Source organism: Streptomyces sp. NPDC002004 (genome assembly GCF_053593975.1).
In genome coordinates, this window is the sequence record NZ_JBSFDP010000004.1 from 57,672 (window position 1) to 171,008 (window position 113,337).

Annotated in this window: 101 protein-coding genes, 4 tRNA genes and 2 pseudogenes (1 of these 107 cut by a window edge); 54 read left to right on the forward strand and 53 right to left on the reverse strand. The window is 70.7% G+C overall.

Annotated elements, in window-relative coordinates; genetic code table 11:
* Window positions 1–232 carry the 3' portion of a transglycosylase domain-containing protein gene (locus ACWCP6_RS08600; RefSeq protein WP_450931636.1) on the forward strand. The gene continues 2,441 nt to the left of window position 1, outside the view, so 232 of the gene's 2,673 nt are visible here — the last part of the coding sequence; the start codon falls outside the window, past its left edge; the stop codon is at window positions 230–232.
* A gap of 106 nt (window positions 233–338) precedes the next feature.
* The gene (locus tag ACWCP6_RS08605) at window positions 339–1,865 is read left to right on the forward strand and encodes a glycosyltransferase family 87 protein (RefSeq protein WP_450931637.1); all 1,527 of its coding nucleotides are present in this window, start codon (window positions 339–341) and stop codon (window positions 1,863–1,865) included.
* Between the two features lie 159 nt (window positions 1,866–2,024).
* Here ACWCP6_RS08605 and ACWCP6_RS08610 read toward each other — a convergent pair whose 3' ends face one another.
* The 3 genes from ACWCP6_RS08610 to ACWCP6_RS08620 form a co-directional block, all read right to left on the reverse strand.
* Entirely contained in the window at window positions 2,025–3,056 is a 1,032-nt protein-coding gene (locus ACWCP6_RS08610; protein ID WP_450931638.1) for an alanine racemase, read from the reverse strand.
* 111 nt (window positions 3,057–3,167) lie between these two features.
* Window positions 3,168–4,289: a peptidoglycan bridge formation glycyltransferase FemX gene (gene femX, locus ACWCP6_RS08615; protein ID WP_450931639.1), complete on the reverse strand. Its 1,122-nt coding sequence runs from the start codon at window positions 4,287–4,289 to the stop codon at window positions 3,168–3,170.
* A gap of 233 nt (window positions 4,290–4,522) precedes the next feature.
* Window positions 4,523–4,858 carry a hypothetical protein gene (locus ACWCP6_RS08620; protein ID WP_450931640.1) on the reverse strand — a complete coding sequence of 112 codons (336 nt, stop codon included), beginning with the start codon at window positions 4,856–4,858 and terminating at the stop codon, window positions 4,523–4,525.
* Window positions 4,859–5,147: 289 nt separating this feature from the next.
* Between ACWCP6_RS08620 and rpsF the strand changes: the two genes are divergently transcribed.
* The 4 genes from rpsF (at window position 5,148) to rplI (ending at window position 6,877) form a co-directional block, all read left to right on the forward strand.
* Window positions 5,148–5,438, forward strand: coding sequence for a 30S ribosomal protein S6 (gene rpsF / locus ACWCP6_RS08625; RefSeq protein ID WP_053724701.1), 291 nt, complete (start codon window positions 5,148–5,150; stop codon window positions 5,436–5,438).
* A gap of 78 nt (window positions 5,439–5,516) precedes the next feature.
* Entirely contained in the window at window positions 5,517–6,104 is a 588-nt protein-coding gene (locus ACWCP6_RS08630; protein WP_450931641.1) for a single-stranded DNA-binding protein, read from the forward strand.
* Between the two features lie 71 nt (window positions 6,105–6,175).
* On the forward strand, window positions 6,176–6,412 hold the full coding sequence (gene rpsR / locus ACWCP6_RS08635; RefSeq protein ID WP_003949403.1) for a 30S ribosomal protein S18: 237 nt from the start codon (window positions 6,176–6,178) through the stop codon (window positions 6,410–6,412).
* A gap of 18 nt (window positions 6,413–6,430) precedes the next feature.
* A complete protein-coding gene (gene rplI / locus ACWCP6_RS08640; RefSeq protein WP_450931642.1) occupies window positions 6,431–6,877 on the forward strand; it encodes a 50S ribosomal protein L9 in 447 nt (148 codons plus the stop codon).
* A gap of 248 nt (window positions 6,878–7,125) precedes the next feature.
* Here rplI and ACWCP6_RS08645 read toward each other — a convergent pair whose 3' ends face one another.
* Complete coding sequence (locus ACWCP6_RS08645) at window positions 7,126–8,463, reverse strand: MATE family efflux transporter (protein WP_450931643.1); 1,338 nt, start codon at window positions 8,461–8,463, stop codon at window positions 7,126–7,128.
* A gap of 460 nt (window positions 8,464–8,923) precedes the next feature.
* Between ACWCP6_RS08645 and dnaB the strand changes: the two genes are divergently transcribed.
* Window positions 8,924–10,396, forward strand: coding sequence for a replicative DNA helicase (gene dnaB / locus ACWCP6_RS08650; RefSeq protein ID WP_450931644.1), 1,473 nt, complete (start codon window positions 8,924–8,926; stop codon window positions 10,394–10,396).
* 163 nt (window positions 10,397–10,559) lie between these two features.
* Here dnaB and ACWCP6_RS08655 read toward each other — a convergent pair whose 3' ends face one another.
* On the reverse strand, window positions 10,560–11,732 hold the full coding sequence (locus tag ACWCP6_RS08655) for an epoxide hydrolase family protein (protein ID WP_450931645.1): 1,173 nt from the start codon (window positions 11,730–11,732) through the stop codon (window positions 10,560–10,562).
* Window positions 11,733–11,835: 103 nt separating this feature from the next.
* Here ACWCP6_RS08655 and ACWCP6_RS08660 point away from each other — a divergent pair, with 103 nt between their 5' ends.
* Window positions 11,836–12,411, forward strand: coding sequence for a CGNR zinc finger domain-containing protein (locus ACWCP6_RS08660; RefSeq protein ID WP_450931646.1), 576 nt, complete (start codon window positions 11,836–11,838; stop codon window positions 12,409–12,411).
* 242 nt (window positions 12,412–12,653) lie between these two features.
* Here ACWCP6_RS08660 and ACWCP6_RS08665 read toward each other — a convergent pair whose 3' ends face one another.
* Window positions 12,654–13,763, reverse strand: a complete 1,110-nt coding sequence (locus ACWCP6_RS08665) for an FAD-dependent oxidoreductase (protein WP_450931647.1) — start codon at window positions 13,761–13,763, stop codon at window positions 12,654–12,656.
* Window positions 13,764–13,834: 71 nt separating this feature from the next.
* On the opposite strand from ACWCP6_RS08665, the gene ACWCP6_RS08670 reads away from it, so the two are divergent.
* Window positions 13,835–14,515, forward strand: coding sequence for a TetR/AcrR family transcriptional regulator (locus ACWCP6_RS08670; protein ID WP_450931648.1), 681 nt, complete (start codon window positions 13,835–13,837; stop codon window positions 14,513–14,515).
* 195 nt (window positions 14,516–14,710) lie between these two features.
* On the opposite strand, the gene ACWCP6_RS08675 is transcribed toward ACWCP6_RS08670, so the two are convergent.
* Window positions 14,711–15,436 (reverse strand): dienelactone hydrolase family protein, encoded by a 726-nt coding sequence (locus ACWCP6_RS08675; RefSeq protein WP_450931649.1) that lies wholly within the window; start codon window positions 15,434–15,436, stop codon window positions 14,711–14,713.
* 490 nt (window positions 15,437–15,926) lie between these two features.
* On the opposite strand from ACWCP6_RS08675, the gene ACWCP6_RS08680 reads away from it, so the two are divergent.
* A complete protein-coding gene (locus tag ACWCP6_RS08680; RefSeq protein WP_450931650.1) occupies window positions 15,927–16,673 on the forward strand; it encodes a dienelactone hydrolase family protein in 747 nt (248 codons plus the stop codon).
* A gap of 252 nt (window positions 16,674–16,925) precedes the next feature.
* Here ACWCP6_RS08680 and ACWCP6_RS08685 read toward each other — a convergent pair whose 3' ends face one another.
* The gene (locus ACWCP6_RS08685) at window positions 16,926–17,876 is read right to left on the reverse strand and encodes an SDR family NAD(P)-dependent oxidoreductase (RefSeq protein WP_450931651.1); all 951 of its coding nucleotides are present in this window, start codon (window positions 17,874–17,876) and stop codon (window positions 16,926–16,928) included.
* 53 nt (window positions 17,877–17,929) lie between these two features.
* Here ACWCP6_RS08685 and ACWCP6_RS08690 point away from each other — a divergent pair, with 53 nt between their 5' ends.
* From ACWCP6_RS08690 to ACWCP6_RS08700, 3 genes are all read left to right on the forward strand, one after another.
* Entirely contained in the window at window positions 17,930–18,391 is a 462-nt protein-coding gene (locus ACWCP6_RS08690; RefSeq protein ID WP_450931652.1) for a MerR family transcriptional regulator, read from the forward strand.
* A gap of 32 nt (window positions 18,392–18,423) precedes the next feature.
* The gene (locus tag ACWCP6_RS08695) at window positions 18,424–18,954 is read left to right on the forward strand and encodes a GNAT family N-acetyltransferase (RefSeq protein WP_450931653.1); all 531 of its coding nucleotides are present in this window, start codon (window positions 18,424–18,426) and stop codon (window positions 18,952–18,954) included.
* 77 nt (window positions 18,955–19,031) lie between these two features.
* Window positions 19,032–20,420: a serine hydrolase domain-containing protein gene (locus ACWCP6_RS08700; protein WP_450931654.1), complete on the forward strand. Its 1,389-nt coding sequence runs from the start codon at window positions 19,032–19,034 to the stop codon at window positions 20,418–20,420.
* 74 nt (window positions 20,421–20,494) lie between these two features.
* Here the strand turns inward: ACWCP6_RS08700 and ACWCP6_RS08705 are convergent, their stop codons facing one another.
* Window positions 20,495–20,947 carry an N-acetyltransferase family protein gene (locus tag ACWCP6_RS08705; protein WP_450931655.1) on the reverse strand — a complete coding sequence of 151 codons (453 nt, stop codon included), beginning with the start codon at window positions 20,945–20,947 and terminating at the stop codon, window positions 20,495–20,497.
* 23 nt (window positions 20,948–20,970) lie between these two features.
* A complete protein-coding gene (locus ACWCP6_RS08710) occupies window positions 20,971–21,453 on the reverse strand; it encodes a MarR family winged helix-turn-helix transcriptional regulator (protein ID WP_450931656.1) in 483 nt (160 codons plus the stop codon).
* Window positions 21,454–21,637: 184 nt separating this feature from the next.
* Between ACWCP6_RS08710 and ACWCP6_RS08715 the strand changes: the two genes are divergently transcribed.
* The gene (locus ACWCP6_RS08715; RefSeq protein ID WP_450931657.1) at window positions 21,638–22,849 is read left to right on the forward strand and encodes an MFS transporter; all 1,212 of its coding nucleotides are present in this window, start codon (window positions 21,638–21,640) and stop codon (window positions 22,847–22,849) included.
* Window positions 22,850–22,999: 150 nt separating this feature from the next.
* On the forward strand, window positions 23,000–23,428 hold the full coding sequence (locus ACWCP6_RS08720) for a GlcG/HbpS family heme-binding protein (RefSeq protein ID WP_450931658.1): 429 nt from the start codon (window positions 23,000–23,002) through the stop codon (window positions 23,426–23,428).
* Between the two features lie 195 nt (window positions 23,429–23,623).
* On the opposite strand, the gene ACWCP6_RS08725 is transcribed toward ACWCP6_RS08720, so the two are convergent.
* Entirely contained in the window at window positions 23,624–24,490 is an 867-nt protein-coding gene (locus tag ACWCP6_RS08725; RefSeq protein WP_450931659.1) for a GNAT family N-acetyltransferase, read from the reverse strand.
* Between the two features lie 231 nt (window positions 24,491–24,721).
* Here ACWCP6_RS08725 and ACWCP6_RS08730 point away from each other — a divergent pair, with 231 nt between their 5' ends.
* Both ACWCP6_RS08730 and ACWCP6_RS08735 read left to right on the forward strand, forming a co-directional pair.
* Window positions 24,722–25,354, forward strand: coding sequence for an HAD family hydrolase (locus tag ACWCP6_RS08730; protein WP_450931660.1), 633 nt, complete (start codon window positions 24,722–24,724; stop codon window positions 25,352–25,354).
* 407 nt (window positions 25,355–25,761) lie between these two features.
* On the forward strand, window positions 25,762–27,408 hold the full coding sequence (locus tag ACWCP6_RS08735; RefSeq protein WP_450931661.1) for a globin domain-containing protein: 1,647 nt from the start codon (window positions 25,762–25,764) through the stop codon (window positions 27,406–27,408).
* A 12-nt stretch (window positions 27,409–27,420) separates the two neighbouring features.
* Here the strand turns inward: ACWCP6_RS08735 and ACWCP6_RS08740 are convergent, their stop codons facing one another.
* From ACWCP6_RS08740 to ACWCP6_RS08760, 5 genes are all read right to left on the reverse strand, one after another.
* Window positions 27,421–27,900, reverse strand: coding sequence for an NUDIX domain-containing protein (locus tag ACWCP6_RS08740; RefSeq protein ID WP_450931662.1), 480 nt, complete (start codon window positions 27,898–27,900; stop codon window positions 27,421–27,423).
* Between the two features lie 98 nt (window positions 27,901–27,998).
* Window positions 27,999–28,904 carry a LysR family transcriptional regulator gene (locus ACWCP6_RS08745; protein ID WP_450931663.1) on the reverse strand — a complete coding sequence of 302 codons (906 nt, stop codon included), beginning with the start codon at window positions 28,902–28,904 and terminating at the stop codon, window positions 27,999–28,001.
* 198 nt (window positions 28,905–29,102) lie between these two features.
* Window positions 29,103–30,242, reverse strand: a complete 1,140-nt coding sequence (locus tag ACWCP6_RS08750; protein WP_450931664.1) for a cystathionine gamma-lyase — start codon at window positions 30,240–30,242, stop codon at window positions 29,103–29,105.
* A complete protein-coding gene (locus tag ACWCP6_RS08755) occupies window positions 30,239–30,730 on the reverse strand; it encodes a low molecular weight protein-tyrosine-phosphatase (RefSeq protein ID WP_450931665.1) in 492 nt (163 codons plus the stop codon). Before ACWCP6_RS08755 ends, ACWCP6_RS08750 begins: the two co-directional genes overlap by 4 nt.
* A gap of 9 nt (window positions 30,731–30,739) precedes the next feature.
* A complete protein-coding gene (locus tag ACWCP6_RS08760) occupies window positions 30,740–31,117 on the reverse strand; it encodes a phage holin family protein (RefSeq protein ID WP_450931666.1) in 378 nt (125 codons plus the stop codon).
* 71 nt (window positions 31,118–31,188) lie between these two features.
* Here ACWCP6_RS08760 and ACWCP6_RS08765 point away from each other — a divergent pair, with 71 nt between their 5' ends.
* The 4 genes from ACWCP6_RS08765 (at window position 31,189) to ACWCP6_RS08780 (ending at window position 33,744) form a co-directional block, all read left to right on the forward strand.
* Window positions 31,189–31,506 carry a cupin domain-containing protein gene (locus tag ACWCP6_RS08765; RefSeq protein WP_450931932.1) on the forward strand — a complete coding sequence of 106 codons (318 nt, stop codon included), beginning with the start codon at window positions 31,189–31,191 and terminating at the stop codon, window positions 31,504–31,506.
* Window positions 31,507–31,869: 363 nt separating this feature from the next.
* The gene (locus ACWCP6_RS08770) at window positions 31,870–32,082 is read left to right on the forward strand and encodes a DUF5326 family protein (protein WP_450931933.1); all 213 of its coding nucleotides are present in this window, start codon (window positions 31,870–31,872) and stop codon (window positions 32,080–32,082) included.
* Window positions 32,083–32,443: 361 nt separating this feature from the next.
* Window positions 32,444–33,208 (forward strand): IclR family transcriptional regulator, encoded by a 765-nt coding sequence (locus tag ACWCP6_RS08775; RefSeq protein WP_450931667.1) that lies wholly within the window; start codon window positions 32,444–32,446, stop codon window positions 33,206–33,208.
* A 98-nt stretch (window positions 33,209–33,306) separates the two neighbouring features.
* A complete protein-coding gene (locus ACWCP6_RS08780) occupies window positions 33,307–33,744 on the forward strand; it encodes an SsgA family sporulation/cell division regulator (RefSeq protein ID WP_450931668.1) in 438 nt (145 codons plus the stop codon).
* 352 nt (window positions 33,745–34,096) lie between these two features.
* Here the strand turns inward: ACWCP6_RS08780 and ACWCP6_RS08785 are convergent, their stop codons facing one another.
* Window positions 34,097–35,617, reverse strand: a complete 1,521-nt coding sequence (locus ACWCP6_RS08785; protein WP_450931669.1) for a YibE/F family protein — start codon at window positions 35,615–35,617, stop codon at window positions 34,097–34,099.
* A 190-nt stretch (window positions 35,618–35,807) separates the two neighbouring features.
* Here ACWCP6_RS08785 and thiC point away from each other — a divergent pair, with 190 nt between their 5' ends.
* Window positions 35,808–37,610, forward strand: coding sequence for a phosphomethylpyrimidine synthase ThiC (thiC, locus tag ACWCP6_RS08790; protein WP_450931670.1), 1,803 nt, complete (start codon window positions 35,808–35,810; stop codon window positions 37,608–37,610).
* A gap of 101 nt (window positions 37,611–37,711) precedes the next feature.
* On the opposite strand, the gene ACWCP6_RS08795 is transcribed toward thiC, so the two are convergent.
* The 3 genes from ACWCP6_RS08795 to ACWCP6_RS08805 all read right to left on the reverse strand — a co-directional run bounded on the left by ACWCP6_RS08795 (window position 37,712) and on the right by ACWCP6_RS08805 (window position 41,404).
* Entirely contained in the window at window positions 37,712–38,578 is an 867-nt protein-coding gene (locus tag ACWCP6_RS08795) for a hypothetical protein (RefSeq protein WP_450931671.1), read from the reverse strand.
* 182 nt (window positions 38,579–38,760) lie between these two features.
* A complete protein-coding gene (locus tag ACWCP6_RS08800; RefSeq protein ID WP_450931672.1) occupies window positions 38,761–39,987 on the reverse strand; it encodes a metallophosphoesterase in 1,227 nt (408 codons plus the stop codon).
* Between the two features lie 304 nt (window positions 39,988–40,291).
* Window positions 40,292–41,404, reverse strand: a complete 1,113-nt coding sequence (locus tag ACWCP6_RS08805; protein ID WP_450931673.1) for a LacI family DNA-binding transcriptional regulator — start codon at window positions 41,402–41,404, stop codon at window positions 40,292–40,294.
* 690 nt (window positions 41,405–42,094) lie between these two features.
* Between ACWCP6_RS08805 and hisC the strand changes: the two genes are divergently transcribed.
* Window positions 42,095–43,174 (forward strand): histidinol-phosphate transaminase, encoded by a 1,080-nt coding sequence (gene hisC, locus ACWCP6_RS08810; protein WP_450931674.1) that lies wholly within the window; start codon window positions 42,095–42,097, stop codon window positions 43,172–43,174.
* Between the two features lie 65 nt (window positions 43,175–43,239).
* Here the strand turns inward: hisC and ACWCP6_RS08815 are convergent, their stop codons facing one another.
* Window positions 43,240–43,632: a cyclophilin-like fold protein gene (locus ACWCP6_RS08815; RefSeq protein WP_450931934.1), complete on the reverse strand. Its 393-nt coding sequence runs from the start codon at window positions 43,630–43,632 to the stop codon at window positions 43,240–43,242.
* A gap of 282 nt (window positions 43,633–43,914) precedes the next feature.
* Between ACWCP6_RS08815 and ACWCP6_RS08820 the strand changes: the two genes are divergently transcribed.
* From ACWCP6_RS08820 to ACWCP6_RS08835, 4 genes are all read left to right on the forward strand, one after another.
* Window positions 43,915–45,423, forward strand: coding sequence for a cytochrome ubiquinol oxidase subunit I (locus ACWCP6_RS08820; protein ID WP_450931675.1), 1,509 nt, complete (start codon window positions 43,915–43,917; stop codon window positions 45,421–45,423).
* Between the two features lie 18 nt (window positions 45,424–45,441).
* Window positions 45,442–46,446 carry a cytochrome d ubiquinol oxidase subunit II gene (cydB, locus tag ACWCP6_RS08825; RefSeq protein WP_450931676.1) on the forward strand — a complete coding sequence of 335 codons (1,005 nt, stop codon included), beginning with the start codon at window positions 45,442–45,444 and terminating at the stop codon, window positions 46,444–46,446.
* A gap of 148 nt (window positions 46,447–46,594) precedes the next feature.
* Window positions 46,595–50,203: a thiol reductant ABC exporter subunit CydD gene (gene cydD / locus ACWCP6_RS08830; RefSeq protein WP_450931677.1), complete on the forward strand. Its 3,609-nt coding sequence runs from the start codon at window positions 46,595–46,597 to the stop codon at window positions 50,201–50,203.
* A gap of 62 nt (window positions 50,204–50,265) precedes the next feature.
* Entirely contained in the window at window positions 50,266–51,909 is a 1,644-nt protein-coding gene (locus ACWCP6_RS08835) for a sensor histidine kinase (RefSeq protein WP_450931678.1), read from the forward strand.
* Window positions 51,910–52,138: 229 nt separating this feature from the next.
* On the opposite strand, the gene ACWCP6_RS08840 is transcribed toward ACWCP6_RS08835, so the two are convergent.
* From ACWCP6_RS08840 to ACWCP6_RS08865, 6 genes are all read right to left on the reverse strand, one after another.
* Window positions 52,139–53,023, reverse strand: a complete 885-nt coding sequence (locus tag ACWCP6_RS08840) for a Cof-type HAD-IIB family hydrolase (RefSeq protein ID WP_450931679.1) — start codon at window positions 53,021–53,023, stop codon at window positions 52,139–52,141.
* Window positions 53,024–53,181: 158 nt separating this feature from the next.
* On the reverse strand, window positions 53,182–54,111 hold the full coding sequence (locus ACWCP6_RS08845; protein WP_450931680.1) for an LLM class flavin-dependent oxidoreductase: 930 nt from the start codon (window positions 54,109–54,111) through the stop codon (window positions 53,182–53,184).
* Between the two features lie 292 nt (window positions 54,112–54,403).
* Entirely contained in the window at window positions 54,404–54,952 is a 549-nt protein-coding gene (locus tag ACWCP6_RS08850) for an RNA 2'-phosphotransferase (RefSeq protein WP_450931681.1), read from the reverse strand.
* A 175-nt stretch (window positions 54,953–55,127) separates the two neighbouring features.
* Window positions 55,128–56,057, reverse strand: coding sequence for a MerR family transcriptional regulator (locus ACWCP6_RS08855; protein ID WP_450931682.1), 930 nt, complete (start codon window positions 56,055–56,057; stop codon window positions 55,128–55,130).
* Window positions 56,058–56,276: 219 nt separating this feature from the next.
* Complete coding sequence (locus ACWCP6_RS08860) at window positions 56,277–58,046, reverse strand: SDR family oxidoreductase (RefSeq protein ID WP_450931683.1); 1,770 nt, start codon at window positions 58,044–58,046, stop codon at window positions 56,277–56,279.
* Window positions 58,047–58,146: 100 nt separating this feature from the next.
* Window positions 58,147–58,992 carry a M24 family metallopeptidase gene (locus tag ACWCP6_RS08865; RefSeq protein WP_450931684.1) on the reverse strand — a complete coding sequence of 282 codons (846 nt, stop codon included), beginning with the start codon at window positions 58,990–58,992 and terminating at the stop codon, window positions 58,147–58,149.
* A gap of 282 nt (window positions 58,993–59,274) precedes the next feature.
* Between ACWCP6_RS08865 and ACWCP6_RS08870 the strand changes: the two genes are divergently transcribed.
* From ACWCP6_RS08870 to ACWCP6_RS08890, 5 genes are all read left to right on the forward strand, one after another.
* A complete protein-coding gene (locus ACWCP6_RS08870; RefSeq protein WP_450931935.1) occupies window positions 59,275–60,240 on the forward strand; it encodes an ABC transporter ATP-binding protein in 966 nt (321 codons plus the stop codon).
* On the forward strand, window positions 60,230–61,135 hold the full coding sequence (locus tag ACWCP6_RS08875; RefSeq protein ID WP_450931685.1) for an ABC transporter permease: 906 nt from the start codon (window positions 60,230–60,232) through the stop codon (window positions 61,133–61,135). The genes ACWCP6_RS08870 and ACWCP6_RS08875 overlap by 11 nt, the downstream gene beginning before the upstream one ends.
* Window positions 61,132–62,043, forward strand: a complete 912-nt coding sequence (locus tag ACWCP6_RS08880; RefSeq protein WP_450931686.1) for an ABC transporter ATP-binding protein — start codon at window positions 61,132–61,134, stop codon at window positions 62,041–62,043. Before ACWCP6_RS08875 ends, ACWCP6_RS08880 begins: the two co-directional genes overlap by 4 nt.
* 10 nt (window positions 62,044–62,053) lie before the next feature.
* Complete coding sequence (locus ACWCP6_RS08885; protein ID WP_450931687.1) at window positions 62,054–62,770, forward strand: ABC transporter permease; 717 nt, start codon at window positions 62,054–62,056, stop codon at window positions 62,768–62,770.
* A gap of 369 nt (window positions 62,771–63,139) precedes the next feature.
* Window positions 63,140–63,225: transfer RNA gene (locus ACWCP6_RS08890), tRNA-Ser, on the forward strand.
* A gap of 79 nt (window positions 63,226–63,304) precedes the next feature.
* Here the strand turns inward: ACWCP6_RS08890 and ACWCP6_RS08895 are convergent.
* From ACWCP6_RS08895 to ACWCP6_RS08935, 9 genes are all read right to left on the reverse strand, one after another.
* Window positions 63,305–64,141 (reverse strand): HAD family hydrolase, encoded by an 837-nt coding sequence (locus tag ACWCP6_RS08895; RefSeq protein ID WP_450931936.1) that lies wholly within the window; start codon window positions 64,139–64,141, stop codon window positions 63,305–63,307.
* Between the two features lie 53 nt (window positions 64,142–64,194).
* Window positions 64,195–65,472, reverse strand: a complete 1,278-nt coding sequence (gene serS / locus ACWCP6_RS08900) for a serine--tRNA ligase (protein ID WP_450931688.1) — start codon at window positions 65,470–65,472, stop codon at window positions 64,195–64,197.
* Between the two features lie 709 nt (window positions 65,473–66,181).
* Window positions 66,182–67,114, reverse strand: coding sequence for a prephenate dehydratase (pheA, locus tag ACWCP6_RS08905; protein WP_450931689.1), 933 nt, complete (start codon window positions 67,112–67,114; stop codon window positions 66,182–66,184).
* 20 nt (window positions 67,115–67,134) lie between these two features.
* The gene (efeB, locus tag ACWCP6_RS08910; RefSeq protein ID WP_450931690.1) at window positions 67,135–68,385 is read right to left on the reverse strand and encodes an iron uptake transporter deferrochelatase/peroxidase subunit; all 1,251 of its coding nucleotides are present in this window, start codon (window positions 68,383–68,385) and stop codon (window positions 67,135–67,137) included.
* 6 nt (window positions 68,386–68,391) lie between these two features.
* A complete protein-coding gene (locus tag ACWCP6_RS08915) occupies window positions 68,392–70,488 on the reverse strand; it encodes a copper resistance CopC/CopD family protein (protein ID WP_450931937.1) in 2,097 nt (698 codons plus the stop codon).
* A 50-nt stretch (window positions 70,489–70,538) separates the two neighbouring features.
* The gene (locus tag ACWCP6_RS08920) at window positions 70,539–71,009 is read right to left on the reverse strand and encodes a copper chaperone PCu(A)C (RefSeq protein ID WP_450931691.1); all 471 of its coding nucleotides are present in this window, start codon (window positions 71,007–71,009) and stop codon (window positions 70,539–70,541) included.
* The gene (locus ACWCP6_RS08925; RefSeq protein WP_450931692.1) at window positions 71,006–71,662 is read right to left on the reverse strand and encodes an SCO family protein; all 657 of its coding nucleotides are present in this window, start codon (window positions 71,660–71,662) and stop codon (window positions 71,006–71,008) included. Before ACWCP6_RS08925 ends, ACWCP6_RS08920 begins: the two co-directional genes overlap by 4 nt.
* Window positions 71,663–71,768: 106 nt before the next feature.
* Window positions 71,769–72,503, reverse strand: a complete 735-nt coding sequence (locus tag ACWCP6_RS08930) for a YcnI family copper-binding membrane protein (RefSeq protein ID WP_450931938.1) — start codon at window positions 72,501–72,503, stop codon at window positions 71,769–71,771.
* A 119-nt stretch (window positions 72,504–72,622) separates the two neighbouring features.
* A complete protein-coding gene (locus ACWCP6_RS08935; protein ID WP_450931693.1) occupies window positions 72,623–73,447 on the reverse strand; it encodes a hypothetical protein in 825 nt (274 codons plus the stop codon).
* Window positions 73,448–73,730: 283 nt separating this feature from the next.
* Here ACWCP6_RS08935 and ACWCP6_RS08940 point away from each other — a divergent pair, with 283 nt between their 5' ends.
* Window positions 73,731–74,192, forward strand: a complete 462-nt coding sequence (locus tag ACWCP6_RS08940; RefSeq protein ID WP_450931694.1) for an ATP-binding protein — start codon at window positions 73,731–73,733, stop codon at window positions 74,190–74,192.
* 165 nt (window positions 74,193–74,357) lie between these two features.
* Here ACWCP6_RS08940 and ACWCP6_RS08945 read toward each other — a convergent pair whose 3' ends face one another.
* Complete coding sequence (locus ACWCP6_RS08945) at window positions 74,358–75,101, reverse strand: TetR/AcrR family transcriptional regulator (RefSeq protein ID WP_450931695.1); 744 nt, start codon at window positions 75,099–75,101, stop codon at window positions 74,358–74,360.
* A 98-nt stretch (window positions 75,102–75,199) separates the two neighbouring features.
* Here ACWCP6_RS08945 and ACWCP6_RS08950 point away from each other — a divergent pair, with 98 nt between their 5' ends.
* Complete coding sequence (locus ACWCP6_RS08950) at window positions 75,200–75,859, forward strand: DUF5701 family protein (RefSeq protein ID WP_450931696.1); 660 nt, start codon at window positions 75,200–75,202, stop codon at window positions 75,857–75,859.
* Between the two features lie 54 nt (window positions 75,860–75,913).
* On the opposite strand, the gene ACWCP6_RS08955 is transcribed toward ACWCP6_RS08950, so the two are convergent.
* A complete protein-coding gene (locus ACWCP6_RS08955; RefSeq protein WP_450931697.1) occupies window positions 75,914–77,401 on the reverse strand; it encodes an aminopeptidase P family protein in 1,488 nt (495 codons plus the stop codon).
* Window positions 77,402–77,607: 206 nt separating this feature from the next.
* The gene (locus ACWCP6_RS08960; RefSeq protein ID WP_450931698.1) at window positions 77,608–78,996 is read right to left on the reverse strand and encodes a PP2C family protein-serine/threonine phosphatase; all 1,389 of its coding nucleotides are present in this window, start codon (window positions 78,994–78,996) and stop codon (window positions 77,608–77,610) included.
* A gap of 620 nt (window positions 78,997–79,616) precedes the next feature.
* Between ACWCP6_RS08960 and ACWCP6_RS08965 the strand changes: the two genes are divergently transcribed.
* Window positions 79,617–80,351: a bifunctional DNA primase/polymerase gene (locus tag ACWCP6_RS08965; protein WP_450931699.1), complete on the forward strand. Its 735-nt coding sequence runs from the start codon at window positions 79,617–79,619 to the stop codon at window positions 80,349–80,351.
* Between the two features lie 743 nt (window positions 80,352–81,094).
* Window positions 81,095–82,135, forward strand: coding sequence for a hypothetical protein (locus ACWCP6_RS08970; protein WP_450931700.1), 1,041 nt, complete (start codon window positions 81,095–81,097; stop codon window positions 82,133–82,135).
* Between the two features lie 336 nt (window positions 82,136–82,471).
* Here ACWCP6_RS08970 and ACWCP6_RS08975 read toward each other — a convergent pair whose 3' ends face one another.
* Window positions 82,472–83,437 carry a DUF5926 family protein gene (locus tag ACWCP6_RS08975; protein ID WP_450931701.1) on the reverse strand — a complete coding sequence of 322 codons (966 nt, stop codon included), beginning with the start codon at window positions 83,435–83,437 and terminating at the stop codon, window positions 82,472–82,474.
* Between the two features lie 277 nt (window positions 83,438–83,714).
* Window positions 83,715–84,257: an ATP-binding protein gene (locus tag ACWCP6_RS08980; protein WP_450931702.1), complete on the reverse strand. Its 543-nt coding sequence runs from the start codon at window positions 84,255–84,257 to the stop codon at window positions 83,715–83,717.
* Between ACWCP6_RS08980 and ACWCP6_RS08985 the strand changes: the two genes are divergently transcribed.
* Window positions 84,214–84,339 carry a hypothetical protein gene (locus tag ACWCP6_RS08985; RefSeq protein ID WP_450931954.1) on the forward strand — a complete coding sequence of 42 codons (126 nt, stop codon included), beginning with the start codon at window positions 84,214–84,216 and terminating at the stop codon, window positions 84,337–84,339. The two genes, ACWCP6_RS08980 and ACWCP6_RS08985, sit on opposite strands and share 44 nt — an antisense overlap.
* Before the next feature lie 58 nt (window positions 84,340–84,397).
* Here ACWCP6_RS08985 and ACWCP6_RS08990 read toward each other — a convergent pair whose 3' ends face one another.
* Entirely contained in the window at window positions 84,398–85,219 is an 822-nt protein-coding gene (locus ACWCP6_RS08990) for a glycerophosphodiester phosphodiesterase (protein ID WP_450931703.1), read from the reverse strand.
* A gap of 341 nt (window positions 85,220–85,560) precedes the next feature.
* On the opposite strand from ACWCP6_RS08990, the gene ACWCP6_RS08995 reads away from it, so the two are divergent.
* From ACWCP6_RS08995 to ACWCP6_RS09005, 3 genes are all read left to right on the forward strand, one after another.
* Window positions 85,561–86,985: a S1C family serine protease gene (locus tag ACWCP6_RS08995; protein WP_450931704.1), complete on the forward strand. Its 1,425-nt coding sequence runs from the start codon at window positions 85,561–85,563 to the stop codon at window positions 86,983–86,985.
* 52 nt (window positions 86,986–87,037) lie between these two features.
* A tRNA-Ser gene (locus tag ACWCP6_RS09000) sits at window positions 87,038–87,124 on the forward strand.
* A 191-nt stretch (window positions 87,125–87,315) separates the two neighbouring features.
* A complete protein-coding gene (locus ACWCP6_RS09005; RefSeq protein WP_450931705.1) occupies window positions 87,316–87,846 on the forward strand; it encodes a GNAT family N-acetyltransferase in 531 nt (176 codons plus the stop codon).
* A gap of 156 nt (window positions 87,847–88,002) precedes the next feature.
* Here the strand turns inward: ACWCP6_RS09005 and ACWCP6_RS09010 are convergent, their stop codons facing one another.
* Window positions 88,003–89,217 carry a beta-ketoacyl-[acyl-carrier-protein] synthase family protein gene (locus ACWCP6_RS09010; protein WP_450931706.1) on the reverse strand — a complete coding sequence of 405 codons (1,215 nt, stop codon included), beginning with the start codon at window positions 89,215–89,217 and terminating at the stop codon, window positions 88,003–88,005.
* Between the two features lie 683 nt (window positions 89,218–89,900).
* On the opposite strand from ACWCP6_RS09010, the gene ACWCP6_RS09015 reads away from it, so the two are divergent.
* Entirely contained in the window at window positions 89,901–90,416 is a 516-nt protein-coding gene (locus ACWCP6_RS09015; protein ID WP_450931707.1) for a hypothetical protein, read from the forward strand.
* A gap of 248 nt (window positions 90,417–90,664) precedes the next feature.
* On the opposite strand, the gene ACWCP6_RS09020 is transcribed toward ACWCP6_RS09015, so the two are convergent.
* Complete coding sequence (locus ACWCP6_RS09020) at window positions 90,665–91,489, reverse strand: hypothetical protein (RefSeq protein WP_450931708.1); 825 nt, start codon at window positions 91,487–91,489, stop codon at window positions 90,665–90,667.
* 180 nt (window positions 91,490–91,669) lie between these two features.
* On the reverse strand, window positions 91,670–92,545 hold the full coding sequence (locus tag ACWCP6_RS09025) for a bifunctional DNA primase/polymerase (RefSeq protein ID WP_450931709.1): 876 nt from the start codon (window positions 92,543–92,545) through the stop codon (window positions 91,670–91,672).
* Window positions 92,546–92,895: 350 nt separating this feature from the next.
* Between ACWCP6_RS09025 and ACWCP6_RS09030 the strand changes: the two genes are divergently transcribed.
* The 8 genes and pseudogenes from ACWCP6_RS09030 (at window position 92,896) to ACWCP6_RS09065 (ending at window position 101,562) form a co-directional block, all read left to right on the forward strand.
* The gene (locus ACWCP6_RS09030) at window positions 92,896–93,207 is read left to right on the forward strand and encodes a hypothetical protein (protein WP_450931710.1); all 312 of its coding nucleotides are present in this window, start codon (window positions 92,896–92,898) and stop codon (window positions 93,205–93,207) included.
* A 525-nt stretch (window positions 93,208–93,732) separates the two neighbouring features.
* Window positions 93,733–94,908, forward strand: coding sequence for an acyl-CoA dehydrogenase family protein (locus ACWCP6_RS09035; RefSeq protein ID WP_450931711.1), 1,176 nt, complete (start codon window positions 93,733–93,735; stop codon window positions 94,906–94,908).
* A complete protein-coding gene (locus tag ACWCP6_RS09040; protein ID WP_450931712.1) occupies window positions 94,905–96,008 on the forward strand; it encodes a bifunctional MaoC family dehydratase N-terminal/OB-fold nucleic acid binding domain-containing protein in 1,104 nt (367 codons plus the stop codon). Before ACWCP6_RS09035 ends, ACWCP6_RS09040 begins: the two co-directional genes overlap by 4 nt.
* Window positions 96,008–97,234: an acyl-CoA dehydrogenase family protein gene (locus ACWCP6_RS09045; RefSeq protein WP_450931713.1), complete on the forward strand. Its 1,227-nt coding sequence runs from the start codon at window positions 96,008–96,010 to the stop codon at window positions 97,232–97,234. The genes ACWCP6_RS09040 and ACWCP6_RS09045 overlap by 1 nt, the downstream gene beginning before the upstream one ends.
* Window positions 97,235–97,299: 65 nt before the next feature.
* Window positions 97,300–97,692: pseudogene (locus ACWCP6_RS09050) on the forward strand (MaoC/PaaZ C-terminal domain-containing protein); the annotation flags it as partial.
* Window positions 97,693–97,814: 122 nt separating this feature from the next.
* Window positions 97,815–98,981 carry a lipid-transfer protein gene (locus ACWCP6_RS09055; protein ID WP_450931714.1) on the forward strand — a complete coding sequence of 389 codons (1,167 nt, stop codon included), beginning with the start codon at window positions 97,815–97,817 and terminating at the stop codon, window positions 98,979–98,981.
* A gap of 217 nt (window positions 98,982–99,198) precedes the next feature.
* Window positions 99,199–99,765: a SigE family RNA polymerase sigma factor gene (locus ACWCP6_RS09060; RefSeq protein ID WP_450931715.1), complete on the forward strand. Its 567-nt coding sequence runs from the start codon at window positions 99,199–99,201 to the stop codon at window positions 99,763–99,765.
* Window positions 99,766–99,885: 120 nt separating this feature from the next.
* Window positions 99,886–101,562, forward strand: coding sequence for a long-chain fatty acid--CoA ligase (locus ACWCP6_RS09065; RefSeq protein WP_450931716.1), 1,677 nt, complete (start codon window positions 99,886–99,888; stop codon window positions 101,560–101,562).
* Window positions 101,563–101,728: 166 nt separating this feature from the next.
* On the opposite strand, the gene ACWCP6_RS09070 is transcribed toward ACWCP6_RS09065, so the two are convergent.
* On the reverse strand, window positions 101,729–106,417 hold the full coding sequence (locus tag ACWCP6_RS09070; protein WP_450931717.1) for a PAS domain-containing protein: 4,689 nt from the start codon (window positions 106,415–106,417) through the stop codon (window positions 101,729–101,731).
* 453 nt (window positions 106,418–106,870) lie between these two features.
* The gene (locus ACWCP6_RS09075) at window positions 106,871–107,332 is read right to left on the reverse strand and encodes an SSI family serine proteinase inhibitor (protein ID WP_450931718.1); all 462 of its coding nucleotides are present in this window, start codon (window positions 107,330–107,332) and stop codon (window positions 106,871–106,873) included.
* Window positions 107,333–107,571: 239 nt separating this feature from the next.
* Here ACWCP6_RS09075 and ACWCP6_RS09080 point away from each other — a divergent pair.
* Together ACWCP6_RS09080 and ACWCP6_RS09085 are read left to right on the forward strand one after the other, a co-directional pair.
* A tRNA-Ser gene (locus ACWCP6_RS09080) sits at window positions 107,572–107,662 on the forward strand.
* 391 nt (window positions 107,663–108,053) lie between these two features.
* Window positions 108,054–108,126: transfer RNA gene (locus ACWCP6_RS09085), tRNA-Arg, on the forward strand.
* A 103-nt stretch (window positions 108,127–108,229) separates the two neighbouring features.
* Here the strand turns inward: ACWCP6_RS09085 and ACWCP6_RS09090 are convergent.
* From ACWCP6_RS09090 to ACWCP6_RS09105, 4 genes are all read right to left on the reverse strand, one after another.
* Entirely contained in the window at window positions 108,230–108,403 is a 174-nt protein-coding gene (locus tag ACWCP6_RS09090) for a hypothetical protein (protein ID WP_450931719.1), read from the reverse strand.
* Window positions 108,404–108,835: 432 nt separating this feature from the next.
* Complete coding sequence (locus ACWCP6_RS09095) at window positions 108,836–109,678, reverse strand: protein kinase domain-containing protein (protein WP_450931720.1); 843 nt, start codon at window positions 109,676–109,678, stop codon at window positions 108,836–108,838.
* Window positions 109,679–109,746: 68 nt separating this feature from the next.
* Entirely contained in the window at window positions 109,747–110,190 is a 444-nt protein-coding gene (locus tag ACWCP6_RS09100; protein WP_450931721.1) for a hypothetical protein, read from the reverse strand.
* A 249-nt stretch (window positions 110,191–110,439) separates the two neighbouring features.
* The gene (locus ACWCP6_RS09105; protein WP_450931939.1) at window positions 110,440–110,682 is read right to left on the reverse strand and encodes a hypothetical protein; all 243 of its coding nucleotides are present in this window, start codon (window positions 110,680–110,682) and stop codon (window positions 110,440–110,442) included.
* Between the two features lie 107 nt (window positions 110,683–110,789).
* Here ACWCP6_RS09105 and ACWCP6_RS09110 point away from each other — a divergent pair, with 107 nt between their 5' ends.
* Together ACWCP6_RS09110 and ACWCP6_RS09115 are read left to right on the forward strand one after the other, a co-directional pair.
* Window positions 110,790–111,533, forward strand: a complete 744-nt coding sequence (locus tag ACWCP6_RS09110; protein ID WP_450931722.1) for an XRE family transcriptional regulator — start codon at window positions 110,790–110,792, stop codon at window positions 111,531–111,533.
* Window positions 111,534–111,535: 2 nt separating this feature from the next.
* Window positions 111,536–112,006 (forward strand): NUDIX domain-containing protein, encoded by a 471-nt coding sequence (locus tag ACWCP6_RS09115; protein WP_450931723.1) that lies wholly within the window; start codon window positions 111,536–111,538, stop codon window positions 112,004–112,006.
* Window positions 112,007–112,186: 180 nt separating this feature from the next.
* Here ACWCP6_RS09115 and ACWCP6_RS09120 read toward each other — a convergent pair.
* A pseudogene (locus ACWCP6_RS09120) lies at window positions 112,187–112,387 on the reverse strand (site-specific integrase); the annotation flags it as partial.
* A gap of 72 nt (window positions 112,388–112,459) precedes the next feature.
* On the opposite strand from ACWCP6_RS09120, the gene ACWCP6_RS09125 reads away from it, so the two are divergent.
* The gene (locus ACWCP6_RS09125; RefSeq protein ID WP_450931724.1) at window positions 112,460–112,813 is read left to right on the forward strand and encodes a VOC family protein; all 354 of its coding nucleotides are present in this window, start codon (window positions 112,460–112,462) and stop codon (window positions 112,811–112,813) included.
* A 190-nt stretch (window positions 112,814–113,003) separates the two neighbouring features.
* Here the strand turns inward: ACWCP6_RS09125 and ACWCP6_RS09130 are convergent, their stop codons facing one another.
* Complete coding sequence (locus tag ACWCP6_RS09130; protein ID WP_450931725.1) at window positions 113,004–113,249, reverse strand: hypothetical protein; 246 nt, start codon at window positions 113,247–113,249, stop codon at window positions 113,004–113,006.
* Window positions 113,250–113,337 lie beyond the last annotated feature (88 nt).

A 113,337-nucleotide genomic window follows, 5' to 3' on the forward strand; every position in this document is an offset into this window, starting at 1 on the left:
GTCGAATTCGCCGTCGCCCTCCCCGTCCAAGACCCCGGGCAACGGCAACACCTGTGGTCCGTTCGACTGGAAGTGCAACACCAACGGCGGTCAGGACAACGGCGGCACCGACACCGGCACCACCGGTGGCACCTCGCCCAGTCCCTCGCCGACGGACAGCACAGGCACCACAGGCGGAAAGCCAGGGGGTAATGGCAACGGAGGTGGCTTCTTCGGCGGACCGGCCGGATAGCCGTCATCACCCCAAACACGTGTGTTTCACGTGAAACGAGGGCCGTCACACCGCTGGGTGTGGCGGCCCTCGCCGTGTTCCGGGCTCCGTACGGCAGGATGGCGGCATGCCCAGTGCAGAGACGACGCACGAGAGCGTGCACGAACGGGAGCCGGTGCTGCCGACCAGGGAGGACGAGGTCGCCGCGGCCGGCAGTGAGCTGATCGGCGGCCCGATCGGCCGACGGGCCCTCCTCGGAACGTCCTGGTGGAACCCCGTGCGTGTCATCGCGCTCGTCGCCATCGGGATGTTCGCGCTCGGGATGGTGCAGAAGCTGCCCTGCTACGACGGGGCCTGGTTCTTCGGTGCCAGCTCGCAGTACACGCACGCCTGCTACTCCGACATCCCGCACCTGTACCAGGGCCGGGGCTTCGCCGACGGGCTCGTACCGTACTTCGACAAGCTGACCGGCGACATGGACTACCTCGAGTACCCGGTGCTGACCGGTGTGTTCATGGAGGTCGCCGCCTGGATCACCCCGGGCAGCGGCTCGCTCCAGCACCAGGAGCAGGTGTACTGGGTGGCCAATGCCGCCATGCTGATGATCTGCACCGCGGTCATCGCCGTCTGTGTGGCCCGCACCCACCGTCGCCGCCCGTGGGACGCCCTGCTGGTGGCCCTGGCGCCCGCCTTCGCCCTGACCTCGACGATCAACTGGGATCTGTTCGCCGTGGCGCTCACGGCCGCCGCGATGCTGATGTGGTCCCGCGGCCGGACCCTCGCCTTCGGTGTGCTCCTCGGCCTCGCCACTGCCGCGAAGCTCTATCCCGTGCTGCTGCTGGGACCTGTGTTCCTGCTGTGCTGGCGCGCCGGGAAGTGGAGGGCCTTCGGGAAGGCTCTCGCCGGTGCGGTGGTCGCCTGGCTGGTGGTGAACCTTCCGGTGATGGTGCCGGCCTTCGAGGGCTGGTCGAAGTTCTACCGGTTCAGCCAGGAACGGGGCGTCGACTTCGGGTCCTTCTGGCTGATCATCTCCCAACGCATGAACACGCCGCTCCAGACGAGTCTGGTCAACACCCTCGCCACGGTGCTGATGCTCGTCGCATGTCTGGGAATCGCGGCCCTTGCACTGGCAGCACCGCGGCGGCCGCGCTTCGCCCAGCTCGCCTTCCTGGTGGTGGCCGCCTTCATCCTGACCAACAAGGTCTACTCACCGCAGTACGTCCTGTGGCTGATCCCGCTGGCCGCGCTGGCCCGGCCGCGCTGGCGCGACTTCCTGATCTGGCAGGGCTGCGAGGTCGCGTACTTCCTCGGGATCTGGCTGTATCTCGCTTATACGACGAGCGAGGACAAGCACCAGGGGCTGCCGACCGACGGCTACCACTTCGTGATCATCGTGCATCTGCTCGGCACGCTGTATCTGTGCGGCGTCGTCGTCCGGGACATCCTGATGCCCGAGAGGGACGTCGTACGGAGGGCTGGGGACGACGACCCGTCGGGGGGTGTACTGGACGGCGCCGAGGACGTGTTCGCCCTCGGCCGTGCGGCTCACCCGCCCCGGCACGCGGCGCACTACGAGGGGCCGTACGTCGAGTGGGGTACCGCCAAGGGCGGTCCGGGCGCTGCCGAGGTCCCGGGCCTCGACCGTTCGCTCTGAGCGAACGCCCCTGGCGGGGGCCTCGGACAGGGGCCGTCCGTGGCCGGCGACACGGCCGGCTCCGGACGTACGGCGACGCCGTCGGCCGAGTCGCGTGCGGGCGTCCTCTGCACGCGGCGTCAGCCGATGTCCGTCCCGGTGCGGGCGCGGACGAGGAGGTCAGCGCTCGACGATCCGGTCGAACTGCGTGGTCGTGTGCCGGAGATGGGCGACCAGTTCCTCGCCGACCTGCGGCTCGGGCGCGTCGGCCGGGACGAAGAGGATCGACACCTGCATGTGCGGCGGCTCCGCGAACCAGCGCTGCTTGCCCGCCCAGACGAACGGCGAAAGGTTCCGGTTGACCGTCGCCAGGCCCGCCCGTGCCACGCCCTTGGCGCGCGGCATGACGCCGTGCAGCGCCTTCGGGGCCTCCAGGCCCACGCCGTGCGACGTACCGCCCGCCACGACCACCAGATAGCCGTCCGAGGTCGCCTTCTGCTGCCGGTAGCCGAACCGGTCCCCCTTGGCGACCCGCGTGACGTCGAGGACCGCACCCCGGTACTCCGTCGCTTCGTGGTCCCCCAGCCACAGCCGGGTACCGATGCGGGCACGGAAGCGGGTCTGCGGGAACTGCTGCTGCAGCCGGACGAGTTCCTCGGCACGGAGGTGGCTGACGAACATGGTGTGCAGCGGCAGCCGTGCCGCGCGCAGCCGGTCCATCCAGCCGATGACCTCCTCGACGGCGTCCGAGCCGTCGGTGCGGTCCAGCGGCAGGTGGATCGCGAATCCTTCGAGACGCACGTCCTCGATCGCCGCGTGCAGCTGCGGCAGGTCCTGCTCGCTCACACCGTGCCGCTTCATCGAGGACATCACCTCGATGACGACCCGTGCGCCGACGAGGCCGTGTACCCCGTCGACCGAGGAGACGGAGCGGATGACGCGGTCGGGCAGCGGCACCGGCTCCTCACCCCGGCGGAACGGGGTCAGTACCAGCAGGTCACCGCCGAACCAGTCCTTGATCCGGGCCGCCTCGTACGTCGTGCCGACGGCGAGGATGTCCGAGCCGAAGCGCGTGACCTCCTCGGCGAGCCGCTCGTGACCGAAGCCGTAGCCGTTGCCCTTGCAGACCGGGACGATGCCCGGGAACTGCTCGATCACGTGCTTGTGGTGTGCCCGCCAGCGCGCGGTGTCGACGTAGAGCGTGAGCGCCATGGCCGGTCCCGGAACCTTTCTCGTGGCTGCGATGGATCGCTGAGGTGAATCAGCGGTATGAACAGGGATTCTGCCCTGTCCCCGGCGACGACGCGGGGACCGGAGGCCGCGTCAGCGGCGCGACATGTAGATGTCCAGCGCCTTGTGCAGCAGCTTGTTGAGCGGGAAGTCCCACTCGCCGAGGTACTCGGCCGCCTGTCCGCCGGTGCCCACCTTGAACTGGATCAGGCCGAACAGGTGGTCGGACTCGTCGAGGGAGTCGCTGATGCCGCGCAGGTCGTAGACGGTGGCGCCGAGCGCATACGCATCCCGGAGCATCCGCCACTGCATGGCGTTCGAGGGCCGGAACTCGCGGCCGATGTTGTCCGAGGCGCCGTAGGAGTACCAGACGTGACCGCCCACGATGAGCATCGTCGCGGCCGACAGGTTCACGCCGTTGTGCCGGGCGAAGTAGAGCCGCATGCGGTTGGGGTCCTCGGTGTTGAGGGCCGTCCACATGCGCTGGAAGTACGACAGCGGGCGCGGCCGGAAGTGGTCGCGGACCGCGGTGATCTCGTACAGACGCTGCCATTCCTCGAGGTCCTGGTAACCGCCCTGGACGACCTCGACGCCGGCCTTCTCGGCCTTCTTGATGTTGCGGCGCCACAGCTGGTTGAAGTTCTTGTGGACCTCTTCCAGGGAGCGGTTCGCGAGCGGCACCTGGTAGACGTAGCGGGGCTGCACGTCGCCGAAGCCGGCGCCGCCGTCCTCGCCCTGCTGCCAGCCCATACGGCGCAGCTTGTCGGCCACCTCGAAGGCACGCGGCTCGATGAAGTCGGCCTCGATGTCCCGCAGCCGCTTCACATCCGGGTCCTGGATGCCCTTCTTGATCGAAGCGGCCTCCCAGCGGCGGATGATCACCGGTGGGCCCATCTTCACGGAGAAGGCGCCCTGCTGCTTCAGATGGGCCAGCATCGGCTGGATCCACTCGTCGAGGTTCGGCGCGTACCAGTTGATCACCGGCCCCTCGGGCAGATAGGCGAGGTAGCGCTTGATCTTGGGCAGCTGCCGGTACAGCACCAGTCCGGCGCCCACCAGCTCGCCCGTCCTGTCGTCGAACCAGCCGAGGTTCTCCGAGCGCCACTCCGCCTTCACGTCGGCCCAGGCCGGGACCTGCATGTGGCTCGCCGAGGGCAGGCTCTGGATGTAGGCCAGATGCTGCTCACGGCTGATGGTCCTCAGGGTCAGGGTCATTCGGGGCGCTCCTCGGAGTGGTGTGTCCCCATGGGTACAGGGGCTCCGGCTCTCGCGCCGAAGCCTACTGCGCTCCGCAAGCGCCCTGTCGGGCCGCACGCCACCGGCGCCCCGGCCTGTGCGCGGCCGGGGCGCGGAATGGAGCCGTCCGGTCGGCTCGAGGGCCGTGCGCGGACCGGATGGGCCGCCCAGGGGGCCCGGACCGGATCAGCGGCACCCGGTGGGGCTCGGTGTCAGAAGAGGCCGCCGAAGAGTCCGCCGTGCGCCATGCCCAGGTAGAACCCGATGGCGGAGGCGCCGAGGCCCAGGATCAGCCAGAAGCGCTCACGCGTCGTCTCGGAGACGAACTGTCCGTAGGCGCCGGTGAAGATCCCGATCAGCCCGACCCAGGAGCTGAGGAGATGGAGGTTGTCGAACATCGCCGTGACGAACGCGATCACCCCGAGAACCAGGGTCACCCCCATCAGCGCGTCCGGGAGGGGGTGGGGCTTGCCGTCCGTGGCGAAGAGGGAGCTCGCGGAACTCGCGGACGGGGGGTTCGAGGGGTTCGGTCGCATTGCCTGTGCCATGAGGCACCTCCTGCGGAAGGCGGCGCATCCTAGCGCCGTACACACCCGGTGCGTACCAGATTGGGGGTCACCGCCGCCGGATTTCAACCGGAAGCGGGTGTGCGGGTACTCTGTACCGTCTGCACCGGTGTCTGCCCAGCCCACGACAGGGCCACACGGCCGGAACCCCGCTCGCGGGGTCCGATTGTCAGTGGTGGCTGATTTACTCGCAGATACTGTTGCTCACGCATCACAACCCTCCTGCCACGGAACGACCGTGGCCGCTGAGTCCAAAGGAGGTGGGTTCCACATGCGTCACTACGAGGTGATGGTCATCCTCGACCCCGATCTCGAGGAGCGCGCTGTCTCCCCGCTGATCGAGAACTTCCTCTCCGTCGTCCGTGAGGGCAACGGAAAGGTGGAGAAGGTCGACACCTGGGGCCGTCGTCGTCTCGCGTACGAGATCAAGAAGAAGCCCGAGGGCATCTACACGGTCATCGACCTTCAGGCCGAGCCTGCGGTCGTCAAGGAGCTCGACCGTCAGATGAACCTGAACGAGTCGGTCCTCCGGACCAAGGTCCTCCGTCCCGAGACCCACTGAGCTTCCGAGCTCAGCTGATCTCGGGAACCGAGTAGCAGCACCAAGCAGCCAGCAGCAAACCCGCCGAGAGGTTCCCCCATGGCAGGCGAGACCGTCATCACGGTCGTCGGCAATCTTGTCGACGACCCCGAGCTGCGCTTCACCCCTTCCGGTGCGGCGGTCGCGAAGTTCCGCGTCGCGTCCACTCCCCGCACCTTCGACCGTCAGACCAACGAGTGGAAGGACGGCGAAAGCCTCTTCCTGACCTGCTCGGTCTGGCGTCAGGCGGCGGAGAACGTCGCCGAGTCGCTCCAGCGAGGCATGCGCGTCATCGTGCAGGGCCGGCTGAAGCAGCGGTCCTACGAGGACCGTGAGGGCGTCAAGCGCACGGTCTACGAGCTCGATGTCGACGAGGTCGGCGCGAGCCTGCGCAATGCCACGGCCAAGGTCACCAAGACCGCCGGCGGTGGCCGGGGTGGCCAGGGTGGTTACGGCGGCGGCGGTGGCGGCCAGCAGGGCGGCAGCTGGGGCGGTGGCTCCGGTGGCGGTCAGCAGCAGGGCGGCGGCGCTTCCGGCGACGACCCCTGGGCGACCGGTGCGCCGGCCGGTGGCGGCCAGCAGGGCGGCGGCGGTGGCGGCTGGGGCGGAGGCTCCGGCGGCGGCTACTCGGACGAGCCCCCCTTCTAGGGGTCCCTTCCAGGGCCTCCCTTCAGGGACGGGTTCGTACCCACACTTCTTGATCACACAGGAGAAACACCATGGCGAAGCCGCCTGTGCGCAAGCCGAAGAAGAAGGTCTGCGCTTTCTGCAAGGACAAGGTCACGTACGTGGACTACAAGGACACGAACATGCTGCGGAAGTTCATTTCCGACCGCGGCAAGATCCGTGCCCGCCGCGTGACCGGCAACTGCACGCAGCACCAGCGTGACGTCGCCACGGCTGTGAAGAACAGCCGTGAGATGGCGCTGCTGCCCTACACCTCCACCGCGCGCTAAGGGAAGGGTGACCGACACATGAAGATCATCCTCACCCACGAGGTCTCCGGCCTCGGTGCCGCGGGCGACGTCGTCGACGTCAAGGACGGTTACGCTCGCAACTACCTGATCCCGCGGAGCTTCGCTATCCGCTGGACCAAGGGCGGCGAGAAGGACGTCGAGCAGATCCGTCGCGCTCGCAAGATCCACGAGATCGCGACCATCGAGCAGGCCAACGAGATCAAGGCCCAGCTCGAGGGCGTCAAGGTCCGCCTGGCCGTCCGCTCCGGCGACGCCGGTCGTCTCTTCGGTTCCGTCACCCCGGCCGACGTCGCTTCGGCGATCAAGGCCGCTGGTGGTCCCGAGGTCGACAAGCGCCGCATCGAGCTGGGCGCGCCGATCAAGACGCTGGGCGCCCACGCGACATCCGTGCGTCTGCACCCCGAGGTTGCCGCCAAGGTCAACATCGAGGTCGTCGCGGCCTAAGGGCTGCGCTCGGCAGAGCTGAGAGAAGGGCCGCACCCGTCACCGGGTGCGGCCCTTCTTCGTGTCTTCGTGGTGCGTGGCCCGTTCGGCGTCCTCGTGGCGCATGGCCCGCCCTGTGGCCCTGTATCCGCGCGGGGTCCTCTTCACCGCCTGCGCGGTTCACCCGAGTGCAGGTGTTTCACGTGAAACGGCGGCGGCCGGATGCACCGGCCACGGATGATGTCGATCGGCAGCGTGCCGGGCACACGTCATCGTGTGGCTCCCGTGACGACCCAGCGGCCGGAGCGGGAACGCAGCAACAGCGTCAGCATCCGCACCGTCATCATGAGGGTCATGGCGCCCCACAGGGCAGTCAGCCCACCGCCGAGGACGGGTACGAGCAGTGCCACCGGTGTGAAGACGGCCAGGGTCACAAGCATCGCCCGCGCGAGATACGGGCCGTCGCCTGCGCCCATCAGCACCCCGTCGAGTACGAAGACGACACCACAGATCGGCTGGGAGACGGCGACCACGACCAGGGCGGGCAGCGCGGTGTCCTGGACCACGCGGTCCCCGGTGAACAGGTGGATGAACAGCGGCCGGGTCACCACGACCAACAGGCCCAGCACGATGCCCGAGGCGATGCCCCACTGCACCATGCGGCGGCAGACGTCGCGGGCGCCCTGGGCGTCGTCGGCGCCCAGATAGCGGCCGATGATCGCCTGCCCGGCGATGGCGATGGCGTCCAGCGCGAAGGCGAGCAGGCTCCACAGGGACAGAGCGATCTGGTGGGCCGCGATGTCCGCGTCGCCCAGACGGGCCGCCACGGCCGTGGCGATCATCAGGATCGCGCGCAGCGAGAGGGTACGGATCAGCAGCGGGGCGCCTGCGTGGGCGCATGCCTTGATGCCTGCGGCGTCCGGGCGTAGCGAGGCGCCATGCCGGCGAGCACCGCGTACGACGACGCCGAGGTAGACGGCAGCCATGCCGCACTGGGCGATGACCGTGCCCCATGCGGAGCCCGCGATGCCGAGACCGGCGCCGTAGACGAGACCGGCGTTGAGAGCCGCGTTGGCGACGAAGCCGGCGACCGCGACGTACAGCGGGGTCTTTGTGTTCTGGAGGCCGCGCAGGACGCCGGTCGCGGCGAGCACCACGAGCATCGCGGGGATGCCCAGTGCGGAGACGCGTAGATAGGTGGTCGCGTACGGGGCCGCGGTGTCCGAAGCGCCGAAGAGGTGGACGAGGGCGGGCGCGGTGGGCAGGACGGCGACGATGACGGCCGCGCCGAGGATCAGGGCGAGCCAGATGCCGTCCATGCCCTGGCGTATCGCGGCCTTGAGATCACCGGCTCCGACCCGGCGGGCGACAGCGGCCGTGGTCGCATAGGCGAGGAAGACGAAGACACTGACAGCTGTCGTGAGAAGCGCCGAGGCGACGCCGAGGCCGGCGAGCTGAGCGGTGCCGAGGTGGCCGACGATGGCGCTGTCGGCGATCACGAAGAGGGGCTCCGCGACGAGTGCGCCGAAGGCCGGGACGGCCAGCGCGATGATCTCTCGGTCGTGCCGTCGCCGGGCAGTCCTGATCGCCGGGGGAGCTAGTGTCATGGGCGCCAATCTAATCTTCCACAGGTAAGAGATGCAATGCCATTGGACCCCTTACTTCTGGTCCAGTCGAAAGCTGTCGGGTGCACCGTTTGCGATGATCTTGATCCCTGCGGGAAAGTTTTTCTTCTGCACAGCCGGTGGATGGGAAACACGCAGGTCAGTGGGTATGCGTCAAGAACGCTGAGGGCTTGTTCACAGAGCTGTCCACCGGCTCGTGCACAGGTTTTGGCGGGTTCTCCACAGCATAGGGGCCGTCATCCACACGGCCTGTGGATAACCAGATTGGCTGACGGTGCCCGCGGGCCTACCGTGGTCCGGCGCCCGCTCCGTCCCACGGCCTCGGAAACCACGCAAAACCGACGCGTCAGAACCGGAGTTGGGCCTCTTGTTTTGTCAGTGTCGTGCCGTATGAAAGAGGGGCACGGCGAGGTCCGCGCGGCGGACGGGAGGAGGTGGCCCGGTGAGCATTTCCGAGCCCTTGGACGACCCGTGGGCCGACAGCGGACCGGGGGACCGGCTGCCCGCCGCCCGTCGCCGTGAAGGCGGCCGTGGCCGGGAAGAGCAGCACGACCGGGGGCGCGAGGGCGAGTCCTGGGACGGGGGATCCTCCTTCGAGCGGGTACCGCCGCAGGACCTCGACGCCGAGCAGTCTGTGCTCGGCGGCATGCTGCTGTCCAAGGACGCCATCGCGGACGTCGTCGAGGTGCTCAAGGGTCATGACTTCTACCGGCCGGCACACGAGACGATCTATCAGGCGATCCTCGACCTCTACGCCAAGGGCGAGCCGGCCGACCCGATCACCGTCGCCGCCGAGCTGACCAAGCGCGGCGAGATCACCCGCGTCGGCGGCGCCTCGTATCTGCACACCCTCGTCCAGACCGTGCCGACCGCGGCGAACGCCGAGTACTACGCGGAGATCGTCCACGAGCGCGCCGTGCTCCGTCGTCTCGTCGAGGCCGGTACGCGCATCACCCAGATGGGTTATGCGGCCGACGGCGACGTCGACGAGATCGTGAACAGTGCCCAGGCCGAGATCTATGCGGTCACCGAGCAGCGCACCAGCGAGGACTATCTTCCGCTGAGCGACATCATGGAGGGCGCGCTCGACGAGATCGAGGCCATCGGTTCGCGCAGTGGCGAGATGACCGGTGTGCCTACAGGCTTCTCCGACTTCGACTCGCTGACGAACGGTCTGCACCCCGGCCAGATGATCGTCATCGCGGCCCGTCCCGCGATGGGAAAGTCCACGCTCGCGCTCGACTTCGCGCGGGCGGCCTCCATCAAGAACAACCTGCCCAGCGTGATCTTCTCGCTGGAAATGGGGCGCAACGAAATCGCGATGCGCCTGCTGTCGGCGGAGGCGCGTGTGGCGCTGCACCATATGCGGTCCGGCACCATGACCGACGAGGACTGGACGCGTCTTGCGCGCCGGATGCCCGATGTCTCCGCCGCCCCGCTCTACATCGACGACTCCCCGAACCTGTCGATGATGGAGATCCGCGCCAAGTGCCGTCGGCTGAAGCAGCGCAATGATCTCAAGCTCGTGGTCATCGACTACCTCCAGCTGATGCAGTCCGGCGGCTCCAAGCGTGCCGAGAGCCGTCAGCAGGAGGTCTCGGACATGTCCCGTAACTTGAAGCTGCTGGCCAAGGAGCTGGAGGTCCCCGTGATCGCGCTCTCCCAGCTGAACCGTGGTCCCGAGCAGCGCACGGACAAGAAGCCGATGGTCTCGGACCTGCGTGAGTCGGGCTCCATCGAGCAGGACGCCGACATGGTCATCCTGCTGCACCGCGAGGACGCCTATGAGAAGGAGTCTCCCCGCGCCGGCGAGGCGGACCTGATCGTCGCCAAGCACCGTAACGGCCCCACCGCCACCATCACGGTCGCCTTCCAGGGCCACTACTCACGCTTCGTGGACATGGCCCAGACCTGATCCCCGGGTGTGTAGGGTCTCAGATTCTGCTTCGCAGTCTCAGAGCTGACTTCACGTCAGCCGCACTTGTGCAGCGGTTCTGAGACTGCCTGTCCAGCACCCTCACCCGTTTGGGTGAGCGAGCCGGATCAGGCGGTGATCGAGTGCGGGAACCCAGTCGCGTTCACCGATTAGCGGCCAGCACTGCCGCGAGGCCTTCTTGCAGGTCCTTGACGAAATACTCGGGAATCTCCAGCGACGGGAAGTGTCCCCCGCTTTCGGGCGACCTCCATCGGACGATCTGTCGGTACCGCTCCTGTGCCCAGGCGCGCGGACACTTCTCGACGTCGCGGGGATACATCGTGATCGCTGACGGGACGTCGACCCGTAGTTCGGGGTCCAGCGAGTTGTGGCTTTCGTAGTAAATGCGGGCCGCCGATGCGCCGGTCCGCGTCAGCCAATACAGGGTGACGTCGTCCAGAATGCGGTCTCTGGAAATCGTCTCGAACGGGCTGTCCTCGGTGTCTGACCACTCGGCGAACTTGTCGAGGATCCAGGCAAGAAGCCCGACCGGTGAGTCGACGAGCGAGTAGCCGATGGTCTGCGGTCGGGTCGCCTGCTGCTTCGCGTACGCCGCGCGGTGGCGCCAGAAATCGCGGGTTTCCTCGGCCCATTTACGCTCGACCGCCGTCAGCCCGTCCGTTGTCAACCCGGGCGGCGCCTCCGCGAACAATGTGTGGATGCCGAGAACGTGCGCGGGAAACCTGCCGCCGAGAACCGTGGTGATATTCCCACCCCAGTCGCCGCCGTGGGCTACGAACTTGCTGTAGCCGAGCCTTCCCATCAGATCCACCCATGCGGCCGCGATCTTTTCGGTTCCCCACCCGGTGGTGGCCGGCTTGTCGCTGTAACCAAAGCCTGGCAGCGACGGGGCCACGACGTGGAACGCCGGCGCGTCCGCATCCTTCGGATCTGCCAGCTCGTCCACTACATCGATGAACTCGGCAATGCTGCCCGGCCAGCCGTGCGTCATGATCAGAGGAGTGGCATCTGCACGCGCGGATCGGCGGTGCAGGAAGTGGATTCCCAGATCATCAATGGTCGTTCGGAACTGGCCGATTCGGTTGATGCGCTCCTCGAACGACCGCCAGTTGTACCCGGTGCGCCAGTAGTTCACGACATCGACGAGGTCGGCGAGAGGAACGCCCTGTTCCCATCGGCGAGGGTCGGGCGCGGCGCGACAGACCGTCTCTGCCTCCGGTAGCCGCGCCGCGGCCAGTCGCGCGCGCAGATCGTCGAGGTCGGCGTCAGTTGCGTGGGCTTCAAATGCTTGCACGTCGCTGGTTGGACGGGGCATGAGACCTCCTGGCCGTCGCGGAACCGGCTGCGACCTATCGTGAACCGGCTAAGGCGGTTCTACTATGCCTTCATGTCTGCGTGCAACCAGCTAAGGTGGTTCCATGCGTGCTGGGTTCCCTGACTTTCGCCTCGGTACCGTGCTGGCGACCAGCTTCACGGGGACTCTGTCGGAGCGTCATGGCGACGCCGTGGAGCGCATTCCCACGCCGGACCGACTCGTCGACTGGCTGGCGGTGTACGGCCTCGCCGTGGACTCCTGCACAACCGCCCAGCTCGAACTGGCTCGGGAACTGAGGGAGTCGATTCACGCCGCCGCGACAGCGGCCGCGATCCAGGACGCTCTCCCTGCGTCCGCTGTCCAAGTCATCAATGACTGCAGCGCTCGGGGTCGGGCGGCGGCGATCCTGACACCCGAGGGCAAGCGGCGATGGCGGCTCAGCTCGGCTTCCTGCGTGGAGGACGCCCTCAGCGTGATCGCCGCCGACGCGATCAGCGTCATCGCAGGCGAACGAGACGGAAAATTGGCCTTGTGCGCATCGCCAACCTGCCGAGCCGCCTTCTTCGACACCAGCCAAAGTCGCACCCGCAAATGGTGCGACATGAACACATGCGGCAATCGTCAGAAGAAGGCGCGCTTCAATGCCAACCGGCGCAAAAACTCCAGATCAGCGGAGTAATCGTTCCCTCGGTGCATCCAAGTGGTCCCCATGCCTGCGACGAAAACCTCGCCCTCGAACCTGCCGCCTCCTGATGCTCCTGGACGGAGACGACCTGGTGGGCTGGATCAACATACAGAGCCGCAGGTCACAGAGCTGTCACCAGACAACGAAGCCGAGACCCACAGGGTGGGTGGAGACCGCGCTGGAGGTCATGTTCGCGTCGGCCGGGCGGCCGATTGCCCGGTCGGATTCGGCTGCATTCAGCCAGGTTGGAAGAATGCGAGCATTTTCTGGGCGGCGTCCGGTGACGTCAGCAATTCCTGCATGTCCGCGGACATCCGGGCGGCAGCGCCGGTGCGTTCGAACATCTCGCGTTCGTATTCATCGACGGCGGCGGGAAAGTCGTCCGGGTGCGCGGCCAGCGCGAGACCGAGCAGGGCGCCGTCGAGCAGCGCCATGTTGGCACCCTCCCCCACCGGCGGCATCAGGTGCGCGGCATCGCCGAGCAGCGTGACGCCCGGCGTCGACGGCCAGGTCAGGCCGATCGGGAGAGTAGTGATCGACCGTGGCACGATCGTGTCGTCGCAGGCCGCGATCAGTGCGGTGAACCGTGAGTCCCAGCCGGTGAGCAGGTCTATCAGCCGGGCCCGGGCGGCGGCCGGGTCGTCGAACGGGATCCCGCTGGTGGCGAACCAGTCCTCGGCGGTGTTGTAGAAGCTGAGGCCGATACGAACGCGGCGGTCGCCGTTGCGCTGGGCCGCCAGGGACAGTCCGTTGCCGAGCACCCAGTAGGTGCCGCGCCCGACCATCGCCGCGAGGTCGGGGTGCGTGCGGTCGATGTCGGGAATGCCGACCTCGACGACGTTCTGGCCGGTATGTGCCGGGCGGGCGTCGGTGAGCAGGGCGCGGACCCGGGACTGCGCGCCGTCCGCGCCGACCAGCAGGTCATACGTCGCACTGCTGCCGTCGGCGAAGTGCAGTACGCCGTTCTCGGCGGATTTGAACGCGTGCCCCCAGCGCACCATGTCTTCGGGGAGGGAATCCAGCAGCAGGTTGCGCAGATCGGCGCGGTCGACCTCGGGTCGCTCAAGCGGGGCGTCGTCGGGCGTGTCCTCCTGGAGCAACAGGGTGCCGTCGGGCTCGAGAAGCCGCATGTCCTGGCCTTCACCACGGGCGATCGCGAAGAACTGGTCGATCAGACCGGCCTCGCGCAGCGCCCGCTGGCCGGAGTGGATGTCGAGCATGCCGCCCTGACCGCGCGCACCGCGTGACGGTTCGCGTTCGTACACGACGGCGTCGATGCCGTTCACGTGCAGCACACGGGCGAGAGCCAGGCCGCCGAGGCCGGCTCCGACGATGGCGATGGTCATGGTCGCCTCCCTTTCGATACACCGTACAGACCAATACACTGTATCGGGCGATGCGATGTATTGTTAGCGGCATGTTGGTGTGGGAAAGGCCTGAGCCACCGAATCGACCCGTGCCGGCCCCGCTGAACCGAGAGCGGATCGTGCGAGCGGCGATCCAGTTGGCCGACGTGGACGGCCTGGAGGCGGTGTCGCTACGCAAGGTCGCCACCGCGCTGGGCGTCGGGCCGATGCGGCTGTACAGCTACATCGCCAGCAAGGAGGAGTTGCTCGACCTGATGGTCGACGCGGTCCACGCCGAGATCCGGCCGGTCGGAGACGGCTGGCGGGAGGTGCTGCGGTCTCTTGCCGAAACCACCCGGCAGGCCGCTCACGAGCACGAATGGCTCGCTGATCTGCTCGGTGGGCGACCGCAGCTCGGGCCGCACGCGCTGGCCAGGGGGGAGGCCGTGATCGCCGCGCTGGACGGCGTTGATGTGGACGCCATCATGCCGGTGGTCACCGCGGTCGACGCGTACGTGATCGGCGCGGTGCGTCGGGAGATCGCCGAGCGGCGTGCCGAGCGGGCCACCGGGATGGACGAGAAGCGTTGGCAGGCCTCACTCGGGCCCTATCTGGAGCGGACCTTCGCCACCGGCCGATTCCCCGCGCTGGCCAGGGTGGTGCGCGATGCCGCTCACCTGGACGCCGACCACACCTTCCGGATCGGCCTCGACTTCCTGCTCGACGGCATCGAGGCCCGCATCTCAAGGTGACGCGCGGCCGAAGGACCGGACCGGTACCGCATGTAGTGCCGGGTCGGCGCTGACGCGTTGAGACGACGCAACCTCACCAAGGCGTGCGGAAACACATGTCATGCGATTTGGGACCCTAAGGGGTAGTTGTGGGTCTCAGGCTGCGCGTCATTTTCCGCTGTCGCGTCATGACGATGGCGGTCCTGACGCTCCGGCTCAGTCCGTTACGGGCAGGCACTCGGCGAGCAGGTCGACGATGTCGCGCCAGCATCGCTGTGCGTGCCGTGGGTGGTAGCCGACGCCGGGGCGCACGGTGTGGTCGACCGGTGGGTGGTGGAAGGCGTGCAGGGCTCCGCCGTAGACCACGAGGCGCCAGTCGACGCCCGCGGCCTGCATCTCGGCGGCGAGGGCGTCCCGTTGCTCAGCGGGCATGATCGGGTCCTCCGATCCGACCCCGGCCCACACGGGGCAACGGATGCGCGCCGCCTCGCCCGGTCGACCCGTGGTCAGTGCGTTGACCGTCCCGATCGCGCGCAGGTTGACGCTGTCACGCCCGAGTTCCAGCGCGATTGCGCCCCCGGTGCCGTAGCCGATGGCGGCGATCCGGTCGGGGTCGGTCCGCGGTTCGGCGCGCAGCACATCGAGTGCCGCGTGGCCGATGCCCCGCATGCGGTCGGGATCGGCGAGCAGCGGCATGCAACGGGCCAGCATCTCCTCGGGGTCGCGCAAATAGCGCCCGCCGTGGAGGTCGAAGGCCAGCGCCACGTATCCCAGCTCAGCCAGGGCATCGGCTCGGCGGCGCTCGACGTCGCTGAGCCCCAGTCCCTCGGGCCCGATCAGGACTGCGGGCCGGCGGTCGACACCGGCGGGGAGCGCAAGGTGCCCGATCATCGTGAGGCCGTCGGCCGGGTACTCGACCGTGCGCGTTGTGAGTGTCGTCATGGGACTGGACTGTAGGGATCGTAGAGCCCGGCCGTGCCGGTCTTCACCGTCGGCAGAACAGCTCGGGTGTGGGCTCGTGGTGGGCTCTGAGCGTGGACGAGTCCCAATCATTCCCCGGCCGCACTCCAGGCGGAGGTTCTGGCTTCTCGTTGCGCCGGGGCCGGGGCCGGGGCCGGGGCCGGGGCCGGGACCGGGTGCGGTGGGGCTTTGGCCGGTTCCGGACTTGAGGAACCGGAGGGCAGCCGATATCCCTGGGAATGATCATGATTCGGTCAATGTGGAGATCTTCTACGGCCGCGGCCGACGTGAAGAGGGCGCCGATCCGGAGGGGAGCCACCTGGTCGGCCTCCCGGTAATCGGCTGGGCCGATCGTCACTGCTGACGGTTCGCGCCGTTTCCCCGGTGATCGTCCGCCATCGCCGGTTGGTCTCCGGCTGACCTCAACCCACAGAGGCTGTGCACCGGCCTCGGCCAAGAAGGAAGATCCGCCATGCCCACGAAGACGCTGCAGATTCCCACCACGGACGGCCGGGCCGACGCCTTCGCCGCCTTCCCCGACCGCGGCGAGCGGCACCCAGGAGTGCTGATGTACGCGGACGGCTTCGGTATCCGGCCCGTGCTGCGGGAGATGGCCCGCGAACTGGCCGGGCACGGGTACTACGTGCTCGTCCCCAACATCTTCTACCGGCACGGCCCGGCACCGGTGATCGAACTCCCCGAGCACATCGGAGAAGAGAGCCGGCCCGCGGTATTCGCCCAGGTGATGCCCCTGATCGAGGCGCACACCGCCGAACGCGTCCTGAGCGACGCCGAGGCCTACCTCAGGTTCCTCACCACCCAGCCCGAGGTCAGCGCCGGACCGGTCGCGGTGACCGGCTACTGCATAGGCGGCCTCCTGGCGATGCGCACCGCCGCGGCCCACCCCGGCCAGGTGGCCGCCGTCGCCGGATTCCACGGCCCCGTGAGTGCCGATGGGCCCGACGGCCTGCACCGCCTCCTCTCCAAGATCACCGCCCAGGTCCACCTCGGCCACGCCGAAACCGACATGACGCCCGAGGCTCTCGGCGAGCTCAACCAGGCCCTGGACGCCGCAGGTGTCAGCTACACCTCCGAGATCTACCCCGGTACCGTCCACGGCTTCACCATGTCCGACACCTACGCCTTCAACCCCTCCGCACTGCAGCGCCATTGGGACCGCCTGCTGCCCCTCCTCGACCGCACCCTGGCCAACAGCTGAGGCTCCCGCCCGGAGAGCCGAGCCTGAAGCTCGCGGCTCCGGAGTCCAAGCGCACGCCGGCCGCCAAGCAGTGGCCGGACCTGGTGCTTGTGGTCATGCGCCGCAATCGCGTGTAGCTCGTGACTTTCCCGACGACGAGCCGACCCGCCGCCTTGACCGCGACGGCGCACCACCCCTCCGACCGCCTGCGAACGCCACGTCGTGCGGGCCGTCCACGCTCTTCGAGCAGGCGACTGCGTCCGGGAGGCCGTCTCAGAACGCGTCGACCCCAGTGAGTTCGGCCGAGAGCTCCCAGAGGCGGGAAGCGGCTCGGGCGTCGGTGGCCCATGGCTTTACCCCTCCGACGAGCATGTCGTCGCCGTCGGCGGGGTCCGCGATGTCGCAGTCCTGGCAGTAGGCACCGCCGTGGGCGCCGAGAAGAGGGGAGGTGGCGGCCCACACGGCGGTCGCCGCCCCCTGTTGCGGCGACTTGAAGCCGTCGGCCGGCCGACCGTCGGGGGTCACCCAGCCGTGTGCCTGCCACTCATCGCGTGGAACGTGGCGCTGTAGCGGAGTGAGGATGCTGCCGGGGTGCACAGCGAAGGAGTGCAGACCGCTTGCGGCACCGACGCGGTCGAGGTGCAGGGCGAAGAGGGCATTGGCGGTCTTGGACTGGGCGTAGGCGAGCCAGCGGTCGTAGCCGGTACGGAAGTGGATGTCATCCCACCGGATGTCGGACAGGAAGTGTCCTGACGACGCCACGGATATCACCCGGGCACCGGCGGCGAGGCAAGGGCGCAGGTGGTTGACGAGGGCGAAGTGTCCGAGGTGGTTGATCGCGAAGTGCGCTTCCCAGCCGGAACCGACGCGGGTCTCCGGACAGGCCATCACCCCCGCGTTGTTGATGACGATGTCGAGGGCGCGTCCGGTCTCGAGGAAGCGTCCGGCGAAGCTCCGGACGCTCTCCAGGTCGGCCAGGTCGAGGGCCTGTACTTCGGTCCCGGGCACGTCGTGCAGGGCTTCCTCTGCGGTGGTCTTCCGTCGTGCCGGGATGATGACGCGGGCTCCCGCTCGGGCCAAGGCGCGACTCGTTTCGAGGCCGAGGCCCGAATACCCGCCGGTGACCAGGGCGGTGGCGCCGGTCAGGTCGATTCCGGTGAGGACGTCGTCGGCGGTGCTGTGCGCGCCGAATCCGGTGCCGATCTTCTGTTGCTTTGTGATCATGCCGGATGACGCTAGAAGCTGGAGTGCAGGCTAGGTCAAGGTACGGTTCGCTCGTGGGTGCGAATGCGGACAGCCTGTCGATCGGCAAGGTCGCCGAGGCGACCGGGATGAGCGTCCATGCGCTGCGGTTCTTCGAACGTGAAGGTCTGTTCCTGCGGGACATTCCCCGCTCCGGTGGCGGGCAGCGCAGCTACGCGCAGACGGATGTGGACTGGCTCGTGCTGTGCAACCGGTTCCGCGCCTCCGGCATGCCGATCGCGACCATCGGGAAGTTCGCCGAACTCGTCCGCTCCGGCCCGGGCAATGAGTCCGACCGCCTCGCACTGCTGCGGGAGCACGAGCGGGATGTGCGCTCCAGAATCGCGGAGCTGGAGGCGTGCCTCGAGGTCATCCACAGCAAGGTCGTCACCTACGAGCAGCACCTCCGCGACGGGACCGCTGACGGGCTGTGGTCCCCTGCTCCGTCAGGCGCGGCGACCGACCAGCCGAATCCCGAAGAAGTGCCACGGAACTGAGACACCAGGCGACGCGTGTGATGCTCGGGCGTATGGATGAACCGACCGTCATGGAGTCCTGGCCCGACACCGTCGAGACGGCGCGGTTGGTGCTGCGCCCTGCCGAGCCCGCCGATGCATCCGTGTTCACGCGGCTGTGGACGGACCCGGACGTGCGGCGTCATCTGGGTGGTCCGGTCGCGGAGGATGCCCTCGTGGCCTACCGACAGCACTTCGCCGGGCGGCCCGGCCTGTTCAGTGTGGCCAGGCGGCAGGACGCCACCATGATCGGCTCGGTGTCCGTCGAGCCGAGATCCCGGTTCGACGGACGGCGGGAGGTGTCGTACTGCCTCCTGCCGGAGCACTGGGGCCATGGATACGCCCGCGAAGCCGTGGCCGCCGCCGTGGACTGGGCCCTGGAGCGGGTCCCAGCGGACGATCCCTCGGTCATCGCGGTCACCCAGGAGGCCAACGTGCGTTCGCGACGGCTGCTGGAAGCCATCGGGATGTGTCGCGTCGACAGCTTCGTCGAATGGGACGCGCCTCAGGTGATGTATGCCGTCAGGTGGCGTCCCACCTCGTGAGGGCGGAGCCGACCCGCCGGACGGCGTGGCGGCGGAATTGGCTCGACGGCGAGGCCGGGGACAGGTGCACTGGGGGTATGACGACATCGAGTGAAGAGCTGTTGCCGGGCACGCGGCGGGCGTTGCAGCACCGGATCGCCGTGGCGCAGGCCGAGGGGCGGGCACCGTCGCTGGTGGCCGCGGTGGCCAGAGGCGGGGAGATCGTGTGGACGGGCGCACGGTCGTCCGTGGAAGGCCATGCGCCCGACGAGAACGTGCAGTACCGGATCGGCTCCATCACCAAGACCTTCACCGCGGTGCTCGTGCTGCGGCTACGGGACGAGGGGGTGCTGGACCTGGGCGATCCGCTGGAGAAGCACCTTCCGGGCACCGGCGTCGGGGAGGTCACCATCGCCGAACTGCTCGCGCATACGAGCGGCCTGGCGGCCGAGACCCCGGGGCCCTGGTGGGAACGGACTCCGGGCTCGTCGCGACCGGAGCTGAGCGACGTCCTCGGCGAGCAGCCGTTCAAGCATCCCGCCGGGCGGCGGCATCACTACTCCAACCCTGGCTACACGCTTCTCGGTTCGCTGGTGGAGACACTGCGTGGTGCGCCCTGGGAGGAGGTCCTGCGCCGTGAGGTGCTGGAGCCGCTCGGTCTGCACAGGACGTCAGGGCAGCCCCAGGCCCCCCACGCGGGCGGGTGGGCGGTCCACCCATGGGCGGATGTGATGATGCCGGAGCCCGTCGAGGATCTGGGCCTGATGGCACCTGCGGGACAACTGTGGTCCACGACGGGAGATTTGGCCCGCTTTGCGGTCTTCCTGTCCACCGGTGACGACCGGGTGCTCAGCGCCGAGTCGGTCCGCGAGATGCGGACTCCTGCCGCACCGTCGGAGCCCGCCGACGTGGGCACGGGAAACACCTATGGACTGGGCCTGCAGATCCTGCACCAGCACGGGCGGACCCTGGTGGGGCATTCGGGCTCCCTGCCCGGGTTCGTCGCGGGACTCGTGCTCAGTGTGGAGGACGATCTCGCGGCGGTCGTCCTCGCCAATTGCACGTCAGGCCCCCTGGTGCTGTCGGTCGCCGCCGACCTCGTACGGATCGTCACCGAGGCGGAGCCCCGGCTGCCCGAGCCCTGGCGGCCCCTGCCCGAGGTGGACCGATCCGTCCTGGAACTGGCCGGTCCCTGGTACTGGGGAACGCAGGCGTGCGCGCTGAGGCTCACCGCGGACGGCGGTGTGACGCTGGGACCCCTGTCCGGCACAGGCCGGCAGTCCCGCTTCCGGTCCCAGGGCGACGGCACATGGACAGGGCTCGACGGCTACTACGCCGGGGAGACGCTGCGTGCGGTACGCCGCCCTGACGGCTCGGTGAGTCATCTCGATCTGGGGTCGTTCGTCTTCACGCGGGAGCCGTACGACACGAAGGCGCCGGTGCCGGGCGGGGTGGACCCCGATGGGTGGCGCGGCCTGCCGCAGTAGAAGCCACCGGACGGCACAACAGAAGGCGTCCTGTTTCACGTGAAACAGGACGCCTTTGCCTGCTCGGCGGTGCTTCAGAGCACGAGCTTGAAGCCCACATGGGAGCCGGTGAATCCCAGGCGCTCATAGAAGCGGTGGGCGTCGGTGCGTGATGCGTCCGATGTCAGCTGCACCAGCGAGCAGTTCAGACGACGGGCTTCCTCGACGGCGTATTCGATCAGTACGGTGCCGAGCCCGTTGCCGCGCTCGTCGGCGTGGACGCGTACCGCCTCGATGACCATACGGCTGGCGCCGCGCCGGGACAGCCCGGGGATGATCGTGAGCTGCATGGTTCCCACGGCGTGCTCGCCGCGCAAGGCCACCAGCAGATGCTGTCGCGGATCAGCGGCCACGTCGTCGTATGCCGCCAGATACGGCGTCATGTCGTCCGGGGTCTCGCGCTGGGCGCCCAGCGGGTCGTCGGCCAGCATGGCCACGATGGCCCGCACATCCTCGGCGGTGGCCGGCCTGATCTCGAACTCTGCCATGCGGTGAAGCCTATGGCTCAAGATCAGGCGGGGACGGAGGCGGGGGCGTCCGGGGTCAGGCCCGCGGACTCGACGGCCTTGACGAAGGGGGCGAGCTCGGGGTTGAGCGCGGCCTCGTCGAGCGCTTCGCGCAAGGCGGTGTCATTCGTGGGGCGCGCCTCGTCGAGGAGCGTGAGGCCGGCTTCGGTGACATTGGTGTAGATGCCCCGCCGGTCCGTGGGACAGAGGTAGCGGGCAAGCAGGCCCCGGTCCTCGAGGCGGGTGACCAGGCGTGTGGTGGCGCTCTGGGAGAGCACCACCGCGTCGGCGACCTGCTTCATCTGCAGATGTCCGCCAGGGCCGTCGTGCTGCCGACTGAGGGTGCTGAGCAGGGAGTACTCCCGCACGCTCAGGTCGTGCCCGGCCTGCAGGGCGCGCTCGATATGGGACTCGATCTTGCCGTGGAGCAGCGAGAGCGCGCACCAGCCCTGGGAGAGCGCGGTCAGTGCCGGGTCTGTGGCGGTCATGGCTGGTCTTTCCTCCGTCCCGTCGAGGTGGCCGTCCAGGTGCCTGGGCGTCGAGGCCTCCGGGCGGCTGTTCTTCCAGGATAGGGCAGAGGCGCAATAGCCCCTGCTTGCACATAATCCGCGTCTGCAATTAATGTGGATGCGTACTAAGCGCTCCTGCATCTATCAGGGAAGGTTCACCTCCATGCCTCTCGCGCTCGTGGCCCTCGCGATCGGGGCCTTCGGAATCGGCACCACGGAATTCGTGATCATGGGTCTGCTTCCCGAGGTCGCCGGAGACTTCGGCGTCTCCATCCCCACGGCCGGCCTTCTGGTCACCGGCTACGCCCTCGGAGTCGTCATCGGCGCCCCGCTGATGACCGTGCTGGGCACCAAGGTCTCCCGCAAGCGGATGCTGATGCTGCTGATGGGCCTGTTCATCGTCGGCAACCTCATCTCCGCCCTGGCCCCCGCCTTCTCGGTGATGCTCATCGGCCGCGTGATCGCCTCCCTGGCCCACGGTGCGTTCTTCGGCATCGGTTCGGTGGTGGCAGCGGACCTCGTCGCGCCGGAGAAGAAGGCCGGCGCCATCGCCATGATGTTCACCGGCCTGACCATCGCCAATGTCGTCGGTGTCCCGCTGGGCACCTTCATCGGCCAGAGCGCGGGCTGGCGCCTGACCTTCGCGGTCGTCGCGGCCCTGGGCGTCCTCGGCCTGGCCGGCATCGCCAAGCTCGTTCCCGAGATGCCCCGGCCCACCGGCACCCACATCCGCCATGAGCTGGCCGCGTTCAGGAACGCGCAGGTCCTTCTCGCCATGGCGATGACCGTGCTCGGTTTCGGCGGCGTCTTCGCCGCGATCACCTACATCGCCCCGATGATGACCCACATCGCCGGTTACGCGGACGGTTCGGTGACCTGGCTGCTGGTGCTGTTCGGCCTCGGCATGGTCGGCGGCAACCTGATCGGCGGCAAGTACGCCGACCGTGCCCTGATGCCCATGCTCTACGTGTCGCTCGGTGCGCTGGCCGTCGTGCTGGGCCTGTTCACCGTCACCGCGCACAACAAGATCGCTGCCGCAGTCACCATCGCCCTGATCGGGGCGCTGGGCTTCGCCACGGTCCCCCCGCTGCAGAAGCGCGTGCTCGACCAGGCGCATGGCGCGCCCACCCTTGCCTCCGCGGTCAACATCGGCGCCTTCAATCTCGGCAACGCCCTGTCCGCCTGGCTCGGCGGCCTGGTGATCTCGGCGGGCCTGGGCTACACCGCCCCCAACTGGGTGGGTGCCGCCCTCGCCGCCTCCGCACTCGGGCTCGCACTCGTCTCGGCCACGCTCGAACGCCGTACCGGCGCCTCCGGCCCGGCCGTCGCCCGGGCGGCAGCCGTCGGCGAACGTGCTCCGGCCGCCCACCGCTGACCGTCCGCCCGGGACCCCGTTGCAGAGCCGAACCAAGCGCCCCACGCACGACCCGAAGCCAGCCCCACGCAAGACCCGAGAGCGGGCCGCCGCAGGACCAGGAGCAGGGCTCCTGCAGGGACCCTGCAAGAACTACGAGGAGAACAACCCGTGAGCACTCCTACGACCACCGCCATCACTCCGCTGACCACCCGGGACGCCGAGACCCTCGTCGCTGCGGCCCGCGGCGCCGCGGAGGCCGCGGGCGTCTCGGTCAGCGTCACCGTCCTCGACGCAGGCGGTCACCCGCTCGCCTTCCGGCGCGACGACCGGGCCGTGCTGATCTCCGGCGAGACCAGCACGCGCAAGGCCTACACGGCCCTTCAGCTCGACACCCCGACAGCTGACCTCGTCGAGGCGGTACGGCCCGACGGGCTCTTCCACACGCTTCCCACCGCGCTCGACCGCCCCTTGCTCTTCATCGCGGGAGGCATCCCGGTGCACCGCGACGGCCGGCTCATCGGCGCGATCGGCGTCGGAGGCGGCGCACCCGAGCAGGACCACGGCTTCGCGGAGGCGGCCGTCGCGGCGCTGGTGTAGCGCGAGAAGTCAGCGGAACGGCGCAGACACAGAACCACGGACGGCGGGGGGTCCGTCCCGAAGCGCCCGGGGTACCGATGCAGATCCCCGGAGTGCCTGGGACGGGCCCCGTCATGCGTCCCTCTCGTGATGCGGGTGCGGGTGCGGGGCGCGCGTTGCGGCCGCCGCCGGCAACCGGGCCCGTCAGGGGTCCACTCAGCCCGTCGCCAGCGTCAGCGGCGCGAAGCGGCGGGTCCAGTCGCCCGGCAGCTCGGGGATGCCGTACGTCATCACCGCGTTGAAGGCGATCGACTCCAGCCCGCGTTCCTTCAGCCGGGCAAGCAGCGCCTCATGGCGTACGTCGATATCGGTCCGGAGGGGACGGTCGGTCTCCGCGGCGATGGAGGCGACGAGCGCCTCGGCCGTGTCCGTGTCAGGGGCGATCAGCGGGCCGAGGACATACGAGGGGCCATTGGGCCATGCGGCCACGTAGCCCACGATCTCCCCGTCGGCCACGGCGACGCGGAACAGGTCGGCGAAGGCCGGCAGCCGCGTGACCATAGGGGTGCGGTCGGCACCGAAGACCTCCTGGTCCAGTCGGAGAAGCACAGGCAGGTCCTCGGCGGTGGCGGGCCGGGTCGCGACGGACGGTACCTGCCCGCCAGGTCCGAAGTGTCCCCGGATCATCTCGGCCCGACCGGTGACCTTGAAGCCCAACTCCTCATACAGAGGTTGCCCGTTCGGTGTCGCGTGCAGGGTCAGCGGTGTCGGGCCCGCCTCCGCGATGACGTGCCGCATCAGTCGACGGCCGACTCCCCGACGGGAGTACTGCTCGGCGACGAGCACCATCCCGATGGCCTGCAACTCGGGTCGCTCCTGGGCGCCGTAGGAGGTCACGGTGCAGGCGGCGAGGAGGCTCCCGTCAGGGGCATCGATGCCGTAGCCGCGTCCGGCGGTGAGTAGGAGGCCCCATTTGTGTTCCTCACGGGGCCAGCCACGGTTCTCGGACAGATCCGCGCACGCGGTGAGATCGCGAGGGGTCAGCGGGCGGATGGGGAGAGCGCTGAGAGAAGGTGTCGACACGCTGGTCAGGCTGTCGGACGGACCGTCGTGCCGTCCACCGGATTGCGAGAAGCCCCGGCTTTCACTCGTGCGGTGTTGGGTTGGGGCTGACAGAAGGTGAAGCGCCGGTGGACCACGGTTTCACGTGAAACGCCGGGTGGAAACAGGACGTCCAGCCACTCCCGCCGCAGCCGAGGGCCCCGCCGAGGCCACCGGCCGGTCGCGCGAGTACGCCTACTAGCCTCGGCGGCCATGGCCAGACTGCATCTCTTCGACCTGGACGGAACACTGCTGCGCGGTTCGGCGGCGCCCGTGGAGATCTCGCGGCAGCTCGGACTGGATGCCGAGATCGCGCAGCTCGAGCGGGACTTCGCGGCGCGGCGAGTCGACTCACCGGAGTACGCCCGGCGCGTCCATGCACTCTGGGCGGACCTCACGGAGGCGCATGTGACCGCCGCCTTCGCCTCGGCGCCCTGGCTGCTGCGGATACCGGACACCTGGGCCGAGATCCGTGAGCGCGGCGAGTACTGCGCGGTCGTCTCGCTCTCGCCCTCCTTCTTCGTGGAACGGCTGACGACCTGGGGCGTTCATGCGGCCCACGGCTCACGCTTTCCCACGGTGCCCTTCACCGAGCCGGTCGATCCGGCAGGCGTCCTGAACCCCGCCGCCAAAGTGAAGATCATGGATCTGATGTGTGAAGAATTCGGGGTTACGCGTGCCGACTGTGTCGCGTACGGCGACTCGCTCTCGGACGCCGAGCTGTTCCGTGCGGTGCCCGTCTCGGTGGCGGTCAATGCCGATCGGCACCTCGCGGGGCTCGCCACCTACTCCTATGAGGAAGAAGATCTCTGGGAGGCCTATGAATTGGTCCGGAGCGCCTGCTAATCGCGGGAATGGTATGCGCCGTCCCTGTTGAATTTCGGATGAAGGACGGGCACTTGTGCGCTCGACGGCTGCCGGTAGGGTCGACTCCGGTCCGTGCCGCATGGACCTGAGCGCGACCTTCGATCCACGAGCGCAGGTCAATGCAGCCTAACCGGACGGAGAGATCGAAGAGCCCTATTTCCCGTTTTGCGGCCGGAGCGGTGACATGGGGTGAGAGCCTGCTGTGAGTTGACTGCGGCCAATGTCACATCCTCAGGTTACTTGTCCGTAGGTGGTGTGATTCCAAGGTTGAATGTGGGCCGCATTCGATACGGGGGTAGAGCGGGGACGCAGGACGGGGAAAGCAGGCAGCTTCCGAGCGGGGAAGTGTGCACACCGACCGAGAGATGTTCGAGGCGAGGCACAGAATGGACGCTCCGACCACCACGTCGGCCGACAACGGCACGCCCGGCCAGAACGGCGGGAGCGGAGACGGATGGTTCACGCCACGCAAGCGGCCGACGCCGGCGCAGGCCACCCGCCCGGAAGCGGATGAGCCGCAGTCGGCCACGAGCCGGGGTGAGGGCCGCCGGGTGTCCTCGATACGTCCCGTCGGCAGGCCGGGGTCCGCGGCTGACGGAGATGCGCAGGACGTGGCGCGGCCCTTCGTGACACCGCAGGAACGAATACCCTCCCAGCCGCAGCCGCAGCCGCAGCCGCAGCCGCAGCCGCAGCCGCAGCCGCAGCCGCAGCCGCAGCCGCAGCCGCAGCCGCAGCCGCAGCCGCAGCCGCACGGGCACGCGGAGGCCGCCAATCGAGCCGAGCCCCGCAGCGAGACGCTTACGCAGCCGCACACCTATGCGCAGGAACAGCCCCGGGCCGCTGCCAGGGACCAGAGCCGGGGTCCGAACCCTGAATCCCTCCTCTCCGCGCCGCTCCCGCCCGCCGGAACTCCACAGGCGTCTCCCGACGCCGTGCTGATCCGCCGGACCATGGCCGAGGTGGGTCCCGTCGCCGACAAGGTGACCTCTTACTTCTACGCCCTGCTCTTCGTGCGCCACCCGGAGCTGCGGGTTCTGTTCCCGGCAGCCATGGACACCCAGCGCGACCGGCTCCTCAAGGCGCTGCTCACGGCCGCGGAACACATCGACAACACCGACGTCCTCGTCGCGTACCTGAAGAACCTCGGCCGCGGTCACCGGAAGTACGGCACCCAGCCGGAGCACTATCCCGCCGTCGGTGAGTGCCTCATCGGCGCGCTGACCCGGTACGCCACGACGACCTGGGATGCGGAGACCGAGGCGGCCTGGATCCGCACCTACACCACGATCTCCCAGGTGATGATCGACGCCGCTGCCGAGGATCAGCTGCGCGCGCCGGCCTGGTGGTACGCCGAGGTCGTCTCGCACGACCTCAGAACACCCGACATCGCAGTCGTGACGGTGCGTCCCGACCAGCCGTACCCCTTTCTGGCCGGGCAGTACACCAGCCTGGAGACCCCCTGGTGGCCGCGGATCTGGCGGCACTATTCGTTCGCTGCGGCACCCCGTTCGGACGGGCTCCTGTCGTTCCATGTGAAGGCGGTCCCGGCCGGCTGGGTGTCCAATGCGCTGGTCCACCGTGCCCGGCCCGGTGATGTGATCAGGCTGGGTCCGCCCGCCGGCTCCATGACCGTCGACCACACCACCGACAGCGGGCTGCTGTGCCTGGGCGGCGGTACCGGCATCGCGCCCATCAAGGCGCTCGTCGAGGACGTCGCCGAGCACGGTGACCGGCGCTCGGTCGAGGTGTTCTACGGCGCCCGCACCGATCACGATCTGTACGACATCGACACGATGCTGCGACTCCAGCAGAGCCACCCGTGGCTGTCCGTCCGCCCGATCATCGACCAGCTCGCGCATGTACAGCTGCCGGACGCGATTCGCGAGTACGGGCCCTGGAACGAGTACGACGCATACCTCTCCGGGCCGCCCGGGATGATCCGCAGCGGCGTGGACGCGCTGAAGAACGTCGGCATTCCGCTGGAGCGGATCCGGCACGACTCGGTGGAGGAACTGGTCGGGGCGGGCGACTGAGTCCGCACCCGGTCAGCCCAGGTCGGGCGCGTGCATCGCGCGCACGCCTTCGATGTTTCCGTCGAGATAGTGCCGCAGCGACAGCGGCACGAGGTGAACCGAGGCGATGCCGACGCGCGTGAACGGCACACGCACGATTTCGTACTCACCGCACGGCTCGTCGACCTCCGGGCCGTGTCGCTCGCCGGTGTCCATGGACTCCAGCCGGCAGACGAAGAAGTGCTGGACCTTCACGCCCGTCGCGCCGCCCTCGCCGATGTGCTCGACGGTGTCGACGAAGCAGGGCACCACATCGGTGACCTTGGCGCCGAGCTCTTCATGAACCTCACGGTGGAGGGCGTCGACGACGGTCATGTCCTCCGGTTCGACGCCGCCGCCGGGGGTCAGCCAGTAGGGATCGACGCCAGGCTTGGTCCGCTTGATCAGAATCAGGTCGTCGCCATCGAGCAGGATGGCGCGGGCGGTGCGCTTGACCACGGGGCGAACGGTCATGGGAGAAATGTGGCCCCGCTGGTTCCACGTGAAACATCCCGGACCCGGACGCCTCGGAGAGCATTCGGGGGACTCCGCCCCGTCGCATCCCGGCCCGGTCAGCTCCACTCCACGGCGGCGCGCAGCAGCCACTCATGGGCCCGTGCGATGTGCGGCATGGCGAGCGTGCCCGTACGGACCACCAGGAAATAGGTGCGCAGCGGAGGAACCGCGGGATCGAGCAGCGCCACGAGCTCCCCGCTGTTCAGCGCCGCTGTGCACAGATAGCGGGGCAGCACGGCCAGACCTGCGCCCGCTGCGGCGCAGGCCAGCACCGCCCGCAGATCGGGAACTATCACGGCGCCGGAGGCCGCAGGCAGGGTGTCGAAGACCGAGGCCCAGTAGCGGGCCACCAGTGGCAGCGACTCATGCACCTCCACCACGGGCAGCTTCTCCAGGGTCGGTGCACCCTTGCGCCGCAACTTGCCCGGCCCGATACGGGCAGCCCAGCGCGGGGCGGCGACGAGGACGTGCTCCTCGTCGCAGAGCGGGGTCGCGGTGAGCAGGGCCCCGCGTGGGCGTGCCGTGGTGATGGCCAGATCATGGTGTCCGGCGCCGAGCCCCTCCAGGGTCTCCTCGGCGTTGCCGAACGAGGCGCGCAGGGCGAGGCTGTGGCCGTCCTGCCGGGTCAGCGCGGTCAGGGCGGGCAGGGCGCGCTCTGCGGTGAATTCCGGCGGGCCCGCCAGATGAAGCGTGCGTAACGACGAGTCCTCGTCGAGTCCTGTCTCGGCGATTTCCACCAGCGCGTCGAGATGCGGGGCCGCTTTGTGGGCGAGTTCGTCGCCGATCGTCGTGGGGGTGACGCCGCGCGCCTGGCGCAGGAAGAGCGGGCGGCCGACCTGCCGCTCCAAGGCGCGGATCTGCGAGGTCACGGCCGGCTGGGACAGTCCGAGCAGTGCCGCGGCACGCGTAAAGGACCCGGCCCGATGCACCGTCACAAAGGTGCGCAGCAGGGCGAGATCCATATGTTCTCCTCCCCTCAAGGCCCGTCGACCGCGCACAACTATAAATAAGTCGATAGGTCTCTGTCGCTACAGTGATTGGACACTGACACAGGGTCAACTAGCCTTGTTCGCGCGGTTCTTCGCGCGCGGAACCGGGACGGCCCGAGCCACGAGGGGGGAGGCTCGGGCCGTCCTCCGTGTGGGGCGCCCATGACGGGATCAGTCCGCAGACGCGTCCAGTGCCGCCAGCACATCCGCCACCAGATCCTGGGGATCCTCGGCCCCGGCGGAGAAGCGGATGAAGCCCTCCGGGACCTTGTCCCCGCCCCATCGGCCGCGCCGCTCGGCCGTGGACCGCACGCCGCCGAAGCTCGTGGCGTCGTCCACCAGCCGCAGCGCCTGCAGAAACCGCTCCGCGCGTGCGCGGGTGGGCAGCGTGAACGACACCACGCATCCGAAGCGGCGCATCTGCTGCGCGGCGATCTTGTGCGACGGGTCGTCGGGCAGGCCGGGATAGCGCAGCCCGGTCACCTCGCCCCGGTCGCGCAGCGCCTGCGCGACGGCCAGCGCATTGGCGTTCTGGCGGTCGGCGCGCAGCTGGAGCGTGGCGAGCGAGCGGTGCGCCAGCCAGGCCTCCATGGGCCCCTGGATGGCACCGACGATCTTGCGCCAGCGGCGTACGGAGGCAGCCAGTTCGGCGTCGCGGCAGGCGACATAGCCGAGCAGGACGTCCCCGTGCCCGGTGAGCTGCTTGGTGCCGCTGGCGACGGAGAAGTCGGCGCCCAGCTCCAGTGGGCGCTGGCCGAGCGGGGTCGCCAGGGTGTTGTCGACGGCGACGAGGGTGCCCTGCGCGCGGGCCGCCTCGGCGAGCCGTCGGACGTCGCACACGTCGAGCCCCGGATTGGACGGCGTCTCGATCCACAGCAGGCGGGCGCCGTCCAGCACGTCGAGCTGGGCGTCGCCGCCGGTCGGAGCGGTGCGCACCTCGATTCCGTAGGTGGTCAGCTGCTCGCGCACCAGCGGCAGCACCTGGTAGCCGTCGTCCGGCAGGACCACCGTGTCGCCGGCCCGCAGCTGGGAGAAGAGCACCGCCGAGATCGCCGCCATGCCGGACGCGAAGACCAGTGTCTCCACATCGCTCCGGCCGGGTGCCTCGAGCTCCCCGATGGCGCGCTCCAGGTGCGTCCAGGTCGGGTTCTCGTCGCGTCCGTAGGTGTACGGCCCCGTCGGGTCGCCGGGCAGATGGAAGTGGGCCGCGAACACGGGCCCCGGAAGGGTCGGTTCGTTCTTTCCGGCCTCGGGGAGCCCGGCGCGGACCGCCCGCGTGCCGTCCCCTGCGCCTTCGGGACTCTGCGTCATGCCGCACGTCCTTCCACTGCCTCATGTACGGCTGCGAGCAGGCCCTCGCTCGCCGCCTCCACCATCTCCAGGCACTCCTCGAATCCGTCCGGGCCGCCGTAGTACGGGTCGGGCACATCGAGGTCGGAGTCCACCGCGGGGTCGTACGAACGCAGCAGACGTACTTTCTGCGCGTCCGCGGGGGTGGGGGCGATGCGGCGGAGGAACCGCAGATGGCCGGAGTCCAGCGCGATCACCAGATCGAGCCGGGCGAACCATGACTCGTCGAACTGTCGTGCCAGGTGATCGGAGGTGTAGCCGTTCGCCTCCAGGACGGCGACCGTGCGGGGGTCGGCGCCGTCCCCCTCGTGCCAGCCGCCCGTGCCGGCGCTGTCGACCTCCACCGCGTGGCCAAGCCCCGCCTCCTCGACACGGGCCTGGAAGACGGACTCGGCCATCGGCGAACGGCAGATGTTGCCGGTGCAGACGAAGCACACGCGGTAGGGCATGGTGCGCACTCAGTCCTCGTCGGGCAGAACGATGTGCAGGGCCCAGGAAACGATCGAAATGATCAGGCCGCCGAGTACGGCGGTCCAGAAGCCCTCGACATGGAAGCTCAGATCGAGCTTCCCCGCGAGCCACGAGGTGAGCATCAGCATCAGGGCGTTGACCACCAGGGTGATCAGGCCGAGCGTCAGAATGAACAGCGGGAAGGTGAGCACCTTCACCACGGGCTTCACCAGGAAGTTCACCAGGCCGAAGATCAGGGCCACGATGATCAGCGTGAGCACCTTCTTGGCGGTGTTGTCGCCAGTCAGGGTGATCTTGTCGAGGAGCAATACGGCGATGGCCAGGGCGCCTGCGTTGGCGATCGTCTTGACTACGAAATTCTTCATGTGTCTGATCGTGGCAGACGCGTCCGGAACAGGAACCGGGGCTGCGGTGAAGGCAAGGCGGGCAGAGCGTGATGAGGGCATTCCGGCTGGACGAACTGGAGGCGGAGCGTGTCGCCAACGACGGTGCGTATCTGCAGTTTCTGCGCGAGCGGAACATGTCGGTCGGTCTCTACGCACTGAACGCCGGCGAGCACGATCCACAGCAGCCGCACCAGCAGGACGAGGTGTACTTCGTGGTCAGCGGACGGGCGTCGATCACGGTCGGCGCCGAGACGACACAGGTGGCACGCGGCAGCGTGGTCTACGTCCCGGCCGGCGCCGCGCACAAGTTCCACCACATCACCGAGGACCTGCGGGTCCTGGTCGTCTTCTCCCCTCCGGAGGGCTGACACCGTTCGCCTCGTTCTCCTGAGGCCGGGCGCCGCTCTTCCCGCGCTCCAGGTCGGGCGCCGTTCTCCCGGTCTCCGGCGGACCGGCGCCGTTCTCCCGTGCTCCGGGGGTGAGACGGTTCTCCGTGTCGGGAGGCCCGAGCCCGTTCTCCGGTCGGGAGGCCCCCGAGTCTCCGGTCCGGAGGGTCCCCTGGGTCGGGGTCCGGCCTCCGGGTTCCCTAGGGGACGGGTCAGGGAACGACAAGGGATTCCGGGCCGCCATGGACACCTCGGCCGCCATAGCATCGAAGACACATCGGCAGTGCGGACGTCATGAGGCCGGCGGACATCGTCCGGTGCTCGAGGAAAGGGATGGACATGGCAATGCGGGAGATCTTCGCGGGGCTGCCCTGGTGGGTGAAGTGGGTCGCGGTGCCGCTCATCGCCCTGTTCGTCTTCGGCGGGCTGATAGTGGCCGTGCTCTCGGTCCTGGTCAACCTGGTGTTCAAGGCGCTGATCTTCGTCGCGCTCGTCGGGGGACTCATCTACGTCGTACGGAAGTTCATGTCGAACTCGACGTCGCGCGGCGATTGGTGAGGGCCGACGGGAGGTCCACGACGACCCGCGATGCCGGCGCAGGCTGGTGATCAAGGGGCTGGGGAAGTGATCGCCGGACGGAGCTGCGTAAGCGCAGGGCCAGGACGGCGAGGGCCCGGCAGCCGGGCGAGGCGGGGCGGCGCGGCACGGGCGGTCGGGCATAACGAGTGCGGTCGCCGAGGAGAAGCAGACGTTCCCTCGGCAGAGGGAAGTTTCCCGCCGGGCGGCCGAAGAACCTGCGGCTCACCGTTAGGGTCCGGAATTCCACGCAGGGTCCACCCCCGCGTTCGGGCGTAAGCCCTTTCCCGTGCTTCCCCCCGGCACGGGCGGATCTCCACGCCTTCGGAAGTGACCCTTGGCCATGGTTGACCGCACACCTGCCCCGACCCTCATCGGCTCCGTACAGCGGGCACTGCGCCTGCTCGAGGCTGTCGCCTCGCACCTGGACGGGGCCCCGGCAAAGCAATTGGCCCGCGAAGCGGGGCTCGCGCTCCCCACTGCGTACCACCTCCTGCGCACCCTGACGTACGAGGGCTATCTGCGCAGGGAGAAAGGGCTGTTCGTCCTCGGCGAGGCGGCCGAGCGGCTCGGCGGCAGTGTCGCACGGCAGAGTCGTCGCAGCATGATCAACGACGAGGTCGAGCGCTGGCGCGACGCGCTCGGTGTCCCCGTGTACTTCGCGGTCTACCGGGACGGCGACATCGAGGTGCTGGCGGTCGCGGACACCCCCGGCAACCCGGCCGTCCAGGAGTGGGCGGATTTCCGCGAGACGGGGCACGCCCACGCCATCGGGCAGTGCCTGCTGTCCCAGCTCGACGAGGATGCGCGCCGGGACCATCTCGACCGGTATCCCGTGCAGTCGATCACCCCCTACTCCGTCCGTGACGGTCACACGTTTCTGCGGCGGCTCGAGGGGCAGAGGTGCAGTCGGACGTTCGTGGAACGTCAGGAGTACGCACTGGGAACCGTCTGTGCCGCCCTTCCGGTCTCCGTCGGGCACGCCGCGGCCGCCATGGCCATCTCGCTGCCCGCACACCAGGCGGACCGACTGCTGCCGACGGCGCGGATGCTGGAGGCGAAGATCGGCGAGCTGCCCGCGGGGCTCACGTTCTCTATCAGCATCTGAAAACTCACTCCTTGTGATCTGGTGTGTACGTTCAGCAAGATGCCGGTGTCAGGATGAGACGGTTCCCGGCCAGTCGACGGCGAACGACGGGGTAGGCGATGCGAGAGTCGGTACAGGCAGAGGTCATGATGAGCTTCCTCGTCTCGGAGGAGCTCGCTTTCCGCATCCCGGTGGAACTGCGGTACGAGACCAGTGATCCCTATGCCGTGCGCCTGACCTTCCATTTGCCCGGGGATGCCCCCGTGACCTGGGCGTTCGGGCGGGAACTCCTGGTCGACGGAGTGAGCGGGCCGTGCGGTGACGGCGATGTGCATGTGTCGCCCGTCGCGCCCGGCGCACCCGAGGACGTACACATCCGCCTTCAGGTCGGTCCGGACCAGGCGCTGTTCCGGGTCGGGGCCGCGCCGCTGGTGGCGTTCCTGGACCGCACCGACCGGCTCGTCCCGCTGGGCCAGGAGCGTGCACTCGCGGACTTCGACTCGCTCATCGACGAGACACTGGACCGCATCCTCGCCGAGGAACAGAGCGCGGGCTGACGGCTCCGCGGACGACGCGGTGTGCCAACCCTGCCGTAACGCTTCGCCAAGGCCTTCCCACACAGGCCCCCGACGGGGGCGCGGCCTGGTGCGCACGTCGGAGCGCCTCACGGTGCCGTAACGCTTCAGCAGGGCTTCCCCGCCAAGAGGTGCCGGCGACCACAGCCGCCTGGTGCGCACGGCCGCCTGGTCCGCATGGTGCACCGCCCCACGCGCGGGCGGTGGTGCACGCCCCACGGCGCCGCCGGAACGCTCGGCAGGCCCCCTCTTCGCAGGCCTCCTCGGCGCGTCCGCGTGCGGGCCCGCACGCACGGCCCGGTGCGCCGTCGTGCGCCTACGACGCCGTGACGCGTCAGTGCTTGCGGCGACGGCCCCTTCCGTTGCGTACCGCGGGCCCCGCGGCCACGGTCCGGTCCGTCGGTGACGTGCGGTCCGCCGAGACGACCAGCGCGGCGAGCGCGGTCGTCACGGGCACCGACGCGACCAGACCGATCGAACCGACCAGCGTCCGGACGATCTCCTCTGCGACGAGTTCGCTGTTGGCCACCGTGCCGACGCTGCTCTGCGCGATCGAGAAGAGCAGCAACAGCGGCAGCGCGGCGCCCGCGTACGCCAGGACCAGCGTGTTGACGACCGAGGCGATGTGGTCGCGGCCGATCCGGATGCCCGCGCGGTAGAGGCCCCGCCAGCCCATCGTCGGGTCGGCCTGGTGCAGCTCCCACACCGCCGAGGTCTGGGTGACCGTCACATCGTCGAGCACCCCGAGCGAACCGATGATCACGCCGGCGAGCAGCAGACCGCTCATGTCGATCGACGGGTAGAGGCCGTGGATCAGGCCGGTGTTGTCGTCGGTGTTGCCGGTCAGCGCGGCCCAGTCGATGAACTCCGAACCCAGCACGCCGATCAGCATCAGCGACGCCAGGGTGCCCAGCACCGCGACGGATGTGCGAGCGGTCAGGCCATGGCACATGTACAACGCGATCAGCATGATCGCGCTCGCGCCGACCACCGCCACGAGCAGCGGATTCGAGCCCTGGAGAATCGCGGGCAGGATGAACAGGGTCAGCACCAGGAAGCTGATGGCCAGCGCGACCAGCGCCATGACGCCCCGCATCCGGCCCACGACGACGACCGCGATGGCGAAGACCGCGGCGAGCACCGTCATGGGCACCTTGCGGCTCACGTCGGTGACCGAGTACTGGAGTTCCCTGGGCGCGTCGGGTGCATAGGCGACGACGACCTGCTGCCCCGTGTGCAACTGCCGCGGGGCGTCCGGCTGGACGATTTCCGTGAAGGTGCGGCCCTTGTCCTTGCCGGTCGTGACCTCGACCGTGGCCTTGCCGCACAGACCTTTCTGTTGCCTTTGGGCCGAGTTGCCCTCGGCGGTGGACGTGTCGCCGGTCGGGGTGTCCCCCGACGCGTTCACGGACTTGCAGTCCACCTTGGCGAGCTCGACCACCTTCGCCTGCTGGGTCTGGCGGTCGAACCCGACCCCGGTCCGCTGGTGCGGGGGCGCGCCGCCGGGCCACAGCACCACCAGACCGACGACGACGGCGGCCGTGAACGGGATGAGGATCGCCGCGATGACCCTGCGCAGATGGCGGGACACGGGCGCGGCGGGGCCGTGCGCATGGGAGTGGCCGTGGGCATGGCCGTGGCTGTGGCCGCGGGACGTGCCGTGACCGCGCGGCCCGTGCTCCTGCGGGTTCTCCGGGCCGCCGGGCCCGCGCTCCCGCCCCGGCCCGGGGCCGCCCGGGCCGGGGCCCTGCGGGGCGCGCCGGGGGCCGTCCGGCCCGGGCCGGCGGGCGGGCGGCGGTCCTTGCCCGTACGGCGGCTCGGGCGGCGGGGCGGGGGGCGGCGATGTCGAGGTCACGGCCCGATCATCGCAAGAACGGCGAGGGCCCACTGTTCAGCACGCCCGATATGACGCTAGCGTGGGGGCACCTTTGCACACGCGGGAGCTCGGAGCACCGGGCTGAGAGGGCGCTGAACAGCGAAGAGCTGGGAGCTGCGCCGACCGCTGAACCTGTTACCGGGTAATGCCGGCGTAGGGAGTAGGTCTCATGACCGTTCAGGACGCACGCACGCCTGCCTCGAACCAGGACCGGAACGGGTCCGAGGCCGGGAAGTCCATCGGCTGGCACAAGGCGTACGTCGAGGGCTCACGCCCCGACCTGCACGTGCCGGTCCGTCAGGTGCACCTCACCAACGGGCAGTCCGTGACGCTGTACGACACGTCGGGCCCGTACACCGATCCGGCCGCCGACACCGACGTCCGCCGTGGCCTGACGCCGCTCCGGGAGAACTGGATCATCGCGCGCGGCGACACCGAGGAGTACGCGGGCCGTCCCGTCCGCCCGGAGGACGACGGCATCAAGCACACCTCGCCGCGCGGCGGGCTGCGCAACCTCGACGCGGTGTTCCCCGGACGGCCGCGCCAGCCCCGGCGGGGCCGTCCCGGACAGGCCGTGACCCAGCTCGCGTACGCGCGGCGGGGCGAGATCACGCCCGAGATGGAGTTCGTGGCGATCCGCGAGAACCTCGACCCCGAGGTCGTCCGCGAGGAGATCGCCGCGGGCCGGGCCGTGCTCCCCGCCAACATCAACCACCCGGAGATCGAGCCGATGATCATCGGCAAGCGGTTCCTGGTGAAGGTCAACGCCAACATCGGCAACTCGGCGGTGACCTCCTCCATCGAGGAGGAGGTCGAGAAGATGACCTGGGCGACCCGGTGGGGCGCCGACACGGTCATGGACCTCTCGACCGGGCGGAACATCCACACCACCCGTGAGTGGGTGCTGCGCAACTCCCCCGTGCCGATCGGCACCGTGCCGCTCTACCAGGCCCTCGAGAAGGTCGACGGCAAGGCGGAGGAACTGACCTGGGAGATCTACAAGGACACGGTCATCGAACAGGCCGAGCAGGGCGTGGACTACATGACGGTCCACGCGGGCGTGCGCCTGCCGTATGTGCCGCTCACGGCCAACCGCAAGACCGGCATCGTCTCGCGGGGCGGCTCGATCATGGCCGCCTGGTGCCTCGCGCACCACAAGGAGAGCTTCCTCTACGAGAACTTCGAGGAGCTGTGCGAGATCCTCGCGGCGTACGACGTGACGTACTCGCTCGGGGACGGTCTGCGCCCCGGCTCCATCGCCGACGCCAACGACGAGGCGCAGTTCGCGGAGCTGCGGACGCTCGGGGAACTCAACCGGATCGCCAAGCGTTTCGATGTGCAGACGATGATCGAGGGCCCCGGTCACGTCCCCATGCACAAGATCAAGGAGAACATCGACCTTCAGCAGGAGATCTGCGATGAGGCTCCGTTCTATACGCTCGGCCCGCTGACCACGGACATCGCGCCCGCGTACGACCACATCACCTCCGGTATCGGCGCCGCGATGATCGGCTGGTGGGGCACGGCCATGCTCTGCTACGTCACGCCCAAGGAGCACCTGGGCCTGCCCAACCGTGACGACGTCAAGACCGGCGTCATCACCTACAAGATCGCCGCCCACGCGGCCGACCTCGCCAAGGGACACCCGGGTGCGCAGGAGTGGGACGACGCGCTCTCGGACGCCCGGTTCGAGTTCCGGTGGGAGGACCAGTTCAACCTGGCCCTCGACCCGGACACGGCCCGGGAGTTCCACGACGAGACGCTCCCCGCGGAGCCGGCCAAGACCGCGCACTTCTGTTCCATGTGCGGGCCGAAGTTCTGCTCGATGAAGATCAGCCAGAGCATCAACGAGCGGTTCGGGGGTACGGCGACCGAGGGAGCATCGGCTGAGGAGATCGCCGACGGGATGCTCCAGAAGTCCAAGGAGTTCGCCGAGGCCGGAAACCGGGTCTACCTGCCACTCGCGGACTGACCGCTCGGCGTGCACCGAGTGGCGGGGGCCGCTGCCGTCTCCACCACTCGGTGCGTGGGCTCCTCCATCACGGTGCAGGCGGTGGTTGACGCCGCGCCCGCTCAGTCCGGCCGGTGTTCCGGACCGCCGAAGTCCGGGCTGGAGAAGTCCGGGCTGCTGAAGCTGGGGCGCGGCCCCGTGGAGCCGTCGTCCGGGCTGCTGAAGCCCGGACGGTGGTAGCCGAGGTGCGGGATCCGGCCACCGGGCTGCGACGGATCCGCGCGGTCCGCCACTGCCGTGCCCGGATCCGCCAGTGTCTCCCGGAGGAACGGCAGCAGGCCCCGCTCCAGGAGCGCCAGACGCCAGGCCTCCCTGGCGTGCTCCACCTGCTCGTCGCGCTCGCCGGCCACCTCGGCCGGGAGAGCGGTGGAGCCGTTGCGCAGCGCGGTGAGCAGCAGTCCCACGGCGGCGACCAGGATCGCGGCCGCCGTGATCGCACCGAAGACCCACCCGGTGGTGAGCATGGTCCGGGCGAACTGCGGTTCGGGATCGACCATCTTGAGGACATAGCCGACGAGCAGGAATATCGCGGCCGCGGTACCGGCGAGGACCGGGGCGAGCACCGCGAGGACGGCGACGATCCCGGCGCCCTCGGGTTCGACGGTCCCTTCGGCGGTGGTGACGAGCCCGATCGCCTCCCCGCCGGCCGCTTCGGCGGCGTCGGACCCGAGGACGGGACCTGTGGTGGTCCCGGCCGGCGTGCGCAGGTCCTCGCGGACCTTCACGTAGTGCTGGTACTCGGCCGCGGCGGCGGCCGTGATCAGGGCGGTGGCGCCGAGCGCCATGGCGCGCAGCTGCTCGGGGCTGAACCGCCGGCCCACCGCGGTGAGATCGGGACGGTGTGGTGCGGAGCGCAGCGCCTCATCGAGGATCCGCTCGTATTCCTTGCGGTCCTCGCTCAGCAGGTGCGGAGCGCTGTTCATGTGCATCCCCCGATGCTCCGTAGGGCTTGGGGCTCGCACGGGTGACGAGCCGTCGGGCAGAAACGGAGGGGAGCCTGCTACGGATAAGCCGATGGTAGAGCCGTCACGGCACGCGGTGACAGGGGGTTTCCGGAAATTGCCCCCTGGCCTGCGTGATCCTTCGGCCCGGGCACCTGCCCGCGGAACATTCAGTCGTCGAGCGGAAGTTGGCAGACCAGGAGCTTTCCGGCCATGGTCACGCCGCCGTCCATCGCGATGGCCAGTCCGTCGGCGTAGATGTGCGGTCCTTCGACCACCGGGCCGCCGCTGTCCTCGTCCTCCTCCGAGCCGACGTCGCCGAGGAGGTAGGGGATGGGGCTGTGGCCATGGACGATACGGCTGCCGCCGTAGGTGCCGATGAGCTCGCGCACCGCCTCGGATCCGGACTCGTCGCGGAAGGCGAAGCGCTTGGTGAACTTGCGGAAGAGGTCCCAGCACTCGTCCGCGTCGTTGCGGGTGAGGGTTTCGCGGACGGTGTCGTTGACCGCCTCGATGGAGTCGCCGTAGTCGAGGTAGGCGGTGGTGTCCGAGTGGACGAGCAGATGGTCGTCCTCCAGCTCGATCGCGTCGAGTCGGGCCATCCACTGCAGATGGTGGTCCTGGAGGCGGTCCATGTCGCTCTTCTGTCCGCCGTTGAGCAGCCAGGCGGCCTGGAAGGTGGCCGTGCCGGCGCCGGAGTTGACGGGGGTGTCCCCGAACCGCTTGGCGCCGAGGAGCAGCAGCTCGTGGTTGCCCATGAGGGCCTTGCAGTAGCCGCCGGCGGCCGCTGCCTCGGCGGACAGCCGCATCACCAGGTCGATGACCCCGATGCCGTCGGGCCCGCGGTCGGTGAAGTCACCGAGGAACCACAGGCGCGCCGTGCCCGCGGCCCAGCTGCCGTCGGCGTCGATGAGGCCCTTCTCGCGCAGGGCGGAGAGCAGTTCGTCGAGGTAGCCGTGTACATCGCCGACCACGTACAGCGGACCGAGGCCCTCGGCCGCCGCCGCTGCGGGTGGCACGGCCTCGGGCGCGATCTGCACCTGGACGGTGTCGCCGCGGTTGATGACGGGGAGGTCGCGCTGCGTCGGCGTGTACCCGTCGGGGGCCTCGCCCTCTCCGTACGGGCCCGGAGTGCCCTGGCCCTGCGGAACCGGCGTGCCCTGGCCCTGCGGAACCGGCGTGCCCTGGCTCTGCGGGGCCGGAATGCCCTGCCCCTGCGGGGCCGGCGTGCCCTGCCCGTAGGAGGGCGCGGCGGTCTCTTCGTACGAGGGCGGGGGCGCGGGCGCCTCGGTGGTGCTCTCCTCGTACGGACCGGTCTCGTGGACGTACGCAGGTACCCGGAAATCGCGCAGTGTCGCCGTACGCACCTCGGGTCCCTGACCGGCCCCCTGAGTCATCGACCCCTCCACCACCTTGCGCCGCAACTGCACCGGATCGGACTGCCTGGTCGCAGCGGCCCGCGGTGTCGTCCGCCCATCATAGGAATGTGGCTCGCGCTGTGTGATGACCCAGGGGTGGTGAATCGGGGACGGACCCGGGTTCACCGTGGTTTTCTCCCGAATTGCGCAGGTCATGGCCCTGTCGTACCTGACGCGTACTCGCCGATCGACGGGACGCGCTCCCCATCGGATGCATCACACGACCGTGCCTCGGCCGCCCCGCTCGACCGGGGCCGGCCATCGGCGCCTCCGGAACCGGGGGCTAGCTCCGTCCCGGAGAGCGGGGCGGGCTGACGGTGGTGCGCGGCGGACGGCGCTCGGACGAGGTCCGCACGATCAGTTCGGTGGGTATCACCTGCTCGACCGGGTGGTCCCCGTGCGCGCCCTCGATCGCGTCGATGAGGAGCTGGACGACGGCCGTTCCGATGCGACGCGGCTTCAGGGAGAGGGTGGTGATCGGCGGCTCGGTGTTGGCGTACACCGTCGACTCGCTGCAGCAGACGAGCAGCAGGTCGTCGGGGACGCGCAGCCCGTACCGCCGGGCCGCGGCCAGCAGATCGGTGCCGTTCGGGTCGAAGAGACCGTAGACGGCGTCGGGCCGGTCGGGGCGGGCCAGCAGCCGGTCGGCGGCGACGGCCCCGGCGCACGGGTCGTGTGCCGGGTACGACTCGTACACCGGGTCCTGCCCGACGCGCTCGCACCAGCGGAGATACGCCGTCGTGGACAGATGGGTGTAGGTGTCCGTGCTGGTGCCGGTGAGCAGGCCGATACGGCGGGCGCCCGCCGCTGCGAGGTGGTCGAGGATGTCGAGGACCGCGGCCTCGTGGTCGTTGTCGACCCAGGCGGTGACCGGCAGCGATCCGGCGGGCCGACCGTCCGAGACGACGGGCAGGCCCTGGCGTACGAGCTCGGTGACCACCGGGTCCTGGTCGGAGGGGTCGATCACGACGGTGCCGTCGAGCGCGACGTTCGACCAGACGTCGTGGCGGGAGGTCGCCGGCAGGATCACCAGCGCGTACCCCCGGGCCAGCGCGGCGGAGGTCGCGGCTCTCGCCATCTCCGCGAAATACGCGAATTCCGTGAAGGTGAAAGGTTCATCCCCGTACGTCGTGACGGTCAGACCGATGAGTCCTGACTTTCCGGTACGGAGGGTGCGGGCCGCGGCGGACGGGCGATAGCCCAGCCGGTCGGCGACCTCGCGGACGTGGCGGCGGGTGGCGTCGGGGAGCCGACCCTTTCCGTTGAGCGCGTCGGAGACCGTCGTGATGGAGACACCGGCGGCGGCGGCCACGTCTCTGATGCCCGCTCGGCCTGGCCGGTTGCCCCGGCGGGAGGTCTCTGCCCGGCTCACCTGGTGCTTCCCTGCTGCTGTCATGGCGAGCCGATAGTAGGGCTCATGCGGTGGGGTAGCGCGGACGCATATTCAGTCGTTGACAGGCACGTTTCTGCAAGGCAGAACCACCCCAACTTCCTTTGATTGTAAGGGAGTTGAAGGGGTGGTGAAGGGTTGGGGTGGCTTTCGGTCCGCATGTTCCTGCCGGGGGAGCGATGTCTCGAAGAGGTCTCAACTCACCTTCACGAGGGATGCGCGCCACGGCGCGAACCACCGGCGCGCGCGGCCGCAGCGGCGCGCTCCCCTCGCCGGGACGGGGGTTCCCGCGCGGCTCCGAAGCGGCTCCGGCCCCGGCAGCACGGTCCCGCGGCGAGGGCCGGGGACCGGCGAACGCCCGCCGAGGCCCCGGCGCGCACCGGGAGACGACTTGGATATCGGCTCGGCCCACGGGGAGCCTGAGCGGTGTGCCGGGTCCAGGCGATTGCCGGGATGCCGCAGCGCCCCGGGCCGTGCCCGAGGCAGGCGCCGGCCGGGGGTGAGGCAGGCCCCGACGGCGGCTGAACCAGGCACCGGTCCCGGCGGCGGAACGTGGTGGTGCCCCGGCCCTCCGGGGAGCCTCGGCGTGGCCGCCCGGCCCGAGGGTTCGTCGAGGTGTTTTTCTCGGACCATTCGCAGCGGCGCCCAATCCTCTTAAGGTGAGCAGTATTGGAACTGGTCACAAGGAGGACTGCGGTGAGCGAGACGAGCCCCAAGCTGCGCGCCGAGCTGGAGGGTATCCCCACCTACAAGCCGGGCAAGGCCGCCGCAGCCGGCGGCCCGGTCGCGTACAAGCTGTCCTCCAACGAGAACCCGTATCCGCCGCTGCCCGGGGTGATGGAGTCCGCGGTCGCCGCGGCCGGCTCCTTCAACCGCTACCCGGACATGGCGTGCACGGGGCTGATGAACGAGCTCGCCGACCGGTTCGACGTGCCCGTCACCCACATCGCCACCGGCACCGGCTCGGTCGGCGTCGCGCAGCAGCTCATCCAGGCCACCGCGGGCCCGGGTGACGAGGTCATCTACGCCTGGCGGTCCTTCGAGGCGTACCCGATCATCACGCAGATCAGCGGCGCCCGCTCGGTGCAGGTGCCGCTGACGCCGGGCGATGTGCACGACCTGGACGCGATGGCCGACGCGATCACCGACCGCACGCGGCTGATCTTCGTCTGCAACCCGAACAACCCCACGGGCACCGTCGTCCGCCGTGCCCAGCTGGAGCGGTTCCTGGACCGGGTGCCCAGCGATGTTCTGGTGGTCCTGGACGAGGCGTACCGGGAGTTCATCAGGGACCCGGAGGTGCCGGACGGCGTGGAGCTGTACCGGGACCGCCCGAACGTCTGTGTGCTGCGCACCTTCTCCAAGGCCTACGGGCTCGCGGGGCTGCGGGTCGGCTTCGCGGTCGCCCATGAGCCGGTGGCCGCTGCGCTGCGCAAGACGGCCGTACCGTTCGGCGTGAGCCAGATCGCCCAGGAGGCGGCGATCGCGTCGCTGCGTGCCGAGGACGAGCTGCTCGGCCGGGTCGGCTCGCTGGTCTGCGAGCGCAACCGGGTGGTCAAGGCCCTTGCCCAGCAGGGCTGGACCGTGCCCGAGACGCAGGCGAACTTCGTGTGGCTGCGCCTCGGGGAGCGGACCATGGACTTCGCGGCGGCATGCGAGCGCGCGGGCGTGGTGGTGCGGCCGTTCGCGGGCGAGGGCATGCGGGCGACGATCGCCGAACCCGAGGGCAACGACATCTTCCTGCAGACGGCGGAGGCCTTCCGCAAGGAGCTCTAGACGCGTCCGGCCCCTTTCGTCGAACTCCCGTCGTCCGCCAGGAGGGCGGGAGTCTCCGACAGGCCTCAGTCGCTTCCGGAGCGGCCGGCGCCCACCCGTTCCACGCGGATGGGGTCCCCGCTCCGCACGCTCGCGAGCAGGCGCGGGTCGCCGTCGAGCGTGCCGAGCAGATTGCACGGGCTCGCGAGGCGGCATTCTTCGCCCCGCGAGATCGGCGTGGGACCGTACGGCAGGGCGAGCGCGTCCCCGTCGGTCCAGAAGGCGACGGTGCCGGGCGCGACGACCTGCTGGGCGCCCGCCTCGCGCGGGACGCTGACGCCCGTGTCGAAGTAGACCTCCTCGCCCCAGGTGTGGGCGGTGGCGGAGAGAGGCAGCGCCTCGGCGAGCGCCGCACTGGTGGGGGTGGACTCCAGGGTCGCGGTGATGTGCCCGGCGGGCCAGCTGATCCGTATCTGCATCTGCATGGCCGGATTCAACAATATGTTGAACTTCTCCGGTAGCCCCTCGGGCCCTGTTCAGGCGCTTTCGCCCTCTTCGCATGCACTCATCGCGGACAGAAGTGTCCGCCATGTGGACTGCCTCCCGGTAAATGGACCCCCCGTTCGGGTCTCGAAGACGCATGCGCCATAATTGCTTGTGAATGTGAACGCGTTCACAAGCTTGCCCGGATGATCCCGATCCGCCCAGGAAGCGGCCGGGCATGGTGCCGCTGTGATCGCGCCGAGGTAAGGAGAAGCGACGTGGACCTGGCTTTGGCGCCGGAGACGCTGGCGCGCTGGCAGTTCGGTATCACGACCGTCTACCACTTCCTCTTCGTGCCCCTGACGATCTCGCTGGCGGCGCTCACCGCCGGCCTGCAGACGGCGTGGGTGCGGACGGAGAAGGAGAAGTACCTCAGAGCCACCAAGTTCTGGGGCAAGCTCTTTCTGATCAACATAGCTATGGGCGTCGTCACCGGCATCGTCCAGGAGTTCCAGTTCGGCATGAACTGGTCCGACTACTCGCGCTTCGTCGGCGATGTCTTCGGCGCCCCGCTCGCGTTCGAAGCCCTCATCGCCTTCTTCTTCGAGTCCACCTTCATCGGCCTGTGGATCTTCGGGTGGGACAAGCTCCCCAAGAAGATCCACCTGGCGACGATCTGGATGGTCGCGATCGGCACGATCCTGTCGGCGTACTTCATCCTCGCGGCGAACTCGTGGATGCAGCACCCTGTGGGCTACAAGATCGACAAGGCCACCGGGCGGGCCCAGCTCACCGACTTCCTGGCCGTACTGACCCAGAACACCGCGCTCACCCAGGTGTTCCACACGCTCGCGGCAGCCTTCCTCACCGGTGGCGCCTTCATGGTCGGGATCGCCGCCTTCCATCTGGCCCGCAGGAAGCACATCCCGGTGATGAAGACCTCGCTGCGGCTCGGTCTGGTCACTGTCGTCATCGCCGGCCTTCTCACTGCGGTCAGCGGTGACCTCCTCGGCAAGGTGATGTTCAAGCAGCAGCCGATGAAGATGGCCGCGGCCGAGGCGCTGTGGGACGGCCAGAAGTCCGCACCCTTCTCGATCTTCGCCTACGGCGATGTCGAGAAGGGGCACAACACCGTGGCCGTCGAGGTCCCCGGCGTGCTGTCGTTCCTCGCGAACGACGACTTCGGCTCGTACGTCCCGGGCATCAACGACGTCAACAAGGCCGAGCAGCAGAAGTTCGGCCCCGGCGACTACCGGCCCAACATCCCGGTCACCTTCTGGGGCTTCCGCTGGATGATCGGCTTCGGCATGGCGTCCTTCGCCATCGGCGCCGCAGGGCTGTGGCTGACCCGGAAGAAGTTCATGCTGCCGCGGCATCTGCGCGTCGGCGAGGACGAGGTGCCGCATCTGGTGCTGTTCAAGAAGCCGCTCGGTGCGACGCTCGCCCCCTGGTGCTGGCGGATCGCGACCTGGACGCTGGCGTTCCCGTTGATCGCCAACTCCTGGGGCTGGATATTCACCGAGATGGGCCGCCAGCCGTGGGTCGTCTACGGCGTACTCCAGACCAGGCACGCGGTCTCCCCCGGTGTCTCGCAGGGCGAGATCATCACCTCGATGATCGTCTTCACCACGCTGTACGCCGTGCTCGCGGTCGTCGAGGTCAAGCTGCTCGCGAAGTACGTCAAGGCGGGACCGCCCGAGCTGACGGAGGCGGATCTCAACCCGCCCACCCGGATCGGCGGACACGACCGGGACGACGCCGACCGGCCCATGGCCTTCTCGTACTAAGGCAGAGGAGCTGCAGACATGGAACTCCACGACGTCTGGTTCGTGCTCATCGCGGTCCTCTGGATCGGCTACTTCTTCCTGGAGGGCTTCGACTTCGGGGTTGGTGTCCTCACCAAGCTGCTCGCCCGCGGCCGGACCGAGAAGCGGGTGTTGATCAACACCATCGGTCCCGTCTGGGACGGCAACGAGGTGTGGCTGCTCAGCGCGGGCGGCGCGACCTTCGCCGCCTTTCCCGAGTGGTACGCGACGCTGTTCTCCGGCTTCTATCTGCCGCTGCTGGTCATCCTGGTCTGTCTGATCGTGCGCGGAGTCGCCTTCGAGTACCGGGCCAAGCGAGCCGAGGAGCGCTGGCAGCGCAACTGGGAGACGGCGATCTTCTGGACATCGCTGATTCCCGCCTTCCTGTGGGGCGTGGCCTTCGGCAACATCGTCCACGGCGTGAAGATCGACAAGAACTTCGAGTACGTGGGCAGTCTCGGGGATCTGTTCAACCCCTATGCCCTGCTGGGCGGTCTGGTGACGCTGACGCTGTTCACCTTCCACGGTGCGGTGTTCACCGCGCTCAAGACGGTCGGCGACATCCGGGACCGGGCACGCGCACTCGCCACCCGGCTCGGTCTGGTGGCGGCCGTCCTGGCCCTCGGCTTTCTGGTCTGGACGCAGGTCGACCGGGGCGACGGCACGAGCCTGGTCGCCATGATCGTGGCCGTCGTCGCGCTCGTCGCGGCGCTCGGGGCGAACCTTGCAGGCCGTGAGGGCTGGTCGTTCGCACTGTCGGGCATCACCATCGCGGCGGCCGTCACGATGCTCTTCCTGACGCTCTTCCCGAACGTCATGCCGTCCTCGCTCAACCCGGAGTGGAGCCTCACGGTCTCCAACGCCTCGTCGAGCCCCTACACCCTGAAGATCATGACCTGGTGCGCAGCGATCGCCACCCCGTTGGTGCTGCTCTACCAGTCGTGGACCTACTGGGTGTTCCGCAAGCGGATCGGCACGCAGCACATCGCCGACGCCGCGCACTAGGAGGTGTCCTGCGGCTCAGGCCGGGCTCGCGAGAGCTGATCCGACCCGATCCGTAGGCATCAGCCCATGCCGAGTGCGATGCACTCGTCCGCTCAACCCCGGGATGTGTTTCACGTGAAACGCATCCGCAGATCAGAGGGTGTTTCACGTGAAACCGATCGACCCGCGCCTGCTCCGCTACGCCCGAGCCACCCGCCTCTTCCTGATGGCGGTGGTGGTCCTCGGCCTGGCCGGGGCAGGCCTGGTCGTCGCCCAGGCGATGCTCATCGCCGACGTCGTGGTCGGGGCCTTCCAGCACGGACTGTCGGTCTCCGGCCTGCGGACGCCGCTCATGCTGCTGGCGGCGGTGGCGCTGGGCCGGGCGCTCATCGGCTGGCTCACCGAACTGGCCGCGCACCGGGCGAGCGCGGCGGTCAAGTCGGAGCTGCGCGGGCGCTTGCTGGAGCGCGCGACACAGCTCGGCCCCGGGTGGCTGAGCGGACAGCGCACCGGTTCGCTCATCGCGCTCGCCACGCGTGGTGTGGATGCGCTGGACGACTATTTCGCGCGCTATCTGCCGCAGTTGGGGCTTGCGGTGGTGGTGCCGGCCGCCGTGCTGGCGAGGATCGTCACCGAGGACTGGGTCTCTGCGGCGATCATCGTCGGCACGCTCCCGCTCATCCCCCTCTTCATGGTGCTGATCGGCTGGGCCACACAGTCCCGGATGGACCGTCAGTGGCGGCTGCTGTCACGGCTGTCGGGGCACTTCCTCGATGTTGTGGCCGGGCTGCCGACACTGAAGGTGTTCGGCCGGGCCAAGGCACAGGCCGAGTCGATCCGGTGCATCACCGCCGAATACCGCCGGGCGACCATACGGACGCTGCGGATCGCCTTTCTGTCGTCGTTCGCACTGGAGCTGCTGTCGACGTTGTCCGTCGCTCTGGTGGCCGTCACCATCGGCATGCGGCTCGTGCACGGCGAGATGGACCTGTACATCGGCCTGGTAATCCTGGTGCTCGCCCCCGAGGCCTATCTGCCGGTACGCCAGGTCGGCGCGCAGTACCACGCGGCCGCGGAGGGGCTGTCCGCCGCCGAGGAGATCTTCGAGGTGCTCGAGACGCCGCTGCCGCCGTCCGGCACCCTGCCCGCCCCGACCGGTGCGATCAGCTTCGAGGGCGTGACGGTCCGCTACCCCGGCCGGTCCGACGACGCGGTGTCGGATGTGTCCTTCACCGTCGCGCCGGGTGAGACCGTCGCGCTCGTCGGGCCCAGCGGGGTGGGCAAGTCGACGCTCCTCGCGGTTGCGTTGGGGTTCGTACGCCCCGGGGGCGGGCGGATCCGGGTCGGGGGCACCGACCTCAAGGACATAGCCCCGGAACGGTGGCACGAACAGATCGCGTGGGTGCCGCAGCGGCCCCATCTCCACGCGGGGTCGATCGCCGAGAACGTACGGATGGCGCGGCCCGGGGCGGACGATGCGGCGGTGCGCGGCGCGCTGGCGGATGCCGGGGCACTCGACTTCGTGGAGGCGCTGCCGAACGGGGCCGACACGGTGCTAGGTGAGGACGGGGCCGGGCTGTCGGCCGGGCAGCGGCAGCGGCTCGCCCTGGCGCGCGCATTCCTCGCCGACCGTCCGGTGCTGTTGCTGGACGAGCCGACGGCTTCCCTGGACGGGGCCACCGAGGCGGAGGTGGTGGACGCCGTCCGCCGGCTCGCCGCGGGCCGGACCGTGCTGCTGGTCGTCCACCGGCCCGCGCTCCTGACCGTGGCCGACAGAGTGGTGCGGCTTGCGGAGCCGGGAGTGGTCCCCGCTCCCCCCGCCCCGCGCTCTCCGGCACCGGCGGACTCGAACACCCCGCCCCCCTCCGGTGCCGCGGCCCTCCTGCCCTCCGAAGAGGATGCGCACCCCGGCCCCTCCGCCGGCCCGCATCCCCAACCCTCCGCGGCGCGGGGGGTCCCCGGTGGAGCCGGGCCGTTCGCCCGGGTGCGCGCTCTGGCCCGGGCCCACCGCGCCCGGCTCGCGCTAGCGCTGCTGCTCGGCGGTCTCGCCCTCGGCAGTGCCGTCGGACTGATGGCCACCTCGGGGTGGCTGATCTCGCGGGCGTCGCAGCAGCCGCCGGTGCTGTATCTGATGGTGGCCGTCACGGCGACCCGGGCCTTCGGCATCGGCCGCGCCGTCTTCCGCTACGCCGAGCGTCTGGTGTCGCACGAGGCGGTGCTGCGGATGCTTGCCGACACCCGCGTCGCCGTCTACCGGCGGCTGGAGCGACTTGCCCCGGCGGGCCTGCGCACCGCCCGCCGGGGAGATCTGCTCTCCCGGCTCGTTGCCGATGTGGACGCGCTCCAGGACTACTGGCTGCGGTGGCTGCTGCCCGTCGGCGCCGCGCTCGCCGTGTCGGTGGCGTCCGTCGGTTTCACCGCATGGCTGCTGCCCGAGGCCGGTGCCGTGCTGGCCGCAGGACTGCTCGTGGCCGGAGTGGGCGTGCCGCTGCTCTCGGGAGCGGTGGCGCGCCGTGCCGAGCGCAGGCTGGCTCCGGCGCGCGGTGTGCTGGCCACCAGGGTCGCCGATCTGCTCACCGGCACTGCCGAGTCGACCGTCGCCGGCGCCCTGCCCGGGCGCACGGCCGACATGAGGCGTGCCGACTCGGTGCTCACGCGTATCGCAGCGCGTGCCGCGACCGCGGCAGCGCTCGGCAACGGCCTGACGGCGCTCGCCTCCGGGCTGACGGTGACCGCGGCGGCAGTCGTCGGCGCGCAGGCCGTGCGGGACGGGCGGCTCGCCGGGGTTGCGATGGCGGTGGTCGTGCTGACGCCGCTGGCCGCCTTCGAGGCCGTGATGGGTCTCCCGCTCGCGGTCCAGCACCGGCAGCGGGTGCGCAAGAGCGCGGAGCGGGTCTTCGAGGTGCTGGACGCGCCCGTTCCCGTACGGGAGCCGGAGCATCCCGCGGCGGCGCCCGTGTCGCCGTTCCCGGTGCGGATCGGCGGGCTGAGCGCCCGCCACGGCGGGCAGGACCGGGATGCACTCGCCGGGCTCGATCTGACGTTGGAGCGCGGGCGCAGGATCGCGGTGGTCGGTGCCTCCGGGGCCGGAAAGACGACGCTCGCGCAGGTGCTGCTGCGGTTCCTGGACGCCCGCGAGGGGACATACACGCTGGGCGGCACCGACGCGTACGCGCTCGACGGTGACACGGTGCGCCGGTTCGTCGGGCTGTGCGCGCAGGACGCGCACCTCTTCGACAGCTCCGTGCGCGAGAACCTGCTGCTCGCTCGGAAGGGGGCGAGCGAGGCCGAGCTGCGCGACGCGCTGGCGAGGGCGCGGTTGCTGGACTGGGCGGACTCGCTGCCCGACGGGCTCGACACGCTCGTCGGCGAGCACGGGGCACGGTTGTCCGGGGGACAGCGGCAGCGGCTCGCGCTGGCCCGTGTGCTGCTCGCGGACTTCCCGGTACTCGTCCTCGACGAGCCCGCGGAGCACCTGGACCTGCCGACCGCGGATGCGCTGACCGCGGATCTGCTGGCCGCGACGGAGGGGCGGACGACGGTGCTCATCACGCACCGGCTCGCCGGGCTCGAAGCGGTGGACGAGGTGATCGTGCTGGACGAGGGACGTGTGGTGCAGCGGGGCGCCTACGCGGAGCTGGTGGCCGAGGAGGGGCCGCTGCGGCGGATGTGGGACGCCGGGGAGCGGTGGGCCAAGGTGCGCCGGGCCGTGGACGGGCGGGCGGGGGAGCCGTCGGGCACGGGCGGGCGGGCCCAGGTACCGCTGCCCTTGCGGTGACCGGCACCGAGGCCGACCCCCTTCGGTTTTCCGGGGCACATCGGAAAAAGTAGTCTCAAGTCATGCCGACCGTCCCGTCGCATGAGGTGTCCGTACGGGCGCCGCAGCTGTTGGAGGCGATGCGGGCCGTGGGAAGCGGCCTGGACCTGCACGCCACGCTGGACCGCATCTGCAGGACCGCCACCGAAGTGGCGGACTGCCTCTATGCCGCGATCGGGGTCCTGGCCGAGGAGGGCGAGGGCCTCACCGACTTCGTCCAGCACGGCGCCGACGAGGAGACCGCGAAGCCGGTCGGCGGGCCCACCGACGGGCCCGGCGGCCTGCTGGGCGCCCTCATCCGCAGCCCGGAGCCGGTGCTGCTCACCGACCTCCCGGCCGATGCCCGCTCCTGCGGCCTCCCGGCGCACCATCCGCCGATGCGGTCGTTCCTCGGGGTCCCGATCCATGTCCAGGGGCGGGTCTTCGGCAATCTGTATCTGGCGGAGAAGCGGGACGGCGCCGCGTTCGACGACCACGACCTGACCATGGTCCGCGTCCTGGCCACGGAGGCGGGCATCGCCATCGGCAACGCCCGCCTCTACGAGGCCGCACAGCGGCGCGAACGCTGGATCGACGGCTCGGTCGCGGTGACCACGGCGCTGCTGTCCGGCGGTGACGCCGAGGACGCGCTCCAGGTCGTCGCCGAACAGGCACGCCGGCTCGCCGACTCGGCCGCCGGTGTCGTGCTGCTGCCCGCGGAGGAGGGCGGCCTGGAGGTCGTCGCCGTCACCTCGGAGAGCCCGGCGGTCGCGCTCGGACTCGTCGCGCCCGCGGAGAGCGTCGTCGTCGCCGAACTCCTCGCGGGACACCCCGTGTTCATCGAGGACGCGGCCGCTGACCCGCGCATGCTGACCGATTCGTCCCGTCACTACGGGCCGGTCATGCTGCTGCCCCTGCAGTGCGACGGCCGCGTCCTGGGGGCGCTCGCGATGCCGCGCGTGCGCGACTCCCGCCCGTACACCCAGGCCGAACGGACCCTGGCGACGCAGTTCGCCTCGCAGGCCGCGCTCGCGCTGAAGATGGCCGAGACGCAGCGCGACCGGGAGCGGCTGGCCGTCTTCGAGGACCGCGACCGGATCGCGCGCGATCTCCACGACCTGGTCATCCAGCGGCTGTTCGCCACCGGGATGATGCTGGAGAGCGCGCAGCGCCGAGCCGCGGTGCCGGAGGTGCGCCGGGGTGTCGGCAAGGCGGTCGACGAGCTGGACGTGACCATCCAGGAGATCCGCTCGGCCGTCTTCGCCCTGCAGCAGGAGCCCGCCCGGGCACCGTCGGTGCTGTCCGCGCGGGTGCTGCGGGAGATCAACATGGCGGCCGTGCCGCTCGGTTTCAAGCCCGCGCACCGGTTCGTCGGCCCGGTGGACGCCGCCGTCGGCGAAGTCACCGGCAAGAACCTCATCGCCGCCCTGCGCGAGGCCCTTTCCAATGCCTTCCGGCATGCCCGGGCGTCCCGGATAGACGTCGTCGTCGACGCGACGGCGGTTCTGCCGGACGGCAGGACCGGGGTGCGCCTGACCGTGACCGACGACGGCGTCGGCATTCCCGCCGGCGGCCGCCGCAGCGGACTGAAGAACCTCAAGCGGCGCGCCGAGTCCCTGGGCGGCGGCAGCTGGTACGACGCCGGGGGAGACGGCGGAACGACGGTGGTGTGGCAGGCGCCGTACTGACTTGCCTGCCGGAGTCACCGCACGGACTCGCCGTAGGGACTCGCCCCCCGGGAGCCGCCGTTGTGTCTCGCCGTACGGATTTGCCTGCCGGAGCCGCCGTAGCGACTCGCCTGCGGGAGCCGCCGTGCTCGGTCGCCTCCCGGGAGCCGCCTACCGGGTCGCCTGCCGGGACGCCGCCGTTCGGCGTCCCGCCCACGGCCCCTCCGCGAAGCCGCCCCGGCGGACTCCGCTACACCGACGCGAGGATGCGCTCGATCACCACGGCCACCCCGTCGTCGTTGTTGGCGACCGTGTGGCCGGAGGCGGCGGCGACCACGGCGGGGTGCGCGTTGCCCATGGCGTACGAGGTTCCCGCCCAGCTCAGCATCTCGACGTCGTTGGGCATGTCACCGAAGGCGACGACCTCTTCGGGGCGGATGCCGCGCTCGGCGCAGCACAGGGCCAGGGTGCTGGCCTTGGAGACACCGGGGCCGCTGATCTCCAGCAGCGCACTCGGGCTGGACCGGGTGATGACGGCGCGCTCCCCCACGGCCGCGCGGGCCAGCGCCAGAAACGCGTCCGGGGACAGCTCGGCATGGTGGGCCAGCAGCTTCAGGACGGGCTGGTCCGCGACGTCCGAGATCTCGGTGAGCAGCTTCTCGGCGGGTGCCACGCTCTCGCCCGGCTCCACGAACAGCGGCGGATAGGTCGGCTCGTGATGCAGGCCCCCGGTCCGCTCCACGGCGAACGACGTACCGGGGGCGGCGGAGCGCAGGATGCGGACGACGTCCAGGGCGTTGCCCGGCTCCAGGTCGCGGATCTTGACGAAGCGGTGGCTGCCGGGGCCGCCGTGCAGGTCCACGACGGCGGCGCCGTTGCCGCAGATGGCGAGGCCGTGACCGTGCACATGGTCGCTGACGACGTCCATCCAGCGGGCCGGGCGGCCCGTCACGAAGAAGACCTCTATGCCTGCCTCTTCGGCGGCGGCGAGGGCGGCGACCGTGCGCGGCGAGACGGATTTGTCGTCGCGCAGCAGGGTGCCGTCCAGATCTGTGGCGATCAGCCGGGGCGTCACGGAGGGGCCGGCGGTCCGGGGCCTGGAGGTAGCTGAGGTCACGTCGTCATTGTCCCGCATATGCCTGCACGGGCGTGCGCCAGGGCGCACATTTGAGACCGGCCGGCACGGGGAGGGCCCCAGGCACCTTCGGTGCGCCCCGGGGCCTGACGGAGATGCCGCGGCAGCGCTCCACGGCGTGCCGCCACCCGGGCCGTTCCCGCGGCCGGCCGGCTGTCTCAAGCGAGCTTGTGGGCCGCCTCCGTGGCGATCCGTTCGAAGACGGTCTGGTCCGCGGCGAAGTCCGAGTCGGGTATGGGCCAGTGGACGACGATCTCGGTGAAGCCCAGCTCGGCATGGCGACCGGCGAAATCGACGAACGCCTCGAGGGAGTCCAGGGGCTTCTTCGCGTCGGTGCCGGGGCGGAAGTCCGGGGTGAACCCGGTGAGCAGGATCTTGTCGAGCTCGTCCACATCCCGCCCGACCGTCTCGCAGGCCGCGCCGAGCTTCTCCACCTGGCCGCGAATGGCCTGGAAGGACTGCTCCGGCGTGCCCTTCGCGTACAGCTTCGGGTCACCCGTGGTCACCCACGCCTGTCCGTGCCGAGCCGCCAGCTTCATGCCGCGCGGGCCGGTGGCGGCCACGGCGAACGGCAGCCGCGGGCGCTGCACGCAGCCGGGGATGTTCCGGGCCTCGTTGGCCGAGTAGAAGGTCCCCTCGTACGTCACCGAGTCCTCGGAGAGCAGCCGGTCGAGCAGGGGCACGAACTCGCCGAAACGGTCGGCACGTTCCCGCGGGGTCCACGGCTCCTCGCCGCTCGGCCGCAGTGTCGTGGCGTCGAAGCCGTTGCCGCCGGCGCCGATGCCGAGCGTGATCCGGCCGCCCGACATGTCGTCGAGCGAGATCAGTTCCTTGGCGAGGGTCACCGGGTGCCGGAAGTTCGGCGAGGTGACCAGCGTGCCGAGCCGCATCCGCTCGGTGACGGCAGCGGCGGCGGTCAGGGTCGGGATCGCGCCGAACCAGGGGCCGTCGCGGAAACTGCGCCAGGCCAGGTGGTCGTAGGTGTACGCGGTGTGGAAACCCAGCTCCTCCGCCCGTACCCAGGCGGCGCGGCTGCCCTCGTTCCAGCGACGGTACGGAAGGATCACGGTGCTCAGGCGCAGACTCATGCATTCGAGGGTAAGCGGGCGCGCAGGCGACCCGACGTGGCCTGGGTCTCAGCGCTCCCGGGGATGGACCCGGGGTCCGAGGGCGACCGGCCCTTTTCCCCCTGTGCGCGGCCGGTGTCCGGCGGATGAGCGGCGTCCGGACGGTGTGCCGGAGCGGCCGGGCCGTGGTGACGCGTCCCACACCGCCCGGAACCGGAGTGCGGGCTAGTGTCGTCAAAGTCCGCGCCGGAAGAGCCCTTGTCCTGGGAGTGGGTCCCGCGCCGCCGACCGGGCGATCCCGGGGCCGTGCCGCTCAGTGGTCGCCTGGGAAGCGCAGATAGCGCGGCGGTACGGCGGCGGTGAGCCAGACGCCGTTCGCGCTGACCCGGAATTCGAGGCCGTCCCGGTGCATCGCGCCCGCGTGGACGGCGAGCACGACCGGCCGCCCGCGCCGCGCACCGACCCGTGTCGCCGTTTCCCGGTCGGGTGAGAGATGCACGTCGTGCCGGGCCATCGGCCTCAGGCCTTCCGTGCGGATGGCGTCCAGATTGCGGGCCACGGTGCCGTGGTACAGGTACTCGGGCGGAATGGCGGGGGCCAGCCCGAGATCGATCTCGACGGTGTGTCCCTGGCTGGCGCGGATACGGTCTCCCTCGACCGCGAAGCGCTGCTTGTCGTTGACGGCGACCACATGGTCCAGTTCCGCCCGGGTGAAGCGGAATCCGTGTGCGGCCGCCGCCTCGATCAGGGTGTCGATCCGCACCCAGCCGCCCTCGTCGAGCGTGATCCCGATCCGCTCCGGCTGGTGCCGGAGGTGTTTCGACAGGTATTTCGACACCTTCACGGTGCGTCTTTCGTCCATCGCGCCAGCGTGCCGCCGCGGCCTCCGGCACGCATCTCAATTTGGGGTGCAGCCGACAGGGATTCACCGGAAATATGGACGCCTCGATGTTTGATCCACAGCCAACTAGGCTTATCCACAGCCGAATTGGCGATTCTGTGGACAATGGGCGGCGGATTAAAGGCTTTTGTGCAAGTTACCTCCCTTTGCTGGTTGATGAGACGATCGCGTCCAATGCTCTTGCATGGACCTCGCGTTCGGCGGCCGATGCGATGAACGCGGCGGCCTGCTCGGAGCCAACCAGTTCCTGTACGGCGCGGATTGTCGCCGCGGGAAGCGCCACGTACACGGGCTGATCGGCTGCCGGCGACGCAGTGCTCGCCTCCAGGTGGTGGCGTAGACGATGGGTAGCGAACAACCGCATCGCCCGGGCAAGTTCGGCGTCCACCGTCTGCCGGGCGAGCGGTCGCAGCCTGCGGACCAGAGTCGCCGCCTCGGCCGCGTCCGCGTCGGTCGGCGGGTGCTGGCCTCCCAGGTAGCGGGCGAAGACATGCTCGGTCGTGAACTCCAGGAAACGTGAGGCGATGTGCTCCACCTGGACCCTCAACTCCCGCAGATGGGTGGAGATCGCCGACAGGGGAACGCCTGCCGCGTGCAACTCGGCCGCCACCGAGAGCTCTTGGGGGCTGGGCACCAGGAACTCGTCGTCGCGGCCCGGGACCCGCTCCAGAACACCGAGTTCGAGCGCCTCGGTCACCGCAGCCTCGTCGGACGTGCCGCCGAAGTGCTCGTCCAGCTCGGCACGGGTGATCCGGACGGCCTCCTCGTCGGTCCACGGACCGTCCACCTCGGCGACGAGACCCAGGACTCCGGCGAGGCCGCGGCCGCCTTCCCAGGCCTCCAGCAACTCCTTGATCGAGGCCAGGGTGTAGCCCCGGTCCAGAAGGGCGGCGATCCGGCGGAGCCGTTGCAGATGGGCGTCGCCGTACACATTGGCCCGGCCGCGGCGTTCCGGGCGGGGGAGCAGACCGCGGTCCGCGTAGGCGCGGATGGTCCGGACCGTGGCGCCGCTGTGCCGGGCCAGGTCCTCTATGCGGTACGCGGCTTTCGCCGGGTCGTCGTTCACGGTCCCGTCTCCTCCCTTCCCGCACCCGCACCCCCGCCGGTCTCGCGCCCCGACCCCCGCGCCCTTCGCCGCACCTCCCCACCGGCGGGCACGGCTGCGGCGGTGAGGAGGAGATGCGGCGGATCGCCCGGGAGTCCAAGGGGCGCCGGGTGAAGAGGCCGGCAGGTCAGCCCGGGCGCGTCCGGCCCGGGCTGAGCACCGGCACGCGCCCGGTACGCCTCACACCGGCGGCTTCAGGCGTGCGAGCGCGCGCAGGGCCCCGGGTGTGAAACGGGACAAGAGCCGGGCGCCGCGGGCCTCGGGTGTCACGGGCACGACGGCCTCATTGCGCACGACGGCGCGCAGGATCGCCTCGGCGACCTTCTCCGGCGGGTAGTTGCGCTTGCCGTACAGCCGCGTCGACTTGTTCTGACGGCGCTTCTCCTCCTCCGCGGAGACCCCGGCGAAACGGGCCGTCGCGGTGATGTTCGTGTTGACCAGGCCGGGGCAGATCGCGGAGACACCGATGCCCTTGCCCGCCAGTTCGGCACGCAGGCACTCGCTGAGCATCAGCACCGCCGCCTTGGAGGTGCTGTAGGCGGGCAGGGACCTGGAGGGCAGATACGCGGCGGCGGAGGCGGTGTTGACGATGTGGCCGCCCTGTCCGCGCTCGGCCATCTGCCGGCCGAAGAGCCGGCAGCCGTGGATCACGCCCCACAGATTCACGTCGAGGACCTTCCGCCAGTCCTCCGGGGTGGTGTCGAAGAACGAGCCGGACAGACCGATGCCCGCGTTGTTGACCAGTACGTCCACGACGCCGTACTCCCCCGCGACCTTCTCGGCGAGCTTCTCCATCGCCTCCGCGTCGCTCACGTCGACCGTCTCGCCCCAGGCCTGGGGGGACCCGATCAGCCGCGCCATCTCAGCGGTGCGCGTCGCGCCCTCCCCGTCCCGGTCCACGGCGATCACCCGGGCACCCGCCTCGGCGAACGCGAAGGCGGTGGCCCGTCCGATGCCGCTCGCCGCGCCCGTGACCAGCACCAGCTGCCCGCCGAACCGGTCCGCGTACCGTCCCGTCGCCACCGTGTCGTGCACCGGCACCCCGTCCTCGTTCGCCGTCACGAACTCCGTGATCCACGCGGCCAGCTGATCCGGGCGGGTGCGGGGCACCCAGTGCTTGGCCGGGAGCGTACGGCGCACCAGCTGGGGGGCCCACAGCTCCAGCTCGTCGTAGAGCCGCTCGGACAGGAACGCGTCGCCGAGCGGCGTGATGAGCTGCACGGGGGCGTGCGCGTAGGCGTCCTCGCGCGGCCGGCGCAGCCTCGCGCGGACGTTGTCCCGGTAGAGCCATGCGCCGTGGGCGGCGTCCGAGGGCAGCGACGCGGTGGGGTAGCCACCGGCGGGCGTCCGCTCCATCCGCTGGAGGATCTTCGGCCACTGCTTGCCGAGCGGTCCGCGCCACATCAGCTCCGGCAGCACCGGGGTGTGCAGCATGTACACGTACCAGGACTTGGCGCCCTGGCCGAGCAGTTGACCGACCCTGCGCGGGGTCGGCCGTGCCATCCGCTTCTTGATCCAGTGCCCGAAGTGGTCCAGGGACGGCCCCGACATGGACGTGAAGGACGCGATGCGGCCTTCGGTGCGCCCGACCGTGACGAACTCCCACGACTGCACCGAGCCCCAGTCGTGCCCCACCAGGTGCACGGGCCGGTCCGGGCTGACCGCGTCTGCGACCGCCAGGAAGTCGTCCGTCAGCTTCTCCAGGGTGAACCCGCCGCGCAGCGGCTGCGGCGCCGTCGACCTGCCGTGTCCCCGCACGTCGTACAGCACCACGTGGAAGCGCTCGGCGAGCCGGGCGGCGACCTCCGACCACACTTCCTTGGAGTCCGGATAACCGTGCACCAGCAGCACCGTCGGCTGCGCCGGATCGCCCAGCTCCGCGACACACAGCTCGACCCCGCCCGTGCGGACCCAGCGCTCCCGCGCGCCCTTCAGCAGCTCCCCGCTCATGCCGCTCCCGCTCCCTTCTCCCTCTTCGCCGCCGTGCGCTCGGGGCGCTCGGCGGCGGCCTTCTCGGTGGTCCGCGGCCCGGCGGCCGCGCGGGCGCCGCTCATGCGGCCTCCTCCGCCCAGCGCCGCACGTGCGGCAGGTCGTCGTCCAGCCAGAACGCGCTCTGCTCCGGGTCCCTGGAGTCGGTGACGACCAGGATCTCCTCGAACTTCGCGCCCGTGCCCCGGAATCCGAGGTGTGGCTCGACCGCCCACAGTCCGGGCCGGGGCGGGTGGTCGGAGAACCGGTATGGCGACCACAGCGGGGACCAGCCCTCGCGGTGCCCGTGCAGCGCGTCGCTCGCCAGCCCCTTCAGCGCCTGGGTGCCGAAGCCGAACAGGCGCGGCGAGAATCGGCGCTCCGCGACCCGGTCGACCTTGTGGGCGATCACGCCGAACGGGTAGGCGCGGTGCCGGTTCGCATGGCCCTGGCGGACCATGAGCCGGTCCACGTCCTCGTAGATCTCGCGCAGCGAGCGGCGTTCGCGGACCTCGCGCAGGATCAGCTCGCGGTGCGCCCGCAGGTCCGAGAGCAGCTTGTCGTGCACCGGGTTCAGCCCGAGGCAGCCGGAGTAGCCGATGTCCGCCGTGTACCCCCGGTGGACCGGCGCCATGTCGAGGATGAACGGCATCCCCGGCTCCAGCGCCCGGTTGGTGGGGAAGAACTGCAGCGGTATCCGGAAGTTCACGAACGCCGTGCGGTCACCGAACCAGGCGAAGGGCAGGTGGAACCAGTCCCGCACGCCCCGCTCGCACAGCCAGTCGCGCTGCATGCGGGCCGCCTCGCGCTCGGTCACCCCCGGCCTGAGCCGGGCCGCGACGGCCTCCGCGCACTCGTAGGCGAGGCGCTGCACTTCTGCGAACCCCCGCAGCTCCGCCGAGAGTTCACCTGCCACTGCTGCGGTCATGCCACCGTCCGTCCACGCTCGTTGCGGTACGCGCTCGTAACTTGACACCGATGAATGTGACAATTATTAGAGGCGGCGTCAATAGGCGTGCGCCCGCCCTGTGGAAAACCCGCCGGAACCCGGTGTGGATGTGCCGCCCACCCATGCCGATCCGGCCAGGGCGGCGTGAACCGATACCACGGTAGGGGCCCCTACGGGCCCGTACGACTGGAGTCTGACGTCAGTCCGGCACTGTGGTCTGACGCCCGGTGTGGGCTGCGCCACTACGGTCGAAGCGTGACTGTGATCGCTACCGAAAGCCTGAGCAAGCGGTTCCCCAGGGTGACCGCTCTCGACCGGCTCTCCGTGGACATCGGGCCCGGTGTGACCGGGCTCGTGGGGGCCAACGGAGCCGGCAAGTCCACTCTGATCAAGATCCTGCTGGGTCTGTCCCCGGCCACCGAGGGCCGTGCCGAGGTGCTCGGCCTCGACGTGGCCACCAAGGGTGCCGCCATCCGCGAGCGGGTCGGCTACATGCCGGAGCACGACTGCCTGCCGCCCGACGTGTCGGCCACCGAGTTCGTCGTCCACATGGCACGCATGTCGGGACTGCCGCCCACCGCGGCCCGCGAACGCACCGCGGACACGCTGCGCCACGTCGGCCTGTACGAGGAGCGCTACCGCCCCATCGGCGGCTACTCGACGGGTATGAAGCAGCGCGTGAAGCTCGCCCAGGCCCTTGTCCACGACCCGCAGCTGGTCTTCCTGGACGAGCCGACGAACGGCCTCGACCCGGTCGGACGCGACGAGATGCTCGGCCTGATCCGGCGCGTCCACACCGACTTCGGCATCTCGGTCCTGGTCACCTCGCACCTGCTCGGTGAGCTGGAGCGCACCTGCGACCACGTCGTCGTCGTCGACGGCGGCAAGCTGCTGCGGTCCAGTTCCACCACGGACTTCACCCAGACCACGACCACCCTCGCGATCGAGGTCACCGACACCGACGAGCACCCCGACGGCACCGGTGCGCTGCGCGAGGCCCTCCGGGCGCGCGGGATCACCACCGACTCGGGCGGCGGCCTGCCCGGCGCCGGGCACACGCTGCTGCTCACGGCGACCGGCGACGAGACGTACGACCTGGTGCGCGACCTCGTGGCGGACCTCGGCCTCGGCCTGGTCCGCATGGAACAGCGCCGGCACCACATCGCCGAGGTGTTCCGTCCCGAGCACGACCGGAAGGGCCAGGAGGTGGTCTCCCATGGCGCTTGAGCAGCCCGCCACCCGAGCCGGTGAACAGACGCAGATCCACAACATCGGCTACCGCTCCTACGACGGCGCCCGCCTGGGCCGCGCCTATGCGCGCCGCTCCCTCTACTCGCAGTCCCTGCGCGGCGCCTACGGACTCGGCCGGTCCGCCAAGTCCAAGGTGCTGCCGATGATCCTCTTCGCCGTCATGTGCGTACCGGCGGCGATCATGGTCGCGGTCGCCGTGGCGACCAAGCTGAAGGACCTGCCGGTCGACTACACCCGCTACGCGATCCTCCTCCAGGCGGTCATCGGGCTGTACGTCGCCGCGCAGGCCCCCCAGTCCGTGTCGCGCGACCTGCGCTTCAAGACGGTCCCGCTGTACTTCTCGCGCCCGATCGAACGCGTCGACTACGTCCTCGCCAAGTACGGCGCGATGGCGTCCGCGCTGTTCGTGCTCACCGGAGCGCCGCTGCTCGTCCTCTACATCGGCGCCCTGCTCGCCAAGATGGACTTCGCGGACCAGTCGAAGGGCTTCCTCCAGGGCATGGTGTCCGTGGCACTGCTGTCGCTGCTGTTCGCCGGCATCGGACTGGTGATCTCCGCCTTCACGCCCCGCCGGGGCTTCGGCATCGCCGCCGTCATCGCCGTGCTGACCATCTCGTACGGCGCCGTGTCGACCGTCCAGGCCATCGCTCACGCGCAGGGCAACGACGCGCCCATCGCCTGGCTCGGCCTCTTCTCGCCGATCACCCTGATCGACGGCGTGCAGACCGCGTTCCTGGGCGCGACGTCCTCCTTCCCCGGAACGGCAGGACCCTCGGCCGGCGCGGGCGTCGTCTATCTGCTCGTCGTCCTCGGTGTCATCGCAGGCAGCTACGGCATCCTGATGCGCCGCTACCGAAAGGTCGGGCTGTGACCACCATCGACATCGACCACACATCACGCTGGTTCGGCAATGTGGTGGCCGTCAACGACGTCACGATGACGATAGGCCCCGGTGTCACCGGCCTGCTCGGCCCCAACGGCGCCGGCAAGTCCACCCTGATCAACATGATGGGCGGCTTCCTCGCCCCGTCCACCGGCACCGTCACGCTCGACGGACAGCCGATCTGGCGCAACGAGAAGATCTACCGGCACATCGGCATCGTCCCCGAGCGCGAGGCGATGTACGACTTCCTCACCGGCCGCGAATTCGTCGTCGCCAACGCCGAGTTGCACGGCCTGAACGAGAAGGCGGCGCAACTGGCGCTCGCCACGGTCGAGATGGAGTACGCGCAGGACCGCAGGATCTCGACGTACAGCAAGGGCATGCGCCAGCGCGTCAAGATGGCGTCCGCGCTGGTCCACCAGCCGTCCGTGCTGCTCCTGGACGAGCCCTTCAACGGTATGGACCCGCGCCAGCGCATGCAGCTCATGGAGCTGCTGCGCCGCATGGGCGACGAGGGGCGCACGGTCCTGTTCTCGTCCCACATCCTCGAAGAGGTCGAGCAGCTCGCCTCCCACATCGAGGTCATCGTCGCGGGGCGGCACGCCGCGAGCGGCGACTTCCGGCGCATCCGCCGGCTGATGACCGACCGCCCGCATCTGTACACGGTCCGCTCCAGCGACGACCGGGCGCTGGCAGCCGCGCTGATCGCGGACCCGTCCACGGCCGGGATCGAGGTCGACGTCAAGGAGGACGTGCTGCGCGTCCAGGCCGTCGACTTCGGCCGGTTCACGGCGCTGCTGCCGAAGGTCGCGCGCGAGCACGGCATCCGCCTGTTCACGGTCTCGCCCTCCGACGAGTCCCTAGAGTCCGTCTTCTCTTACCTGGTCGCGGCGTAGGAGGCCGAAGATGTACGACCCCACAGTCGCCCGGCTCACCTACCGGGCCCTGCTCGGCCGGCGCAGGGCCCTCATTCTCTTCGCGCTGCCCGCGCTGCTGATCCTGCTCTCCGCGGCCGTGCGCGTCTTCACCGGCGCCGACGACCAGGTGGCGGCCGATGTGCTCGGCGGGTTCGGGCTCGCCACAATGGTGCCGATCATCGGCGTCATCGCGGGCACCGGAGCGATCGGCCCGGAGATAGACGACGGTTCCGTCGTCTATCTCCTCGCCAAGCCGGTCAAGCGGCCCACGATCATCATCACCAAGCTGATCGTCGCGGTCGCCGTCACGATGGCCTTCTCCGCGGTGCCCACCTTCGTCGCGGGCATGATCCTCAACGGCAACGGCCAGCAGGTCGCCATGGCCTACACGGTGGCGGCGCTCGTCGCCTCCATCGCGTACGCGGCACTCTTCCTGCTGCTCGGTACGGTCACCCGGCACGCCGTCGTGTTCGGACTCGTCTACGCCCTGGTGTGGGAAGCGCTGTTCGGGTCCCTCGTGCCGGGCGCGCGCACGCTCAGCGTTCAGCAGTGGTCCCTCGCGGTCGCCCACCGCGTCTCGGGCGACCTGGTCACCTCCGACGTGGGACTGCCGCTTGCGACGGCCCTGCTCGCCGGGGTCACCGTCGTCGCGACCTGGTACGCCGGGCAGCGGCTGCGGGCGCTGACGCTGGCGGGCGAGGAGTAGCACGACGGCGGATCACCGCCGCGCCGAGGGCGCCCGGGCACGCCGGATCACGGCGGCCCGGGCGCCCTCGGCATTGCGCGGCCCTACCGGCGCCGTGCCGGTGGCCCCGTACGCCCCTGCGGTGCACGGAAATTCAGTGGCGGGCGGCCGGGGCGAGCGGGCAGAGTGGTCCCGTCAGCACGCGCCGTCGGCGGCGCCCACCTTCCGGGAGAGGAGCGGGACGATGTTCATCAGCAGTACGTCACGCTCCCGGCAGGGCAGCCCGCGGAGCGAGGCTCCGGAGTAGTCACCGCACTCCGTCGAGTCCCTGTCCGCAGGAGCTGCCCGGGGCGGCCGCTTCGAGCGCGCTACTGCGCGGGCCGCCCACCCGGAGGATTGGCCGAGTGGTAAGGCACCGGCTTGCTAAGCCGTGGTCGGGGCGACCCCCCGCGCGCGTTCGATCCGCGCATCCTCCGCAACGACGCCCGGTCCGACGGGAATCCCGGTCCGGCGTGACGCCCCGTCCGGGGCGGTGCCGGACCGCCCCGTCCGTGCCTAGGCCCCGAGCAACCGCTCCAGCACCACGGCGATCCCGTCGTCCTCGTTCGAGGTCGTCACCTCGTCCGCGACCGCCTTGAGGTCGTCATGGGCGTTGGCCATGGCCACCGCGTGGCCGGACCAGGCGAACATCGGGATGTCGTTGGGCATGTCGCCGAAGGCGATGGTGTCGGCGGCCTTCGCGCCGAGGCGGCGGGCGGCGAGGGAGAGCCCCGTCGCCTTCGAGAGCCCCAGCGGCAGGAGTTCGACTATCCCGGCGCCCGCCATCGTCACGCCGACCAGGTCGCCCGCGGTGCGGCGGGCCGCCTCCGCGAGGTCGTCGTCTGAGAGGGCCGGATGCTGGATGTACACCTTGTTCAGCGGCGCCGCCCACATCTCGGTGATGTCGGTGAAGGGCACGACAGGCAGGGGACCCTCCTGGACCCGGTAGCCGGGGCCCGCCAGCACCTCGCCGTCGACGCCGTCGCGGCCGGCCGCGAGGGCCAGCGGACCCACCTCCGCCTCGATCTTGGCGAGTGCCAGCCCGGCGAGCTGCCGGTCGAGGGTCACCGAGGTGAGCAGCCGCTGCTCCCCCGCGTGGTAGACCTGCGCGCCCTGGCCGCACACCGCGAGGCCCCGGTAGCCGAGGTCGTCGAGGATGTGCCGGGTCCAGGGCACCGCGCGGCCCGTGACGACGATGTGCGCCGCGCCGGCCGCGGTGACGGCGGCGAGCGCGTCACGCGTACGGGCCGAGATCGTGTCGTCGGAGCGCAGGAGCGTCCCGTCGAGGTCGGTCGCGACGAGCTTGAAGGGGAAACCGGCCGGTCCCGCGGCGGAGCCGTCGGGACCGGGCACGGAGGACCGAGCGGAGGCGGCCGAGGGACCGGCCGCCTCGAAGGGGGCGGGGCTCACTTGGAAACGGGCTCCAGGATCTCTCGTCCCCCCAGATACGGACGCAGCACCTCGGGCACCCACACGGAGCCGTCGGCCTGCTGGTGGTTCTCCAGCAGCGCGACGATCGTGCGCGGGACGGCGCACAGCGTGCCGTTGAGCGTCGCGAGCGGCCGAACGGTCTTGCCGTCCCGCATGCGGATGGAGAGTCGGCGGGCCTGGAACTCGGTGCAGTTCGACGCGGACGTCAGCTCGCGGTACTTGCCCTGGGTCGGGATCCACGCCTCGCAGTCGAACTTCCGCGACGCGGAGGCGCCGAGGTCGCCGGTCGCCACGTCGATCACCTGGAACGGCAGCTTCAGCGAGGAGAGCCACTGCTTCTCCCACTCCAGCAGCCGCGCGTGCTCCGACTCGGCGTCCTCCGGCGTGACATAGGTGAACATCTCCACCTTGTCGAACTGGTGCACGCGGAAGATGCCGCGGGTGTCCTTGCCGTACGTACCGGCCTCGCGGCGGAAGCAGGGCGAGAAGCCGGCGTACCGCAGGGGCAGCTTGTCGGCGTCGATGATCTCGTCCATGTGGTACCCGGCGAGGGGGACCTCGGACGTACCGACCAGGTAGAAGTCGTCCTTCTCCAGGTGGTAGACGTTCTCGGCGGCCTGGCCGAGGAAGCCGGTGCCCTCCATGGCGCGCGGGCGGACCAGCGCCGGTGTCAGCATCGGGATGAAGCCGGCCTCGGTGGCCTGTGCGATCGCGGCGTTCACGAGCGCCAGCTCCAGCAGGGCGCCGACGCCGGTGAGGTAGTAGAAGCGCGAGCCCGACACCTTGGCGCCGCGCTCGACGTCGATGGCGCCCAGCGCCTCGCCGAGCTCCAGGTGGTCCTTCGGCTCGAAGCCCTCCGCGGCGAAGTCGCGCGGGGTGCCGATGGTCTCCAGGACGACGAAGTCCTCCTCGCCGCCGACCGGGACGTCGGGGTGCACGACGTTGCCCAGCTGGCGCAGGAGGCGCTTGGCCTCCTCGTCGGCCGCGTCGGCGGCGGCGTTCGCGGCCTTGACCGCGGCGGCCAGTTCGCCCGCCTTCTTCAGCAGCTCCTGCTTCTCGTCACCGGAAGCCTTGGGGATGAGCTTGCCGAGCGCCTTCTGCTCGGAGCGCAGCTCGTCGAACCGGACGCCGGACGACCTGCGCTCCTCGTCGGCGGAGAGCAGGGCGTCGACGAGCGCGACGTCCTCTCCACGGGCGCGCTGGGAGGCGCGAACACGGTCGGGGTCCTCACGGAGCAGGCGAAGGTCAATCACCCCTCAAGGCTACCGGTGCGCCCTGACGCCCCACGAACGCATATTGGCCGCCGGTGAGCTATGTCTCATATGCCGGGATGGAAATTCGGCGCCGAAGGGTGTGGGCGGCGCGGGGAAGGGCCGGGGCGGAAGTCGGAAGCCGGTCCTCCGTCAGCCGAAAACGGCCTCTTGTCCGCCCGTCAAGAAATCGGGCCTCCATCCCCGAAACGGGGCAGAGTGGTGCAGGTCGTTGACCTGAACTCCTTGCGGGCCAAGGGACTTGGCACCCCTCGCGGCCTTGGTTGTCCACAGGAATCCCCACCCCGGGAAAGTTATCCACAGGCTGTGCGGAAGATCTGTGGAAGGCGGAAGTGATCATTCCGAAGGCCATGATCGGGATGAGGGATTCCAGGATCAAACCACGTTCCGACCCACTTTCGAGTGGAAATGGTTCGCTCCAAAGAGTTGATCGCAGGAAATGGGTGGACGAGGGGTGAGCTGCGGATCTGTGGAGGGAGTTGAGGCCTCTAGGGCGATTTGTCGACCATGTAGTGCTTCGTTGTCGACTTGTCCCCAGGTCGAGAAGAAGGCCTGTGGATAACTCCTGTGGACAGCGAAAATACGACAGTCGGGGGTCCGTCGGCGCCCACGTCGGGGTCGTCCGTCACCGACGCCCCTGACCGCCCCAGACAGCCATGGACGGCCGGGTCGGACGGTCCGGCACGTCCGCTCAGAAGCGCCCGTCCTGGCACCGGGCCAGCCAGTCCGACGCCTCGGAGAAGTCGCTGTCCGTGGTGCCCGGCCGCAGCGCGCGTACGTCTTCGGGGCGGATGTCGGCACGCGGGTACGACCCCAGGAAGCGCACCCGGAGACAGCGCCGCTTCAGCCCCATCAGTGCCTCGGCCACCCGGCGGTCCGCGATATGTCCCTCGGCGTCGATGGCGAAGCAGTAATTGCCGATGCCCTCACCGGTCGGCCGGGACTGCAGCAGCATCAGGTTGACGCCGCGTCCCGCGAATTCCTGGAGCAGCTCGAGAAGGGCGCCCGGGTGGTCGTCGCGCTGCCAGATGACCACCGAGGTCTTGTCCGCACCGGTCTGCGCCGCGGGCCGGGCCGGCCTGCCCACCAGGACGAATCGCGTCTGCGCGTTCTCGGCGTCATGGATCCCGGTGACCAGCGGCTCAAGGCCGTAGCGCGCCGCCGCGAACTCTCCCGCGAAGGCGGCGTCGTAGCGGCCCTCCTGGACCAGCCGTGCACCGTCCGCGTTCGACGCCGCGGACTCCCAGTGCACATCGGGCAGATGGGTCTTGAGCCAGTTGCGGACCTGCGGCTGGGCGGCCGGGTGCGCGGTGACCGTCTTGATGTCGGACAGCTTGGTGCCGGGCCTGACGAGCAGCGCGAAGGTGATCGAGAGGAGCACCTCGCGGTAGATCATCAGCGGTTCGCCGGCGACGAGCTCATCGATCGTCGTGGTGATCCCGCCCTCGACGGAGTTCTCGATCGGCACGAACGCGGCCTCGGCCTCGCCGGCGCGCACGGCGTCGAGCGCGGCGGGCACGGACACCATGGGAACGAGTTCCCTGGTGGCGGACTCCGGAAGGGTGCGCAGAGCGACCTCGGTGAAGGTGCCCTCGGGACCGAGATACGTATAGCTGGCTGGCATGGACTCACAGTAGTGCGCCGTCATCCCTCCAGCAGGGCCTGTCCCACGTACTGACCCGCGGCGGCCCCGCCCGGAACCGCGAACAGACCGCTCGCCTCGTGCCGGATGAACCGGGACAGGGCGTCGCCCCGGTCGAGCTTGCGCTGCACCGGTACGAAGCCGCGCAGCGGGTCGGCCTGCCAGCAGACGAAGAGCAGGCCCGCGTCCGGCACCCCGTCCGCGTCGAATCCGTCGTGGAAGGAGAACGGGCGGCGCAGCATCGCGGCACCGCCGTTCTGGTCCGGTCGTGCGATACGGGCGTGCGCGTTGATCGGGACGACCAGCTGACCGTCCTTGTCGGTCCGGTCGAGCTTCGGCTCGGTCGTCTCGGTACCGCCGGTCAGCGGCGACCCGTCGGACTTGTGCCGCCCGATGACGTTCTCCTGGTCCCCTCCCGACAGCTTCTCCCAGTCGTCGAGGAGCATCCGGATGCGCCGGACGACGGCGTACGAGCCCCCCGCCATCCACGCAGGGTCGCCGCCCTGCGGCACGAAGATGCGCTTGTCGAAATCGGCGTCCGACGGCTTCGGGTTGTTGGTGCCGTCGATCTGCCCCATCAGATTGCGGGAGGTCATCGGGTGGGCGGTGGCGCCGGGAGAGCGGTTGAAGCCGTTCATCTGCCAGCGCACCCGTGCCGCGCCCGCCGCCTCCTTCTGCACGGCGCGCAGCGCGTGGAAGGCGACCAGTCCGTCATTGGCGCCGATCTGCACCCAGAGATCGCCGTTGCTGCGCGCCTTGTCGAGGTGGTCGTTGGAGAAGTCGGGCAGCGGATCGAGTGCGACGGGTCGCTGCTTCTCCAGGCCGGTGCGGGTGAAGAAGCTGTGGCCGAAGCCGAAGGTGACGCTCAGCGAGGAGGGCCCGGCGTCCCGGGCCACGCTCGTGTCATGGCCGCCGGCATCGACGGGCTCGCCCGCCATCAGCCGCTCGGCCGCCGCCGACCAGCGGCGCAGCAGGGCCGCCGCCTCCTTGCGGCCGGCGCCGGGTACCAGGTCGAACGCGACGACATGGCCGTGCGCCTGCAACGGCGTGGTGATCCCGGGCTGATGTTTCCCGTGAAACATCACCATGTCCGCGCCGAGCGAGGTCAGCCGGGCCGCGTCGTCCCCGGCGCCGGGGGCCGCGACGGCATACCCCGCCGCGCCGCCCGCTGCGCCCAGGGCGAGGCCGGTCGCTCCGGCCGTGCCGAGGAGCCGCCGCCTCGAAATGGACCCCGAAGGGGACTGGTCCGCCATGCTGCTTCAGCCGATCTTCGCGTTCTTGTTCACGGTCACTTGGTCGATGTCGGAGGTGCGTACGGTCACCGCGATCCGCCAGTCGCCCGCCATGGGGACCTGCACGCCGTTCGCGCTCCAGTGCCCGGTGGCGATGCGGTCGGGGGCGACGGGCAGGGGGCCGAGCTTCTTCGCCGCGAGGGTGAAGGAGACCTTCACCTCGGGGACGTCGAAGGCCCTGCCGTTGGGCCGCTCCACATAGACGTGCATTTCGTTGGCGCCGGTGCGGCCGGGCGTGAGGTCGACCAGCACGGTGCCCTTGCCGTCCTGGCCGCCCGTGTCGAACGGCATCTTCAGATGGAGGGGGCCGGCGGCCTGGGTGGCGACGTTGTTGGCCCGCGCCGCCTCCTCCGCCGTGCGTCCCGGTTCGGTCGAGGTCAGCACGGTGGTGACCGCCAGCAGGACCACCGCGACCCCCGTCTCGGCGAGCACCGAGCGGCGCAGGCCCGAGCGCTCCCGGTCGGCGTCGCGGAGCCGACGGGCCCGCGCGGCGGAGACAGCGGCCTGCTGCCGCGCGAGCTGCGCGACCCGCGTGGTGTCGACCGGCCGGTCCTCCCCCGGACCGGAGGCATCCGTGGAGGCCGAACCGTCCGTCGGGACCGGGGCCTTCGCGGAGGCCGGGATGCCTGCGGCGGCCGAGGAGTCCTCCGCGACCGAGGCCTTCGCGGAGGCCACCGCGTCCGCCGGGACCGGCACCTTCGCGGCGGCCCGGGCCTCCGATGCAGCGACCTCGTCGCCGTCGTCCGAGGCCTCGGCGGCACTGAGCGGGCCGTCAGGAGTGTGCTCGTCGGCGACGGCTGTCCCGGCCGCCTCCGGCGACGGCCGCTCCGAGAGCCGCGCCGTCCAGCGCCGCGAGGTCCACGCGATCCCGACGAGCACGGCGACCAGACCGACCTTCACCAGCAGAAGCCGTCCGTACGTCGTGTCGGTGAGCGCCGACCAGGAGCCGAGCTGCCGCCACGACTGGTAGATCCCGGTCGCCGTCAGGGTCACGACCGCCCCGAAGGCGACGCGGGAGAAGCGGCGTACCGCCGAGGCCTCGATCGAGGGTGCGCGGTACAGCGAGACGAGCAGTGCAGCGAGGCCGCCCAGCCACGCCGCGACCGCGAGCAGATGCAACACGTCGACGGGCATCGCAAGGCCCGCCTGGAGCCCCACCGAGGCATGCTCGGCCAGGGCCCAGGTCGCGGCGAGCCCGGCGGACACGACGGTTCCGCCGATGGCCAGGCCGAAGGCGAGATCCTTCTTGGAGGCGAGCGTGCTCTCGGCGCTTTCGGCGCTCTCGGCACCCTCGGCGCCCACCGGGCCCTCGTCGCCGTCCCGTCGCGCGTACGCCCCGAAGAGCACGGCGATGAACAGGGCCGCCGCGGCGAGCAGCAGCAGCCGGGAGACGAGCGCGGCGCCCGTCTTGGTCTGGAGGACCTGGCCCAGGAGCGACAGGTCGACGATGTCGGCGACCTTTCCCGACCCGGTGTAGGAGCCGCGCATCAGCAGCATCGCCAGCGTTGCCGCGGTGAGGGCGACCCACCCGGAGACCACGAGCCGCTGCACCGGTCGTACGCCCGCACCGCGCGGCCAGCAGGCCAGGACGAAGGCTGCCCCGCCGACCAGCAGGATGAACCCGGCGTACGCGACGTAGCGTGCGAAGCCGTAGAAGCCGCCGACGACGCCGCCGCCCGCGGCCTGGTCGGGCAGCGTGACCCGGGTCTTGGACGGGGCGCCCACGGAGAAGGTGAACGCGCCGTTGACGGGGTGGCTGTCCGCCGACACCACCTGATAGGCCACGGTGAACGTGCCGTCGGACAGTCCCCGGCGCAGTCCGACGCCGTAGGTGGTGCCGCCCAGTTCGGTCACCTTGCGTGTGTCGACGCGCTTGCCCGCCGGGTCGAGGACCCGCACGGAACCGTCCGACATGGCGACCTTCTCCGAGAAGGTCAGCTGTACCTGCACCGGCGCCCGGTCGACCACCGCTCCCTGCCTCGGGTCGCTCGCGGTCAGCGCGGCGTGCGCGGAGGCGGGCGCGGCGCCCGCGATGAGCACGCCGGTGACGGCGAGGAACAGCATCAGCAGATGACGGAAGCGCAGAGCGATGGTCGTCACGAACGGTCAGCCCCTCACTGTGTCGTCGGGTTGTACGTGGCTGCCTTCACCGGGAGTTCAACCGTGACGGTGCCGGACTTCTTGAAATGCAGCTCGACGGCGACCTTGTCGCCCCGCTTCGGGGCGCGCGTGAGCTTGTCGAACATGAGGTGGTTGGCGCCGCGGGCGAAGTCGAGGCGTCCGCCCGCGGGAACGGCGAACGACGTCCGTTCCTCCATGGTGCCGCCCTCCGTGGAGTGCATCGTCACGTCCGCGGCGGCGTCGCTCGTGACGGAGGTGAGCCGGTCGGGGCCGCCCTTGTTGGTGACGGTGAGGAAGCCGGCGGCCATGGCGGACGTCGGCGGCGCGGGCATATAGGCCCCGCTGATCTTCAGATGCGGCTTCTTCGCGGCACCGGACGCCGCGCCGGAGCCGGAACCGCAGGCGGTGAGAGTGAGTGCGGAGACGAGTCCTATGACGCCCGCCGCGGCGAGTCGGCGCGTCACGGCGTCTCCCCCTTGATGATCTTCGGCAGGTCCTTCTTGTAGTCGTCGACGGTGGTGCTCTCGCCGTCGTAGAGCACATAGCCCCCGTCGTTCTTCGGCGAGAAGGCCATGACCTGCTTGCCGTGCATGGAGACGACCTTGCCGTGCTTGTCCTTGGTGGGCGGCTCGATGCTGATGCCGATCTGGCGGGCACCGGCCTGGATGGTGGCGAAGTCCCCGGTCAGTCCGATGAAGTCGGGGTCCTGGGCCCGCAGCCACTTGCCGAGCGCGGACGGGGTGTCCCGCTCGGGGTCGGTCGTCACGAAGACGACGCGCAGCTTGTCGGCCTCCGCCTTGGGAAGCTCCTTCTTGGCGACGGCGATGTTGCTCATCGTCAGCGGGCAGACGTCGGGGCAGTTGGTGTAACCGAAGTAGATGAGCGTCGGCCTGCCCTTGGTCTCGGCGCGCAGGTCGAACTTCTTGCCGTGGGTGTCGGTGAGGACGAGGTCCGGCTTGGTGAACGGCTTGTCGAGGACGGTCGCGGCCTTGTCGGATGCGCCCGACTCGGCGGACACCTCGGCGACCGGCTTGTCGCCGTCGCCGCTGCCGCAGGCCGAGAGGGACAGGGTGGCCGCGGCCAGCAGGGCGGCGGCGAACAGGGTCTTCTTGCGCATACTGCATTCTCCCGGGCACCGTCCCCGGGCCCCGGCCGCACCCGAGGGGCGGCCGGGAAACCCGGCGGACGTGCGCGAAACGGTGGTGAAGAGGAGGGGGGCCGGATCAGCCGTTGGTGCGACGGCGGCCGGCCAGCACGCCGAAGCCCAGGCCGAGCACGCCGACGACGATGCCGGCGATGCCGAGGGCGCGGGCGGTGGTGTCGCTGCCACCGTCGGAGGAGGCGGCCTTCTTGTCGGTGCCCTTCTCGTCCGCCGCGTCGCCGGCCGCCGCACCGTGGCCGTCCTCGGAGGCCGCGCTCAGCTCGAGCACCGGCGCCGGGTTCTCCGGCTCGGGCTGGCCCTTCTGCTGCGGCTCGATCCAGCGGACGACGTCCTTGTTGTCGTACGTCTGGACCGCCTTGAAGACGAGCTGGTCGGTGTCCTCGGGCAGCTGGCCCACGGACAGCGGGAACTTCTGGAAGAAGCCCGGGGCGATGCCCTTGCCCGCGTCGCCCTTGCCGTCGGCGGTCCAGGTGACCTTGGAGACCGCCTCGGAGACCGTCTCGCCCTCGACCTTCAGCGGCTTGGCGAGCTTGGTCTTGGTGAGCTCCACGGTCCAGCCGGGGATGGCCTGCGCCTGCACGAACGCAAGCGGGTGGTCCGCGGGGAAGTTGACCTCGACCTTGGTGGTCGTGGCCTTGTCCTGCTCGTTGGGCACCTTGAAGTCGATGGTGGCGAAGCCGCCCTTGGCGGCCTCGCCCTCCGGCTGCACGGTCACGTGCGCGAAGGCGGGGACGGACAGGGCAAGCACGGCGGAGGCGGCGACGGCACCGACGGTGGCGACACGGGAAACCTTGATGGCCTTCATGGCAGAGAACACTCCACTTTTCAGCAGGGTCAACGGTGGGAGGGCGACGCGTGAGCCAGGTGGGCACGCGTGCGCCTGCCGCGTGACGCCCGTGGAAGGAAGGGGGAGCGTCAGGCGGCGAGAGAGAGGTCGGCCACCGCTGGTGGCCCTCGTCTGATCACCGTGTGCTGAAGCGCGCTGGTACGCGGCTTCGGTGCCGCGTCCGACGGAGTGTGTGCTGTGCGCGGGCCCGCGTCGGGGGCGCCCGGCAGTCCGGCGCACAGGGCGCGCACCAGGCGGAGGGCGCCGCGGAGGGAGCGTACGAGCGCGCCCCCGGCGACCTCTTCGGCGTGGTGCGCGGACAGTTGGATCAGCCGGAGCAGCGCCAGGTCGCCGCGGCGCAGCAGCCATCCGGCGACGACGCCCGCGAGGACGTGCCCGAGCAGCATCGGCACCGAGGGCAGCAGCGGTACGGCGACGCCCATGCCGGTGCCCGTGCCCATCTCCCCTGCGTGCATGGGGCCCGTCATGTGGGCCATGCCGCCGGGCCCGCCGAGGCCCGCGTCGGCGAGGATGCGCTGGGCGTGCGCGGGGGTGAGCGGTGCGGCCGACGCCCCGCAGACAAGCCGTGCGGCCCGCTCCACGAGGGAGGCGTCCGCGCTCTGCACCATCGTGGTGCCGTGCTGACCGAGCCCGAAGAGGGTGTGCAGCGTGACCTGGCCGACGGCGAGCACCACGGCGATGCCGGGGAGCGAGCGTGTACGGCCGGCGAGCGGTGCCACGACGGCGAACACGGCCAGGAAGCCTGCGCCCACCGCCCACAACGGGACCGTGGAGCAGGAGGCGAGCCCATGGCCTGCCGCGGACAGCACGACACAGACCGCGGTGAACACCGCGGCCCTCAGCAGCCGGAGTCCGAGTCCGGCACGTGCGTCGTGCTCGTGGGGGGCAGGCATGGCCGGGCCATCATCCCACTGGGTCCCGGCGCGTCGTGCGGCAGGTCCACAAGGTTGGCTTGTGTCGGGAATATTCCTTTCGCGAAGGAGACGCGGATACCCTCCGCGGCGTACGTCCCCGTACGCCGCCGTCCATGTCCCTTACGCCACCCGGCCCCATACACCGACTTCGCCGCTCTGCGCGTCGGCCGTATGGGCGGCATCACGTCGAACCGGCGATTGGGCCGGGACGCTTGCGGCAATACGTATCGGTATGTCGAGCCGCAGCCCAGGAGGCTGGAGCATGAGCATCTGGTGGTCCCTCCACTTGCGGCGCGAAGCTGCGAGCGTTCCGCTCGCCCGTCGGCTTCTGCTGGGCACGATGGAGACCGCGGGGGTCGACCCCGACGTGTCGTTCGACCTGTCGGTCGCCCTCAGCGAGGCCTGCGCCAACGCCGTTGAGCACGGCGGGAGTCCGGCGCCCGATGACGCCTCCGACGCCTTCAGGGTCACGGCCTACCTCGACGGCGAGCTGTGCCGCATCGAGGTCTCCGACTCCGGTCCGGGCTTTGCCGCGGGCGGTTGGCTCCGCCCGAAGGTCAGGCCCCTCGCGCCGGACGACGCCGAGCACGGCCGGGGCCTCGGTCTGATCCAAGAGCTCGCCGATCATGTGCACTTCGGCAGCACACCCGGCCGGGACGGTGCGGTCGTCAGCTTCGACAAGATCCTCAAGTGGAAGGAAGACGCACCGCTGATGGCGGTGTAGCGCCCGTGGCGAACGCCCGGATGCGGTGGCATCGGGGATGCGGGACCGCGGCGGGGGCGGGGCGGGAGGTCGGGGCGGAGACCGGAACGGGGCCGAGGGCGTGGGCGGCAAGGGCGCGGGAGCGGAGTTCTCCGGCCCGGTGGGGCGGTTCGCGGTCCGAGCGGTTCAGGGTCCGTCTCCGGTGCGTGCCTTCCCCCGGCCCCGGGCGTAGTGGGCGAGGGCCGGTTCGAGCAGGGCGAACGCCTCCGTGGCCTCTGCCTCCAGGACGACGGCGATCTCCGGACCGGGGCGCCCCGCGAGCGTGAGGTCCTGGATACGGCGGAACAGGACCCGGTGCACCCCACCGAGCAGGGATGCGGCCGTCCGGGGGGCGACGTCCTCGGGGGAGGCGCCGGTGGCCTCGGCGAGTGCGGCGGCCAGGGCCTCCTCGCGCCGGTCGTGCAGGCCGCGCACGCAGGCCGAGAGCGTGGGGCTCTCCGCGATCATGCGCATGAACGCCGGACCGGCGAACCCGGCGACCCGGTCCTGCGTGGCGACGGCGGACAGAAAGTCCCGGCGCAGCGCGGAGAAGGCGGACTCGCCGGGTTCCCGGGCGGCGACGGTTCGGGCCAGGCCGGTGACGAACTCCTCCTGGTGGTCGAGGGCCAGGTCCTCCTTGCGCGGGAAGTAGTTGGTCACCGTCTTCTTGGCGACGCGGGCGGCGTCCGCGATCTCGGCGATGGTGGTGCGTTCGAAGCCCTGCCTGATGAACAGCTCGGTCGCCCGGTCGGAGATCAGCCGCCGTGTCTCGCGCTTCTTGGTCTCGCGCAGCCCCGTGGCCGCTGCGGAGGCGGGGTCCGCGGGCGCCGCTGCGTCCCCGCGGCCCGTCGTGGCCGCGGGGTCCGTCCTGGTGCTCGGCTCGATGCCCATGGCGGAAATCTTACCCCGGTCGTACTTTTATGTTGACGCCGGACTTGCCCTCTACGTAAATTTACCCTCGTCGTAATTTTCGAATGAAGGGGAGGCCCTTGCCCAGGACAGGCATGGACGGGGAAGCCGAATTCGACCGTCAGGTCCGTCACTTGATCGACTTGGGATACCCGGGGCTGTCCGGCCTCGACCCGGAGGGGTTCGGCGCCCTGGTGGCGCCGCTGCGCGCCCACGCCGCGGCGGTCGCGGACGGACCGTACGAACCGGATGCCGGCCGTGTGCCCTTCCTGCTGGTCGTCACCAGGGATCTGGCCCCGATCGAGGAGACGATGCCGCGCACCGTCCTGCACGGGGGACAGCTGCCCGGCTTCGTCGACCGCTCCTTCGAACCGGGCTCCCTCGAACGGTTCGTCGCTCCCAAGGGCACCGAACTGCCCGGCCACGAGGCCTATCTGCTGCTGGACGTCGAGCGCGGGGAGGAGTTCTGCGGCGTCGTACCCGGCGACGCCATGAACGTCATCGCCGACCGGGGACGCACCCTGCTCACCATCGAGGAGGGCATCGCGCTGATCACCCAGTTCCCGCAGGTGCTGGCCAAGAACAAGTGCTTCTCGCTGGGCGGTTCGCGGTGCGGCGACCGCCGGGTCCCGGCGCTCTGGATCAGCCGGAGAGCCCCCAAGCTCGGCTGGTGCTGGGAGGGCAACCCGCACACCTGGCTCGGCATGGCCTCGGCGGGCGGCCGCCGCGCCGCGGCATGAAACGAACGCGGGGCCGGACGCCCTCGGCGTCCGGCCCCCAGGTGTACTGCCCGCTCAGCCCTTGAGCTTCGCCATCCAGAGCTCGACCTCGTCGGAGCGGCGCGGCAGGCCCGCCGACAGGTTCCGGTTGCCGTCCTCGGTCACGAGGATGTCGTCCTCGATACGGACGCCGATGCCCCGGTACTCCTCGGGCACCGTCAGGTCGTCCGCCTGGAAGTACAGACCGGGCTCGACGGTCAGGCACATGCCGGGCTCCAGTACGCCGTCCACATAAGTCTCCGTACGGGCCACCGCACAGTCGTGGACGTCCATGCCGAGCATGTGGCCGGTGCCGTGCAGGGTCCAGCGGCGCTGGAGGCCCAGCTCCAGGACACGCTCGACCGGGCCCTCGACCAGGCCCCACTCGACGAGCTTTTCGGCGAGCACCCGCTGCGAGGCGTCGTGGAAGTCGCGGTACTTGGCGCCCGGCTTCACCGCCGCGATACCGGCCTCCTGGGCCTCGTACACGGCGTCGTAGATCTTCTTCTGGATCTCGGTGTACGTGCCGTCGACCGGCAGGGTGCGCGTGACGTCCGCGGTGTAGAGGGTGTGCGTCTCGACGCCGGCGTCCAGCAGGAGCAGGTCGCCGGAGCGGACCGGACCGTCGTTGCGGACCCAGTGCAGGGTGCACGCGTGCGCGCCGGATGCGCAGATGGAACCGTAGCCGATGTCGTTGCCCTCGACGCGGGCACGCAGGAAGAACGTTCCCTCGATGTACCGCTCGCTCGTCGCCTTCGCCTTGTCCAGGACCCGGACGACGTCCTCGAAGCCGCGCACGGTCGAGTCGACGGCCTTCTGCAGCTCGCCGATCTCGAACTCGTCCTTGACCAGGCGCAGCTCGGAGAGGAAGACCTTCAGCTCCTCGTCCCGCTCGGCGGTCACCTTGTCGGTGAGGGCGGCCTCGATCCCCGCGTCGTAGCCGCGCACGACACGCACCGGGCCGGTGGCCTCGCGCAGCCCGTCCGCGAGCTCGCGCACATCGGCGGCCGGGATGCCGTACAGCTGTGCGGCCTCGGTGAGGGAGTTGCGGCGGCCGACCCACAGCTCGCCCTGGCCGTCGAGCCAGAACTCACCGTTCTCGCGGTTGGAGCGGGGCAGCAGGTAGATCGTGGCCCGGTGCCCGTCGCCGGCGGGCTCCAGGACGAGGACGCCGTCCTCGGTCTGGTTGCCGGTCAGGTAGGCGTACTCGACGGACGACCGGAAGGCGTACTCCGTGTCGTTCGAGCGCGTCTTCAGATTGCCCGCGGGGATCACCAGGCGCTCGCCCGGGAAACGCGCGGAGAGCGCGGCGCGGCGCTCGGCGGTGCGCCCGGCCTGGGCGACCGGCTCGAGATCGTGCAGCTCGGTGTCGGCCCACCCGGACTGCATGTTCGCGGCGAGCTCGTCGGACACGCCCGGGTACAGGCCGTTCTTGCGCTGCTTGATCGGCTGCTCTTCCGCCTCGGTCTCCGGGGCCGCTGCGGTGACAGCATCTTCGGGCACAACCGGGAGCTCGTCGGCCACGGTCTTCCTCCTTGGTAGGGCACAGGACCTCCTCACATCGTACGGACGTACGGAAGGGGGCCAAGTGCCGGAGGGCCTGTTACCTCCGGCGGGATGTGTCGGACATCTCAGCAGAAGCGTGGCGCCGGGGTGTGGAAGCGCGAGGCCCGGTGTCACCGGCGGGTCGGGCGGCCGGTGACACCGGGCGGGCGGGTGGCTCGGGCGGGTCAGTCGAATCGCGCCGCCAGCAGCACCACGTCCTCCTCGTCGTCCTTCTCGTCGAGCCCGTCCGGCAGCACCGACCGCACCACGTGGTCCGCGATCGCCCCCGGGTCGCACCGCAGCGCCCGCGGCACGCCCACCGCCGCCGCGTGGAGCCGTGTGAACGCCCGGTCCATGGGGTCGCCGGTGCGCTCCAGGAGTCCGTCGGTGTACAGCAGCACCGTTTCTCCAGGCTCCGGCCGGATCTCCAGGCTGGGCGCCTCCCAGCAGGCCAGCATGCCGAGCGGCGCGGACAGCGACGTCTCCACGAACTCGGTGCGCCGCTCGCCGACGATGAGCGGAGGGCTGTGCCCGGCCCCCGCCAGCGTGATCTTGCGCAGGGCCGGCTCGCAGTAGGCGAAGAGCGCGGTGGCGGAGCGGGCGGGCTCGGTGAGCCGCAGCAGCAGTTCGAGGTCGGACAGGACGGCGACGGGGTCCTCGCCCTCCATCACCGCGTACGCCCGCAGGGATGCCCGGAGCCTGCCCATCGCGGCGACCGCGCTCGGTCCTGAACCGGTGACCGAGCCGACGGCGAGGCCGAGCGCGCCCTCCGGGAGCGGCAGGGCGTCGTACCAGTCGCCGCCGCCGCGCGGGCCTGTGCGGTGCCGGGCGGCGAGCTGTACCCCGGCGACCCGGGGCAGCCGCGGCGGCAGCAGCTCCTCGGCGATGGTGGCGGCGGTGCGGCGGGCCCGCTCCAGCTCGACGAGGAGGGCCAGGTGTTCCGTGGCGCAGCGGGCGTAGAGGCCGATGAGGTGGCGCCGGCGCTCGACGGGGGCCGCGGGTTCGTCGTACAGCCAGACGGCGGCGCCGATGCGGCCCGCCTTCTCGGTGGCCAGGGGGAGTGCGTAGCTGGCGGCGAAGCCGAGCCGGGCCGCCACCTCGCGATGGCGCGGGTCGAGTCCGTCCTCGGCGAGCAGGTCGGGGTGGGCGATCTCGCGTTCGCCGCCGGGGAGTCCCGCCGGGGTGTCGAGGAGCTGTCCGAACGACGTCGCGCCGCGCGGCACGGTCTCGATGTGTCCGAGGTCGGAGCGGGCGAGTCCCAGGCCGACGGTGGTGTCGGGCCCGCGGCCGTCGGCGGGTTCCAGGACGAGCAGGCCGCGGCGGGCGCCGACGAGCGCGGCCCCGGCGCGCAGCAGTTCGTGCAGGGCGTCGTCGAGACACGAGGTGCGCGTCAGTCGTTCGGTGAGCTCGTGCAGCGTGGTCAGGTCGGAGACCCAGCCCGCGAGCCGGTCCTGAAGGACCGCTCCGGGGGCGGCCGATGAGTCGGGGGAGGTGGTGGCGGTGCTGGCCGGGGGAGTGCCGGTCGGCGCGACAGTGTGGGCGGGAGCGGGAACCGTGGAATCGATTCCAGCCACTTTCGGAAGGTGCGGGGCGTTCATGGCAGCCGGCCTTTGGGCCGGTGCGTATTGCTCAAAAGCATCGCAAACCCCCTGAGATTCTGCGCCGCTGGCAATGTCTCCACATCTACCGCCCTGATGAGGGGATGTCCAGCATTGTCCTGCTGGGATTCCTGGTGTCCGTGGGGCGCTTGCGCCTCGATCGAACTTGGCGAAAAACTGACTGGGGTATCGGGATTTTGCGGTCGACTGGCTCCGCTCCACGGAGCGTCACACCGGCCGTGGTGGGTACGTACTCGGAGAAGGCCAGGGGAAGTTGGGAGTGCCCCGGAACCTGGCGACGGACCCGGGCGTCCCAACCACCGACGGCCGTGCCCCATCCTCCGTGGCGGAGGCGGCGAGAAATACGCGGGACGGCGAAATCGCCAGGCGCCGCCACCCCACGCCATGCCCATGCTTTTGCCACACGCGGTATGGACAGTCGCAGTATGGACGCAGGCCCTCGAAGGCCCTGGGGTTTCCTGCCCCCGTCGGCGCGTTCGGCGGCAGGGTGTGACGCACCAGTACGTACGACAGCGAAGTGATCGACACATGGTGTGATGTGGTCCTCGGCGTTCAACGGAAAGGAACGAGCGCTCATGCGCGAGATCCTCGGAAGGCGACGCAGGCTCCTGTCCCGGCGCATCTACGGGCGCTTGTCCAGGCGGAACGGCGGGAGGCCTGAGGTGATGAGCGCGGCCCTCACCTTCGCGACGGAGTGGCGGTGGCCCGTGCTCCCGGGCATCGGACTGCAGGCACGCGGCGGCGACCGCTGTGCCTGTCCCGTCCCGGACTGCGCGGCTCCGGGAGCACATCCCTTCGACCCGCCGCTGCTCGCCGCGACGACGGACGAGCGCATGGTGCGCTGGTGGTGGACCAACCGGCCGTCCGCGCCGGTCGTCCTGGCCACCGGCAGCACGTCCGCGGGAGGCCGCGCCCCCTGCGCGGTGAGCCTGCCGGCCGCCGAGGGCACCCGTGCGCTCGACGCGCTCGACCGGGCGGGCATGCGCCTCGGCCCCGTGATCGCCACGCCCTCCCGCTGCGCGATCCTCGTGGCCCCCTACACCTTCGAGCAGCTCGGCGAGCTGCTCTACGCCAAGGACTTCGTGCCCGGCAGCCTCCGCTTCCACGGCGAGGGCGGCTACCTGGCACTCCCCCCGACCGTCACGGTCGGTGAGCACGGCCGGTCGTCCGCCGATACCCGGAACCGGATCCGCTGGGAGCGCGCTCCGATGCCCGGCTCGGCCGCCCCCTGGGTGCCCGATGTCGAGGCCGTCGTGGACGGTGTCGTGGACGTCCTCACTCGTACGGGTGTGAGCGCGCCGGAGATGTAGCGGACATCCGCGCGGGGCGAGCGGATCACCCCTGATCCGCCGCTATCTTCGGCCGCATGCTGTGGCATTCCGGGGGACGTCCCCCGGCCCCGCGGAGCGATGATCCGCCCTCTCACGACGAACACCCGCCTTCTCACGACGCATCCCCGATGCTTCGGGACGGCCGTCCGGCCTCTCGGGACGCCGGCCGGGCCTCTCGGGACGGCAGTCGGACCTCTCGGGACGACCACCCTGCCGGTGGGGACGACCACCCTGCCGGTGGGGACGACCACCCTGCCGGTGGGGACGACCACCGTGCCGGTCGGGACGACCACCGTGCCGGTGAGGACGACCACCCCGCTTCCCGGAACGGCCGGCCGATCCGCAGGGACGACGCTCCGGCCGGGGGAGACCGGACGACTGCCCGGGACGGCGGGCGTCCGGCCGCCCGCGACGACGCTCCGCCCCGGTTCACCCGGCGGGCCTTCCGCCCCGGCGATGCCGCGCACCGGTCCGGCGGCCCGGGTGTGCCGGCCGCCGTGCCGGGGCCCCGGAGCGACCGCCGCGCCGCACGCCCCGGCGCTCCGGCTCTCCGGGCCGGCGGCCCCGATTCCCCGGCAGCCGCTCCGGAGGTCCGGGGCGACCGCCGGGCCGGCCTGTTCGACCGCCGGGACCGGCGCTCCGGTGACCCGGCCGCACAGGGCATCGGCCCGGGCCGGGGTTCCTCCCCCGACCGTCCGGAACCCCGGGGCGCCCGCCCGCCCTTGCGGTTCGACCGTCCGGCCCGGCGGTCCGGCGAGCTGGCTCCGCGCGGCGACGAACAGGCCGGAGCCGGAAGCCACCGTGCACCCCGGGGCCGCCGTCCTTCGCGGCACGGCCGCCCGGGTTCGCGGAACAAGCACCGGGCGATCCGGTCCGGCCGTCCCGGCAACAAGCACCGGGCGATCCGCAGCGCCCTGCTGCGAGGTCCTGTCCGGCCGGGGCTGCTGCTGCTCACGGGCGCCGTCGCGCTCGTGGCCGTGCTTCCGCTCGCGGGGGCGTTCGCGGGGCCGCTGGGCAAGGGGGCGCAGCCACCCGCCGGTCGTGACGGGCGCGGCTTCGTACGGGGTGGCGGTGCGCTGCGCGAGGGCGGCGCCGTCCCCGAGGGTCCAGGAGGGCGCGACGCTGCGGCGGTGCGCGAGGGCGCCGATGCACCGGACGGCGCCGCCGTACGGCCCGGCGGCGCACCCGGTGACGTCGACGGCGGTGACGCGCGCGGCGATGCGGGCGCGGTGCGGCCCGACCCGCCGACCGGGCAGGACGACGGTGCTCCGCAGACGGACGCTCCCGGGGACGGCGCGCGCCGGTCACTGCCGTCCGGGGCCGGACCGGTGGGCGGCATCGCACAGTGCGGTCCCGAACTGAGCTCGCCCGACGGCATCGAGGCCCAGACCTGTGTCATGACCCGGGACGGGGACACCTGGGGGCGCACCTACTTCCGCAACGCGACGGGGCGGCCGCTGAGTTCCGTGCTCACCCTGATGGGGCCGCACGACCGCACCCTGCAGATCCGTTGCGACGTGGACGCGGCGGACGACCCGGGAGTGTGCGAGACGCCGAGGGAACGGACCGCGGGGCCCGCCGACGCGTATGCGGCGGTCGCGGAGTTCGCGGCGCCCCGCGCGGCGCGGAACGGCGGGGGTACGGGACCTCTGCTGCTGCGGACGGGAAGCGGCACGGGCCGGGTCGCCGGGCCCGACGGCGGCAGGGCGGCCCGGGCCGGTGCCACCGGCAGGGGCGGTCCGGTCGCCGCATCCCGTCATTGACCGTGCGGCGCAGTGGTCCGTCCCGGCCGCGGGTGAACCGGGCACGAGCCGCGTGTGCACCGCACCCGAACCGCGGATCGGCGGCGGGCGGAATGCGCGGGTGGCCCCGGACATGGAAGCGCCCGGTTGCTGGCGACGGGGGATGCACCAGCAACCGGGCTACCAGAACGGTAACAAGAGATCGGCAGTTAGCAAATTCGATCTCTTCTATTCGGACACCGATTCACCTGCGATGACGGGGAGTTGTGACCGGAGTCACCCGCTCCGGGAGGGCGCCGGAGCTGACCGGTCGGTCAGTCCCGTGCTCCCGCGCGGCGGTCGCGGTGCCCCCGGCCGTCAGCTGAGGGTGACCTGCCGGTTGGTGAGGCCGCCGCGCGCGCGGCGCTCCTCCGCGGTGAGCGGCGCGTCCGACGCGAGCACCTCGGCGAGCCGCTCGGCGAACTCGGCCGCGGGCTTCTCGACGTCCTCCGCGCTCATCCCGCTCGGGAGGTCCCAGACCGGCACCATCAGGCCGTGCGCGCGGAAGGAGCCGACCAGACGGGTGCCCTCGCCGAGCGACGACGTGCCCGCCGCGTGCAGCCGCGCGAGCGCGTCGAGCAGCCGCTCCTCGGGGTGCGGCATGACCCAGCGCAGATGGTTCTTCTCCGGCGTCTCGCACCAGTAGGCGGCGTCGACGCCGGTGAGCTTCACGGTCGGGATCGCGGCGGCGTTCGCCCGCTCCAGGGAGGCGGTGACCTCCGGAGTGGCCATCTCCGAATCCGGCACCCAGAACTCGAAGCCGCTGTGCACCTCCGGCTCGAAACCGCCCTTCGGGTCCAGCAGCTCCTGCAGCCGGGGACCGTCGGAGGGCGCCCGGCGGCCCTGGACCGGCGTACCAGGCTCGGCGGTCAGCGCGCGCTGGAGCGTGTCGGCGAGGTCGCGGCTGATGTCGCCGGACGACGTCTCGTTCTGCAGGCCCAGCAGCACCGAGCCGTCCGTGCGGCGCAGCCCCGGCCACGCCATCGGCAGCACCGTCGCCAGGGTGACCGACGGCACGCCCTCGGGGAGCCCGTCCTTCAGCGTCAGCTCGACGGTCGCCGCGGGCACCAGCTCGCGCAGGGCCACCCAGTCGCACTCGCTCGGCAGGCCCTCGAACGGGCGCTGCACCAGCTCGGTCACGGCGTGTGCCGCTGCCCGCCCGTGGCAGGCCTTGTACCGGCGGCCCGAGCCGCACGGGCAGGGCTCGCGAGCGCCGACGACGGGGATCTCACCATCCTTGAGCTGTGCCGGCTTGGCCTTCGTCTGAGGGCGCTTCTTGGCCATCGTGGGTGTCTCCCGATTACGGCTCGTCTGTACGGGCGCGAGCCTAGCCGCTCGCGGGGGCCGCGACGGGAATCCGGAGCGGGTCGCGCCGTGGGCCGCGGCCCGATGTGCCGTCGGCTCCCGTGCTGCCTCGGGCGAGAACCCCTCGGGCCCTGCCGGGCCGAGGCCCGCGCTCCGTGTGTCCCCCCGGCCAGGGGTGCATACCCCTCCGGGACCTCCCGGTGTCTCCGGGACCTCCCCGTGTTTCCAGGACCTCCCCGATTCCCCGGGAGTCCCCTCAGCCCAGCTCGTCGAATGCGTCCGCGAACTCGAGGTCGGGCAGCGCGGTCACCGAGGGCGACGCGACGCGCGTAGCGAAATCCTCACGGCGGTGCTCCACGGATACGCCGTCCTGCACGACGACCCACACCGTGACCTCGCCGCGGGCGTCGTCCCGAACGCCCCAGTCGTCGGCCAGCGCCGTGATGATGTTCAGCCCACGGCCACCGCGTGCGGTGACCGAGGGCGTGGCCGGAACCGGGCGGGTCGGACCACCGCCGTCCGTCACCTCGACCGTCAGCCGTCCCGTCGGACCGACGCACCATGCGGCCCGGACGTCGCCGTCCCCGGCCAGTGCGTCCCCGAGCGGTCTGCCGTGCCGACACGCATTGCTGAGCAGTTCGGACAGGATCAATACGGCATCGTCGATGACCGATTCCGGGACACCGTGCCGACGCAATTGACTGCGCATCCGGTGCCGCGCTTTCCCCACGCCCGCAGGACCATGGGGAACGGCCATGCTCGACGACGTGGGCACCTCCCGTGCCACCACCAACGCCACCCCCGAGACCTCCTTCGCCCCACGCCACGGTGTGGATGCCCCACTGGCCTGGACCGGAAACCGGCCGATCGGCGTCCGGTGACGCACTCCCGGTGGTCGAATACGGATCGAACGCGCCGGTGCACTCCCTGTAACTGCCGTTACCGGCGTCCCAGTTGTGACAGGACCTGCTTCGGGCGATTGGTGATGATTGCGTCGATGCCCAGTTCGACGCAGAGTTCGACGTCCTCGGGTTCGTTCACGGTCCACACGTGCACCTGGTGACCCGCCTGTTTCAGCCGGGCGATGTACGTCGGGTGGTTGCGCACGATCCGGATCGACGGGCCGGCGATGCCGACACCGGCCGGCAGCCTGCCGTCGCGCAGCCGCGGCGAGACGAACTGCGAGAGGTAGACCGTGGGCAGGGTGGGGGACGCCGCCCGTACGCGGTGCAGGGAGCGTGCGGAGAAGCTCATGATCCGTACCGGCGAGCGCTCGCCCGGGGCCGGGGCGTCCAGGCCGAACCGCCGGAGCAGCAGGAGCAGCCGCTCCTCCACCTGGCCCGCCCAGCGAGTGGGGTGCTTCGTCTCGATCGCGAGCTCGACGGGCCGGCCGGCGTCGGCCACCAGTTCCAGCAGGCGTTCCAGGGTCAGCACCGAGGTGTCGGCCCAGTCCGGGCTCTCCTCCCAGCCGACCGGGCCGGAGACGGCCTCGTCGCCCTTCTTCCAGGAGCCGAAGTCCAGGGCGGCCAGGTCCGCGAGCTCCAGTGCGGAGACGGCTCCGCGGCCGTTCGACGTACGGTTGACCCGGCGGTCGTGCACACAGACAAGATGGCCGTCGGCGGTGAGACGTACATCGCATTCGAGGGCGTCGGCGCCGTCGTCGAGTGCCTTCTTGTACGCGGCCAGGGTGTGCTCGGGAGCGTCTTCGGAGGCTCCGCGGTGGGCGACAACCTGGATGAGGTGCTGTCGTGCGAGGGTCACGCCGTCATCGTGCCATCCCTACTATCGACAGGTGTGGCCGCCCATAAGGAGGCCGCCGCCGGGTAGACGGACGCCTTGGGGATGCGTCCGGGACGTCCGCGGTCAAGGATGGCAGCACGATTTCGGCGTCCGGGTCCGGAGTGGTGGTGTGCGCCGCCCCGGGAGCGGCGTCGGCGTCGGTCATCCACGGGGCGCCCCGGGGTGGCAATCGACACAAAGGGCATATTGGACACACAGGATCGGCTTATGGTGCCCTGACGTGCCGTGGGAAAAGCTTGACGGTACACGCAAGGACCGTGTCATCCCCCATACGAACAGCAGTGGACCGAGGAGAAAGAGCTGTGAGCACCGAGAACGAGGGCACCGCGGTACCCCCCGCCCCACCCGCCCCTCCTGTGCCGGTGGACTCTCCCGCTGCGTCCACGTCTCCGGGAGCGGCGGGCTCCGCCGCCCCGGGACCGCAGCTTTCGGGCGGCCCCGAGCAGCATCCCGGGGTGCCGGCGCATCCCCCGGCGCCGGGCGCACCCCCGGCGGCGGCGCCCGGATCGGAGGACTGGCCGCCCCCGCCGCCCGCCGTGCCCGCGTACGCGGGAGGCTCCGGCGGTCATGGCTGGGGCTCTTCGTACCACCCGCACGAGCCGGCGCCCGGCGGCCGGCGCGGCGGCCTGGTCGCCGCGGTGCTCGCGGCGGCACTGATCGCGGGCGGCGTCGGCGGCGGCATCGGCTACTTCGCGGCCGAGCACCACGACGACAGCGCCCAGTCGACGACGGTCTCCGCCCAGAGCCCCGCCGATGTGAAGCGCCCGGCGGGCTCGGTCGCCGGGATCGCTGCCCGGGCGCTGCCCAGCGTCGTCACCATCGAGGCACAGGGCGGCAACGGCGACGGCGGTACGGGTACCGGCTTCATCTACGACAAGCAGGGCCACATCCTCACCAACAACCACGTGGTGGCATCGGCGGCCGACGGCGGCAAGCTGTCCGCCACCTTCTCCGACGGCCGCAAGTACACGGCCGAGGTGATCGGCAAGGCCCAGGGCTACGACGTCGCGGTCATCAAGCTGAAGAACGCGCCGTCGAACCTGCAGCCGCTGGAGCTCGCCAACTCGGACCGGGTCGCCGTGGGCGACTCGACGATCGCGATCGGCGCGCCCTTCGGCCTGTCCAACACCGTGACCACCGGCATCGTCAGCGCCAAGAACCGCCCCGTGGCCTCCAGCGACGGCGGCAACAGCAAGGCGTCGTACATGAGCGCCCTGCAGACCGACGCCTCGATCAACCCGGGCAACTCCGGCGGTCCGCTGCTCGACGCGAGCGGCGCCGTGATCGGCATCAACTCGGCCATCCAGTCCGCCGGCAGCGGCGGCCTCGGCGGCACCGGTCAGGCCGGCTCGATCGGCCTGGGCTTCGCGATCCCGATCAACCAGGCGAAGAACGTCGCCGAGCAGCTCATCAGGACGGGCCAGCCGGTCTACCCGGTGATCGGCGCATCGGTCTCCCTGGAGGAGCAGGGCGGCGGCGCGACGATCACCCAGGAGGGCGCGGGCGGCGCGGACCCGGTCACGCCGAACGGCCCCGCCGACAAGGCGGGCCTCAAGCCCGGTGACGTGATCACCAAGTTGGACGACACCGTGATCGACAGCGGCCCGACCCTGATCGGCCAGATCTGGACCCACAAGCCCGGCGACACCATCAAGATCACCTACGAGCGCGACGGCAAGGAGCACACGGCCTCCGTCGTCCTGGGCCAGCGCAAGGGCGACAGCTGAGCTCGACCCGTTACTCTTGTCCCCGCGCCGCGGCCAACAGCGCGCGGCCCGGGGAGGCGTGCCCGAGCGGCCGAAGGGAACGGTCTTGAAAACCGTCGTGGCAGCGATGTCACCGTGGGTTCAAATCCCACCGCCTCCGCTCCGAGAGCAGTGAGAACGGCCCCTGACCAGCAGGATGTGTCAGGGGCCGTTCTGCTGCCCCGGTGTCCGCCGGGCCCGGCGGTCCCTCTTCCTCCCTGTCGCGGCGGGCGCGGAAGGGGCGCTCGGGACCGAGCGCCCCACCCGGGCCGAGGGCCCGCAACGGACAGCCGGGCTTCATAGGCTTCGGCCATGCAGGACACCACACAGGACATACGGATCAGGCCGGGCGGCCCGGCCGACGCCCCGGCGATTCTGGACATGCTCGACGCCGCGGTGCGCTGGATGAACGATCGCGGCAACACCGAGCAGTGGGGCACGACACCGCATTCGCAACGGCCCGGCGGCGTGGCCCGAGTCGAGCGGTACACGACCGAGAACGCCCCGTACATCGCGGTGTTGGACGGAGTACCTGTCGGGGCCCTGGTGCTGGACTCCGGGCCCAGCCCGCAGATGCCGATCGCGCCGGCCGAGGAACCCGAGCGGTACGTCCGGCTGCTGGTCTCCGACCGGAGGTACGCCGGTCGTGGCATCGGGGCGGCGCTGCTGGCCCATGCCGCCGAGGAGACCCGGCGGGCCGGCGTGGAACTGCTGCGCGTCGACTGCTGGGCGGGCGGCGAGGGCGAACTGGTCGCGTTCTACGAGCGCAACGGATTCACCCCCACCGACCGCTTCCTGTCCGGGGCCTGGCCGGGACAGGTGCTGGCCAGGCGGGTCGGCTGACGGCTCGGGCAGGGCGCCCGGCGACGGGCTCGTCCGACAGGTCCGGAGCAGGGTCCCGCCGGTCGATCCGCCCGCGGTTTCCCACCGGCGGGCGGTGGCGCCGCAGCGGTACGGCGGGCACCGCCGGCCGATCGGACCGGCGCCGGGGCGGTGCCGTCAGGGCCGGGTGAAGACGAGGCTCACGTTGTGGCCGCCGAATCCGAAGGCGTTGGCGAGCGCCGCCTGCCACCGTCCGCTGCGGCTTCCGCCCTGCACGAGGTCCAGGTCGACAGCGGGGTCCACCCGGTCGAGGTTGCGTACGGCCGGTGCGACGCCGTCCCGCAGGGCCAGCAGGGCCGCCAGCGCGCCCACCGCACCGGACGCGCCCAGCATGTGGCCGGTCATGGACTTGGTCGCGGTGACCGCGGGGTGCGTTCCCACGGCGCGGGCGATGGCGTGAGCCTCGGCCAGGTCGCCGGACGGGGTGGAGGTGGCGTGCGCGTGCACGTGCCCGATGTCCGCGGGCGCCAGGTCCGCGTCGCGCAGGGACAGTCCGATGGCCCGGACCTGGCCGTCGACGTCCGACGCCGTGATGTGCTCGGCGCTCGAGGTGATCCCGGCTCCGGCCAGCGCGCCGTGGACACGGGCGCCGCGGGCCCGGGCGAATGCGGCGCGTTCCAGCACCATCACGCAGCCGCCCTCGCCCATCACGAACCCGCTGCGCGCCGCGTCGAAGGGGCGGGAGACGGACTCGGGGTCGTCGGACTGCGTGGACAGGGCCTTCATCTGCGCGAAGGCGGCCAGGGTGAAGGGGTGCAGGGGCGCTTCCACACCGCCGGCCACCACGACGTCGGCCCGGTCGCTGCGGATCAGGTCCAGGCCCACGGCCAGGGCTTCGGCGCCCGAGGCGCAGGCGCTGACCGGGGTGCGCGCTCCTCCCTTGGCGCCCAGGTCCATGCTCACCCAGGCTGCGGGTCCGTTGGGCATGAGCATGGGGACGGTGAACGGTGACATGCGACGGGCTCCCGACGTCTCCAGGACGTCGTCCTGCCCGAGAGTCGTGAGCATGCCGCCTATACCGGTCCCGATGACGACGGCGATCCGCTCGGGTTCGGCCCGCGGGGCGCCCGCGTCCGCCCAGGCCTCATGGGAGCCGACCAGGGCGATCTGCTCGACCCGGTCCAGCTTGCGGGCCTGCGGCCGCGGCAGCCGGTGCGCCGGGTCCTCGGCCAGTTCGGCGGCGATGCGCACGGGCAGCCCCTCGGCCCACTCCTGCTCCATCGTGCGTACGCCGGACTTGCCCGCGAGCAGACCCGACCACGTGGACGCCGCGTCCGCTCCGATCGGTGTCACCGCACCGATCCCGGTCACCAGGGCAGGGCTGTTCGTCATCACGGCCTCCTTCTGCGTAGGACGAGGTCATATAGAGATCCTCCAAGATCACAACGCAGTCTTCCCGCCGGTGGCCAGCAATGGCAGAGCGAAGATCACCGATCTCGGTTGCCGACCTTGTGCGTGTCATACAAAGCAGTCGTCGAGAAAGGAGAGAACGAGGAGACCGGCTCCCGTGCGTGACCGGTGCGCCCCATGGCTCTGTGCGCGGCGAGCACGGGCTTCGGGGGAGGCATCCAATCGGCGTCCGGTGTCCGGCGTCCGGTGTCCGGCGCCAGGCGGTCCGGTGGCTCCGGCGATCCATGTGAGCGGCCTGCTCGCCGACAGCTGCCCGCGCCGCCGCACTGTCTCCCCGGGCAGCCCGTATCTCGGGTCCTGACTGCGGTCGGAGAGCCGAAAGGGCTTGCGTCCGCCGCGTCGCGATTGATCATTTTCACGGGCCCGCGGGCGACTTTTAACGAGATCACCGCCGTTTGTCAAGCCACGAGATTCAGCGGCATGACGGGGCGGGGACGTCAGGGCTTAATTGAGTCATGAGGTCACACGGGACAAGGTGACCGACCCGCACCGTCGGGAAAGGGTCCGGCGGAGCGTTTCCGGGACAGATGTCCCGGCGTCGAATTCCTGCGAAGGGCAGGCGCTTCGACGCTCTTCATCCACACTTTCACTTCAGGAGAATTCTCATGGCTCGTACCCGCATGCAGCGCATCGCAATTCTGACCGCTTCGACCGCTCTGGCCGCCGGAGGTGCGCTGATTCCCACGAGCGCTTTCGCGGCCCCGGCGCACACGAGCACCGCCACGATGGCGCACGCCCACAGCCACGATCACCACAAGAACCACAAGAAGGGCAAGGGCAAGGGCAAGGTCATCGTCATCATAAATAACAACAACAACAACAATAATAACGGTGGTGCAGCGAACAACAACAACAATAACAACAACGGCGGTGGCGCGGCGAACAACAACAACAACAATAACAACAACGGTGGCGCTGGCGCCAACAACAACAATAACAACAACAACAACGGCGGTGGCGCGGCGAACAACAACAACAACAATAACAACAACAACGCTGGGGGCGCGGCGAACAACAACAACAACAATAACAACAACGGTGGCGCTGGCGCCAACAACAACAATAACAACAACAACGGCGGTGGCGCGGCGAACAACAACAACAATAACAACAACAACTGAGGCCAAGGTCCGGCTGGTTGGCGTCGCCAACCAGCCGGACCTTCGTATGCCTCCGGCGAGCCGAAGGGTGAGAGGAGTTCCTGGGCTCAGCGCACGCGATGTCGGGCACGAAGCGGCCCCCGACCGTTCAGCACGGTCGGGGGCCGCTTCATCTGCGCCCTTGGTCCGGGCGTGCCCGGAGCGCGGCGACCGTCAGTCGCCGTCCGGGTGTGCTCCGCCGGCGGGCGGAGCACTTCCCCTTGGCCTGATCAGGGCTGGGGCTGGATCACGGTCCAGTCCCGGTTGCACACCAGGGTGGGCGCGACGGCGGGGTTCTGCGGGTTGAACTCGTCTCCCCGGTTGATGTCACAGATCGTCTGCCAGGAGACCCCGGCCGTGTCGATGACCTCGACGTACAGGTGGTTGCCGTGCTCGGCCACGGTGTGGTCGCACGCCGCGTTGATCGTCGTCTCACCGATGGTGGTGATGTCGTACCAGTTGGTCGGGTCGATCGACGGCTCGAGACCGCGGGTCCCGACGAAGATCTTGCCGCTCTTGACCTCTGCGAGGAACTGCGTCTCGCCCTGGATCCAGGAGTCGATGCTGACGCAAGGGCCGGTGGAACCGGTGTCGCCCTTCGGGCCGGTCGGGCCGGTGGGGCCGGTGTTGCCCTGCGGGCCGGTGGGTCCGGTGGGGCCGCGCTCGCCGCCCTTACCGGGAGGGCCCGTCGGGCCGGTGTCGCCGCGGTCACCCTGCGGACCGGTGGGCCCGGTGGGGCCGGTGTTGCCGTTCTCGCCCTGCGGGCCGGTGGGGCCGGTGGGGCCGGTGTTGCCGTTCTCGCCCTGCGGGCCGGTCGGGCCCGTCGGGCCGGTGGCTCCCCTGGGGCCGGTGGGGCCGGTCGGGCCCTTGGTGGGCTTGGGCTTCGGCTTGGGCTTGGGGCCCAGCTTGTCCGCCGTCAGGACGTGCGAGCCCGTGGTCCTGGTGCTGTGCGCCTGGGCCTGCGCGAAGCCGGCGAACCCGGCGACCACGGAAGCGGCCAGCGTGGTGGCGGTACCCGCCATGATCGCGGCCCGGATGCGGGGGGACGAGGGCAAACTCCTCTTAGGAGTCACTCCACTGCTCCTTTGCTGCTGGAAAGGTGCTGAAGAGAAAATCGTCTTCGCCGTATTGCTTACCGAACTTTTGAGCAGATTCTTAGGCAATCCGGACATAAGTCGCCCGATTGGCCGCTCGTGGCGCGACGTGGCTGCGTCCATGTGCAGGGCTTCGCCGCGTCAGGGGCGGTTCCCGGTCATGCGGGCCGCCGATGCGAGCGTCGCGTGTGCCTCGCGGGAAGTGAGGCCGGTGTGCAGGGCGGCTTCCACGAGGGAGGGCTTGAGGGCGTCGCCCAGCCCGTTCTCGTAGGCGCGGCAGGCGGCCCAGAACAGACGCGTGTTGCGCTGCCCGCGGTGTGCGGCGAGCACGAACTGCACAAGGCCCCGCCCCTGCTCGTCGTGTGCGACGGGCGCGGGGTGGTGTGCGCGGGGCGGGGGCGCGAGCAGACGCAGAAGGGCGGGTGGGCAGGGCGCCGGCGGCAGATGTGCGGTGCCCGGGACGGTGCCGTACACGCCGTGTTCGGTGCGTGATCCGGGGCCGACGAGATAGCCGCCGGCGCCGCGCACGTCGATGCCCGGCGCCAGGCGCCCCGCGGAATTGGGCACCACCACGTCCGGCGGACCGCTCAGCCACAGGTGGCGACCGCCGCTGGGGGTGGTCACCACGACGGTGTCGGGGATCGTGAACAGGTGGCGCAGTGCGAGTTCGCGCAGGGCGGCCGAGGAGTCCGTACCCGACTTGGTGTCCAGGTCGATGCCGATGAGGTGGTGCGGAGGCAGTCCGCAGGCGATGCCGTAGCCGGTCGCCCGGGGGGCGGCGGCGAAGAGTTCCCTGATGCGGATCGGGTCGGTGGTCGCGTCGTACACGCCGTGTCCGGGGCGGCCGCACTCTCCGTGGCACGGCGTCGGACCGGGTTCGTCGTGGTGCGGGGAGCGCAGCGCGGGGAGCTTGGTGCGGGAGAGCGGGATCACGGCCAGCCCGCGTTCGGCGGCGGACAGGGCATGGGCGAGGGCCAGGGCCGCGAGGGGGGCGGCGTGCCGGTCGGTGGTGGCCATGCCCTCCATGTTCGTACGTGTGTTCGAAGAAAGGAAGGGGGGACGGGTGCGGGGAGGGCGAGTCGCCCCATTGGCAGGGAATGTGCTGAAACGCTTCGCCCCCTGCGGCGGCCGGGTGGTGGCGTCCGCGCACCGGTTGAGCAGCGCCTTTCGCGATGCAAAGGGGGTTTATCGACTTGTCCTCACGCTTGCGGGCGAATCGGGCCTTCGGGGGTGGTTCGCCCGGGTCCGCTGGGCAACTCTGATCACGCGACGTCGTGACCCACTCCGAGGCGGTCGGCCAACTGCCTGGGAAAAACGCGTACTTCCGGCCCTATCCCGGTGCGTACTTCCGGTTCTGGAGGAATCACATGGCAAGCATCCGTCCCGCCCGCGCCCTCGCTGCCGCCGCCGCACTGCCGCTCGTCGCGGCCCTGTTCTGCGGTGTCGCCGCTGCGGACAACGGCGCCATTGCGGGCAGCGGATCGAACGCGGCCGTGGCCTCGATCGTCGGCAGCGGTGTCGGCGGCAACAACCATGGCAACTCGTCCACCACGCAGCAGCAGGCGGTGGGCACCGGCGCCTCGAACCAGAACAACTCGGCCCAGGTGAACGGCTCGGCGTTCACGGCGATCCGCCAGTCGAACGAGAACGTCGCCATCCGCTTCACCAGGCTGTGGTGAGCCCACGCCCTCCTGGGCCCTAGCGGCAGGGAGAGGTCACTCCATGGGGAGGCGTGAGGGTCTGCGCGGCGGTGCTTCGGCGCCGCCGCGCAGGCGTTTGTGCACACCGGCGGGCGCGCCGGGGGCTTCGGCGGGGCCGTGCCCGGTGTCCTGGGCGGCGTCGGGTGCGTACGGGCTCCGCCCTTGACAGCGACAAGGATCTGACGGACAGTCAGAAACCGTTCGGGGATCCCGGGGACCTGGTCCGCGGATCCGTTGATCCCGTGGTCCCGTCATCCGTGCTCCCGTGCTCCCGTGCTCCCGTGCTCCCGTGCTCCCGTCGTCCTGCGGACCGTATGTCGGCAGGGCCCATATGTCGCAAGGCCCGTTTGTCGGCAGGGCCCGTACGTTGGCACGGTCCGAGGGCCGGCAGGGGCCGCCGGTGAGCAGGGTCCGCCCGGTCCGTCGATCCGTTCGCCGCGGATCGCCGGTCCCCTTCGCCCCGTCCACCCGCAACGGCCGGTACGAGAAGGAGGCGCCGCCGTCGTGCACCTCGCCCCCACCGTGCGCCAGCGTGAACTGCGCACCGAGCTGCGCGCGTACTTCCGCGCCCTCATGCCCGAGGGTCCGCCGCCCCCGGACGCGTACGCCGAGCAGCGCCGGCTGCTGCGCCGGATCGGCGGCGACGGACTGCTCGGGCTCGGCTGGCCGGTCGAGTACGGCGGTCGGGGCCGCGGACCCGACGAGCAGTTCGTCTTCTTCGACGAGGCGTACCGCGCGGGCGCGCCCGTCTCGATGGTCACGCTCAACACGGTCGGGCCGACGCTGATGGCGTACGGCACCGACGAGCAGAAGGCCTTCTTCCTGCCGCGGATCCTCAGCGGCGACCTCGTCGTCGCCATCGGCTACAGCGAGCCGTCGGCGGGCACCGACCTCGCCTCGCTGCGGACGCGGGCGGTGCGGGAGGAACGCGGGGACGGCAGCGGCGACTGGGTGGTCGACGGGCAGAAGATCTTCACCTCCAACGCCCAGAACGCCGACTGGATCTGGCTCGCCTGCCGCACCGACCCCGACGCCCCCAGGCACCGGGGCATCTCGATCCTCCTGGTGCCCACCGACGCGTCCGGGTTCTCGTGGACGCCGATCGAGACCGTCGGCGGGCAGACGACCACGGCCACGTACTACGACGGGGTGCGGGTGCCGTCGGGCGCTCTCGTGGGCGAGGTGAACGGCGGCTGGGGGCTCATCACCAACCAGCTCAACCACGAGCGGGTCGCCCTCGCCGCGATCGGCATGCAGGCCGAGGACTTCTACGCGGCGGCGCTGGCCGCGGCACGTACACCCGACCGGACCGGCAGGCGCCGGATCGACGAGCCGTGGGTGCGCTCCCGGCTGGCCGAAGTGCATGCCCGGCTGGCGGCGACACGCCTGCTCAACTGGCGTCTGGTGGGGGACGTGGGGGCGGGCCGGCTGGCTCCCGGTGACGCGAGCGGCGTGAAGTTCGCCGGAACGGAATCCGCCGTCGAGGTCTATCGCATGTGCCAGGAGGTCGTGGGGGACGCGGGCCTGGTCCGGGCCGGGTCGGCCGGGGCGTTCGGGAACGGCGAGTTGGAGCGGATGAACAGGGCGGCGCAGATCAACACCTTCGGGGGCGGGGTGAGCGAGGTGCAACGGGAGATCGTCGCGACCATGCGGCTCGGGATGTCGAGGGGGCGGCGGTGAGCGCGAGGGAGGCCGAGGGGCAGGCGGCCGGAGGGGCCGGGGGACCGGCGGCGAGCGGGGCGAGGGCCGAGGGACCGGCGGTCGGCCGGGCCGAGGCGAGCGATACGGGAGCGGAGGGGCTCACCGCGCGCCTCCAGGCGTACGCGGGCCGGGTCGCGGCCGTTGCGGCGGCAGGCAAGGACCCCGTCAACGCCGCGATGATCCGGCACTGGTGCGAGGCGATGGGCGACACGAACCCGGCGTACACGGGGCCGGGCGCGATCGCGCCGCCGACCATGCTCCAGGCCTGGACGATGGGCGGACTCTCCGGGCACCAGGGACGCTCGCCGGCGTTCGACGAGCTGATGGCGCTGCTCGACGGCGCGGGCTGCACCTCCGTCGTCGCCACCGACTGCGAACAGGAGTATCTGCGTCCCCTGCGCCCCGGCGACGAGATCACCTTCGACGCGGTGATCGAGGCGGTGTCGGACCGCAAGACGACCAAGCTCGGCACGGGGTACTTCGTCACGACCAGGATGGACGTCCGGGCGGGCGGCGAACGCGCCGGGACGCACCGCTTCCGGATCCTCAAGTACGCCCCCGCGGCCCGGCGACCCACGGCCGAACCACCGGGGTCCGGGCCGCGAGCAACGGGATCCGGTGCCACCCCGGCGGAGTCCCGGTCCGCGGCGGGGCCCACCGGAGGCCGCGCCCCCCGGCGCCCCCGCCCGGTCGTCAACCGCGACAACGCGGGCTTCTGGGACGGCGTGGCCCGCCATCGGCTGCTCATCCAGCGGTGCACCGGCTGCGAGACCCTGCGCTTCCCGTGGCTGCCGGGGTGCAACGCCTGCGGCGGGCTCGACTGGGACACGGTCGAGGCGAGCGGCGAGGGGACGGTCCATTCGTACGTCGTGATGCACCACCCGCCCTTCCCGGCCTTCGACCCGCCCTACGCGGTGGGGCTGATCGAGCTGGCGGAGGGCGTGCGCATGGTCAGCAACGTGGTCGGCGTGCCCCATGACCGGGTGCGGATCGGGATGCCTGTCCGACTCACCTTCCAACAGGTCGACGACGAGCTGGAGTTGCCGGTGTTCCAGGCCCTCGGGGAAGGTGCGGCCTGATGGACTTCACGCCGACGGAGGAGCAGGCGGCCGCCCGGGAACTGGCGGCCCGGATCTTCGGGGACCTGGCCACACCCGAGCGGCTCGCGGCCGCGGGCACCGGTTCGGATGCCGAGCTGTGGAAGGCGCTGTGCGCGGCGGGCCTGCCCGCCGCCGTCGCCGACATCGGGCTGCTGGGCCTGGTGCTGCTCCTGGAGGAGCAGGGGCGTACGACGGCCCAGGTGCCGTTCGCGGCGAGCTGTGTGTACGGGCCGGCGGCGGTGGGCACCCATGGCACGCCCGACCAGCGGGAACGGCTGCTGCCCGGTCTGGAGGACGGGTCGGTGGTGGTGTGCGGCGCGTTCCCGGCGCAGGGGAGTGTGCGGGTCGGGGCGACGGAGCGCGACGGGGTCCCGGTGCACGGCGGGACTCCGGTGTGCGACGGGGCTCCTGTGCGGGACGGAGCACCGGGGAGGGACCGGGCATCGGGGAGCGACCGCGTGGCGGCAGGGCACGGCAGCGTGCCGGGAAGTGCGGGTGCGCGGCACGGCGAACTGCTGCGCCCGGACGGCGCGCTGACGGGCGACGTCCCCGCCGTCCCGTGGCTGCGGGACGCCACCCACGTACTCGTGGCCGCCGCCGACCACAGCCTGTGGATGGTGAGCACGGCCGACGCGGAGACCGAGCCCGTCGAGCTGACCGCGCCCTGGTCGGCCGGGCGGCTCGTGCTGGACGGGACACCGGCCGAGCGGATCGGGGGTGCCGATGCGTACGCCGACGTCCTGGCCACGGCGCGCACGGCGTTCGCCGGGCTCCAGGCAGGGGTGTGCGCGGGCTCGCTGGCCCGGGCCGTCGCGCACACGAACACGCGCGAGCAGTTCGGCGCGCCCCTCGCCACCAAGCAGGGCGTCCAACTGCGCGCGGCGGACGCGTACATGGACACCGAGGCCATCCGGGTCACGGCCTACGAGGCGGCCTGGCGGCGCGACGAGGGACTGCCGTACGCGACGCATGCCCTGACCGCCGCGTGGTGGGCATCGGAGGCGGGCCGGCGCGTGGTCCACACGGGTCAGCATCTGCACGGCGGCGCGGGCGCCGACCTCGACCACCCGGTGCACCGGCATTTCCTGTGGGGGCGGCAGCTGGACGCCCATCTGGTAAGCGGCGCCGAAGTCCTGGCGCAGCTGGGCGACATGATCGCGGAGGGCGCCGGGGACACGGGACGCGCGGAGGAGGACGCGGTATGACGGCGGGACGGACACGGCGTACACCAGCACCCACATCACCCGCTCCACCCGGGCCGTCCGCGCTCCTGAGGGCCGGTGCCGAGCTGCCGCCCCTGGAGATCCCGGTCACCCGGACGCTGATCGTCGCCGGTGCCATCGCCTCGCGCGACTACCAGGACGTGCACCACGACGCGGAGCTCGCCAGGGAGAAGGGCTCCCCGGACGTCTTCATGAACATCCTCACCACCAACGGTCTGGTCGGCCGCTACATCACCGACCACTTCGGCCCCTCCGCCGTGCTGCGCGGGGTGGCGATCAGGCTCGGGGCGCCCAACTATCCGGGCGACACGATGGTGCTGACCGGCACGGTCACCGAGGTCGACGGGAACACGGCACGGATACGGGTGACGGGGACGAACGGCATCGGCACACACGTGACCGGGACGGTGACGGTGACGGTCCCGGCGGGGGCGGGATCCGGGGCGGCCCGGACATCGGTGGCGGCAGGGGCACCGGCTGCCGGGACGTCGACCGCCGGGACCCCGGGCCCCATCGAGGCGGTGGCGGCGGCGGAGGCCGCCGCCGGGGAGGGCGGCGCGGCATGAGCGTACGGGCGAGGGACACGCTCGGCGGGAAGGCGGCGATCGCGGGGATCGGGGCCACCGAGTTCTCGAAGGACTCGGGACGCAGCGAACTGCGGCTTGCCGTGGAGGCGGTGCACGCGGCGCTGGACGACGCCGGGCTCGCACCGGCCGATGTCGACGGCATGGTCACCTTCACCATGGACACCAGCCCGGAGATCACGGTCGCGCAGGCGGCGGGGATCGGGGAGCTGTCGTTCTTCTCGCGGGTGCACTACGGCGGCGGTGCGGCGTGCGCGACCGTGCAGCAGGCGGCGCTGGCGGTGGCGTCGGGGGTGGCTGATGTCGTGGTCTGCTACCGGGCGTTCAACGAACGGTCGGGCAGACGGTTCGGCTCCGGGGTGCAGCACCGCGAACCGACGGCGGAGGGTGCCGCGCTCGGCTGGGTGCTGCCCTTCGGACTGCTCACCCCGGCGTCCTGGGTGGCGATGGCCGCCCAGCGCTATCTCCACGCGTACGGACTGACGCCCGAGGCGTTCGGCCATGTCGCGGTCGTCGACCGGAAGTACGCCGCGACCAACCCGGCGGCCTACTTCCACGGCAGGCCGATCACGCTCGCCGACCACGCGGCATCCCGCTGGATCGCCGAGCCGCTGCGGCTGCTGGACTGCTGCCAGGAGACCGACGGCGGTCAGGCGATCGTGGTGACCTCGGCCGAGCGGGCCCGCGACCTGCCGCAGCCGCCGGCCGTGATCGTCGCCGCGGCCCAGGGCGCCGGCCGGGGCCAGGAGCAGATGACCGGCTTCCACCGGGACGACCTGACCGGGCTGCCCGAGATGGGCGTGGTCGCCCGGCAGCTGTGGCGGAGCGCCGGGCTCGGCCCCGGGGACATCGACGTGGGGATCCTGTACGACCACTTCACGCCGTTCGTGCTGATGCAGCTGGAGGAGTTCGGATTCTGCAAGCCGGGTGAGGCCGCCGGCTTCGTGGCGGAGGAGCGGCTGCCGCTGAACACGCACGGCGGTCAACTCGGGGAGGCGTATCTGCACGGCATGAACGGCATAGCCGAGGCGGTACGGCAGCTGCGCGGCACCGCCGTGAACCAGGTACCGGGCGCGGCCAGGACCTTGGTGACCGCGGGCACCGGCGTCCCGACGTCGGGGCTGGTCCTGGGGTCGGGAGGCTGACCGCCGGGTGCCTCTCCGCACCGGTCGGCGCCCCCGGCCCGGGCCTGCGCCCGGGCGGGTTCGCCCGGGTCGTGAGGGGGGCGAACCCCCAGGGGGTGTCCGGGACTCCTCCATCTGAAGGAGGTGGGGTCCACCCCCCTCGTACAACCTGAGAGTGACAGCGCTTCGGGACCTGCGGCCGATCCGCGACGGTAGGGGTCGCTCCTAGCGTGGAGTCATGACCGCAACTCTGGCGCCCGTCTGTACCGGTGCATCGAAGCCCGCGCGGCCCACGCCCGTGGCTGCCGCGGCGTACCCGTCGTTCACGTCGTACGTACGAGCCCGTGGGCCCGTGCTGCTGCGCACCGCCCGCTCGCTCACCGCGAACCAGAGCGATGCCGAGGACCTGCTGCAGACGGCCCTGGCGAAGACCTACGTCGCATGGGACCGCATCCAGGACCACCGCGCGCTGGACGGCTATGTGCGCCGCGCGCTGGTGAACACGCGGACCTCGCAGTGGCGCAAGCGCAAGGTCGACGAGTTCGTGTGCGAGGAGCTGCCGGAGCCGGAGACGGCCGCGCCGGAGGACCCGGCCGAACAGCAGGCGCTCCGGGACGCGATGTGGCGCGCGATCATGAAGCTGCCCGCCCGGCAGCGCGCGATGGTCGTCCTGCGGTACTACGAGGACCTGAGCGAGGCGCAGACCGCCGAGGTGCTCGGGGTGTCCATCGGCACCGTCAAGAGCGCGGTCTCGCGTGCGCTCGGCAAGCTCCGCGAGGACCCGGAGCTGAGCCCCGTCCGCTGACGCACGGGATGTCGAGCGGGGTGCCCACCGCTTCTCGCTCCTTGATCGATTGCCCGGAACTAGTGACATACCGCGCGGTATGTGAGCAGAATCAGCGCAGCCCCTACTGCCGCGTAGGCAATGCCGCCCCGGGAGGACGCCGCCGTGCTGAGCACCATGCAGGACGTACCGCTGACCGTCACTCGCATCCTTGTGCACGGAGTGCTGGTGCACGGGACATCAACGATCACGACATGGACCGGTGACGGAGAGCCACAGCGCCGCACCTTCGCCGAGGCCGGCATCCGTGCCGTCCAGCTGGCGAACGCTCTGCGCGACGACCTCGGTGTCCGGGGCGACGACCGGGTCGCCACGCTCATGTGGAACAACGCCGAGCACGTCGAGGCCTACTTCGCCGTGCCCTCCATGGGCGCGGTCCTGCACACGCTGAACCTGCGCCTGCCCGCGGACCAGCTGACGTGGATCGTCAACCACGCGGCCGACCGCGTGATCATCGTCAACGGCTCGCTGCTGCCGCTCCTCGCGCCGCTCCTCTCGAAGCTGCCGACCGTCGAGCACATCGTGGTGTCGGGCCCGGGCGACCGCTCGCTGCTGGACGGCGCGACCGCGCGGATCCACGAGTACGAGGAACTGATCGCCGGGAAGCCGACGACCTACGACTGGCCGGAGATCGACGAACGCCAGGCCGCCGCGATGTGTTACACCTCGGGCACCACCGGGGACCCCAAGGGCGTGGTGTACAGCCACCGTTCGATCTACCTGCACTCCATGCAGGTCAACATGACCCAGTCGATGGGGCTGACGGACCAGGACACGAGCCTCGTCGTGGTGCCCCAGTTCCACGTCAACGCATGGGGCCTGCCGCACGCGACGTTCATGACCGGCGTCAACATGCTCATGCCGGACCGCTTTCTGCAGCCGGCCCCGATCGCCGAGATGATCGAGTCCGAGCGGCCCACGCACGCGGCCGCCGTCCCCACCATCTGGCAGGGCCTGCTCGCCGAGCTCACCGCCAGGCCCCGCGACGTCTCGTCGCTCGGCCAGGTGACCATCGGCGGCGCCGCCTGTCCGCCCGCCCTCATGAAGGCCTTCGACGAGCTCGGCATGCGCGTCTGCCACGCCTGGGGCATGACGGAGACCTCGCCGCTCGGTACGGTCGCGCGTCCCCCGGCGTCGGCCGTCGGCACGGACGAGGAGTTCGCCTACCGGACCACGCAGGGCCGCTTCCCCGCGGGCGTGGAGGCCCGGCTGACCGGACCCGGGGGCGAAACCCTCCCCTGGGACGGCGAGTCGGCGGGCGAGCTGGAGGTGCGCGGCCCCTGGATCGCGGGCGCGTACTACAGCGGCCCCGACTCCGAACCGCTCCGCCCCGCGGACAAGTTCAGCGCGGACGGCTGGCTCAAGACCGGCGACGTGGGCGTCATCAGCCCCGACGGGTTCCTGACCCTGACCGACCGTGCGAAGGACGTCATCAAGTCGGGCGGCGAGTGGATCTCCTCCGTCGAGCTGGAGAACGCCATCATGGCCCATCCGGAGGTCGCCGAGGCCGCGGTCGTCGCCGTGCCCGACGACAAGTGGGGCGAGCGCCCCCTCGCCACGGTCGTCCTGAAGGCAGGCTCCACCGCCGACTTCGCGTCGCTGCACTCCTTCCTCGCCGAGAAGATCGCCAAGTGGCAGCTCCCGGAGCGCTGGACCTTCGTCGAGGCCGTCCCGAAGACGAGCGTGGGCAAGTTCGACAAGAAGAAGATTCGCGAAGCACACAGGTTGGGCCAGCTCGACGTGACCAAGCTCAGCTGACCTCGGCCGAGTCCCGTTCAGAGCCCCTGGCAACCGCCGGGGGCTCTGTGCGTCAACTTCTGCCGGGGCCGTCCACGAGCGTTCTCCGCGAGCGACGGCGCCCGTCGTCCGCAGCCCCGCCGGACCGGGAGGACGCACTCGGGCTCCGCGTACCGGGGCCCGTCGCTCAGTTGGTGCCGATCTTCGCCAGCAGATCGACGATGCGGTCCTGCACCTCGGTGTTGGTCGACCGCTCTGCGAGGAACAGCACGGACTCCCCCGCCGCGAGACGCGGCAGGTCCGCCGGGTCGACGGCGGCGGTGTAGACGACGAGCGGCGTACGGTTCAGCCGGCCGTTCGCCCGCAGCCAGTCGACGATTCCCGCGCGCCGGCGGCGTACCTGCATCAGGTCCATCACGACCAGGTTCGGCCGCATCTGTCCGGCCAGCGTCACCGCGTCGGCATCGGTCTCGGCGCGCGCGACCTGCATACCGCGCCGCTCCAGCGTCGCGGTCAGCGCCATCGCGATCTCCGTGTGCTCCTCGATGAGCAGCACACGCGGCGGGTGCTGCTCGCTGTCGCGCGGCGCGAGGGCCTTCAGCAGTACGGCGGGGTCGGCGCCGTACGCCGCCTCGCGCGTCGCCTGACCGAGGCCGGCCGTCACCAGTACCGGCACCTCGGCGGCCACCGCGGCCTGGCGCAGTGACTGGAGGGCGGTGCGGGTGATCGGCCCGGTGAGCGGGTCGACGAAGAGCGCGGCGGGGAACGCGGCGATCTGCGCGTCCACCTCCTCGCGGGAGTTGACCGTCACCGGGCGGTAGCCGCGGTCGCTCAGCGCCTGTTGCGTCGACATGTCCGGCGCGGGCCAGACCAGCAGCCGGCGCGGGTTGTCCAGGGGCTCCGGCGGCAGTTCGTCGTCCATCCGCTGCGGCTGCGGCTGGTTGGCGATCTCCACGGCGCCGTTCGGCCCGTCCAACGGCTCGGGCCCCTCGGCGTCGTCGTCCGGGGCGCCGATGGCGTAGGCGCGGCCCCGGCCTTCGCTCTGCACGGAGGGCAGCCGGGGATGCGACGGCGCGGGTGCCGCGGATGCCGCGGGACTCCCCGCGGTCGCGGGCTGGGGCTGCGGCGCCGTGTTCTGCGCCGGGATCCCCGTCTGGGTTGCCGTCGCGGACGCCTGCCGGTCGCCGCCGGGCGTGCCGAGCTTGCGCCGCCTGCCGGAGCCGCTGGTCTGGCCGGCCGGGGTGGGGTGCGCGGTGGTGGCGGGCAGGGGCCCGGGCGGGGTCTGCGACGGGGCCGGGGCCTGGGGCTGCTGGGGCGGGAGCGGCTGGGCGCCGCCGCCCTGGGTTCCGCCCTGCGGACGCGGCTGACCCGCGGCCCGCTGCTGCTCGTGCTCGGCGAGCTGGCGCCGGAACGGCACGCCCTGCCCGAGGGTGCGCACGCTGATGGAGCGCCCCTGGGTGGACTGGGCCGAGGAGTTGGCGGTGGGGTTCGCGGGGGTGGAACCCGTATCGCCCGGCGCGGCCTCGGCGGGCAGCGGCTGTGCGACGCGGGGCTGCGGCGCGGCGGGCACGCCGTTCGGCGGGGTGGCCGGGTCGGCGGGGGCCGCCGGGGCGATGTCCGCGGGCGCGCCCGGGGTGCCGGGGACACCGGCTTCCGTACCCGGTTGGGAGGCCGCCGCGCCCTGGGCCGCCTGGGCGGGGACCCCGGCGGCGGGGGTGGGGTGCGCGGGGATTCCACCGGCGGGTGTGGCGCTCGGCGGTACGGCGACGGCCGGAGCGACGTTCGCCGGTACGGCGATGGGCTGGGCCCCCTGGGCGGGGACGCCGTCCGCCGGGGTGGCATAGGCGGGGATGCCGGAGGCGGGAGTGCCCGCGGCCGGGGCACCGGCCTCCTGGACGCCCTGAGCCGGGGTGCCCTGAGCCGGGGTGCCCTGAGCCGGAGTTCCCTGGGCGGGGACGCTCTCTGCCGGAACTCCCCGAGCAGGGGCGGCCTGGGCGGGGGTGCCGTGGGCCGGCGTGCCCGGTGCCGCGGCCTCCTGCTGAGGCCCGCCCGGCAGGGGCCCGGGAACGGACGTCCCCTCGCCCTGGGGCTGGGGCATCTGGGCCGGAAGCCCGGTCGCCGGGAGTCCGGCGCCGTGTGCCCCGTCCACCGGCAGCGCCTGGCCGGGAATCCCGGGACGGCCGGGACCCTCAGGGGCCCCCGCGGCGTTCTGCTCCCCCGCGGCCCGCCGTCCCCGGCGCCGGCCGCCGGGGGCCGCCGTCGGGTGCGGCTCCGCGGGAGTGTGATCGTCCTCCGGCCCCCGGAGGGCCACCGCGTGCTGTTCCTCGCCCGCATCGCCGAACGGCGCCCGGTCGGCGGCGGCCGGCGGCAGGGCGAACACGGCGCGTCCGGGCGCGGCCCCGGCATCCGGGGCGGGCCGCTCGCCTGCCGGGGCCAGCGCGCGCCGCGCGCGCCGTCCGCCCGGCTGCGGCGCTCCCGCGGGGTCCGCCACGACCGCGGCGCCGTCCGGGACGGCGGCCGGGCCGACGTCGGCCCCGGCCTCCGCGCCGGTGTCCGACCGAGTCCCCGAGGGCAGCGCGGGAAGCGCGTGCTGTTCCGGCGCCCGGCGCGCCCGCCGGCCCGTCGGAGCCGGCATGCCCTGCGGCGGGACCGCACCCAGCGCCGGAGCGCCCGGGACGGGCTCGTCCGCCGTCATGACCGCGCCCTCGGCCGGGCTCGGCCGTCCGCGCCTGCGTCCCGTGCCGCCCGCGGACGTGCCCGGACCCGCGGCCGGCACCGCGGTCTGCGGAGTGTCGTCCGTTCCTCCGGACTCCTCGGCCCGCCGCCCGCGCCGCCGTCCGGTACCCGTGCGCGCCGCGCCTTCCGGGCCTGCGGAGCTGTCGGCGGACGCGCCGGAGCCCGTCCCGTGCGGGTCTTCGGTGCCCGCGGCTTCCGCGGTGGGGCCCTCGGCCCCGCTCTCCAGGAACGCGTCCACGGAAGCGCGCCGGGCCCGTCGCCGCCCGCCCCTTCCGGACCCTCCGGAGGCCTGCGCGGGCAGTGCGAGGGCGGCACCCGCCTGCGTACCGGCACCCGTGTCCGCGCCCGCACCCGTGTCCGTACCGGCATCCGGTTCGGCGGTCGGGCCGGTGTCCGTGCCCGGCAGTGCGAGCACCGCCGTCCCGCGGTCCGCGGGAACCGTCCCGGCACCGCCGCCGATCGGCACCTCCAGCACATAGGCGGCGCCGGTCATCCCGGGCACCTCGTGCGTCTGGAGAACCCCTCCGTGCGCCCGCACGATGCCCCGCACGATCGGCTGGTGCACCGGATCGCCCCCGGCGTACGGGCCCCGCACCTCGATGCGTACGACATCGCCGCGCTGGGCCGCCGCCACGACGATCGTCGAGTCCATGTAACCGGTCGCGGCGACCGGTGCGTTGCCCGTGGCGTCGACGCCCGCGACGTCGGCGACGAGGTGCGCGAGTGCCGTGGCGAGCCGCTCCGGGTCGACCTCGGCCTCGATCGGCGGCGCGTGCACAGCGAACTGGGCGCGCCCGGGGCCGATCAGCTCGACCGCCCCGTCGACACCCGCGGTGACCACCGCGTCGAACATCACGGCCCGCCGCGCCAGCACCTCCGCTCCGGCGTCGAGTCGCTGGTAGCCGAGCACGTTGTCGACGAGGGTCGTCATCCGGGAGTACCCGGCGGCCAGGTGGTGCAGCACCTGGTTGGCCTCGGGCCACAGCTGCCCCGCGTCGTCCGCGGCCAGCTGTCCCAGCTCGCCCCGGAGTTGGTCCAGGGGCCCGCGCAGCGAGCCGCCGAGCACGGCGAGCAGCTGCTCGTGCCGGGCCGCCAGGGCCTCGTAGCGGTCCTTCTCGCGCTCGCCGAGCGACGCGTACCGCTCCTTCTCGGCGGCCAGCTCCTCGGCGTGCTCCTCGACGAGCCGCGCCATCTCCGACTCGTGCGCATCGCCGGCCTCGGCGGCCTCGGACTCGTAGCGCTCGCGGATCCGGGCGACCTCGGCCTCGTGGGCCTTGCGGGCCTCGTCGAGCTCGGCCGTGTGCCGCTCGGCCTCCTGCTCCTTCTCGGCGACCAGCGCGTCGTAGGCCCGCCGGTCGGTGAACGTCAGCACCGCACCGACGAGCTGGTCCCCGTCCCGTACGGGCGCGGTCGTCAGGTCGACCGGAACCTTGTCGCCGGTCTTGGACCACAGCACCTGCCCGCGCACCCGGTGCTTGCGCCCGGAGCGCAGGGTGTCCGCGAGCGGTGAGCCCTCGTACGGGAACGACTCGCCGTTCTCGCGGTGGTGCAGCACGAGCTCGTGCAGGTCCTTGCCGCCGAGATCGCTCGCCCGGTAGCCGAGGATCTGCGCGGCGGCCGGGTTGACGAGGACGACGCGGCCCTCGGTGTCCGTGCCGACGACGCCCTCGGACGCCGCGCGCAGGATCATCTCGGTCTGCCGCTGCGAACGGGCCAGCTCGGCCTCGGTGTCGACGGCTCCCGACAGATCGCGCACGACCAGCATCAACAGCTCGTCGCCGGTGTACCCACTGCCGTCGTAGGCCTGCTGCCCGTTCTCCAGATTCGCGCTCGTGACCTCGACAGGGAACGAGCCGCCGTCGGTACGACGGGCCATCATCCGGGTCGGCTTCGTACGCCCGCGCTCGTCGGTCGTGTCCGGACGCCGCATCGACCCGGGGATCAGCCGGGAGTCGAATTCCGGAAGCAGGTCCAGCAGTCCCCGCCCGACGAGCGCCGTGCCGGGGGCCTCGAAGGCCTCCAGGGCGATGCTGTTGGCGTTGACGACGGTGCCATTGGCGTTGACCAGGACCAAGGCGTCCGGAAGCGCGTCGAGTATGGCTGCGAGGCGAGCAGCGCCTCGGGATGGCCTGCTGCTCACGAGACGCTTCCTCCCTGTTACCGCACCTTGCTGACCGCGCAGGCCATCTTGCCCTCCGGCCCGCGGCGTGTCACGCGAGGGAGTCTACGGGCAGTGGTTGCGCTCGCGACGCCGGATGAGAGGGAGGAAACACGGCGAATGTGCATCACCCGTCGGCGGAAGCCACGGCAGATGCCGTGACTCGTCGCGGTATGCCTGGTCACGGCCGCGCGCACCGTCGGCGGATGCCCGGCCGGACCGTCAGGGGGACCGCCCGGACCCTCACACCGGACTGCCCGGACTCTCACACGGACGTCCCCGGACCCTCACACCGCCCGGCGGCCGCCGTCGCGCCGCCCAGCGCCCGTCGTCGCGCCGGGCCGACTTCCGCCGTCACACCGCCAGGTCCTCGTACAGACCCCGTCGGACCCTCGCCTCGGCCACCTCGGCACCTCGGCGCTCCCGGTCGGGAGCTCAGAGGACGCGGGTCGAACGGGTCGCCGGCAGCACCGGCACCAGCGCGTCCCAGCGGGCCATCTCGCAGCCGTTCCCCCGGTCGAACCGTGCGTCGACCGGGCGCCCCGCCCAGATCCCCTTGATGTGCGCGGTCCCGGGCCCCCCGTACTGCATGGTGCACATGGTGCCCCGCGGGACCGGCGCGAACGGGTCCTTGCCCCAGACGGTCCTCTTGTCGAGCTGGGCGCAGGCGGTCCGCGGACGCGGGTGATCGCCCGTGGCGGGGTGGCACAGCAGCCGGTACGTGCCGTCGGCGCCGGGCCCGACCCCCTCGACCGTGATCGTGAGCCGGTCCTCCGGCGTCGGCAGCGGACGGGTGTGGGCCGCCGGCGGCGGCAGCGGACGGGCGTGGGCCGCCGGGGCCACCGTGGACAGCGCGGCGGCGGAGACGGCGGCGGTGAGAACGAGACGGCGCAGCATGACGGCTCCACGGGGTGCGGGGTACGCCGGTGGCGTACGGGATTCTCCGGGGGCTCGTACGCGCGACGGCGTGCGGCCCCACTGCACTAACGCACCGCCCGAGCGAACGTTGCGGCGCGGGCCGGAGGCCTTTGCCCTGCGGGCTTCCTCCCTAGTACCGTGGGGGGCGATTGGTGACAGCCCGCTCGGCTGTGTCATCATCTGGACGCACCACTCGCGCTCGCGCGGGCGGCTGTGCTGGAGGCGTCGCCTAGTCCGGTCTATGGCGCCGCACTGCTAATGCGGTTTGGGCCTTAAAGCCCATCGAGGGTTCAAATCCCTCCGCCTCCGCCCCAAGATCCGAAGCCCCGGTCATCACGACCGGGGCTTCGGACGTTTCCGCGCCGGACACCGCGGCCGCGTTTCCGTGCCGGGGGTGAGTCTCCGAACCGGAGGACGCGGTGCGCTTTCTGCATCGGAGGACGCGGTGCCGTCGCTCCCGCTCGCGGGCCCGCGGCGGGCGTCGCGCGCTGCGTCCCCGTCCCGGGACGGGTCGCGTGGCCGAGTTCCCTCCGCCCTCGGACGTCGCCCTCACTCGGCCACTCCAGGGATGATTTGTCCAGGTCAGACCCGGTGTGCGAATCGGATTTCGCCTCCCGGCCCAGGTCATGTAATGTTGTTCCCGCAACGCCGACCGGGCAGAAAAGCCCGGAAGGAAGAGCAAGCACAACAGAAAAGACAAGCACTCGTAGCTTAACGGATAGAGCATCTGACTACGGATCAGAAGGTTGCAGGTTCGAATCCTGCCGAGTGCACAACAGTTCAGAGGCCCCTGTGGAGTGATCCACAGGGGCCTCTGGCTTTTGCCTTGACGGCAGTGATTGACGGCAACCGCCTCAGAAGGCGGCGCGGGGTCGATCAGACGGCCATGGGGACATCGGCCGGACCGGCGTCATCGTCCGGATCGTTGCCGTCACCCCGCAGCGCATCCCCAACGCGGTCGAATGCGGAGCGCTGGGAGTCCAGCCGTACGAACGTGTAGATGTCCATGGTCACGCGGATGGAGCTGTGGCCCAGGACTTCCATGATCATTCGGGCGTCGGCGCCCTGTCGTGGAGCAGAGACGCGCAGGTGTGGCGCAGGTCGTGGAAGCGGACCTTGCCAAGGCGGCCAAGGGCCGCCGCCGCTCAATGTCTCCGCCACCGCTCCGGCGGCCCCCACCCGCTCAGCGCGCACCACCGCCGAGGCGGACGCCCGACCAGGAAGCAACCCAACCGCTCCGAGCACCAGGACCAGGCCCACGCGCACCAAGCACGACCACGCCGCCCACCCGGCTCGCGCTTCCCAGCCGAACGAATCTCAGAGCCGCAGACAGGCCCATTCGTCTGGCATCTGCGTCTCCAACGCCCAGGCTGGAGACCGACCGATGCCCGTGACGCATGGAAGGGGCGTGGCTGAGGTCGGCGGGGGTTGCTTGTTGTCAGCCTTAGCCATGCCAGCGGCCTCGCGATGGAGACCGGGGTATCAAAGGCAGCTCAGGGCCTTACCTACCTCGTAGATCGTTGGTCGATCTTCCGGTGCGCGGCTGAGCATCGCGTCGACCAGGTCGCCCAGCTCACCGCGTACCTTCACGGGCCGGCGCCTGCCGTTCGCCACGGCGTTTCTCTGTACGGGACGCGGAGCGTCGTCGGGGTATTCGACAGCCCGCCAGCCGGTTGCGGAGATGAGCAGCGACGCGCCGAGCGCGTAGACGTCGGCTTCCTGTGTCGGTTCGGCTTCTCCTGTCGCGAGCACGCTGCGGGCGATCTCCGGGGCCTCGTAGTGGACGAGGCAGCCGCGGAATGGAAAGTCGTACCGCTCGGGTACGTGTCCGCCCCTGGCAAGGGCGAGGTCGATGAGGTGTGTGCGTTCCGGCCCGATGATGAAGTGGGCGGGCTGTACGTCGCCGTGTGCCCAGCCCTTCGCATGGAGTTCGGCCAGAGCTTCGACGCAGCCGAGCGCCGCCTCGGCATGAGGTTCGATGGACAAGCCGTGGTCACGGCAGGGTTCCCACAACCGGTACAGGTCCGGCCCTTCGTGCCACGGCTGACAGTTCCACGTCCCTCGGTCCCACTCGCCGTAGGCGACGTCACCGAAGCCGAGGCGATGCACTACGGCACCCTCGCGCGCAGGTGCGAGCGCGGTCCAGGGCTGGGCAGGCCAGTCGGCCGTGGCTTCGATGGGATAGCCGAGCTTCACGGCATACCGGCCCCGATGGCTCTCTACCGCCCAGACCGTCGAGCCCCGGCGGTTGATGACCAGGCGCTGAGCCATGGGCATGAGTGCGTCGAGCACCACAATGGGCAGTTCAGGGGCTGCGCCGGACATGGATGTCCCTCCTTCCAGGCAATGCGGCCGACCCCGAGTCGAGGCCGGCCGCAGCGCTGTTGTCGTGCCTACGCCTGACCGTAAGGTCGACCGCAGTCCGAGTCGCACTGTGCGAGATTCGCACCGTTCACGGTCCACAGGTCATCGAAGACCATGAACCCGGCAGCCTTCATAGCGTGGGCCGAGGCGGCCACCATTTCCGGATCGCGTGCTCCCCCGCCCGGCTTCGGGTTGTGGTGCAGGAAGCGACCCGCGTGCTTCTCACACAGCCTTGCGTACTCCTTCGTGTGCAGGATGAGCGCGTGAAGACCAAGGTCCACGTCGTCCGACGGGACCATGGGGACAGTGGCTGTAGCCGCGGTGACGGCGAATGCAACCGCCTGGTCCGCGATCCGCTCGGCACGCTCGGGCGACTGCCCGTCGTGAAGGACAACGAACTGGGCGAGACTCTCGAACAGCTCCTCCCCAGCGACCGCGCGACCGGTCTTCTGATCGCTCGCCATTGCCGTCATGTGCAATCTCCTAGCGTGAGATGGTGCAGGGCACGTACATCCCGCTCCCGTCGCCGAGCTCGGCTCATAGACGAGGGGAAACGATCTTGGAGGCCGGCCCCCAACGGGACGGGGGAGCCGCTGAAATCGGCACCCGTGCGGGGCGGCCGGTCTAATGGCGGGTGCCGAGAGCCATGCCGATCACCAGGCCACACGACCCGCTGATGCCGATGATGAACAGGACTCCCGCGTACCGGCCGATGGCTCGCATCACAGCCCAGCCCGGCTGTTGCCGTTCTCCACGGTCAGACGCGCGCTCAATTCCTCCCGCGCACTGAGCGCCATCACCTGGTCTGGCATGGCATCCCACTCCCTACCGCCGCGAAGGGGCCTCATCTGCACACGGCCGCCGACCTCACCCATGACGACGCCGATGCGCCTATTGGAGGTGTCCTTCGCCAGATCGCCGATGCGTGGCTTGGTCTGCCGGTTGCTCGCCATGCAGTGCAGCATCGCGCCGCCCATCAGGGCGTTGGAACCGCCGACAAACCCCACTTCGGGACGTCCCGCGTGGGGTAGAACGTCCCTAGTGCCGTCCTCAGGTGTTGGGAGAGATTGGGATGCCGAACGAGAGGTTACGTGCTGCCTTGGCTGCCGGCGGCTGGACGTACACCGCCCTCGCGGACAAGGTCGAAGTCGATCCCAAGTCCGTCGAACGATGGGTCAATCTGGGGCGTACGCCGCGTCGTGCCACGGCCATGTTGGCAGCGGAAACGCTAGGAGAAGACGTGCACGCTCTATGGCCGGCGCTCCGGCAGGCCCGCCCCGCCCGCGCCGTGAGTCCAGAACTTGTGGCGCTCTACGACCAACGGGCGGACATCCCCGTGTCCACCTTCGTGGACATGCTGACCCAAGCGCGCGAACACATTGACGTGTTGGTGTATGCGGCCGTCTTCTTGCACGAGGCGTATCCGCGGCTCAACGACTTGCTGCGTGAACGAGCTGCCGAAGGGTGTGTGGTTCGTATCGCGATCGGCGACCCGGACAGCAAGAACGTCCAACAGCGCGGCCAAGAGGAGAAGTTCGGGCATGGGATCGAGTCCCGTTGTCGGCTTGCTCTCATGCACTACCGCCCCCTTGCTGGGGTACCTGGCATCGAGGTACGGACCCACGCCACCACGCTCTACAACTCGATCTATCGCGCGGATGACCAGGCGATGGTCAACGCCCATGTCTGGGGCGTGAATGCCTACGGTGCCCCTGTGTGGCACCTCCGCCGCTGCGGAGAGGGTGGCATGTTCGACACCTACGCCAGCAGTTTTGATGCCGTATGGGCGACCGCGACACTGGTAGGGGAAGAGTGACTGTGGCACGGACTGAGTACTACGACGACCCGGCGGCACCTGAGCCGAACAGCCTGGTGGTCGCCGCGTCTGCCGTCGTTACCGACGACGAAGGGCGCCTGCTCCTCCAGCGCCGACGGGACAATGATCTCTGGGCGCTACCTGGTGGCGGCATGGAGATGACCGACTCACTTCCCGGAACGGCCATCCGGGAGGTGAAAGAGGAAACTGGCCTGGACGTAGAGATCACTGGCCTCGTAGGCACGTACACCGACCCTCGCCACGTCATTGCCTACTCAGACGGTGAGGTGCGCAGACAGTTCAACGTCTGCTTCACCGCCCGCGTGGTCGGCGGCCGGCTCGCGATCTCGGACGAGTCAACGGAGCTGCGGTTCGTCCAGCCGAAGGAAATCGATCAACTGCCGATGCACCACACGCAGCGCCTACGGATCCGTCACTTCTTGGAGCACCGTGAGCGGCCCTATCTCGGCTGACCACGTTCGACGCTCGGGGTTGGTGGTCGTTGGGACTCCTCACGGCGGGCTGCCCGATCCTACGGATCAGAAGGTTGCAGGTTCGAATCCTGCCGAGTGCACACAGTTGAGAGGCCCCCGGAGATGATCCGGGGGCCTCTTGCGTTGGGCGTACAGCAGCGAAGTACCGCAACCGTGTCGGCCGGTGCCGTCCATCGCGCCGGACAGCTGGTCGAGCGCCGAGCGCACCTCTTCCTCGCCCGCCTCCGCACAGACCTCCGTCGTCATGGCGATCTGCGAGTGCCGCAGGATGCGTTGTGCCACCTTCGGGTGCACCTTCAGGGCGACCAGGAGCGAGTTGCATGTGTGCCGGGTGTTCCGGAGCGGAATCACACGGAGGCCGACCGGTCAGCCGCTGCATCGCCTCCCTCCAACCGCCTGTTCGCGAAGCCCCGGTAGGCCTAGGCTCGGCTGATGACCTTGGAATGGCGACATGTAATTGTCCACTCGGCAGATCCGGCGGCCCTGGGGCAGTGGTGGGCCGAGGCTCTTGGCTGGGTCGTGGTCCACACCTCCGATGTGGAGTTCGCGATCCGCCCGGAGCCGGATCGCCTGCCGGGGTTGGAGTTCGTCCGGCTTGATGAGCCCAAGAAGGCCAAGAGCCGACTGCATCTCGACTTCGTGCCTGATGATCAGGACGCCGAGGTGGCACGCCTGGAGGCTCATGGCGCACGGCGTGTTGATATTGGTCAGGGCGACCAGTCGTGGGTTGTCATGGAAGACCCCGAAGGCAACGAGTTCTGCGTCCTTGGCCGACGACCTCAGTGAGAACCCCTGAGACCGCGCGTGCCCAGCCTGGCGGGTGCGGTTCGGAGGCTGCGTCGAAGGCGCAACGAGCCGACATCAGAGCCTGACACCGACACCGGCGACCAGGGGTGGGTGCCGGCGAACACGGATGGCGCGTCCCCCTTGTGCCCTGTGCTCCGGAACAGGGACGGCCGGGGCGAGGGATCGACCTTCAGGACTGTGTGTGGGGCGCGGCTCTGCGGCGCAAGCCCCACGCCCTGAACCGGCCGCTCACGTAGATGCCGACGCCGACGGACAGCGCGATCAGCAGAGCCGACGGCATGACGTCGAGGGTCACGTGGCGGCCCGCGGCCGGCAGTGACCCCAGAAAGGCGATCGCCGTGAGGGTCGCTGCGGCCACAGCAAGGCAGACTGCTGTCTCGGCCCACCACATCGCCCGCGTCGGTCGAGTCGTCATGGCGATGTTGTAGATCGCGCATCCGCCTGCTGTACAGCAGCGGAGTACAGCAACCACAGCAACCGAGGCCGTCCGGCGGCGGCCTCGT

Coding starts and splice junctions, on each gene's coding strand:
- ACWCP6_RS09090 (WP_450931719.1), bottom strand. CDS start 108,403: ATGATCATGGAAGTCCTGGGCCACAGCTCCATCCGCGTGACCATGGAC.
- ACWCP6_RS08815 (WP_450931934.1), bottom strand. CDS start 43,632: ATGCAGATACGGATCAGCTGGCCCGCCGGGCACATCACCGCGACCCTG.
- cydB (WP_450931676.1), top strand. CDS start 45,442: ATGGAACTCCACGACGTCTGGTTCGTGCTCATCGCGGTCCTCTGGATC.
- ACWCP6_RS08645 (WP_450931643.1), bottom strand. CDS start 8,463: ATGACACTAGCTCCCCCGGCGATCAGGACTGCCCGGCGACGGCACGAC.
- ACWCP6_RS08750 (WP_450931664.1), bottom strand. CDS start 30,242: ATGACGCAGAGTCCCGAAGGCGCAGGGGACGGCACGCGGGCGGTCCGC.
- ACWCP6_RS08680 (WP_450931650.1), top strand. CDS start 15,927: ATGCCCACGAAGACGCTGCAGATTCCCACCACGGACGGCCGGGCCGAC.
- ACWCP6_RS08715 (WP_450931657.1), top strand. CDS start 21,638: ATGCCTCTCGCGCTCGTGGCCCTCGCGATCGGGGCCTTCGGAATCGGC.
- ACWCP6_RS09100 (WP_450931721.1), bottom strand. CDS start 110,190: ATGACGGCAATGGCGAGCGATCAGAAGACCGGTCGCGCGGTCGCTGGG.
- ACWCP6_RS09045 (WP_450931713.1), top strand. CDS start 96,008: ATGGACTTCACGCCGACGGAGGAGCAGGCGGCCGCCCGGGAACTGGCG.
- thiC (WP_450931670.1), top strand. CDS start 35,808: ATGACCGTTCAGGACGCACGCACGCCTGCCTCGAACCAGGACCGGAAC.
- ACWCP6_RS08675 (WP_450931649.1), bottom strand. CDS start 15,436: ATGACGACACTCACAACGCGCACGGTCGAGTACCCGGCCGACGGCCTC.
- ACWCP6_RS08875 (WP_450931685.1), top strand. CDS start 60,230: ATGGCGCTTGAGCAGCCCGCCACCCGAGCCGGTGAACAGACGCAGATC.
- ACWCP6_RS08620 (WP_450931640.1), bottom strand. CDS start 4,858: ATGGCACAGGCAATGCGACCGAACCCCTCGAACCCCCCGTCCGCGAGT.
- ACWCP6_RS09105 (WP_450931939.1), bottom strand. CDS start 110,682: ATGCTGCACTGCATGGCGAGCAACCGGCAGACCAAGCCACGCATCGGC.
- ACWCP6_RS09005 (WP_450931705.1), top strand. CDS start 87,316: ATGCAGGACACCACACAGGACATACGGATCAGGCCGGGCGGCCCGGCC.
- ACWCP6_RS08975 (WP_450931701.1), bottom strand. CDS start 83,437: ATGGCCAAGAAGCGCCCTCAGACGAAGGCCAAGCCGGCACAGCTCAAG.
- rplI (WP_450931642.1), top strand. CDS start 6,431: ATGAAGATCATCCTCACCCACGAGGTCTCCGGCCTCGGTGCCGCGGGC.
- ACWCP6_RS08740 (WP_450931662.1), bottom strand. CDS start 27,900: ATGACCGTTCGCCCCGTGGTCAAGCGCACCGCCCGCGCCATCCTGCTC.
- ACWCP6_RS08780 (WP_450931668.1), top strand. CDS start 33,307: ATGCGAGAGTCGGTACAGGCAGAGGTCATGATGAGCTTCCTCGTCTCG.
- ACWCP6_RS08925 (WP_450931692.1), bottom strand. CDS start 71,662: ATGCGCAAGAAGACCCTGTTCGCCGCCGCCCTGCTGGCCGCGGCCACC.
- ACWCP6_RS08760 (WP_450931666.1), bottom strand. CDS start 31,117: ATGAAGAATTTCGTAGTCAAGACGATCGCCAACGCAGGCGCCCTGGCC.
- ACWCP6_RS08755 (WP_450931665.1), bottom strand. CDS start 30,730: ATGCCCTACCGCGTGTGCTTCGTCTGCACCGGCAACATCTGCCGTTCG.
- ACWCP6_RS09110 (WP_450931722.1), top strand. CDS start 110,790: ATGCCGAACGAGAGGTTACGTGCTGCCTTGGCTGCCGGCGGCTGGACG.
- ACWCP6_RS08605 (WP_450931637.1), top strand. CDS start 339: ATGCCCAGTGCAGAGACGACGCACGAGAGCGTGCACGAACGGGAGCCG.
- ACWCP6_RS08945 (WP_450931695.1), bottom strand. CDS start 75,101: ATGGGCATCGAGCCGAGCACCAGGACGGACCCCGCGGCCACGACGGGC.
- ACWCP6_RS08770 (WP_450931933.1), top strand. CDS start 31,870: ATGCGGGAGATCTTCGCGGGGCTGCCCTGGTGGGTGAAGTGGGTCGCG.
- ACWCP6_RS08985 (WP_450931954.1), top strand. CDS start 84,214: ATGCTCGACGACGTGGGCACCTCCCGTGCCACCACCAACGCCACCCCC.
- ACWCP6_RS08775 (WP_450931667.1), top strand. CDS start 32,444: ATGGTTGACCGCACACCTGCCCCGACCCTCATCGGCTCCGTACAGCGG.
- ACWCP6_RS09060 (WP_450931715.1), top strand. CDS start 99,199: ATGACCGCAACTCTGGCGCCCGTCTGTACCGGTGCATCGAAGCCCGCG.
- ACWCP6_RS08685 (WP_450931651.1), bottom strand. CDS start 17,876: ATGATCACAAAGCAACAGAAGATCGGCACCGGATTCGGCGCGCACAGC.
- ACWCP6_RS08865 (WP_450931684.1), bottom strand. CDS start 58,992: ATGACCGCAGCAGTGGCAGGTGAACTCTCGGCGGAGCTGCGGGGGTTC.
- ACWCP6_RS09015 (WP_450931707.1), top strand. CDS start 89,901: ATGGCTCGTACCCGCATGCAGCGCATCGCAATTCTGACCGCTTCGACC.
- ACWCP6_RS08805 (WP_450931673.1), bottom strand. CDS start 41,404: ATGACAGCAGCAGGGAAGCACCAGGTGAGCCGGGCAGAGACCTCCCGC.
- ACWCP6_RS09025 (WP_450931709.1), bottom strand. CDS start 92,545: ATGGCCACCACCGACCGGCACGCCGCCCCCCTCGCGGCCCTGGCCCTC.
- ACWCP6_RS08730 (WP_450931660.1), top strand. CDS start 24,722: ATGGCCAGACTGCATCTCTTCGACCTGGACGGAACACTGCTGCGCGGT.
- ACWCP6_RS09125 (WP_450931724.1), top strand. CDS start 112,460: ATGACCTTGGAATGGCGACATGTAATTGTCCACTCGGCAGATCCGGCG.
- ACWCP6_RS09030 (WP_450931710.1), top strand. CDS start 92,896: ATGGCAAGCATCCGTCCCGCCCGCGCCCTCGCTGCCGCCGCCGCACTG.
- ACWCP6_RS08800 (WP_450931672.1), bottom strand. CDS start 39,987: ATGACTCAGGGGGCCGGTCAGGGACCCGAGGTGCGTACGGCGACACTG.
- ACWCP6_RS08665 (WP_450931647.1), bottom strand. CDS start 13,763: ATGACCATCGCCATCGTCGGAGCCGGCCTCGGCGGCCTGGCTCTCGCC.
- ACWCP6_RS09130 (WP_450931725.1), bottom strand. CDS start 113,249: ATGACGACTCGACCGACGCGGGCGATGTGGTGGGCCGAGACAGCAGTC.
- ACWCP6_RS08940 (WP_450931694.1), top strand. CDS start 73,731: ATGAGCATCTGGTGGTCCCTCCACTTGCGGCGCGAAGCTGCGAGCGTT.
- ACWCP6_RS08840 (WP_450931679.1), bottom strand. CDS start 53,023: ATGCGGGACAATGACGACGTGACCTCAGCTACCTCCAGGCCCCGGACC.
- ACWCP6_RS08935 (WP_450931693.1), bottom strand. CDS start 73,447: ATGCCTGCCCCCCACGAGCACGACGCACGTGCCGGACTCGGACTCCGG.
- ACWCP6_RS08700 (WP_450931654.1), top strand. CDS start 19,032: ATGACGACATCGAGTGAAGAGCTGTTGCCGGGCACGCGGCGGGCGTTG.
- ACWCP6_RS08735 (WP_450931661.1), top strand. CDS start 25,762: ATGGACGCTCCGACCACCACGTCGGCCGACAACGGCACGCCCGGCCAG.
- ACWCP6_RS08610 (WP_450931638.1), bottom strand. CDS start 3,056: ATGGCGCTCACGCTCTACGTCGACACCGCGCGCTGGCGGGCACACCAC.
- ACWCP6_RS08705 (WP_450931655.1), bottom strand. CDS start 20,947: ATGGCAGAGTTCGAGATCAGGCCGGCCACCGCCGAGGATGTGCGGGCC.
- ACWCP6_RS08710 (WP_450931656.1), bottom strand. CDS start 21,453: ATGACCGCCACAGACCCGGCACTGACCGCGCTCTCCCAGGGCTGGTGC.
- ACWCP6_RS08835 (WP_450931678.1), top strand. CDS start 50,266: ATGCCGACCGTCCCGTCGCATGAGGTGTCCGTACGGGCGCCGCAGCTG.
- ACWCP6_RS08695 (WP_450931653.1), top strand. CDS start 18,424: ATGGATGAACCGACCGTCATGGAGTCCTGGCCCGACACCGTCGAGACG.
- ACWCP6_RS09065 (WP_450931716.1), top strand. CDS start 99,886: ATGCCGCCCCGGGAGGACGCCGCCGTGCTGAGCACCATGCAGGACGTA.
- rpsR (WP_003949403.1), top strand. CDS start 6,176: ATGGCGAAGCCGCCTGTGCGCAAGCCGAAGAAGAAGGTCTGCGCTTTC.
- ACWCP6_RS08965 (WP_450931699.1), top strand. CDS start 79,617: ATGCGCGAGATCCTCGGAAGGCGACGCAGGCTCCTGTCCCGGCGCATC.
- ACWCP6_RS08745 (WP_450931663.1), bottom strand. CDS start 28,904: ATGGATCTCGCCCTGCTGCGCACCTTTGTGACGGTGCATCGGGCCGGG.
- ACWCP6_RS08845 (WP_450931680.1), bottom strand. CDS start 54,111: ATGAGTCTGCGCCTGAGCACCGTGATCCTTCCGTACCGTCGCTGGAAC.
- ACWCP6_RS08850 (WP_450931681.1), bottom strand. CDS start 54,952: ATGGACGAAAGACGCACCGTGAAGGTGTCGAAATACCTGTCGAAACAC.
- ACWCP6_RS09010 (WP_450931706.1), bottom strand. CDS start 89,217: ATGACGAACAGCCCTGCCCTGGTGACCGGGATCGGTGCGGTGACACCG.
- rpsF (WP_053724701.1), top strand. CDS start 5,148: ATGCGTCACTACGAGGTGATGGTCATCCTCGACCCCGATCTCGAGGAG.
- ACWCP6_RS09095 (WP_450931720.1), bottom strand. CDS start 109,678: ATGTCCGGCGCAGCCCCTGAACTGCCCATTGTGGTGCTCGACGCACTC.
- ACWCP6_RS08660 (WP_450931646.1), top strand. CDS start 11,836: ATGCGTGCTGGGTTCCCTGACTTTCGCCTCGGTACCGTGCTGGCGACC.
- ACWCP6_RS08885 (WP_450931687.1), top strand. CDS start 62,054: ATGTACGACCCCACAGTCGCCCGGCTCACCTACCGGGCCCTGCTCGGC.
- ACWCP6_RS08670 (WP_450931648.1), top strand. CDS start 13,835: ATGTTGGTGTGGGAAAGGCCTGAGCCACCGAATCGACCCGTGCCGGCC.
- ACWCP6_RS08795 (WP_450931671.1), bottom strand. CDS start 38,578: ATGCACATGAACAGCGCTCCGCACCTGCTGAGCGAGGACCGCAAGGAA.
- ACWCP6_RS08915 (WP_450931937.1), bottom strand. CDS start 70,488: ATGCTGTTCCTCGCCGTCACCGGCGTGCTCATCGCGGGCGCCGCGCCC.
- ACWCP6_RS08630 (WP_450931641.1), top strand. CDS start 5,517: ATGGCAGGCGAGACCGTCATCACGGTCGTCGGCAATCTTGTCGACGAC.
- ACWCP6_RS08765 (WP_450931932.1), top strand. CDS start 31,189: ATGAGGGCATTCCGGCTGGACGAACTGGAGGCGGAGCGTGTCGCCAAC.
- pheA (WP_450931689.1), bottom strand. CDS start 67,114: ATGCCAGCCAGCTATACGTATCTCGGTCCCGAGGGCACCTTCACCGAG.
- ACWCP6_RS08860 (WP_450931683.1), bottom strand. CDS start 58,046: ATGAGCGGGGAGCTGCTGAAGGGCGCGCGGGAGCGCTGGGTCCGCACG.
- ACWCP6_RS09075 (WP_450931718.1), bottom strand. CDS start 107,332: ATGCTGCGCCGTCTCGTTCTCACCGCCGCCGTCTCCGCCGCCGCGCTG.
- efeB (WP_450931690.1), bottom strand. CDS start 68,385: ATGGCGGACCAGTCCCCTTCGGGGTCCATTTCGAGGCGGCGGCTCCTC.
- ACWCP6_RS09055 (WP_450931714.1), top strand. CDS start 97,815: ATGAGCGTACGGGCGAGGGACACGCTCGGCGGGAAGGCGGCGATCGCG.
- femX (WP_450931639.1), bottom strand. CDS start 4,289: ATGACCCTGACCCTGAGGACCATCAGCCGTGAGCAGCATCTGGCCTAC.
- ACWCP6_RS08655 (WP_450931645.1), bottom strand. CDS start 11,732: ATGCCCCGTCCAACCAGCGACGTGCAAGCATTTGAAGCCCACGCAACT.